Origin of the sequence: Mesorhizobium sp. B2-4-18, assembly GCF_006441385.1 — a bacterium.
GTDB lineage: Bacteria > Pseudomonadota > Alphaproteobacteria > Rhizobiales > Rhizobiaceae > Mesorhizobium > Mesorhizobium australicum.
This window is the reverse complement of record NZ_VFUW01000018.1, coordinates 1-86,247: the sequence shown is the minus strand read 5'-3', so window position 1 is coordinate 86,247 and position 86,247 is coordinate 1. Positions and strand designations below refer to the sequence as shown.

The window sequence follows — 86,247 nt, the reverse complement described above, 5'->3', positions numbered from 1 at the left end:
GCCCGCCCCAGCACCCGCGCATAAACCTCCCCGACGATCCCGCGCCGAAACACCAGCACGCAGACCATGAAGATCAGCCCGGTGGCGATGGTCACGGGGAAACCTGACGTGGCGAGCGTGTTTTCCAGGCCGACGACGAGGCTGGCGCCGATGATGGGGCCGACCATGGTGCCGATGCCGCCGAGCAGGGTCATCAGGATGACCTCGCCCGACATCTGCCAGGTGACGTCGGTGAGGGTGGCGAACTGGAAGACGATCGCCTTCAGCGAACCGGCGAGCCCGGCCAGCGCCGCCGACATAACGAAGGCGGCGAGCTTGTAGCCGGCTACGGAATAGCCCAGCGAAATGGCGCGGTTCTCGTTTTCGCGGATCGAGCGCAGGATCATGCCGAAGGGCGAATTGACGATGCGCCAGATGGCGAAGATGCCGAGAAGGACCACGACAAGCACGAAATAATAGATGTTCATCGGGGCGTTGAGGTCGAGGACACCGAACAGGACGCCCCGCGGCACGCCCTGGATGCCGTCCTCGCCTTGCGTGAACGGCGCCTGCACGCAAAAGAAGAAGAACATCTGCGACAGCGCCAGCGTGATCATGGCGAAATAGATGCCTTGCCGGCGAATGGCGAAGAAACCCATGACGAGGCCGAGCAGTGCGGCGCCCGCCATGCCGAGCAGGATGCCGGCTTCCGGCGGCCAGCCCCAGACCTTGACGGCGTGCGCGGTGAAATAGGCGGCGCCACCGAAGAAGGTGGCGTGGCCGAAGGACAACAGGCCGGTGTAGCCGAGCAGGAGATTGAAGGCGCAAGCAAACAGCGCGAAGCACAGCATCTTCATCAGGAAGATCGGGTAGACGAAGAACGGGGCCGCGAGCAGCGCCGCTATGCCGAGCCCGACCAGCACCCATTCGAGCCTTGGCGAGGGTTTGGCCGATGCCTCGCGCAGCGAAAGCCCGGCCATGTCGGATGTCTCCTCCGCCATCTCAGGCGTCCTTTCCGAACAGGCCGGCCGGCCGGACCAAAAGCACGATCGCCATGATGACGAAGACCACCAGGTTGGAGGCCTCGGGGTAAAAAACCTTGGTCAGGCCCTCGGCGAGGCCAAGCATGTAGCCGGTGACGATGGCGCCGAGGATCGAGCCCATGCCGCCGACCACGACGACCGCGAAGACGACGATGATGAGATCCGATCCCATCAGCGGGCTGACCTGGTAGATCGGCGCGGCCAGGATGCCGGCGAGCCCGGCCAGCGCCGAGCCGAGGCCGTAGGTGAGGGTCAAAAGCAACGGCACGTTGACGCCGAAGGCCTGGACGAGGCGGGGATTCTCGGTCGCGGCGCGCAGATAGGAACCGAGCCTGGTCTTCTCGATCAGCGCCCAGGTGCCGAAGCAGACGATCAGCGAGGCGACCACGACCCAGCCGCGATAAATGGGCAGGAACATGAAGCCGAGATTGGTGCCGCCGGCCAGCAGCGGCGGCACGGCGTAGGGGTTTCCCGACACGCCGTAATAGTAGCGGAAGATGCCTTCGAGCACGAGCGCGAGGCCGAAAGTGAAGAGCAGGCCGTAGAGCGGATCGGTGTCGTAGAGCCGCGACAGCGCCAGGCGCTCGACCACGACGCCGAAGATGCCGACAATCAGCGGCGCCAGGACCAGCGCCGGCCAATAGCCGATGCCGAGATGGGTGAGCAGGAGATAGCCAATGAAGGCGCCCAGCATATACTGGGCGCCATGGGCGAAGTTGATGACGCGCAGCAGGCCGAAAATCACGGCCAGACCAAGGCTCAGCATGGCGTAGAAGGAGCCGTTGATCAGCCCGACCAGCAATTGGCCGAGCAATGCCTGGACGGGGATGCCGAAGATCATCGTCATGGCGCCATCATACACCCAGGATTTCGTGGAGCAGCGTCATGCGGTCCGCCAGTTCGCCGGTGGGAAACCCGGCCACGACCTTGCCGTGCTCCATCAGGTAGAAACGGTCGGCGACACGGCTGGCGAAGCGGAAATTCTGCTCGACCAGCAGGATGGTCATGCCGCGCTGCTTCAGCGTCGCCAGCAGCTCGCCGATGCGCTGGACGATGACAGGCGCGAGGCCCTCGGTCGGTTCGTCCAAGAGCAGCATCTTGACGCCGGTCCGCAGCATGCGCGCGATCGCCAGCATCTGCTGTTCGCCGCCCGACAGCCGAGTGCCGGGACTGTTGCGCCGCTCCTTCAGATTGGGGAACAGATCGAAGATTTCCTCGACGCTCATGCCGCCCGGGGCGACGACCGGCGGCAGCACCAGGTTCTCGTCGACGGTCAGCGTCGAGAAGATGCCGCGTTCCTCCGGCACGAAGCCGATGCCCTGGTGCGCGGTGCGGTGCAGCGGTAGCCGCATCAGGTCGGCGCCGTCGAAAACGACCTTGCCGGTGCGCCGGCGGATCAGGCCCATGATGGCGCGCAGCGTCGTCGTCTTGCCGACGCCGTTGCGGCCGAGCAATGTGACCGTCTCGCCGGCAAACACTTCGAGGTCGACGCCGTGCAGCGCATGGCCCTCGCCATACCAGGCGTTGAGGCCGCGGACCGCGAGCAGGGGCGAAGCGCTAGTCATCGGCGGTGCCCATATAAGCCACCTTGACGCGCTCGTCGCGGCTGACGGTGGCGTAGTCGCCGGCCGCGAGCACCTCGCCGCGCTGCATCACCGTTATCCAGTCGCAGAGATCGGCCACCACGGTCAGATTGTGCTCGACCATCAGAACCGCGCGGTCGCCCGCCACCGAGCGGATGAGGGCGGAAACCGTGGCCACGTCCTCATGGCCCATGCCGGCCATCGGCTCGTCGAGCAGCAGCACTTTGGGATCCAGCGCCAGCGTCGTGGCGATCTCCAGCACGCGTTTCCTGCCATAGGAAAGATCGCCGGCCAGCCTGTTCGTGGCATCGTCGAGGCCGACGGACCGCAGCAGTTCCATGGCACGCGGCGTCAGCCGGTCGAGCGCCGCCAGCGAGCGCCAGAACTGGATGCCGAGCCCGGCCGGCCGCTGCAGTGCGACGCGCACATTGTCGAGCACGCTGAGGTGCGGAAAGATCGCCGATATCTGGAACGAGCGCACCAGCCCCATGCGCGCCACTTTGGCCGGCGAGGTGCGGGTGATGTCGTGGCCGAGCAGTTCGATCCTGCCGCTGGTCGGCGCCAGGAATTTGGTCAGCAGGTTGAAAACGGTCGTCTTGCCGGCGCCGTTGGGCCCGATCAGCGCATGGATGTTGCCATGGCGGACATCGAGATCGACATTCCTGACGGCGACGAAGCCGGCAAAGTCACGCCGCAGGCCGCGGGCGGAAAGCACCACCCGTGGCTCTTCCGCGTTCAGATCAGGCGGCACCGTGGCCGCGCCGGTCACTGGGCGGCCGTCGCGCAGCCGCTGTCCTTCTCGCTCAGGAACGCCTCCTTGCCGGGGATGGTGGCGAGGTATTTGTAATAATCCCAGTCCTTGGTGCTCTCGCTGGGCGCCTTGACCTGGTAGAGATACATATCGTGGACCATGTTGCCATCGGCCTGGACCTTGCCGCCGGTGATGACGGCGTCGTCCACCGGCAGCGAATGGAGTTGCTTGGCGACCGCTTCGGTCTCGTCGGTGCCGGCCTTGTCGATCGCCTTCAAATACTGCGTCACCGCCGAATAGGTCGCGGCCTGGATCATGTTCGGCATGCGGTTGGTGCGCTTGAAGAAGCGCTGCCCGAATTCGCGGCTCTTGTCGTCGCGGTCCCAGTAATAGCCCTCGGTCAGCACGACGCCTTGCGCCGCCTGCAGGCCGAGCCCATGCACCTCGGCCAGTGTGAACAGGAGCGCCGCCAGGCGCTGGCCGCCCTGGACGATGCCGAATTCGGCCGCCTGTTTGATGGAATTGGAGGTGTCGAGGCCGGCATTGGCCAGCCCGATGACCTTGGCGCCCGAAGATTGCGCCTGCAGCAGGAAGGACGAATAGTCGGTCGCGCCGAGGGGATAACGCACCTCGCCCAGCACCTTGCCGCCATGGCTCTCGACGAACTTGGCGGTCTGCTCCTTCAGCGAATAGCCGAACGCATAGTCGACGGTGACGAAGAACCAGCTGTCGCCGCCCTGCTGCACCAGCGAGCCGCCGGTGCCCACCGCCTGCGAGTGGGTGTCATAGGCCCAGTGGAAGCCGTAGGGCGAGCACTGCTTGCCGGTGAGGTCGGTGGTCGCCGCACCGGTGACGATGTCGATCTTCTTCTTTTCCTTGGAAATCCCCTGCACGGCGAGCGCGACCGAAGAGGTCGTCAGCTCCATGATGGCGTCGACCTGCTCGGTGTCATACCACTGGCGGGCGATGTTGGAGGCGATATCGGGCTTGTTCTGATGGTCGGCGCTGATGATCTCGACCGGCGCTCCCTGCACCTTGCCGCCGAAATCCTCGACCGCCATCTTGGCCGCCTCGACCGACCACTTGCCGCCGAAATCGGCGTAGACGCCGGATTGGTCGTTGAGGATGCCGATCTTGACCTTGCCATCGGAAATCTCGGCGGCCGAGGCGGGAATAGTGGTGGCCGCGAGAAGCGCGGCGGAAACGACATAGCGTAGCTTCATGAGTTTACTTCCTCCCAATGTGGATGAATCCGCCCGCCCCCTACGATCGTCATCCGCAAGCACTATGCAACATTAGGAAAATGAGGCGGAAGGGCAAGGGGCGGCCCCGGATTTCGTGACGGCGAGACGGCCCATGGCGTGCGACACGACTATGTGAGCTCGACCTGCCGCGGACCGAGCTTGTTTGGGCCCGGATGGCCTCAGCCGTCGGCGGCGACGAGATGGCCGTTGCCGACATCGCTGAGCGCCAATTTCAGCGGCGCCTCGCCGATCCGGCGCGTGGCGCTGGGGATTTCCTGGTCGAGGCGGGCGAAACGGCTTCGGCGACGCGCCGGATCCGGCACCGGCACGGCTTCGATCAGGCGCCTGGTGTAGGGATGGCGGGGGTTGGAAAAAACCTGGTCGCGTGTGCCCATCTCGACGATCTGGCCGAGATACATGACGGCGACACGGTCGGAGATATTCTCGACCACCGCCATGTCGTGCGAGATGAAGAGATAGGCGACGCCGAATTCGCGCTGCAATTCCTTCAGGAGGTCGAGCACGCGCGCCTGCACCGAGACGTCCAGCGCCGAGACGCTCTCGTCGGCGATGATCAGCTTTGGCCTGAGCGCCAGCGCACGCGCGATGCAGACGCGCTGGCGCTGGCCGCCGGAAAATTCGTGCGGGTAAAGCTCCATCTGGTCCGATGACAGGCCGACGCGATCGAACAGCACGGCGACGCGCTCGCGGCGTTCTTCCTTCGAGGCGATGCCGTGGATCAGCAGCGGCTCGGCGACGAGGTCGCCGACGCGCATGCGTGGGTCGAGCGAGGCGTAGGGGTCCTGGAAAATCATCTGCACGTCGCGGCGCACCGCCTTGCGCTCGTCGCGGCCGAGGCCGGACAAATTGCGACCGCCGACGACGATGTCGCCGCTATAAGGCACCAGCCCGGCCAGCGCCTTGGCGGTGGTCGACTTGCCGCAGCCGGATTCACCGACCAGCGCCAGCGTTTCGTTGGGCGCGATTGAAAAGCTGACGCCTTCGACGGCGTGAACGCGGCGTGTGACCCGGCCGAAGACGCCGCCGCGCAGATCAAAGCGGACGTGGAGATCGGTGACCTCGGCGACCTTCGCCGGCGTTGCGGCTTCGGCTTCCCTAGATTTCTGACGGCCGGCGCCGCTGCCGATGCGCGGCACTGCGGCCAGCAGCTCGCGCGTGTATTCGGCTTGCGGGTGGGCGAAAATGTCCGACGTCTTGCCTTCCTCGACCATTCGCCCATGCCGCATGATGATGACGCGATCGGCCATTTCGGCGACAACGCCCATGTCGTGGGTGATCAGGATGACGCTGGTGCCGTGCTTCTGCTGCAGGTCGCGCAGCAGCTCCAGCACCTCGCCCTGCACAGTGACATCGAGCGCGGTGGTCGGCTCGTCGGCGATCAGCACGTCCGGTTCCAGCGCCAGCGCCATGGCGATCATCACCCGCTGGCGCATGCCGCCGGAGAGCTCGTGCGGAAACTGCCTTAGCCGGCTTTCGGCCTCCGAAATGCGTACCGCCTTCAAGGCCTCGATGGCGCGCTGGCGGGCCTCGTCCCGCGACAGGCTGGTGTGCGCCTCGATGGATTCGGTGAGCTGCCGGCCGATCGACAGCACCGGGTTGAGCGAGGTCATCGGTTCCTGGAAGATCATGGCGATGCGGTCGCCGCGGATATGGCGCATCCGGCGTTCGTCGAGGGCGGTCAGCTCGGTGGCGCCAAGGTGGATGGTGCCGGCGGAGATGCGCGCGGCGGGCTGCGGCAGAAGCTGCATGATCGCAAGCGCGGTCATCGATTTGCCGGAACCGGATTCGCCGGCGATGCACAGCGTTTCGCCGCGCTTGAGCGTCAGGGACAGGTCGGAGACGACCTCGCGGGAGCCCTCCTCGCCGCGTACCGAGACGCAGAGGTTGGCGATGGTGAGGATGGTTTCGGGAGTTGAGGTCATTGGGGAGGCAGCCCGGAAAGGGATTTACTCCGGCACACCCCCCTCTGCCCTGCCGGGCATCTCCCCCGCAAGGGGGGAGATTGGCAGTTCCCACGCCCCGGCTCTCTTCCAACGGTGACGATTGGCGAAAGCCCAAGCGCGATCCGATCTCCCCCCTTGCGGAGGAGATGGCCGGCAGGCCAGAGGGGGGTGCCTAGACGCTGATCTGTCATTCAAACACGCAGCGCGGGAAGTAGAACGACACCACCCAGTTGGGCATGTCGACGATCTCGCTGATGCGCAGGTCGCCGCAGACCGAGGCCAGCATGTAGGCTTCGACCGGGTCGATCTGGTAGCGGCCGGCGAGCAGGTCGACCATCTGCGCCACGGCCTCCTTCGCGCCCGCCATCAGGTCCGGCCCGATGCCGGTCGTCACCTCGTAGCCCTTGGCGTCGAGATGGCGTGTCACCGGACCCGGCGTGGTGAAGCGCGGCGTTTTCAGCCGCGCATCTTTCACCAGGTCGAGTTTCAGCACCACGTTCATCGGGCTTTCGATCGCAGTGCCGCAGACCTCTCCATCGCCTTGCGCGGCATGCGTGTCGCCGACCGAGAACAGCGCGCCCGCCACCTCCACCGGCAGGTAGAGCGTGGTGCCGGCGGCGAGGTCGCGGATGTCGAGATTGCCGCCGACGCGGCGCGGCGGCACCACCGAGTGGTGGCCCATTTCGGCCGGCGCGTTGCCGATGGTGCCGGCGAACGGTTTTAGCGGCACGCGGGCGTTTTTGCCGAACAATGCCGGCTCCAGCGAGGCGGCATCGTATTTCCAGATGTTGAGCGCCGGCTCCTGGAAATCGTCGGCGAGCAGGCCGAAACCGGGAATGTTCGCCGTCCAGCCGAAGCCGGACGGTTTGAACATCTCGATCGTCACCTTCAGCGCGTCACCCGGCTCGGCGCCCTCGACGAAGATCGGCCCGGTGACCGGATTGATCCGGTCGAAATCGAGCTTGGCGATGTCGGCGACGGTGCTGCCGGGCTGCAACTGGCCGCCCGAGGAATCCAGGCACTGGAACTCGATGGTCGAGCCGGGCGCCACCCGCTCAGCCGGGACAAACGAATTGTCCCAGCCGAAATGGTGATGGCGCCCGTGGATGGTGTAGTCGCAGTTATTGCACATCTTTTACGTACACATTGTCATAGTTGATCGGGATATGGACCGGGTCGACATAGAGGTTGTCGGCGCCGCCCATGCGCGCGGATTTCATGGTGAAGCGCTGTTCGTTGAAGACCGGCGCCCAGGGGGCGTCCTCCATCACCTTGTCGTAGATGGCGCTCCACATCTTGTCGCGCTCGGGGGCCTTGGCCGGGTCGACCACCGAATCGGCCTCGGCCGCCTTGGCGTCGAGATCCTTGTTGCAATACCACGACCAGTTCCAGCCGCCCGGCACCGCACCGGCACAGCCGAGGATCGGGCCGTAGAAGTTGGATGGATCGGGGAAGTCGGCTATCCAGGCCATGCCGCCCGACCAGATCATCGGCGCCCCGGCCTTGTCGCCGCCAGCGGCGATGACGTTGGCCTGGGCGAGAGACTGGATGCTGGCCTTGATGCCGATCGCCGCAAGGTCCTGCTGGATCGCCTGGGCGATGCGCGGGTTGGGGTCGGTGTTCATGGCGAACAATTGCGTGTCGAAACCGTCGGGATGACCGGCCTCGGCCAGCAGCGCCTTGGCCTTGGCGACGTCATAGGGGTAGCCCTTGTACGCCTTGTCGTAGCCGGGCATCGACGGCGGCAGCGGCTGGTTGGCCGGCACGGCGCGGCCGTTGATGATCTGGATGATGCGCGCCTTGTTGAGCGCCATGTTGACGGCCTGTCGCACCTTCACATTATCGAACGGCGCCATGGTGGTGTTCATGGTGACATAGCCGGTGTGCAGCTGGCCGCCTTCGACGACGCGCGCCTTCTGCTCGGGATCGGCCATCACCTCCTGGAATTTTGCCGGCGGAATGCCGTCGCCGGGCACGTCGATCTCGCCCTTCTGCAGGCGCAGAAGCGCCACGATCGGCTCCTGGCCGATCTCGAAGGTGATCTTGTCGAGATGCGGCAGGCCCTTGTGCCAATAGTCCGCGTTTCGTTCGAAGACGATGCGCTGGCCAAGCGTCCATTCCGCCAGCTTGAAGGCACCGGTGCCGACCGGATGCTTGCCGAAATCGGCGCCGTATTTCTCGACCTCTTCCTTCGGCACGACATGGGAAAAGTTGATGGCCATGACATGCAGGAAGGTGGCGTCCGGGCGGGTCAGCTCGAACTTGACCGTGTAGGGGTCGACGACGGTGACGCCGGAAAGCGTCTCGGCCTTGCCGGCGGCGACATCGTCATAGCCCTTGATCGAGCCGAAGAAGCCGGCGCCGGGGCTCTGCGTCTTCGGATTGGTGACGCGGTCGAGCGAATATTTCACGTCTTCGGCGGTCATCTCGCGGCCATTGTGGAACTTCACGCCATGGCGCAGCTTGAAGGTGAAGGTCTTGCCGTCGGGCGAAATCTCGTAGCTCTCGGCGAGGTCGGGCTTGAGGTTGGTGGTGCCGGGCTCGTAGTCCATCAAGCCGTCGAACAGGCTCTTGATCATCGACCAGTTCTGCCAGTCATAGCCGATGGCCGGGTCGAGGGTCGCGACGTCGTCCTTGTAGGTGATGGTGATGGCGCCGCCCTGCTTGGCGTTCGGGTCGACGGTGTCCTCGGCGCGGGCGCTTGTCATGCCGAGCATCAGCGCCAGCGCCGATGCCGCGACGGTCGATGCGAGAAACTTCTTCATTGTCCTGTTCCCTTTCTCTGTTTGTTTTCTGGTTTCATCTGAGTTCGATGCTCATCGCAGTTTGATACGGGGGTCGATGAAGGGCGCGATGATGTCGGCCAGGAGATTGCCGAGCACGATGGCGAAGGCCGAGACCAGCGTGACGCCCATGATGATGGGGATGTCGACGCGCTGGATGGCTTGCCAGGCGAGCTGGCCGATGCCGGGCCAGCCGAACACGCTTTCGACCACGACGATGCCGCCCATGAAGATGCCGATGTCGATGCCGATCATGGCGACGACCGGCAGGATGGCGTTGGGCAGCGCATGGCGGAAGATGATGGCGCCCCGAGCCAGGCCCTTGGCACGCGCGGTGCGGACGTAATCCTGGCGCAGCACGTCGATCATCGACGAGCGCATCATGCGCGCATACCAGCCGGCGCCGAGGATGCCCATGGTGAGCGACGGCAGCACGAGATGGCGCCATGTGCCATAGCCGCCGATCGGGAACCAGCTCAGCCTGACCGCGAAGACATAGAGCAGCAGCAGGCCGACGACGAATTGCGGCGCCGAGACGCCGATGAAGGAGGCGACCATCAGGGTCTGGTCGGTGGCGGTGCCGCGCTTGACGGCGGCGATCAGGCCCATGGAGAGGCCGATCAGCAGCTCGCACAGGATGGCGCCGACCATCAGAAGCAGGCTCGCCGGCAGCCGCGAGACGATGAGTTCGGTGACTTCCGAGCGCTGGATGTAGGAGCGGCCAAGATCGCCGCTGACGAGCTTCGTCAGATAGTGCCAGTACTGGACGACGAAGGGCTGGTCGAGGCCGAGCTGCTGGCGGATGTTCTCGACCGTCTGCGGCGTGGCGCTGCGGCCGGCGATCTGGCGCACCGGATCGGCGGGCAGGAGATAGAGCAGCGCGAAGGTGATCAGCGAGACGCCGAGCAGGATGAGCAGCGACTGGATCAGCCGGCGGCCGAGATAGGCGATCATGCCCGGCCCCTTTGCGTCGGATCGAGAATGTCGCGCAGCGCGTCGCCGATCAGGTTGAAGGCCAGCGCCAGGGCCAGGATCGCGGCGCCGGGGAAGAACACCAGCCAGGGTGCCGCCTGGAAATAGGTCTGGTTCTCGAAGATGATATTGCCCCATGACGCCGTCGGCGGCTGCACGCCGATGCCGAGGAAGGAGAGCGTGGCCTCGAGCAGCACCGTGGTCGAGATGCCGAGCGTGCCCCAGACGATGATGGTCGGCAGGAGATGCGGCAGGATGTGGCGAAACAGGATGCGCGGCGCGCCGGCCCCGATGGTGCGTTCGGCATCGATGAACTCGCGTTCGGCGAGTGACGAGGTCTCGGTGTAGACGACGCGGGCGGTCTGCACCCAGTTGACCAGCGTGATGACCATGGCGACGATCCACAGGCTCGGCTGGAACACCGCCGCCAGGCAGATGGCGAGCAGCAGCGCCGGAAACGCCATCATCAAATCGGTGAAGCGCATCAGCGCGCCGCCGATCCAGCCGCGGAAATAGCCGGCGGTGACGCCGACCAGCGTGCCGATGAAGAGCGCCACGCCGTTGGCGACGATGCCGATGATCAGCGAGGTGCGCGCGCCGTAGAGAATGCGGGTCAACAGGTCACGCCCGAGCAGGTCGGTGCCCAGCCAGAATTTCGCGCTCGGCGGCAGAGGCGAGCCCTCGATGGTGAGACCGTCGAACATCTGTTCGTTGGGATCGTAGCCGGTCAGCCATGGCGCCAGGATCGCACCGGCAACGACAATGGCGACGATAACCAGGCCGAGCAGCGCCAGGCGGCGCTTGACCAGCCGGCGCCAGACACCGGCGCGCGGTCTGGCCGGCATGCGCCCTGCTGTGAGATCAGGCGCGATGGGGCTGGTCATCGCCGCTCTCATCTCCGATGTGGTCTTCCCCGGTCCTGGCTTCCCCGGTCTTGGCTTCCTCCATCATCGCCACGATCCGGCGCGCGGCGTCCTCGACGCTGATCTGCCAGCTCATTGCCAGCGAGCGCAGCTGTGCATAGGCGCGGTCGTCGTCGCCGCCTTTCGACAAAGCCGAGACAGCCCGCACGACGGTCTGGCGTTCGGCGACCCGCTGGCGCAATGCGGCAATTTCGCCGGCTAAATGTTTTCTCGCCTCGAAACTCTGGCGCGCAATCAGCAGCGCGCTGTAGACGCCGGCATTGCCGACCGGCTTCAGGAGCTGGGCGTCGGCCTTGTGCGACAGCGCCCATTCGATGCGGCCCGGCGCCTCGGAGCCGATCAGCGCCACCAGCGGCATTGGCGCCTCGCCCGGCTTCCAGGGGAATTGCTCGTCGAAGCCGAGATCGGCGTCGAAGAAGACGAAGTCGGCGGCCAGCGCCTCCGGTGCCAGTTCCGGCCAGCAACCCACGGTGACAAGGCCGATGGCCGACAACTGCCTGGTGATCGCTTGCACAGTCGGGTGCGGGCGATGCAGGACAAAGGCCCTGGCGCCGCCGAGATTGGGGATGCGCGGGGTTCTGGTCACGACACCACCCGCAAACGTGGCCGGCCGAATGTCTTTGCGGGGTCGTAGCGCGACAGATACGGATCCGGCGCGACCTCGTGCTGCCGGCTGACAACTTCGAAATAGCCGTCCGCGATCCGGCCGATGATGACAGGCAGCGTGGCGTGCTGGGAATGGGCGTCGATGGCGATCGGGCCGAGCCGCGTGGAGAAGCGCCGCTCGGCGAAGGCCTTGGAAAATTCCGCCGGGCCGGCGTCGGGATCGCGCGACAGCACGTCGGCCATTACCTGCACCGAGGCATAGGCGGAGGCTTCGAAGGACGATGCGAAGGCGGCCGGCCGCGGCGCGAAATACGGTCCGACCGACAGATGACCCTTGCCCGTTTCGCCGATCGCCGGCAGTTCGCCTTCGGTCAGGTTGCAGGAGATCACCGGGCAAGATTCAGGACTGAAAGCCGCATCCTCGCCCGCCAGATCGCGATAGGCCGCCAGGAAGGCATAGGACGAGGTGCCGATCAGGTTGTTGAGGATGAAGTTCGGCCGCGTCGCGCGGATCTCGGCGATCAGCCGCGACACGTCGGTCTCGCCGATGCGCAGATAGCGCTCGCCCAGCACCTTGCCGCCGGCATCGGCGATGAGGTCGCGCGCAACGCGGTTCATCTCCCAGCCCCAGATGTAGTTCGACCCGAGCAGGAAACCGTTGGCGCCGAAGCGCGGCACGACATGGGCCATAAGCGGCACCAGATGCTGATTGGGACAAGCGTGCATGTAGACGACATGCTCGTTGGCCTCGAAGCCCTCATAGGGGCAGGCATACCAGAGCATGCCGCCCGCCTTCTCCAGCACAGGGATGGTCTCCTTGCGGCTCCAGGAAGTGACGCAGCCGACGACATGGCGTGCACTGCTGGTCCTGAAGATGTCTTCGCACAGCGTCGCGTAACGGTCGGCATTGCTTTGCGGGTCGCGCTCGACCGGCACCAGTTCGATGCCTGAGCTCCTGTCGGCGTTGATGTCGGCGATGGCGCGCATGGCGCCCATCCGGCACGCGTCGGAGACGAGCTGATAGCTTCCCGAGCGGGAATAGAGGATGCCGATCTCGATGCGCCGTTTCAAACCGATCCCCAAAATGACAATGCCCCGCAGCCAGCGCCGCAAGGGCGAGGCATACGAGGCATATTTGCCGCCCGGCGATCAGAGCCGGTATTTTGCCCTAGCGTATTCGGTCCGGCGGGTCAGTCAAGCCCTCAACGCCATCCGCGTCAAACACCGAGTGTCCGGCCATCGCTGGTTCCCGCGAAATCCGCTGCCGCTATCTGGCCGCCGGCCTGTGTTGGCGGGCATAGGCCACGCAGGCATCCACGGTGCTGACACAAAGAGCGTCGCGCTTGTTCGGCAGGTTGTTGTCGCCGGCGTAGGCAACTTCGGCGACACGGCCGCCGACCATGCGAACCTGCGTGTCGCAGTAACCGCCGGGAGCGACATTGACGGAACCGCCGACCGTCGGGATCGCCCCCACGGCCAAGGCAGGAACGACGACGCTGAGATTGCCGCGCTGGACGACGCGCTTATAGGTCCAGATCTGCCCGGACTGGCCGACTTCCGCGGTGGCGGTCGGAAATCCCGCGCACATTCGGACGTCGGCTTCGCTGAGGCCGACCATCTCCTTGCGTGCCGCGGCCGCCGTTGGATCGACCTTGGCGATGCGCGACGTGTCGTCGGGAACGACGCAGGAGGACTGGATGACGACGAGGAGGCCAGAAAGGGCAAGCTTTCGAATGCAGGAAAATGTCATACCGATTATTGAGATCGCGTGGCGCCCGGCCGCCCTTTCTACCTAGGCAAGCCGACGGTCGGATCAACCCGCGCAGCTTCACGAAAAAGTGGCTGAGCAAGCCGCAAAGCTTTTTGACTTCGCCTGGATGAACCCGGCAGCCAACGAGGGCCGTCCATCATTTTCGGGCGACGTCCTCGAAGCTCAAATCGAACGCATGAGATATTGCGCAGCCGGCCGGCAGAGGCGGGCTCGTTGAAAACTTGACTGCCTTCCCGACATCTCCGGATGGCGGCGCGGCGCCGTCATGGTCGACCTGGCGGCGTCCTGTGCTCACATCCCTGAGTTTTTTGAGAGAATATTCCCGGCTTTGCCGAGAACGGCGAAACACGTTCTTTGATAAAATCAGTAGAATTTCTGACGATGTGAACAAGCCTCGGCAATCCGCCTTGCTGCCATGACTTCACAATCGCAGAGATCAATCATGTCCGATCCCAACAACACTTTGCCCTCTTCCCCACGGTCACCCCTCACCCGCCGCAGCGGCCTCGCTCTGCTGTTCGCGTCGGCCGTCGCGATCGGCAGCCTGATGGCGCCGCATGCGTCCTTGGCCGAGGACAAGAAGGCGATCAAGGTCGGCATCATCAGCGGCGAGGACGAGGATGTTTGGCGTGTCGTCGTCGCGCAAGCAGCCGAAAAGGGCCTCAGCATCGAGACCGTGGTGTTCAACGACTACACCCAGCCCAACGAGGCGCTGGAGCGCGGCGAGATCGACGCCAACGCCTTTCAGCACCAGCCCTATCTCGACAACCAGATCAAGACGCAGGGCTACCACATCGTGCGTGTCGGCTATACCGGCGTGTGGCCGATCGGCCTCTACTCCAAGAAGTACACCAAGGTTGCCGATCTGCCGGAGGGCGCGGTGATCGGCGTGCCGAACGACCCGTCCAACGAAGGCCGGGCGCTGCGCGTGCTGCAGAATGAGGGCGTGATCAAGCTCAGGGATGGCACCGGCATTCTCGCCACCACCGCCGACATCGCCGAAAATGCGAAAAAGGTCGAGATCAAGGAGTTGGATGCCGGCATCGTCGGCCGCTCGGTCGAGGATCTCGACGCCGCCGTGGTCAACACCGACTGGGCGCTGAAGAGCGGCCTGACGCCGGAGAACCGCATCGCTCAGGAGCCGATCGCGGACAATCCGTACCGCAACTTCATCGCGGTCAAGGTCGGCAATGAAAACGAGGCCTGGGTGAAGACGCTGGTCGCGTCCTACCAGAACGAGGCTGTGAAGGCCGAGTTCGACAAGGTCTATAAGGGCACCGGCCTCAGCGCCTATTGAGTTATGCGGGCACCGACGTGCCTTTGACAGCTTAAGCGGTCCGCGCGATGCGCGGGCCGCGATCGCGTTTCGGGACCTGCCCATGAACCAGCATTTTATCGCAACCACCGAGGCCGCGGATCAGGCCGCCACGCAGGACGTGGTGCGCCTTGTCGACCTGAAGCGCCGCTTCGGCCAGACGGCGGCGCTCGACGGCATTTCCTTGACGGTGCGCAAGGGCGAGGTTCTCGGCATCATCGGCCGCAGCGGTGCAGGCAAGTCCACCCTGATCCGCTGCCTGAACGGACTGGAGCGGCCTGACACCGGCGAGGTGTTCATCGAAGGTCGCGAGATCAGCCGACTTGGCGAGCGCGAGTTGCAGCCGCTGCGACGGCGCATCGGCATGATCTTCCAGCATTTCAACCTGCTGTCGGCCAAGACCGTCGAGGACAATGTGGCGTTGCCGCTCAAGATCGAGGGCCGGCCGAAGGCGGAGCGGCTGAAGCGGGCGGCGGAGCTGCTCGATCTCGTCGGCCTGTCGGAGAAGGCAAAAGCCTATCCGGCTTCGCTGTCCGGCGGCCAGAAACAGCGCGTCGGCATTGCCCGAGCGCTTGCCGCGCGGCCAGCGCTGCTTCTGTCGGACGAGGCGACCTCGGCACTCGACCCGGAGACGACGCGCTCCATTCTCGCCCTGCTGAAGGATATCAACCGCCAGCTTGGCCTGACCATCCTTTTGATCACCCACGAGATGGAGGTGATCCGCTCGATCGCCGACCGCGTGGCGGTGATCGACACCGGACGCATCGTCGAGGAAGGGCCGGTCTGGTCGGTGTTTGCCGATCCGCAATCGAACGTCACAAGACGCCTGCTCGGGACCATCCGGCCGCAACTTCCGCCGGAGCTGGCGGCGCGGCTGCTGCCGGGAGCTGGCACCGAAACGGTCCTGCGCGTCGCCGTGGCGGGCGAGGCGGCGCGCGAGCCGCTGCTGTCCGACCTTGCGGCCGCCGTGCCCGGTCCCTTCCGCCTCGTCCATGGTGGCATCGACCACATCCAGCGGCAGCCGGTCGGAACGCTGTTCCTTTCCGTCCCCGGCAGCGATGCGAGCCATCTCGCAGAAATCATCACATTCCTGAAATCCCGCCAGGCGCGGGTGGAGGTGCTTGGCCATGTCGCCGATCCTGTTTGAGCTTCTGTTGCGATCGATCTGGGAGACGGTGCTGATGACGGCCGCCTCCGGCCTGATCTCGCTGGTGTTCGGCCTGCCGCTCGGGCTGGCCTTGATTGCCACCGAACGCGGCGGCATCGCCGAAAGCCCGTGGGTGAACCGCGTGCTCGGCGCCGTGATCAACGGCTTCCGCTCGGTGCCGTTCATCATCCTTCTGGTGGTGCTGATCCCCCTGACGCGGCTGATCGTCGGCACGTCGATCGGCACATGGGCGGCCATCGTGCCGCTGTCGATCGCCGCCACACCCTACTATGCGCGGATCGCCGAAGTGTCATTGCGCGAGGTCGACCACGGACTGATCGAGGCGGCGCGCGCCATGGGCGGCAATCGCTGGACGATCATCCGCGAAGTGCTGGTGCCCGAGGCGCTCCCCGGCATCGTTGCCGGCTTCACCGTGACACTGGTGACGCTGGTCGGCGCCTCGGCGATGGCAGGCGCCATCGGTGCCGGCGGCCTCGGCGACCTTGCCATCCGTTACGGCTACCAAAGGTTTGAAACCTCGGTGATGATTGCTGTTGTCGTGGTGCTGATCATCCTGGTCTGCGGCATCCAGTGGGTGGGTGACCAGCTGGTGGCGAGGCTGGATCGGCGGGGATAGTGAGCCGGCTGAACATCCGGGTGGCCGTGACCTTCTCATCAAACGTCAGCGCCGCCCCTCACTGTCCTGCCGGACATCTCTCCCCGTGGAACGGGGAGAGAGGGGCTAGCCCTGGACGCCGGCATTCTCCAAGCAACGCTGATGATTGGCGAATTCGTCGATATGGAGCGCCCCTCTCCCCGTCACTATACGGGGAGAGGATGCCGGCAGGCAGGTGAGGGGCAGCGCCGATCGCTCGCCATCATCAGCAATTGCTATGACACTGTAGGCTGTTCCTATGGACTTCTTCCTTGACGAGCGAGCGGCGCTCGTCACCGTCAGTCCTTGCCTAACGCCATGGTCGAGTATCTTGGCCATGCGGGGCGACAGCTTCATGCCTTCGACAGCCCTGATTTTCTCGCCACGCGCGCTCGTCAGCACGAAATGACTAGCCTTCGCTGAACGACCGATTCTTGAACCAGGAGACTTCATCCGCGAGCCATATCATGGACCCCAAAGCGGAACCAAAATCATTTCCGCGCTAGCCCCTCAGCCTCGCCCCTTCCGGGTCGAAGAACGGCATCGGCACCACCACCGCGCGGGTCGGTTTGCCGTCAATATCGATGCTAAGTTCCGTGCCTATGGCCGTGAAGGGCAATCGCAAATGCGCTGTCGCCAGCACCTTGCCCAGGGAATAGCCGTGGTCGCTGTAGGTGACCACGCCGGCGTCCTCGCCGTCGGCCATCACCCGTGCATCCGTCGCGGACGGCTTGTCGCCGTCGAGGATCAGCCCGGTCCAGCGCTCGTCGAGGCTCTCGTCGCGCACCTTGAGCAACGCGTCCCGGCCGATGAAATCGCCCTTATCGAACTTGATCCAGCGGTCGAGGCCGACATGGAACGGCGTGCGCGTCTCGTCCATGTCGATGCCGTGCGCCGGATAGGCCTTTTCCAGGCCGAGCGTGAACATGGCCAGCACGCCATAGGGTTTCAAGCCGAAAGCTTGGCCAGTGCGCATCAGCGCGTCCCAAACCGAGGTCGCCTCGTCGGCCGGCACGAACAGCTCGAAGCCGAGTTCGCCGGTCACGCCTGTACGGGAGATCAGGACCCGCGTTCCGTTGATATGGCCTGATGTGAAGGCCCAGCGCTTCAATCCGTCGAGATCAGCGTCCGAAATCATCGCCTTCAAGAGATCGCGCGAGCGTGGGCCCTGGATGGTCGGGAAGGCGACGGCGGCCGTGATGTCGGTGACATAGGCCCTGCGCCCTTGCGCATGATGCTGGAGCCAGGGCAGCATCTTGAGGCGGTTGACCGAACCGGTGACCAGCATGAAATGCTCCGCGCCCAGCCGGAACACGGTGAGGTCGTCCATGATGCCGCCGTCCTCCCGACAGACGGTGGAATAGCGTACTTGGCCCGGCTTCATCGCCGCGGCGTCATTGACAATGACATGGTTGACCAGCGCCTCGGCGTCGGCACCCTTGATGTCCATCTTGCCCATGGTGCTGAGGTCCTGCACGCCGGCATTTTTACGCGTATTCAAATGTTCGTCGGCGATGCCGGAGTAATATTTGGCCGAGATGAAATCGCCGCCGACCCGACCCATGGCCGCACCCAGCCCGACGATGCTGCTGTAGAAAGGGGAGCGCCGCTCAGCCACGAAAATCTCCATCATTCATAAAAAATCGGCAGCGCCGGGTGGCGCCGCCGAGCTCGATTGGTACCGGGATCAACTCCCGTAGACGTCGAATGAAAAATACTTGTCGTTGATTTCCTTGTACTTTCCGTTGGCGCGCAGCGCGTCGATTGCCGCGTTGAACTTGTCGGCCAGTTCCTTGTTGCCCTTCTGCAGCGCAATGCCGACCCCCGGGCCGTGAATGGCCGGATCGGCCGTCAGCGTGCCGAGCAGCTTGCAGCAGGCGCCGTCGGGCTTCTTCAGCCATTCGGTGAGGATGATCGAGCCGTCCATCATCGCGTCGAGGCGGCCATTGGCCATGTCGGTGCGGGCGTCGTCGCCGGTCGGGTAGGCCTTGACGGTCGAGCCCGAATATTTCTGCTCGGCGAAATTCTGGTGGATGGTGGCGCTCTGCACGCCCAGCACCTTGCCTTTCAGATCGTCGGGCGAGGTGCCCGCGATGGTCGAGTCCTTCGGCACCGCGATGGCCGGCGGCGTCTGGTAGTATTTGTGGGTGAACTCGACCTTTTCAGCCCGCTCGGGCGTGATGGTGATGTTGATGATGGCGTCGAACTTGCCGGCCTGAAGCGCGGGAATGGAGCCGTCGAAATCCTGTACGGTGAACTCGCATTCGACCTTCATCTGCGCGCACAGCGCCTTGCCTAGATCGATGTCGAAACCGCCCAGCGTGCCGTCGGCATTGGCGTGGTTGAAGGGCGGGTAGGCACCCTCGGTACCAAGCCTCAGCTTTTTCTCCTGGGCGGAAGCAGCACCGGTTGCGAGCGCAAAAGCTACGGAAGCGGCAAGCACGAAACGACCGAAAAGACGCATGGTCCAGATCTCCATTGACCGGCGAAGTCTACGGGCTTTCATGCTCCCGGCGGAGACGGAAACGACATGTGCCGCGGCGATCACGGCGCGGGGCAGTCCGCGTCCGGTCAGGTTCCTTGTGCGTCGGCCCCGAACAGATCCCTGGCTTGCTCCGTTGTATAATAACCAAGCTGGACGTCCCGTGCGACCAGTTCCGGATCGCGCTCACGCGGATCGCCATAGCCGCCGCCACCCGGCGTGCCGACGCGTACGCGGTCGCCGGCCTTCAGTGGGATGTCCTGCTCCTTGGAGAGGTGCGGCGGCACATGCTCCTCGCCGTTGCGGAACACGGTCACGCTGTTGGGCTCGCCATCCCGACCGCCAAGGGCGCCCTGCGGACCGAAACGGCCATGGTCCATGACAAAGGAGGCGCGCGCCTCGCCACGCAGGATCTCGACCTCATAGGCGAGGCCAAAACCACCACGATGCTTGCCGGCGCCGCCCGAGCCTTCGCGCAAGGCATAGTGGCGATAGAGCACCGGAAAGGCCTGCTCCATGATCTCGACCGGGGGCGACTTCGAAATGCCGATGGTCGAGCAGCCATTGGTCAGCCCGTCATGCCCCGAATTGCCGCCATAGCCGCCACCGGATATCTGGTACATGACGTAGTCGCGGCCGCGCGCCGGATCATTGCCGCCGAGCGCGAAATTGCCGCTGGAGCCGGCTGGGGCCGCCGTCACCTTGTCGGGCAGCGCCTGCACCATCGCCGCGAACACCGCCTCGGCGATGCGCTGCGACACTTCGGCCGCGCAGCCAGACACGGGGCGGGGATATTTGGCGTCGAGGAAAGTGCCTTCCGGCCGCTTGACCTCGAGCGGCTCGAAGGCGCCGGCGCTGATCGGCACGTCCGGAAAGATGTGGCGCATGGCGAGATAGACCGAGGACAGGGTCGTCGCCAGCACACTGTTCATTGGTCCCGCACAAGGCTTTGACGAACCTGAAAAATCGAAGGTCAGCGTGTCGCCCTTCTTGTCGACTGCGAGCGCTATGGTCAGCGGTTCGTTGACCACCCCGTCGGAATCGACAAAAGCCTTGGAGCGGTAGGTGCCATCGGGAATGGCCGCTATATTGGCGCGCATCTGCTCGGCGGCGCGGCGGCGTAGCTCGGCGATCGCCTCGACGACGGTTTCGTCTCCGTAACGATCCAGGATGCCTTTGAGCCTGTCCTGGCCGATCAACAGCGCGGCGGCCTGCGCCCGGATGTCGCCGATGCGCTGGTCGGCGACCCTGATGTTGGAGCAGATGATGGCGTAGATTTCAGGGTCGAGCACGCCCTTCTTGAACAGTTTTACCGGCGGCAGCCGCAGACCCTCCTGCTCGACAGCGGTCGCGGATGCGGAGAAGCCGCCGGGCACGGAGCCGCCAATGTCGGGCCAATGGCCGGTGTTCGACAGCCAGCAGAAGATCTTTCCGCCGCGGTAGACCGGCATGGCGAAGCGCACATCCATCAGATGCGTGCCGCCGAGATAGGGATCGTTGACGATGTAAATGTCGCCCGGCTCCGGGGCCAGGCAGCGGCCGTCGGCGATCATCTCGATCACCGTCCTGGTCGAATATTGCATGACGCCGACAAACACCGGCAGGCCCTGACTGCCCTGCGCGACCAGCGAACCGTCGATGGCGGAATAGATGCCGTCCGAGCGGTCATTGGCCTCGGCGATCACGGGCGAGAAGGCGGCGCGGGAAAAGGTCAGGTCCATCTCGTCGCAGACCTGCTGCAAAGCGGCCTGGAGCACCGAAAGCGTGATGGCGTCGAGCTTTGCGCTATCCACTGACATGTCAGGCCTCGCCAATGTCGATGATGATGTTGCCGTCGGCATCCGAGCGCGCGCAGTCGCCGGGTTCGAGCACGGTGGTCGCATCCATCTGTTCGAGGATCGCCGGCCCTTCGATGACCGCATCGAGTGGCAGCTTTTCCCTGCTGTAAACCGACGTGTCGTGCCAGCGCCCGGCGTACCAGACCGGTCGGATCTCGCGCCGCGCCCCGTCGAGCGTCCTTGCCCGCCCGGCCGGGTCGATCAGCCGCGACAGGTCGATCGCCGGTCGCACGCCGGTGACCGAGGTGTTGAGGTTGACGAGGTTGGCGCGGATTTCCGGCAGCTCCACCTTGAAGCGGGCGAAATAGGCTTTCTCGAACAACGCCTGCAATTGGCTCCGGGTCACCGACGCGGACGGCAGCGGCACGTTGATGATGTGGGTCTGGCCGACGAACTGCATGTCGGCGGAGTGGGTGACGCGGATCGTTTCCGGCTTCACCGCTTCCTTGGCGATCAGCTCCTCGCCTTCGTTCCGGTGCCGTTCCAGTACTTGGTGGAGCTGGCTTTCGTCCAGCACGGCCACGGGCTGGTTGATGGTGTTGACGAAGTCATGGCGCAGATCGGCGACGACGCACCCGAGCGCGTTGGTGATGCCGGGCCGCGCCGGCACCAGCACTTTGGGCAAGCCGAGTTCGCGGGCGAGCGCCGTCGCGTGCAGCGGTCCGGCTCCGCCGAAGGCGAACAGCGCGAAATCGCGGGGATCATGGCCGCGCGACACCGACACCATGCGGATGGCGCCGGCCATCTTCATGTTGCCGAGCCTGAGGACAGCGCCCGCCGCCTCGACACCCGACAGGCCGGTTGCCTTGCCGATCCTGTCCTCGAAAATCCTGGTGACGCGCTCCGATGTGACCGGGTTTTCGACGGCGAGCAGCTTCTTCGGCGCCAGCCGGCCGAGCACCAGGTTGGCGTCGGTGATCGTCGGCTCGGTGCCGCCGCGCCCATAGCAGATCGGGCCGGGATTGGCGCCGGCACTTTCCGGGCCGATCTGGATCAGGCCGGCCGCATCGACGCGGGCGATCGAGCCGCCGCCGGCGCCCACCGTGTGCACCGCCACCATCGGCACATGGATGGGCATGGCATATTCGATCTCGATCTCGTTCGAGACAGCCGGTTCGGCGTTGCGGATCAGCGCCACGTCGGTCGAGGTGCCGCCCATGTCGTAGGTGACAAGGTTTTCGAAGCCTGCGCGCTTGCCGGTATAGGCGGCGGCGATGACGCCGGAAGCCGGGCCCGACATGACCGTCTTGGCCGATTCACGTGTGACGAAGCGGGCCGAGATCATGCCGCCATTGCCGTTCATGATCAGGAAGTCGCGGGCATAGCCCTTGTCGGCCAATTCCTTGCGCAGCCGCTCGACGTAGCGCTCCAGGATCGGCTGCACCGAGGCGTTGACCGAGGCCGTCACCCCGCGCTCGAATTCGCGCGCCTCCGACAGCAGCGCATGGCCTGACGTGATGTAGCCGTTCGGCCAGGCTTCGGCGGCGATCTCGGCGGCGCGCCGCTCATGCGCAGGGTTGGCATAGGAGTGGAGGAAATGGATGACGAGGGATTCGCAGCCGGCCGCGATGAGCGCCTGTACCGCCTCGCGCATCTCGGCTTCATCGAGCGGCGTGCGCACCGCACCTGATGCCTCGACGCGCTCCGACACTTCGAGGCGCAGGTTGCGCGGAATGATTGGGACGAAGGTTCCGGTCATGCCATAGGGTTGCGGCCGCGTTCGCCGGCCGAGTTCGATCACGTCGCGAAAGCCGCGCGTGGTGATCATGCCGGTCTTGGCCAGCCGGCGCTCCAGCACCGCATTGGTGGTGGTGGTCGTGCCATGCACGATGAGGTCGATTCCCTCGATCGGAAAGCCGGTGGCGCCAAGCGCCGAAACCACGCCAAAGGCCTGGTTGTCGACAGTGGTCGGGGTCTTGGCAAGATACACCTTGCCACCGTCCTTGCCATCGATCAGGAGCAGGTCGGTGAAGGTTCCGCCGACATCGATGCCGGCGACGACGCTGCCCAGGGAATCCGGCGGCTGCACCGAAAAATTCTCTTTCATTGTCGAAACCCGAAATGCTGGGACTACGGATATGCCGCAGTTTGGAAAGGTGTTTTACGGCGGCATCTTGACGCAAATATCGTTTGTATACTAATAAATTCCGAACACAAGAGCTTACCGCTTCGGTGGCGTGCATGGCATGCCGGAACCTGAATGGTTCGGGCGCGCACGGGAAGGTTTGGCGCCCGCGTCTCTCATTGGGCGAGAAGGTTGGAATCGATGAACACCACGCCCGCGTTCAACACCGCTGAAGCCCGTCCGCTACAGTTTCCGATTCCGGCCAACGTCTATGCCGAGACCGTCGTCTCGGTGAAACACTATACCGACCGGCTGTTCTCGTTCCGCATCACCCGGCCGCAGTCGCTGCGCTTCCGCTCGGGCGAATTCGTCATGATCGGCCTGCCCAATGCCGAGAAGCCGGTATATCGCGCCTACTCCGTCGCCAGCCCGGCCTGGGACGAAGAGCTGGAATTCTTCTCGATCAAGGTGCCGGACGGCCCGCTGACCTCGGAACTGCAGAAGATCCAGGTCGGCGACACGGTCATCATGCGCCAGAAGTCGACCGGCACGCTGGTTGTCGACGCGCTGACCCCGGCCAAGCGCCTGTTCATGATCTCGACCGGCACCGGCATCGCGCCCTTTGCAAGCCTGCTGCGCGACCCCGACACCTACGAGAAATTCGACCAGCTGATCCTGACCCACACCTGCCGCGACAATGCCGAGCTGATCTACGGCCAGGAGCTGGTGGCGGCGCTCGAAAGCGACCCGCTGATCGGCGAGCTGACCACTGGGCGCGTCACGCTCTACAATTCGACGACCCGCGAAGTGTCGGCACGCATGGGCCGCATCACCGCGCTGATCGGCTCCGGCAAGTTCTACCGCGACCTCGGCATCGAAAAGCTCAATCCCGAAACCGACCGCATCATGATCTGCGGCTCGATGCACATGCTGAAGGACGTCAAGGAGCTGGCCGAAAGCCTCGGCTTCCAGGAAGGTTCGCTCAGCCATCCCTCGAGCTTCGTCGTCGAACGCGCCTTCGTCGGCTGAGGCCAGCGCGGCTCCCAGAAAGCTGGTTTTGACCTTCCGGTCAAAAACCAGCTGCTTTCGCGGCCTTTTTCAGCTATCCCTCGCTTGAGGACTCGTGAAGCGCGACTTCGCGGGCTATCGTCGTGCGTGTCGCCCAAAAGTGTCTAGGTTTTGGGAGAACGATGCGCACCAAGAGCGCACGCCGCTGAAGGAAAGGGCAGGAGATGAGCAGCACTATCCGCGAAGCCGATCTTGGCACCAAGGTGACGCCGCTGCCCGCGCGCGCCGCCGCCAACACGCCGGTGCCGCTGGACCATCACATCGCGCGCAATCCCGGCCTGAAACTCGACCTCGGTTTTCTCGAATCGGTACGCAGCGTCAACCGCTCCGCGCTGGAACGCCGCGTCGCCAGCCTGACCAAGCGGCGCTCGATCAAGGCCGACAACCAGGCAGCCTGGCTGCTGCGGGCGATCGCCTGCATGGACCTGACGACGCTCAACTCCAACGACACCGAGGAGCGCGTGCGCCGGCTCTGCGCCAAGGCGATCAACCCGCTGCGCCGCGACATCATGGAAGGCCTCGGCATTGCGGGCGAGATCATCCGGCCCGCCGCCGTCTGCGTCTACCATCCCTTCGTCGCCACGGCCGTGGACGCGGTGCGCGGCACCGGCATCCATGTCGCCGCGGTCTCCACCGCCTTCCCGCATGGGCTGGCGCCGCTGTCGACCCGGTTGCAGGAGATCGAGGCCTCGGTGAAGGACGGCGCCGACGAGATCGATGTCGTCATCCCGCGCGGCCTGGTGTTCGGCGCCAAGTGGCGCGAGCTTTATAATGAAATCGTCTCGATGCGGGCCGCCTGCGGCGACGCGCATCTCAAGGTCATTTTGGGCACCGGCGACCTCGCAACGCTGCGCAATGTCATGCTGGCCTCGATGGTGGCGATGATGGCGGGCGCCGATTTCATCAAGACGTCGACCGGCAAGGAAAGCGTCAATGCCACACTGCCTGTCGGCCTCGCCATGGTGCGCGCCATCAGGGCCTATTTCGAGGAGACAGGCTATCTCATCGGCTTCAAGCCGGCCGGCGGCATTTCGACCGCGAAAGTCTCGCTCGACTGGCTGGTGCTGATGAAGGAAGAACTCGGCCGTCCATGGCTGGAGCCGGAGCTGTTCCGCTTTGGCGCATCGAGCCTGCTGACCGATATCGAACGTCAGCTCGAGCATCATCTGACCGGGCATTATTCGGCCAATCACCGCCACGCGATGGCTTGAGCACCCCCACCCCGATCGGCTTTGCCGATCGACCCTCCCCACAAGTGGGAGGGTGAAGGAGGAACCTGATGAACATCCTTGAACGCTATCACGCCATGGAATACGGCCCGGCGCCGGAGGCTCGCAACGAGGCCGATGCCTGGCTGGCCGGGCGCGATTTCTCCAAAGCCTTGTTCATCGGTGGCGACTGGAAAGCGGCCGGCGGCGGCAAGACCTTCGACACCAGCGAGCCGTCTTCCGGCAAGCTGTTGGCCAAGGTGTCCGATGCCAATGCCGCCGACATCGACGCGGCGGTTGCGGCCGCCGCAAAGGCGCTGCCGAAATGGAGCGCCAGTTCCGGATACCAGCGCGCGAAAGTGCTCTACGCCATCGGCCGCGCCATGCAGCGCCACCAGCGGCTGTTCGCGGTGCTTGAGACGATCGACAACGGCAAGCCGATCCGCGAAAGCCGCGACATCGACGTGCCGCTGGCGATCCGCCATTTCATTCACCACGCCGGCTGGGCGCAGGCGCTGGACAGGGATTTTCCCGGCCAAAAGGGTGTCGGCGTCGTCGGCCAGATCATCCCGTGGAATTTTCCGATGCTGATGCTGGCCTGGAAGATCGCGCCAGCGCTTGCGGCGGGCTGTACCGTGGTGCTGAAGCCGGCCGAGTTCACGCCGCTCACCGCCATTCTGTTCGCCGAGATCTGCGAGCGCGCCGGCGTGCCGAAAGGCGTCGTCAACATCGTGCAGGGCGGTCCGGAAGCGGGCGCGGCGATCGTCAACCACCCCGGCATCCAGAAAATCGCCTTCACCGGCTCCTCGGAAGTCGGCAAGATCATCCGCAAGGCCACGGCGGGCTCAGGGAAAAAGCTGTCGCTGGAACTTGGCGGCAAGTCGGCCTTCATCGTCTTCGAGGACGCCGATCTCGACAGCGCTGTCGAGGGCCTGGTCGACGGCATCTGGTTCAACCAGGGCCAGGTCTGCTGCGCCGGTTCGCGCCTGCTGGTGCAGGAAGGCATCGCCGATGCCTTGATCGCCAAGGTCAAGACACGGATGAGCCGGCTGCGTGTCGGCAGCCCGCTCGACAAGAACACCGATATCGGTCCGCTGGTCGACCTGACCCAGCTCGACCGGGTCAAGGGACTGATCGCCGAAGGTGCCCGCCAGGGCGCCGTCTGCTGGCAGCCGGATGCAACGCTGCCGTCTTCCGGCTACTATCACCTGCCGACGCTCGCCACCGGTGTTTCGCCGGCTAATATTCTGGCGCAGGAAGAGGTGTTCGGGCCAGTGCTCGCCACCATGACCTTCCGCAACACCGAGGAAGCGATCGAACTCGCCAACAACACGCGCTATGGCCTCGCAGCCTCGGTGTGGAGCGAGAACGTCAACCTGGCGCTCCATGTCGCGCCGCAACTGAAGGCTGGCGTGGTCTGGGTCAACGGCACCAACATGTTCGACGCCGCCTGCGGCTTCGGCGGCTATCGCGAGAGCGGTTTCGGGCGCGAGGGCGGGCGCGAGGGCATGTTCGAATATCTGGCGGCGAAACTGCCGCTCGGCCCGGTCATCAAGCAGGCGACATCGTCGGCGCAGCCCGTGGAACAGGCGGACGGCGTCGCTATCGACCGCACCGCGAAGCTGTTCATCGGCGGCAAGCAGGTGCGGCCGGACGGCAATTACTCGCTTGCCGTCGCCACCGCCAAGGGCAAGCTCGCCGGCGAAGTCGGGCTCGGCAGCCGCAAGGATATCCGCGATGCGGTTTCGGCTGCCCGCGCCTGCAAAAGCTGGCCGGAGGCGACCGCTTATAATAGGTCGCAGGTGCTTTATTACTTGGCCGAGAACCTTTCCGGGCGCGCGGAAGAATTTGCCGCCCGGCTCACCGAACTGACCGGAGCCAACGCCAAGGCCGCACGGGACGAGGTGGAGCTCTCGATCGAGCGGCTGTTCCTCTATGCCGGCCTCGCCGACAAGTTCGAGGGGCGCGTGCACCAGCCGCCGGCGCGTGCCGTGACGCTGGCGCTGCATGAGCCGGTCGGCGTCGTCGGCATCGTCGCGCCGGACAATCAGCCCCTGCTCGGCTTCATCTCGCTGGTCGCGCCGGCGCTGGCCATGGGCAACACGGTGGTCGCCGTGCCTTCGGAACGGTATCCGTTGCTGGCCACCGATCTCTATCAGGTCATCGAATATTCCGATGTGCCGGCCGGCGCCATCAACATCGTCACCGGACGCACCGCGGAGCTTGCCGGCGTGCTGGCCAAGCACGACGACGTCGACGGGCTCTGGCTGTTCGCCGACGCGGATACCTGCGCCAAGGCGGAAGCCGAGTCCATCGGCAACCTCAAACGCGTCTGGAGCGGCAACGGCCGCAGCCTCGACTGGGCCTCGGAAGAAGCCGCCAGCGACGTTTTTCTGCGCCGTGCCATCGAGGTGAAGAATGTCTGGGTGCCTTACGGCGACTAGAGCATGATGCCGAAAAGTGTGAAGCGGTTTTCGGACGACATCATGCTCTATCTCTTTGATTTAGAGACGGATCCAGATTTCAGGTCGACTCGACCTGAAATCATCCGGCTCTAGGGCATGTCACCACAGGGATCGCGATCGGGCTTGACGCCTGGCCATATGTTCTTTAACCAGAAAAAACATCTTTATCTGTGAACTGGCACAGGCCGCACAATCGCGCCTGACTGGCACATGACGCTTTCGCCAGCCGCCGATAAAAGCTTTTTGACCCAAGCAGGCGAGGAACAAAGCATGGCGGAACTGGCGGGCAAGGTCGTTGTCATAACGGCAGCGGCGCAAGGCATCGGCAAGGCGAGCGCGCTGGCCTTCGCCAAGGCAGGCGCTACCGTCCATGCCACCGACATCAACGAGACGCTGCTGGCGGAACTCGCCAAGACATCAGGGATCAAGACCCGCAAGGTCGACGTTCTCAACGACGAGGCGGTCAATGCCGCCTTTGCAGAGATCGGCGCCGTCGACGTGCTGTTCAATTGCGCCGGTTTCGTCCATTCGGGCTCGATCCTGGAGATGAAGGACAGTGATCTCGATTTCGCTTTCAATCTCAACGTGCGCGCCATGATCCGAACCATCCGGGCGGTGCTGCCCGGCATGCTGGAGCGTGGCGACGGGTCGATCATCAACATGGCTTCGCTGGCCAGTTCGACCAAGGGCGTGCCGAACCGCTTCGCCTATGGCGTCACCAAGGCCGCCGTCATCGGGCTGACCAAGGCGGTCGCGGCCGACTATGTCGGCAAGGGCATACGCTGCAACGCCATCTGCCCCGGCACGGTCGAGAGCCCGTCGCTGCAGGACCGCATGCACGCCCAGGGCGATTATGACGCCGCCCGCGCCGCCTTCATCGCCCGCCAGCCAATGGGCCGGCTCGGCACGCCCGAGGAGATCGCCGATCTCGCCGTCTACCTTGCCGGTGCCACCTATACGTCCGGGCAGGCCTATAATATCGACGGCGGCTGGTCGATCTGAGCGCTGCCTTGAGACAACCGGACATCGGATCGCCGGCCGCCAATACAGGCTGTTCGCGCTTGTCGTGAAGCAGGCCGATGGCTAGGGTCCGCCCGGTTCCAGAGACGGCCGCCCCGGCGGAGAGTTTGTAGAACGGCCACGAGGCCGCAATCAGGAGAAGATGCATGAAACTGCTGCGCTATGGCGAGGTGGGAAGCGAACGGCCCGGCCTGCTCGATGCGGATGGAACGATCCGCGATCTCTCCGCCCATGTTGCCGATATTGCCGGCACGACACTTCATCCGGCCTCGCTGGACATGCTTTCGAAGCTCGATGTGAAGTCGCTGCCGGCGGTTTCCGGCAAGCCGCGCCTCGGCGCCTGCGTCGCCGGCACCGGCAAGTTCATTTGCATCGGCCTCAACTATTCCGACCATGCCGCCGAGACCGGGGCCACCGTGCCGCCGGAGCCGATCATCTTCATGAAGGCAAGCTCGGCCATCGTCGGCCCGGACGACGACGTGCTGATCCCGCGCGGCTCCGAGAAGACCGACTGGGAAGTCGAGCTCGGCGTGGTTATCGGCAAAACCGCCAAATATGTCAGCGAAGCCGACGCGCTCGACCATGTCGCCGGCTATTGCGTCTCCCATGACGTGTCCGAACGCGCCTTCCAGGCCGAGCGCCAGGGCCAGTGGACCAAGGGCAAGAGCTGCGACACGTTCGGCCCAACCGGACCGTGGCTGGTGACCAAGGACGAAGTTTCAGACCCGCAGAACCTGAAGATGTGGCTGACGGTCAACGGCAAGACGATGCAGAACGGCTCGACCAAGACCATGGTCTATGGCGTTGCCTATCTCGTTTCCTACCTCAGCCAGTTCATGTCGCTGCACCCCGGCGACATTATTTCGACCGGCACCCCGCCCGGCGTCGGCCTCGGCATGAAGCCGCCGGTGTTCTTGAAGGCAGGCGATGTCGTGGAGTTGGGGATCGAAGGATTGGGGCAGCAGAAGCAGACGTTCAGGGCTGACGTGTAAGCCTGATAAGTTAGCGCCGCCCCTCACCCCTACCCTCTCCCCGTGACGAACGGGGAGAGGGAGCGCCAGCGTTGCGGCCATTCCTTCTCCCCGTCACCATACGGGGAGAAGGTGCCGGCAGGCGAATGAGGGGCAGCGCCGGCCCCTCTCCAGCTATTACTTTATCGTCTTCCCATCAGCGCCAAACCTATAGGTCTTCGCCGCATCGGGCGTCGCATAGAGCGTGGCGCCCGGCTCCGCGTCGTACACGCCGAAAATCCGCACGGTGATCAGGCCGGCCTTCTCGCAATCCAGATAGAGATTGGTGTCGGCGCCGAGATGTTCGGCGTGGACGACCGTGCCCTTCCAGGCGCCGGATTTCGGATCGACGGTCAGGTGCTCCGGCCGCACGCCGATGGTCTTGGCTGTCTCACCGAGCCGGGCGCCGTCGACGAAATTCATCTTCGGCGAGCCGATGAAGCCGGCGACGAACTCGTTTGCCGGCGAATTGTAGAGCTCCATCGGGCCGCCGATCTGTTCGATTTTTCCGGCATTGAGCACCACGATCTTGTCGGCCAGCGTCATCGCCTCGACCTGGTCGTGGGTGACGTAGATCATCGTCGCCTTCAGCCGGCGATGTAGCTGCGCGATCTCCAGCCGCGTGTTGACGCGCAGCGCCGCGTCGAGGTTCGACAGCGGTTCGTCGAACAGGAACAGTTTCGGCTCGCGCACCACGGCGCGGCCGATGGCGACGCGCTGGCGCTGGCCGCCGGAAAGTTCCGCAGGTCGTCTTTCGAGATAGGGCTCCAGCGACAGCATGGACGAGGCGATGCCGATGCGGCGGTCGATTTCCGCCGCCGGCGTGTTCGCCTGTTTGAGGCCGAGGCCCATATTGTTCTTCACCGTCAGATGCGGATAGAGCGCATAGGTCTGAAACACCATGGCGATGCCGCGTTTCGCCGGCGGGGTGACCGAGACATCCTCGCCATCGATCAGCACCCGGCCCGAGGTCGAATCCTCCAGACCGGCGATGACCCGGAGCAATGTCGACTTGCCGCAACCCGAAGGGCCGACAAAGACGACGAACTCGCCATCCGTCACTTCGAGGTCGATGCCCTTCAGCACCTCGACCGGCCCAAAGGCCTTTTTCACGTTCTCGATCTTCAGCGAGCCCACGGCAGTCCTCCAAATTGATGAGTAGGCGCCAAGCGGGCGCCGTAAGGCGCGGACGACGACAGCCTGATCACAGTCGCACCGCCTTTCCGCCGCGCACGCTCTCGTCGGCGGCAAGGCAGACGGCGAGCGACCGCACGGCGTCGTCCATATGTCTGGTGAGATCGATATCCTCGCGGATCGCCTTGAGGACAAATGCCTGTTCGAGATCGCAGAGATCCTGATGGCCGGGTTCGCCTTCCATCGACAACATCTCGTCCGCCTTTAGGAACTTGCCGTCCGTGCCGGTCGCGGCGCTGTGCAGGCGGATGGTCGAGGTCTTGGTGTGGGTGTCGATGTCGTCGGACTTCACGCCCTCCTTCATGACGATCGACACGCAGCCCTTGGGCGAAATCACGTCCTTCACGAAGAAGGCGGTTTCCGAAATCATCGGGCCCCAGCCGGCCTCGTACCAGCCGACCGAACCGTCATCGAACAGCACCTGCAGATGGCCATAATTGTACATGGACGGTGCGACCTCCTCGGTCAGTCGCACGCCCATCCCGCGCACCTCGACCGGCCTGGCATCGGTGATCTGCAGCATGACGTCGAGATAATGCACGCCGCAATCGACGATCGGCGATGTCGTCTGCATCAGCTGCTTGTGCGTCTCCCAGGTATGGCCCGAGGATTGCTGGTTGAGGTTCATGCGGAACACGTAGGGACCGCCGAGCTTGCGCGCTTCGGCGATCAACCGGATCCAGGACGGGTGGTGGCGCAGGATATAGCCGATCACCAGCTTTCGGCCGTTGGCCTTGGCTGCCGCGACGACGCGCCTGGCATCGGCCACCGTCGTTGCCAGCGGCTTTTCGACGAAGACATGGCAGCCGGCCTCGAACGCTTTCACCGCATAGTCGGCATGGCTGTCGGAATAGGTGGCGACGCAGGCGACGTCGGGCTTTTCGTCGCGCAGGGCGTCATCGAACGAACGCCTGATGCCATAGCCGGACAGCCCCCCAGGCAAAGGCACGTCGGAGCGGTTGACCAGCGCGGCGATCTGAAAACCTGGATTGGTGTGATAGGCCAGCGCATGGCTGCGGCCCATATTGCCTAGGCCGGCGACGACAACGCGAAGGGGTTTTTGCGAACTCACTTGACGGCTCCCGACGTGATGCCGCGGATCAGCTGCCGCGAGAAGATGACATAGAGGACCAGCACCGGCAGGATCGCCAGCGACAGTGCCGCCAGGATGGCGTTCCAGTTGGTGACGAACTGGCCGAGGAAAAGCTGGGCGCCGAGCGTCACCGTCTTGGTCTCTTCCGACGGCGCCAGGATCAGCGGGAACCACAGATCGTTCCAGATCGGGATCATGGTGAAGACGGCGACGGTTGCCATCGACGGCCGCACCAGCGGCACGACCAGCCGGAAGAAGATGGTGTATTCCGACAGCCCGTCGATGCGGCCGGCGTTCTTCAGATCGTCGGACACCTGCTTCATGAATTCGGACAGGATGAAGACGGCGAGCGGCAGGCCTTGCGCGGTGTAGACCAGGATCAGCGCCGTCAGCGTGTTGACCAGCCCGCTCGCCACCATCAATTGCAGGATGGCGACGGTGGCGAGGCGGATCGGGATCATGATGCCGAGCGCCAAATAAAGCCCCATCATCGTGTTGCCGCGGAAGCGATATTCCGACAGCGCGAACGCGGCCATGGCGCCGAACAGAAGCACGAAGAACAGCGAGCCGACGGTGACGACGAGACTGTTCTGGAAATAGTGGATGAAGTCGCCCTGGCCGATCACCGTGGTGTAGCCGATCAGGTCGAAGGTCTTTGGCGTCGGCGGCGTCAGCGGCGCGCCGAAGATGCCAGCGCGGGACTTGAACGAATTCATGATGACCAGGATCACCGGAAACAGTGCGATCGCCGTGTAGGTCAACAGGATCGCGTGGGCGCCGATGGTGCGGGGCATTGAACGGGTGGCGATGCTCATCTCCGTCCCCTCAGAACTGGTAGCGACGCAGGCGCGTCTGGATGAGGAAGAGGTAGACGCAGACACCGCCCAGGATGATCAGGAACATGATCGTGGCGATGGTCGCGCCCATGTTGGGATCGCCGACCTGCAGCTGGAAGCCGAAGAAGGCGCGGTAGAGGAAGGTGCCGAGAATATCGGTCGAATAGTTCGGACCGGCGAGAGCCCCTTGAGCGGTGTAGATCAGGTCGAAGGCGTTGAAGTTGCCGACGAAGGTGAGGATCGAGATGATGCCGATCGACGGCAGGATCAGCGGCAGCTTGATCTTCCAGAACTGCGACAGGCCGGTGATGCCATCGCATTCGGCCGCCTCGATCACCTCTTCGGGAATCGACAGCAGCGCGGCATAGATCAGCATCATCGGAATGCCGATGAATTGCCACACCGAGATCAGGCTGAGCGCGGTCAGCGCGTACTGCTCCTTGCCGAGCCAGGGCGTGAACAGGCTTTTCAGGCCGACGAAGTCGAGCAGATGCGGCGCCACGCCCCATAGCGGCGACAGGATCAGCTTCCAGGCAAAGCCGACGATGACGAAGGACAGGATGGTCGGCACGAAGATCGCGGTGCGGTAGAAGGCGGCGAACCGCAGCCTGGGGCTGGAGAGAATTGCCGCCAACAGCACGCCGACCGGGTTCTGCACCAGCATGTGGATGATGAAGAACCAGACATTGTTGCGCAACGCATTCCAGAAATTGACCGACCAGTTGGGATCGCCGAACAGGGTGCGGAAATTGTCCAGGCCGACGAAGATCTGGGACTGGTCGACATTGCGGAACAGCGAGAGCTGCAGCGTGCCGGCGAGCGGCAGGATCATGATCGCCGTATAGACGAGCACCGCCGGCGCCAGGAAGACGGCGATATGCCAGCGGAATGGTCTTTTGGGTCGTGTTTGTGCGGCCATGAGTTCGGTCCCCGCCGTCTCTCGGTTCCAGACGATGTGATGCTAGATGATGCCTCGATGCATGGCCCAACCTTGCCCGGTGCGGCAAGACAAAGGCCTGCGACTGATCAGCCAGCCTTCCCCAACAATAGCAAGGGTAAGGCCGTGAGGCAGAGCCGACAATCGCGATATGAAAACAGGATAATCCGGAACCGGCCGGGCATGCGCCCAGCCGGCTCCGTTGCCTGAGCTCTTACTTGGCCGGCTTATACCAGCTGTCGAGACCGGTCTGCAGCTTCTTGGCCGCGGCTTCGGGCGTATCGGTGCCGTTGATGACGTTGGCCGATTCAACCCAGGTCTCGTTTTCGAGGTTCGGCGTGCCGCGCGACAGGATCTGGTAGGTCGAGCGGATCGTCGACTTGCACTTGCCGCGCCAGGAGACGAATTCCTGCGCCAGCGGGTCTTCCATCTTCACCGGCGAGGAGTTCAGGCTGAAGAAGCCCGGCAGCGCGTTGGCGTAGATGGTGGCGAAATCAGGCGAGGCCACCCAGGACAGGAAGGTCTTGGCCGCGTCCGCGTGCTTGGAGGCTGCGTTCAGGCCCATGCCGATATCGGTATGGTCGGAGATGTAGCAGGTGTCGCCGGCCTTCTCGACCGGCGGCGGGAAGGCGCCCATCTTGAACTGGGCCTGGGTGTTGAACAGGCCGATTTCCCACGAGCCGGCCGGGTAGATGGCGGCGCGGCCGAGCGTGAACAGGTTCTGGCTGTCCGGATAGGTCTGGGCCTCGAAGCCGTCGCCCAGGTAAGGCTTCCACTTGGCCAGTTCCTCATACGGCGCGACCCAGTCCTTGTCGGTCAGCTTCTGATCGCCCTTGATCAGCGCCTTGCGGCCGTCCTCGCCCTTCCAGTAGTTGGGGCCGATGTTCTGGTAGCCCATGGTCGCGGCTTCCCAGAGGTCCTTGGTGCCCATCGCCATCGGGATATAGGTGCCGTCGGCCTTGATCTTGTCGAGCGCGGCGAAGAACTCGTCACGGGTCTGGGGCACCTTTATGCCGAGCTTGTCGAAGGCGTCCTTGTTGTAGATGAAGCCGTGGATGACGGATGCCATCGGCACGCAGAAGCTCGCCTTGCCGTCATCGGTCTGCCAGGCGGACTTGGCGACCGGCGAGAAGTTTTCCATGCCGGGCAGCGCCGAGAGGTCGGCAAGGTTGCCCTTCTTGAACAGTTCGAGCGACTTGTCGAACGGGCGGCAGGTGATCAGGTCGCCCGCCGAACCGGCGGCGAGCTTGGCGCCGAGGGCGGCGTCATATTCGGTCGGGGCCGATGGGGCGAACACCACCTTGATGCCGGGGTTCTTGGCTTCGAAGGCCGGGATCAGCTTATCCTTCCAGATGGCAAGGTCGTCGCCGCGCCAGCTTTCGATGTTGAGCGTTACGTCCTCGGCGTGAGCCAATCCGGCCGAGCCGAGAATGCTGGTGCCCAGAAGCAGTGCCGTCAGTAGTTTCGTTGTCATGCTCAGTCTCCCTGTTGACCTTTTTCAGGTTCGGTTTTGATGAGAACCTAGGCTTTGGAGCCCTTGTTCCCCTCGCAAGCCCGTTTCACCCCGATGGGAATCGGGAATGAAACTGGCCTATTTCTTTGTTCGAGCATGATCTTTTCCGAAAAGCGGTTTTCACTTCTCGGGATCATGCCCCAGCACGGAAAGGGCTGGCCGCAGCTTCTGGCCTGTCCGTTCCAGTATCTTGCGCGCCGCATCGGCGCTGTCGGCGCCGGCGGCGAGCAGAATGGCTGTCTTGACCGCGCCGCCGCTCTTTTCGAGCAGGCTGGCGGCCTCTTCCTGGCCGCGGCCGCTGACGGCGGCGACGATGCGCGCCGCCCGGTCGCGCAGCTTCATGTTATCGGCCATGAGGTTGACCATGTAACCGTCATGGACATGGCCAAGATGAACGGCGGTCAGCGTCGACAGCATGTTGAGCGCGATCTTCTGCGCCGTTCCGGCGCCCATGCGGGTCGAGCCGGCGATCACTTCCGGCGGTGTCTCGAGCAGGATGGCGGTGTCGGCCTGCTGGAGCAGAGCCGAACCCCTGTTGTTGGCGATGCCGATGGTGGCGGCTCCCCGGCGCCGCGCCTCCTCGATGGCGCCCACCGCATAGGGCGTCGTGCCGCTGGCGGAGAGGGCGATCAGGCAATCGCCCACGCCGACACCCGCATTGGCAACCGCCGTCGTGGCCTCCTCGGCGTCGTCCTCGGGCCCGCCGGCCAGTGTCCTCAAGGCGTCGTCGCCGCCGGCGATCAGGATGGCGATGCGGTCGCGCTGGATGCCGAACGTGCCCGGCAATTCCAGCGCATCGGCCAGCGCCATCAGGCCGGAGCTGCCGGCCGCGGCATAGGCAAGCTTGCCGCCGCCGCTCAGGCGGCCGGCAATGATCTCGGCTGCCCTGGCGATGGAGGGAATGGCGTTGCGGACCGCTTTGGCGGCCTCGACCTGCGCATCGGCCAGCGAAGCAAGGATGACTTCGGGAGCCTGGATATCCAGCCCCTCGGCATTCCCATGCAGCGCTTCGGTGCGCGTTTCGGCCATCCCAGTTCCTCCGATCCACAAAACAATACCAAAAAAATACCACTTGTCCACATGCATTAACGAATTCGCAGTCAGGAAATCGCTAAGCCGACGAATTGCGAAAGCTTTTCAATAAAATACGGCTTAATCTTTTGAAACGGAAATTAACTCTTGGCTATTGGTATTTTATTGGTATTATCCTGCCGGAGGAGAAATCGCGTGAAATTCGTGCTCGGTATCGATGGCGGCGGCACCAGCTGCAGGGCCGCACTGGCAACGGCGGACGGCGCTGTTGTCGGCCGCGCCAAAAGCGGCGCCGCCAACATCCGCACCGATCTCACCGGCGCCCGCTCGAACATCGTCGATGCGGCGCGGCAGGCTTTCATCGCCGCCGGGCAAGATCCGGACCTGATCCCGCAAACACCCGCCATCCTCGGCCTTGCCGGCGCCAATGTCGGCACTTACCGGCAGCAGCTCGAGGCGATCCTGCCGTTCAGCACCAGCCGCGTGGAGACCGATGCGGAGATCGCGCTCGAAGGCGCGGTCGGTTCCGGTGACGGCGCGATGGCGATCCTGGGCACCGGCACCGCCTATATGGCGCGCAGGGATGGCAAATCGCGCGCCATCGGCGGCTGGGGATTCCAGGTCGGCGACCAGGGCAGCGGCGCCCGCATCGGCCGCGACCTGCTGGAGCAGACCCTGCTCGCGCATGATGGCGTGCGCCAGGCCTCGCCGCTGACCGACAGCATGATGGCCGTTTTCCGCAACAATCCCGAGGACGTCGTCGAGTTCACCACCAACGCCAAGCCCGGCGATTTTGGCGGCTTCGCGCCGAAAGTGTTCGAGCACGCGCAAAAAGGCGACATTGTCGCCAACTGGATCCTCGACAAGGCGGTCGCCGATGTCGAGGCCTCGCTTGGCGCGCTCGACCTCGCCGCCGGAGCACCGCTCTGCCTGCTCGGCGGGCTGGCGCCGCTCTATGCGCCGCGCCTGTCGGCGCGCTACCGCGCCCTGCTGAAGGAACCGCTCGACGATGCGCTAGGCGGTGCCGTGCAGATGGCGGCACGCCTTTTCGCTGGGCGCGCGGAGGCTGCGCGATGAGCGATGCCGCCGACCAGATCTTCGCCACGCTCAAACAATCCTCGCAAAGCGGCGCGCCGCTTTACCTGCAGCTCAGGAAAAGCATCGAGGACGCCGTCAATCGCGGCCTGATCGGCCCGGGCGACGCGCTGCCTTCCGAGCGCGACATCGCCACCAAGGCCGACATTTCGCGCGTCACCGTGCGCAAGGCGGTGCAAGACCTGGTCAAGGGCGGCATATTGGTGCAGCGCCATGGCTCGGGCACCTTCGTGGCGCCGCGCATGGAGCGCGTCGAGCAGTCGCTGTCGCGGCTGACCTCCTTCACCGAAGACATGGCGCGGCGCGGCATGGCGGTGCGCTCGGCCTGGCTCGACCGCGGCCTCTACGCGCCCTCGCCCGACGAGATGATGGTGCTTGGCCTGTCGTCGAGCGAACTGGTGGCGCGCGTGGCGCGCCTGCGCATCGCCAACGACACGCCGCTGGCGATCGAACGCGCTTCGCTATCGGCCAGCGTGCTGCCGGACCCGGCTGGAATTGGCTCCTCGCTCTACGCGGCGCTGGAATTGACCGGCAACAGGCCGGTGCGCGCGGTGCAGCGCATCTCCGCCGCCAATCTCGGCGAGGGCGATGCGCGCCTGCTCGAAGTGCCGCCGGGCATTGCCGGCCTGCATATCGAGCGTATTTCCTACCTGGCGAGCGGCAAGGTGATCGAGTTCACCCGCTCCATTTACCGGGGCGACGCCTATGATTTCGTCGCCGAACTGCGGCTGACAGGGCCGAGTGAAGAGGGCCGATCATGATTGCCAACACCACGCATATGCAGCGCGAGATCGAGGAGATCCCGCAAGCCGTCGCCCGCCTGCTCGACGGCTCCGGTGCCGTGCTGGCCGAAGCAGGGCGCGGCATCAAGGAGCGCGACCCGCATTTCGTCGTCACCGTGGCGCGAGGCTCGTCCGATCATGCCGCCACCTTCATGAAATATGCCGTCGAATTGACCGCGGGCCTTGCCGTCGCCTCGGTCGGACCGTCGATCGCCTCGATCTATGGTCGCAAGCTCCGGCTTGACGGCTCGGCCTGCCTGGCGATCTCGCAGTCGGGCAAGAGCCCCGACATCGTCGCGATGGCCGAAACCGCACGGGCCGGCGGCGCGCTGACCATTGCCGTCACCAACACCGCCGATTCGCCGCTCGCGCGCGCCTCGGACTATGCGATAGACATACTCGCCGGGCCGGAACGCAGCGTCGCGGCAACCAAGACCTTCATCAATTCCGCCGTTGCCGGTCTTGCCCTCATGGCGCATTCGACCGGGGACGACGCGCTTCTCGCGGCCCTGGCCCGCCTGCCCGAGCATTTCGGCAAGGCGATCGCCTGCGACTGGATGAGCGTGCTGGCCGAGACGATCGAGAAGCAGAAGTCGCTGTTCATTCTCGGCCGCGGTCCGTCGGCGGCGATGGCAAACGAGGCGGCGCTGAAGTTCAAGGAGACCTGCGGCATGCATGCCGAGGCTTATAGCGCGGCCGAAGTCATGCATGGCCCGCTGGCGCTGATCGGCCCCGACTTTCCGGTGCTGGCGCTGGCCGCTCGCGACGCGTCCGAGCCCTCGGTCGCCGAAGCCGCCGACAGCCTGGCGGCCAAGGGCGCGCCGGTTTTCGTCACTTCGGCGCTCGCCAATCGCGCCACGCGCCTGCCGCATGTCGCCACCGGTCACCCGCTGACCGATCCGCTGACGCTGATCGTTTCCTTCTACATGTTCGTCGAGGCCTTTGCCCGCCATCGCGGCCTCGATCCGGACGCGCCGCGCAACCTTCGCAAGGTGACGGAGACCGTATGAGCGACCGTTTTGCCCTGACCGGCGCCCGCATCTTCGACGGCGACGACTGGCATGAAGGCGCGGCCCTTGTTGTGCGCGACGGCCTCGTCGAGGCCATGCTGCCGCAAGGCGCGCTGCCCCGGGATATCCGTGCCGTCGACACCGGCGGCGGCATGCTGGTGCCGGGCTTCGTCGACATCCAGGTCAATGGCGGCGGCGGTGTGATGCTCAACGATCATCCCGATGTCGCCTCGATCGAAACCATCTGCCGCGCGCATGCGCCATTCGGCACGACGGCGCTGCTGCCGACGCTGATCACCGACACGCCCGCAATCACGGCCGCCGCGATTGCCGCCGGCGAAGCGGCAGCGCTGCAAAAAGTGCCGGGTTTCCTCGGCCTGCACCTGGAAGGTCCGCATCTGTCGATTGCCCGCAAGGGTGCGCATGATCCGGCGCTGATCCGGCCGATGACGGACGCCGACCAGGCCATGCTGATCGCGGCGCGCCAGAAGCTGCCGGTGCTGCTCACCACGATCGCGCCGGAATCCGTCGATCCTGCCCGCGTCAAGGCCTTGGCCAAGGCCGGGATCATCGTCAGCCTCGGCCATTCCGACACGGGCCATGCCACGGCTAAAGCCTTCGCCGAGGCCGGCGCCAGCGTGGTCACCCACCTGTTCAACGCGATGAGCCAGATCGGCAACCGCGAGCCCGGGCTGGCGGGCGCCGCCATCGACATCGGCACCTTGTCGGCGGGGCTGATCGCCGACGGTATCCATGTCCACCCCGCCACGATCAGGATCGCGCTCGACGCCAAGCAGGGACCGGGCAGGATCGTGCTGGTTACCGACGCGATGGCGACGATCGGCACCGAGATGAGTTCGTTCACGCTCAACGGCCGCACCATCTACCGCAGGGATGGCAGCCTCAGGCTTGCCGACGGGACGCTGGCCGGTGCCGACCTCGACATGATCTCGGCCATCCGGTTCATGCACCGCACTGTCGGGCTCGAGCTTTCCGAAGTCTTGCGCATGGCCTCGCTCTACCCGGCCCAGGCGATCGGCCAGTCGCACCGGCTTGGCCGCTTCGCCAATGGCACGGCGGCGGACATCGTTGCGCTGTCGGACAATCTTGACATAGGAAGCGTCTGGATCGGCGGCGACAAGGTGTTCGAGGCTGCCGCTCCGCGCTGAGAGCGAGGCCATGCAGACAATCGATTGTGTCGTCGCCGGAGCAGGCGTCGTCGGGCTTGCCGTCGCCAGGGCACTTGCCTTGTCGGGCCGCGAGGTGGTGGTGATCGAAAAGGCCGACGCGATCGGCACCGTCACCAGCTCGCGCAATTCCGAAGTCATCCATGCCGGGCTCTATTATGCGCCCGGCAGCCTGAAGGCCCGGCTGTGCGTCGAAGGGCGCCGGCAGCTCTATGCTTACTGCGCCGAACACACTGTCGGCCATCGCCGCGCCGGCAAGCTGATCGTCGCCAGCGAACCCGGCCAGACGGACGGGCTGCGGGCGATCGAGGCCAATGCGAAACGCAGTGGGGTCGACGATCTCGCGCTTTTGACACGCGCCGAGGCCGAAAACCTGGAGCCGGCGCTGAGATGCGCCGGCGCGCTGCTGTCGCCATCGACGGGCATTATCGACAGCCACGCGCTGATGCTTTCGCTGCGCGGTGACGCTGAAGCCGCAGGCGCGTCCTTCGCTTTCCTCACCTGCGTTGCCGGGGCGGCGATCGAAGCCGATGGGATCCGGATCGACACGCGCGACGCCAATGGCGAGACCTTTGCCGTGGAGGCCAGCGCTTTCGTCAATGCAGCCGGCCTCGATGCGCAGGCCGTGGCCAGTCGGATCGAGGGTTTCCCAAGGGATCTCGTCCCCCGGCAGTGGCTGGCGCGCGGCAATTATTTCGCGCTTCCGGGGCGGTCGCCGTTTTCGCGGCTGATCTATCCGGTTCCAGTCGAAGGGGGCCTCGGCGTCCACCTGACGCTCGACCTCGCCGGCAATGCGCGCTTTGGCCCCGACGTCGAATGGATCGACGGCGTGGATTACACCGTCGACCCTGGCCGAAGCGCCGTCTTCTACGAGGCGATCCGCCGCTATTGGCCCGACCTGGCCAATGGCGCGCTGCAGCCGGCCTATGCCGGCATCCGGCCGAAGCTTTCGGGCCCCGGACAGCCAGCGGCGGACTTCGTGATTCAGGGACCGGCCGATCATGGCGCGGGCCGGATCGTCAATCTATTCGGCATCGAGAGCCCCGGCCTGACGGCGAGCCTGGCCATCGCCGACCATGTCGCCGAACTGTTGTACCCGACCTGAGCCAGCGTTCGCGCGCCGGAGCGCGACATCTGCTTAGCCGGCTTTATTTGAGATATAGAGATCCTTGTAGCTGTCGCGCAAAAGGTTCTTCTGCACCTTGCCCATCGTGTTGCGCGGCAGGTCGTCGACGAAGATCACCCGTTTGGGATGCTTGTACTTCGCCATGCGGCCGGTGATGGCGTCGAGAATTTCGGCCGCGCTGATCCGCGACGCGGGCGAGCGCACGACGACCGCAGTGACGCCTTCGCCGAAGTCCGGATGGGCAAGGCCGATGACGGCGCTTTCCAGGACGCCGTCGAGCGCATCGATCTCGCTTTCGAGTTCCTTCGGATAGACGTTGTAGCCGCCTGAGATGATCAGGTCCTTGCCGCGACCGACAATGTGGACATAGCCGTCGGCGTCGATCATGCCGAGGTCGCCGGTGATGAAGAAGCCGTCGGCGCGGAATTCCGCCTTGGTCTTTTCCGGCATGCGCCAGTAGCCGCCGAACACGTTCGGACCCTTGACCTCGATCATGCCGACCTCGCCCTGGGCGAGCGGCTTGCCGGAATCGGGATCGGCGATGCGCAGTGACACGCCGGGCAAGGGAAAGCCGACCGTGCCGGCGCGCCGCTCGCCCTCATAGGGGTTGGAGGTGTTCATGTTGGTCTCGGTCATGCCATAGCGCTCGAGGATGGCGTGGCCGGTGCGCTCACGCCATGCCTTGTGCGTTTCGGCCAGCAGCGGCGCCGAACCAGACACGAACAGCCGGATGTTTTTCGCCGCCTCGCGATCCAGCCCGTCCTGCTGCAGCAGCCTGGTGTAGAAGGTCGGCACGCCCATCAGCGCGGTGGCGCGCGGCAGCAGCGAGACGATGCGGCCCGCGTCGAATTTCTGCTCGAACAGCATCGAGGCGCCGGCCATCAGGGTGACGTTTGTGGCGACGAACAGGCCGTGCGTGTGGAAAATCGGCAGTGCGTGGATCAGCACGTCATCCCTGGTGAAACGCCATTGCTCGACCAGCACCCGTGCGTTCGAGGCGAGATTCTCGTGGCTGAGCATGGCGCCTTTCGAACGGCCGGTCGTTCCCGACGTGTAGAGGATCGCCGCAAGGTCGTCCGCGCCGCGCTCCACATCGTGGAACTCGGAAGACTGACGCGATGCCTGGTCCGCGAGGGATCCCTGGCCACCGCGGTCCAGTGTGACCACGACGGCACCGGACGGCTCGACCATCCCACGGATGTCCGCCGACCGTGCCGGATCGCAGACGATCACCCGAGGTGCGGCATCCCCAAAGAAATAGCCGAGCTCGGCCAGCGTATAGGCGGTGTTGAGCGGCAGGAAGACGGCGCCGGCGCGCAAGCAGGCGAGATAAAGCAAAACCATCTCCGGGCTCTTCTCGACCTGCACGGCAACCCGGTCGCCGGGCGCGACATCCATTTGCAGGAGCGCATGCGCAAGCTGCGCCGACCGTGCCAGCATGTCGCCATAGGTGAGCGAGCGTCCATCATCGGTTTCCATCAACAGACGCCCAGGCGCCGGCATCCGGGACCGGAACGCATCGAACAGATGATTGCTCATGAAATCTTCCCAGGTGACGCCGGCCGCGATCTCGGGCGGCACGCGACGAAGAGTTCGCGTTTCCCAGCCCTGCCGTCAAGGCCGCAGCCGGCTGCCCGGCGTCCACCGAAAAGGTCCGAGGGATGGGACGGCAGAGGGCGCCGACCAAACAGCCGTCAACGCTGGGCGCGCTTACCCGGACCGGCGGGTGCCTCGCCTTGCCTGAAGCGTTCCATGCACATGGCGGCGGTCAGCTGGTAGTGATCGATCAGGGCCTGGACGGCACCATCCGCATTGCCGTCCAGCGCATTTTCAGCAATCAGCCGGTGTTCGGCGAAATCGTCGCGCTGGATGCTCTCCCCGTCATTGGCCATTTGCCTGTAGCGGTAGGCGTGATCGGAAAGCTGGTCGCAGAAACCAACCAGCCAGTGCGACCGGCACGCCGAGATCAGCACCCGATGGAAAGTGCGATGCACTTTCTCCCACTCCGGATTGAGCGACGAGCTACTTTGCGGTGAAAGCCGTGAGGCCCGCCCCAGGCGATGCAGCGCCAGCACCAATTGTTCTTCCCATTCGGCGGTGCGGTGGGCAATGGATTCGCGCAGCGCCCGCTCCTCGAGCCAGCAGCGCGTGCGCGTCAGTTCCTCGAGTTCCGTCGCGCTGACCGGCATGATGAAAAAGCCACGCTGGTCATGGCGGCCAAGGAGACCTTCGGAGGCAAGGCGATTGAGGGCTTCGCGAACAGGGGAGGCACCGGCGCCATACTTGGAAACGACCCACTCGACGCGCAGCTTGCTTTCGGCTTCCAGAGCGCCGCCCAGAAGATCATCACGCAATTGATGATAGACCGTGCTGGCAAGCGTGCTCTTGGCTCCCGTGCCGTCGTCGTTCAGATTGGCAGCTCCGTATGTCAAAAGCGACTCCTTGTCCCCTTACTGTCGTCTTGGGCAATTCGAGTCCGAAATTCTTTCTCCGTACTTGTATCATATAGCGCGACGCTTCCGGCACTCAAGCAGAAGATCGCGCAATTGTACTTTAGACCAATGGAATATACCCGATCCGCGGAGCCGATCGCGAGAATTCGAATATTTCTACAACCAGCAGAAGTTTAACGTGTTTTGTATGCACGCAGGATGATCTGTTTCTTGTGCCCCCATGCGAGCATCTTTTCTGTCGCGCGCAAAGACAGCGGGCGACGGCCCGAATCAGATCGCCGCGCGGCCTGATTCGGATGTGCGGCAGACCATGCCCTTCCGACGATGCCGATCCGTATCAATTGGCGCCGGATGACCGCGCTGTGTCAGCCGGCGGCCTTGTCGGCCGCCGCCCTGATCGCTTCGATATTGGCGCGGTAGGCCTCGACGCTGCCACCCCTGAAGATGGCAGCACCGGCCACCAGCACGTCGGCGCCGGCAGCGGTGACCAAGGGGGCGGTTTCCGGCGAGACGCCTCCATCGATCTCGATGCGGATCGGCCGGTCACCGATCAGCGCCTTGATCCTTCTCACCTTGTCGACCATCGCCGGGATGAAGGCCTGCCCGCCGAAACCCGGATTGACGGTCATGATGAGGATCAGGTCGAGCCGGTCGAGCACATATTCGATCGCCGTTTCCGGCGTCGCCGGATTGAGCGAGACGCCCGCCTTCTTGCCGAGGTTCCTGATTGTCTGCAGCGAGCGGTCGAGATGCGGCCCGGCCTCGGCATGCACCGTCATGCCGTCGCAACCGGCTTCGGCGAAGGCGGCGAGGTAGGGATCGGCGGGCGCGATCATCAGGTGGCAGTCGAAAAAGGCCTTGGTGCGATTGCGGATCGCCTTGATGACAGGCGGGCCGAAGGTGATGTTTGGCACGAAATGCCCATCCATCACGTCGAGATGGATCCAGTCGGCACCGGCCGCCGCCACCGCCTCGACCTCGTCACCGAGCTTCGAGAAATCCGATGCCAGCACCGACGGTGCGATCAAGGTTTTTTTGCTCATCTCGCGGCCTTTCCGGGCACCCTTTTGATACGATCGCTGCGTACCGACTGCCTAAAGCGCTCCCGGGGACTTGTCGAGGGCGCCAGTACAGCGGTTCCACAGGCAGGGGTGACGTCGCGGCGTTCCCGATCCTGTCGCCGCCAACCTCCGCCTGCCTGGATCACGAAGAAAAACCCGCCGGATTGCTCCAGCGGGTTTTCGTCCGGCGTCGCGCAGGTGCTTACTGCTGCTGGAGCTTCAGCACCCTGTTTGGCACCGGGTCCTGCTGCTGGTCGATCGGCTGCCTGCGCCGCGGCAGCAATTGCAGCAACTGGCCCGGATCGATTTCCAGCGATGGCTGCCCGCGCATCGGCCGGCAGTTCGGATACCTCCCGACCATGCCTTCCGGACAGTGCCGCGTGAAGATCGGCTGGCACTGGCCGTTGACCATCTGCGAGCCCGGCGCGCATTCGCTCTCTTGCCTGGGCTTGCGGCATGCGCCGTCGATCACCTCGGTCCCACGCGGACAGACGCATTCGCCGCGCTTGTTGTGGACCTGGCCGCGTATGTCGCACTGCTCCAACCGCGGCTGCTTGCGCCGGCAGGCATTGCCTTGCACCTCGGTACCCCTCGGACAAACGCAATTGCCGTCGGAGTCATGGACCTGGCCACGGATGGTGCACTGGTCAGGCTTCGGCCTGATCGGCCGGCAGGCCCGGTCTCGCACCTCGGTGCCTTGCGGGCAGACACAGTCCCCGTCCGCATTGTGGACCTGACCACGGATGGTGCACTGCTCGGGCTTGTCGGTCCCGACGCATTTTCCGTTCTGCAGCTCCGTGCCGCGCGGGCAGACGCAACGTCCGTCCTCGGTACGGATCTGGCCTTCGAGCAGCACGCAGCGCGGCGGCGGTGGCTGCGGCAGAAGGTTGGTGCCGCCGCCGGTGCATTGCCCGTTGCGGAAGGTGGTGCCTTCCGGGCAGACGCAGCGGCCGGCATCGTTCATGACGAAGCCCGGCGAGCACTGGTTCTTCACCTCATGCGTGATGATGAAGGGATGGCACGCATAGGCCTTGCCGCGATCGCCCTGCACGTTGGTCGCGTCGTTGGACAGCACGTCGCCGCCGCCCTGCACCCGTGTGTCGGGAGAGAGCACGCCAACGCAGTTCCGGCCGTTGACGTTACCCTGCAGGTTGGCAAGACGCCCATCGTCGGGGATGACCACGGTCACACGGTGCGAGCGGCTTTCGCCGGCGCCGAGCGTCAGGTTGGCGATGCAGGAGGCCGGCAAGGTCGTCGGTTCCGGCGAACAGCCGAAGGGCGGCTCGATCGAAGTGATCGCGACGCCTTCCAGCCGGCCAAGCCCATCGACGCCGATCGCATCGCCGATGCGGACCGGGCCCGAGAAGGGGCTCGTTCCGTCATTGGTGATGGTAATGTCGAACGAGCAGGGCTGGCCCAGCCTGCATTCGCGGTCGCCGGTCTTCTCGACACGAATGGTCGAGGAGCCGCCGCCCTTGGCGCAGGCCTGGCCGATCGGGTAGACGACGTCGTCGCCCTGCGCCGGCCCATAGGAGCCCCGCGCGCAGTTCTCGAATTCGCCATTGGCCGAAACCGTCACGTCGAAGTGCCTGGAGGTTCCGGGCGTCATGACGGCGCCTGGTATCTGGCACGACAACGCATTGGCCGGAACCGGTCCGCATGCCCATTCCGCGCCGTCAGGGGTTACGGTCTGGATCTGGACAGGCGCTCCGCCCGACACCAGCGTGGCGGCATCGTTGACCCGCACCGGACCGGTGGGGGCAGCCGTGCCGACATTGGCGACGGTGATGCGGCAGGACACCAGCGCCGCGCCGGCCAGCGAACCGTTGCACACCTTGGTGATGCGCAAGGCCGGCTGGCCGCTGTTGGGACGGCGGATGCGTTCCTTGGCGCAGGCCTTGTTGTTGGTGAGATCGACCTCACCGGGGATGGCCTTCACCTCGGCGCAGTTCTCGACCGTGTCGGACCGGTAGCCGGCCGGCATGACCGCCTTGACGAAGACCGGCGTCGAGGCGCCCGCGGGCAGCGAGATGCCGGCATTGTCGCAGCGGAACTGGCCGGGGCCGTTAGGACCGCATGTCCAGGGCGGGCTCGGCCCGAAGGTGGAGGACGCCGGCGCGCCGCCGGGGTAGTTGTCGATCACCGTCAGCGGCCCATTGTAGGTCGATGTGCCGTTGTTGATGATGTCGATGATGAAGGTGCAGACACCGTCGGCGGTGCAGATTTCGGTGCGGGCACGCTTCTTGAGGATCAGGTCGACCTTCTTCTCGACCGGCGGCTGGCAATCCGGATTGCGGTCGCCGCGCCGGCAGATCGGGATCGACGCGCAGCCCCGGTCATTGGCCTGGCTGCCGAACAGCGGCTTGCCGCTGGCGCCGTAATTGTAGGTGGCGCAGTTGCGCAGCACGCTGCCTTGCCAGCCTCCGGCCGGCTTGAAGCCGAGCTTGAGGTCGACAAAGGCTCCCGGAGCGAGCGTGGTCACCGGGTAGGTGCACGTCATCGGGGTGGTTCCCGGCGCGCAGACCCAGGGCGGATTGGGCCCTGAACTCAGCGTCGAGCCGGCCGGCAGCGTCACCTCGTCGAGCACGATCTTACCGTTGTAAGGCGCTGTGCCGACATTGGTGACCCGGATGGTGAAGTCGCAGCCGCCGCCCATCGTGCAGCGTGTGACGTCGGCATGCTTTTCGACCTTGAGGTCCGGTTCCTTATCCCTGGGTGGGCACCTCTGGTCACGCGGGATGACGATGTCGATGGTTTGCGTGCAGCACAGGCCCCAGCCCTCCTTCGGTCCGGCATAGGTCTCGATACCGGTGACGATGAGGTGGATGACGTCGCCGGGTGACGCGCCGACGATCTTCCAGTTGAGCACGCCGCCGCCCGCCGGCACCTTCTGGGTGTCGGGGATGATGCTGATGCCTGGCGAGGTCGTCGACACCTGCACCCATTTGCCGCCCATCTCCGGGCCGACAGGCATGTGATAGATGAAGGCACCACCGCCGGGCACGCAGTCGACCGTGCCGCGTTCGACCTTGAAACACTCATGGTCGGTTGGAGGTGGAGGTTGCTTGTCGCATTTGGTGAGGTCGATCCGGATCGAGGTCTTTTCCCCGGTCGCGATGTTGCCGTCGTCCGGCTTGCCCGGATCCTGCGACGGGATGATGGTGCCCGCGCCGGTGCCGCCGGTGACCTTGATCGTGCCCTGGTTGTCGACGTTGACCGGCGCTGGAAACGCGGCGTGGTCGATCTTGGCGGTGATGCGGAAGGTGATGACGCGTTCGTTCAGTGCGCCCGAGCCATCGAGATCGCTGGCGGAAATCCGGAAATCGGAAACCGTTGCCGTGTCGTTGGGGCCGGCCGAATTGCTTACGACAGCGCCCGGCAAGGCCCCACCCGATGCATCGGTGCCGTCGCCGGAGACTGTCACATTGACGATCGAAAGACCGTGCGGAAGCTGGTCCTTGAAGTCGAGCTTGGCTTTCTTCAGCGCCGCCTCGAGGGCAGGATTGGCAAAGCCTTGCGGATTGCCGCGCAGTCCGAAGGTCAAGGTATAGAAGACATAGTCGCAACTGCGCTGGCCACCGGTCTTGGTGAAGAACGGCACGACACGTCCGGGTTCCGGGTTGATGATGCGCGGATTGTCGAGCTGCAGCGGCTGCACATCCTGGCTGGTGACAGCCTGGACGGCCTGGGCGGCGGATGCCGGCAGTGCGGGCGCAAGGGCGACCGCGATCCCGGCCGCCATCAGCCAGCGCGCGCCGCGCCTGGCGAGTGACAGGGGTTTCATGATCGTCTCCATGACGGTTTTTGGGGATTTGGCCGCGAGCGGGGATGGGGCAAGACTGTTCATCTTTGCCTCCTCAACGTTCGCAGCTGACGGCTGGGGTCCGGAGCGGCAAGGTCATCTTGCAGCAAGGGTAGTAGCCACCCTTGTCCTTGTCGGACTTCCTGTAGAAGCAGAGTCCAACATCCACTCTGTCGCCCGGATAGTGGCCGGTGATGTCGATCGTGTAAGGCTTGCCCGGCGCATGTGACATAGGTGAGGTCACCGCGACGCCTGGCGTCCTGGATTGGGCCTTGATCGAATCGCCGCCGAAGCCGGCATGGTCATGGAGATAGAGATCGGCCTCGAGACCGCGCGGCGTGCAGTAATACTGCACGTCCTCGACATCGAGACACGGAGGCAGATTGCCCGGCGGCAGGAAATCCGGCGGGTAGAAGGGGGGCTCATAGCCGCCCGGTATGTCCTCATAATAGCCGGCCCGGCCCTCGCAGGGATGCCAGACGGCGACGTCGCCGACATGGCCTTCCACTTCGGGATCCTCGAAATAGCCGTCGAAATCGACGAACCAGGAGCCGAAGGGCGGCACGTTGGCCGGCTTGACCAGCTCCTTGGGCGTGATCTGCACGCCGTGCACGGCAAGCGGCCCGCCCGCGGCGAGCTTTTCGGCGAACTCGGGGTTGTCGCGCAGTTTGTCGCCTGTGTTGACCAAGGTCTGGGTGCAGACCGAGGTGTCGAGATTGCCGTCGGCATCGTAGCCATATTGCAGGTCGAGGCCGCCGGCCGACTGCCTGTTGCCTTGCGGGAAGCCGACCGCATATTCCTGCGGCGCTTCCACCCAGACCGATTCCGTCGAGGGGTCGTCGGGATTTTCTCTGAAGTAGCGGATGACCTCGCCTTTGCCGGAATCGGCGAAGCGGCTGTAATCATAGCGGTTTTCGATCGGGCCGCGCTGGGCGAGATACATGAAGCCGCTGTTGTCGAAAGCGATGTCGGTGACGGCGTAGTCCTTGTCGGCCCTCACAGTCAGTTCCCAGCGGGGATCGCCGGCGAAGGTGCCGTCGCGGGCAATGCCCACCGACCAGATTTCCGACTTTTCGCCAACCGAATAATAGAGCCGGCCGCCATGATAGGAGACGGCCCAGACGCGGCGCTCGTCCTGGGTGTAGCCCCAGCTGTCGGGGTCCTCGGTATCGAAGGCCGCGCCCTGTACGTCCATCACCGCGCCATCGTCGGCGACCGGGGCCAGCCCATGCGCCGGCCGGCCGGCGCCGCCATGGTCGAACGTGTCGACCAGTCTGCCGTCGGCGTCGATGCGATGGATCAGGCCGGTGTCGAGATCGGAGGCAAAGAACTGGCGGTGGGCGGGATCGAAGGTGATATTGCCGATGCCAGGTCCGCTGTTGGTGTCGATGTCGGCGAATTTGGCGACCTGGCCGGTGATGCCGTCGATCTTCCAGATGGTGCCCGGCCCGCCGCCGTTTTCGGTGCCGAACTGGCCCTCCATGAAGGTGGCGCCCGCCGTGCCGCGGCGCTGCCGCTCCGGCCTGCCGTCCTTGTCTGCGTCCGGCGTGACGATCTCAATGCCATGCAGCGAGGTGGCGGCGGCATAGAGGTTGGGAACGCCAGACGGCACACCGTCGCGCACGCCGTCATCATAGGTGAGGCCGAACACCTCACCGATCTGGCCTGCTGTCACCTCGAAAGGCGGCGGCGTGAAGACGAGCTGGCCCGAAGCCGGACCACCCAGGTGTGAAACGTCGAAGACGCGCAAGGTGGCGCGCGAGATGTCGATGAAGGTCTCGTCGACCGGATCGACGCCGGGCGGCAACCCCTCGTCGACATTGGGGATGATGGTGCCGGGAAAGCCGGTGACCGCCATCGAGCCTGGATAGATGATCTGGGTTTCCTGCGCTTGGGCGGCCGCGCCCAGCCACTGGCTGGCGGCAAGCGCCAGAGCCAGCAGGCCGGCGGCCTGCAATGCACCGCGCAAGCGGTTGTCGAACTCAAGAAAAGGCACGAACGCGCCGCGGATGCGAGACATGACACTACCCCCGTAGTCCAGGGGAGAGACGTCCGGACTTGCCGCGCAAATCAGGGCAAGGCGCGGTGGTCCGGCTCGTTCTTCCCTGATCGAATTGTCTGCTTTCCTCATAGTGACGATACGCCTGCTCCTGCGCAGGGTCAACGGAATCAGCGGGAAGCCCAGCGCATCGACCCCGTCCCGAAGGCGGTGGTCGCGCCGAGCTCCTGTTGGTCCCGGAGACCATGGAGTCTCTGGGTTGCTGGTCATGGGGGGCTTCCTTTCCGGGGCCGCACCATGCGGCACCTGGACATCAGTCGCGGGCCGGCGCGGAAAGGTTCATGGAAGCGTTGCGCAGAATGCTTGCGCGCGATGCCGCCTGTTCTTATATACGCGCCAAGCCGTGCGGCGCCGGAGAACCGGTGGGTGGACGGTATTTCTTGTGAACAGGGGCTTTCGTCGGAACGCCTTACCGGGTCCTGAGAGCCTGCTTAGCGGAGAGACTAGAAAAATGGCAAAAGTAATCGGTATCGATCTCGGCACCACCAACTCGTGCATCGCCATCATGGATGGCAAGGAGCCGAAGGTAATCGAGAATGCGGAAGGCGCGCGCACGACGCCTTCCATCGTCGCCATCTCGGGCGACGGCGAACGTCTCGTTGGCCAGCCGGCCAAGCGCCAGGCGGTCACCAATCCTGAAAACACCATCTTCGCGGTCAAGCGCCTGATCGGCCGCCGCTATGACGATCCGGTGACGGAGAAGGACAAGAAGCTTGTCCCCTACAAGATCGTCAAGGGCGACAATGGCGATGCCTGGGTCGAGGCCGGCGGCAAGAAGCAGTCGCCCTCGCAGATCTCGGCCATGATCCTGCAGAAGATGAAGGAAACGGCGGAGGCCTATCTCGGCGAGAAGGTCGAGAAGGCGGTCATCACCGTTCCGGCCTATTTCAACGACGCCCAGCGCCAGGCCACCAAGGACGCCGGCAAGATCGCCGGCCTGGAAGTGCTGCGCATCATCAACGAGCCGACAGCGGCAGCGCTCGCCTATGGCCTCGACAAGAAGGAAGGCAAGACCATTGCCGTCTATGACCTTGGCGGCGGCACGTTCGACATTTCGGTGCTCGAAATCGGCGACGGCGTGTTCGAGGTGAAGTCGACCAATGGCGACACGTTCCTCGGCGGCGAGGATTTCGACATGCGCCTGGTCGAGTATCTGGCGGCCGAGTTCAAGAAGGAACAGGGCATCGACCTGAAGAACGACAAGCTCGCCCTGCAGCGCCTCAAGGAGGCGGCTGAAAAGGCCAAGATCGAGCTGTCGTCGACGACGCAGACCGAAATCAACCTGCCCTTCATCACCGCCGACGCGACCGGACCGAAGCACCTGACGCTGAAGCTGACGCGCGCCAAGTTCGAAAGCCTGGTCGAAGACCTCGTCCAGCGCACCATCGAGCCGTGCAAGGCGGCGCTCAAGGATGCCGGCTTGAAGGCTGGCGAGATCGACGAAGTGGTCCTGGTCGGCGGCATGACCCGCATGCCCAAGATCCAGGAGATCGTGAAGCAGTTCTTCGGCAAGGAGCCGCACAAGGGCGTCAACCCGGATGAGGTCGTCGCACTCGGTGCCGCCATCCAGGCCGGCGTGCTGCAGGGCGACGTCAAGGACGTGCTGTTGCTCGACGTGACGCCGCTGTCGCTCGGCATCGAGACGCTGGGCGGCGTTTTCACCCGGCTGATCGAGCGCAACACGACGATCCCGACCAAGAAGAGCCAGGTGTTCTCGACGGCCGAAGACAGCCAGTCCGCCGTGACCATCCGCGTCTTCCAGGGCGAGCGTGAAATGGCCGCCGACAACAAGGCGCTCGGCCAGTTCGACCTGGTCGGCATTCCGCCGGCGCCGCGCGGCGTGCCGCAGATCGAGGTCACGTTCGACATCGACGCCAACGGCATCGTCAACGTCTCGGCCAAGGACAAGGGCACCGGCAAGGAGCACCAGATCCGCATCCAGGCTTCGGGTGGACTTTCCGACGCCGACATCGAGAAGATGGTCAAGGATGCCGAGGCCAATGCCGATACCGACAAGAAGCGTCGCGCCGTGGTCGAGGCCCGCAATCAGGCCGAAGCCCTGGTGCATTCGTCGGAGAAGTCGCTGAAGGAATATGGCGACAAGGTCTCGGAGACCGAGCGCACGGCGATTTCGGACGCGATCGCGGCGCTGAAGGCCGCTGCCGAGGGCGACGATCCGGCCGACATCGAGGCCAAGAGCCAGGTGCTTGCCGAAGCTTCCATGAAGCTTGGCCAGGCCATGTACGAGGCCTCGCAGAAGGAAGCGGCGGAAGCCGACGCCAAGGCGGATGCCGCCAAGGACTCTGACGTGGTCGACGCCGATTTCGAAGAAATCGACGAAGACGACGACAAGAAGAAGTCGGCCTGAGCGGCTTGACGGCAAGATAATGCGAAAAGCCCGGCGCAAGGCCGGGCTTTTTTGCAACCCTCGCTGAAAAAGTGCGAGCACCGCCGAAAAAATCACTGAAAACCACGGACAAGTTCGCGCCGGCCCTAGCATACGGGCAGCACCGCTCCTAAATCGAAACAACGTGCCGGCAACCGACGCAACATTGCATCAAGACGTTGAATATCCGGACTGCGGGAAAAAATGAAAGCTGATTTTTACGAAACGCTGGGCGTGCAGAAGGGCGCCGACGAGAAGGAGCTCAAGAGCGCTTTTCGCAAGCTGGCCATGCAATTCCATCCCGACCGCAACCCCGGCGATCATTCCTGCGAGCACAAGTTCAAGGAAATCAACGAAGCCTACGAGACGCTGAAGGACCCGCAGAAGCGCGCGGCCTATGACCGTTTCGGCCATGCCGCCTTCGAGCAGGGTGGGATGAATGGCGCGCAGGGCTTTGGCGCCGGCGGCTTCGCCGACATCTTCGAGGACATTTTCGGCGACATGATGGGCGGCCGCCAGCGCCGCTCTTCCGGTGGCCGCGAGCGCGGCGCCGACCTGCGCTACAACATGGAAATCTCGCTGGAGGAAGCCTTCGCGGGAAAGACCGCGCAAATCCGCGTGCCGGCTTCGATCTCCTGCACCGAATGCTCCGGCAGCGGCGCCAAGCCGGGCACCCAGCCGGTCACCTGCTCGATGTGCAACGGCCACGGCAAGGTGCGCGCCACGCAAGGGTTTTTCTCGATCGAGCGGACCTGCCCGCAATGCCAGGGCCGTGGCCAGACAATCAAGGATCCCTGCCCGAAATGCGCCGGCCAGGGCCGTGTCACCGAGGAGCGTTCGCTGTCGGTCAACATCCCGGCCGGCATCGAGGACGGTACCCGCATCCGCTTGGCCAATGAGGGTGAGGCCGGGCTGCGCGGCGGGCCATCGGGCGACCTCTATATCTTTCTGGCGGTCAAGCCGCACGAATTCTTCCAGCGCGACGGCGCCGATCTTTATTGCAAGGTGCCGATCTCGATGACCACCGCCGCACTTGGCGGCTCCTTCGAGGTGACGACGCTCGACGGCACGCAGACCAAGGTGAAGGTGACCGAAGGTACGCAGAACGGACGCCAGTTCAGGCTCAAGGGCAAGGGCATGCCGGTGCTGCGCCAGCCCAATGTCGGCGACCTCTACATCCAGACCGCGGTCGAGACGCCGCAGAACCTGTCGCGTCGCCAGCGCGAATTGCTGGAAGAGTTCGAACAGCTTTCCTCGCAGGACAATTCGCCCCAATCGAGCGGCTTTTTCGCCCGCATGAAGGACTTTTTCGAGTCTTTCGGCGAGCGTTGAGACGCGACGAAAACTATCTTATCCACGCCATAGGCAAGGCCGCGCCTTGCCTTGCGTCATCCAGATGTTAAGTAGTTTCAAGGGGCGCGCTGAGGAGAGCTTGCATGGCACGTGGTCACGGACTGCGGAAGGCGTTTGCCGAGAAGTTCGACGATGAACTCAAATTCTTCAAGGGCTGGATCGACAAGCCGAAGACGGTCGGCTCGATCGTTCCGACCAGCTCGATCACCGCGCGCAAGATGGCCTCGATCGTCAATCCCAAGTCCGGCCTGCCGGTGCTCGAGGTCGGCCCCGGCACCGGTGTCATCACCCGCGCCATCCTCGCCCAGGGCGTGCGGCCCGAAAACCTCTACGCGATCGAATATTCCACCGATTTCGTGCGCCACCTGCGCCAGCTCTACCCCGGCGTCAACGTCATCGAGGGCGATGCCTTCAACCTCAACGCCACGCTTGGCGAGAGGAGCGGGATGATCTTCGACAGCGTCGTTTCCGGCGTGCCGCTGCTCAATTTCCCGGTCGCCCAGCGCATCGCCTATATCGAGAGCCTGCTCGACCGCATTCCGGTCGGACGGCCGATCGTGCAGCTGACCTATGGTCCGATGTCGCCGATCCCGGCCGGCCGCGGCGACTACACGGTGAAGCATTTCGACTTCATCTTCCGCAACATCCCGCCGACGCAGCTGTGGATCTACCGGCGCGAGGCGCATTAGAAGAGAAGGCAGTAGGGGAGTAGGGGGAAAAGATTGGCCAGGGAACCATTCCTACTGCCCTACTGCCCTACTGCCCTACTGCCCTACTGCCCTACTGCCCTACTGCCTTTCCCCCATCCAGCCGTTGATTTGATCGAACCTTGGCTGTACCTGTCCCAGAACAAGGGTGGCCAATGGCAGTGATCCCGAAAATCCTCGTCTTCGCCGGCTCGGTGCGCAGCGGCGCCTATAGCGGCAGGACCGCCGACGTGGCGCAGAAGGAACTTGCGGTGCAAGGTGCCGAGGTGACCCGTATTTCGCTTGCCGATTACCCCTTGCCGATCCTCGACGAGGACCTGGAAAAGGAAAACGGCGTTCCTGAAAACGCCCAGAGGCTGGCGCGGCTGATATCAGCCCATGACGGGCTGCTGATCGCGACGCCCGAATATAACGGTTCGATCCCGCCGCTGCTCAAGAACACGATCGACTGGGTGAGCCGGGTGCGACGGGATGGCGGCCGGTCGGTCAGGCCGCTTGCCGGCAAGGTCGCCGGCCTCTGCTCGTCCTCCAACGGGCACTTCGCTGGCATCCGCTGCATCAACCATCTGCGTGCCGTGCTGGTGCGCTGCCAGATGGAAGTAGTGACACCGGAATGCTCGGTGCCGGAGGGTGGCGACGCCTTCGACGGGGACGGCCATTTCCGTGACGAAAGACTGCACAAATCGATGGAGCACCTATGCCGCACGCTGATCGAAACCTCGCGCATGCTGTCGACCAGGGTCGAGGCGTGACCGCCGCAACCCTGCAGCCTCATTCCATGCAGGAGCGATTGATCGTCGGCCTCGACGTACCGACCGTGAAGGAGGCCGAGCAGGCGGTGCGCGAGCTCGACGGCGTCGTCTCCTTCTACAAGATCGGCTATCAGCTGGCTTTTGCCGGCGGCCTCGACTTCGCCAGGGAGCTGGCCAGCGGCGGAACGAAAATCTTCCTCGACATGAAGCTGCTCGACATCGACCACACGGTGGCCAAGGGCGTCGAGAACATCGTCAGGATGGGTATGACCATGCTGACCATCCACGCCTATCCCAAGGCAATGCAGGCGGCGGTGGAGGCGGCGCGCGGCAGCGAGCTTTGCCTGCTCGCCGTCAGCGTGCTGACCTCGATGGACGAGCAGGACATGATCGATGTCGGCTATGAATACGACCCGCACACGCTGGTGCTGCGGCGCTCGGAACAGGCGCTCCATGCCGGCATGGGCGGCATCGTCTGCTCGGCCGCGGAAGCCGAAGCGGTGCGCCGCATCGTCGGTCCCGACATGGCGGTGGTAACGCCGGGCATCCGGCCTGTCGGCAGCGACCATGGCGACCAGAAGCGGGTGGTAACGCCGGGGCAAGCGATCCGCAACGGATCCAGCCACCTCGTCGTCGGCCGGCCGATCGTTGCCGCGGCCAGCAAACGCGAGGCGGCCGAGGCCATCCTCGATGAAATGCGCTCGGCCTGAGGTCCCAGATTAAAACCGGAGAACAATCATGCCCAAGGGATACTGGATCGCTCGCGTCGATGTGCGCGACACAGAAGGCTACAAGGACTATGTCGCCGCTTCGAAGCTGGCCTTCGACCGTTTCGGCGGGAAATTCCTGGCGCGCGGCGGTGCGCATGAAAAGGCCGAAGGGCCTGGTCGCGGGCGCAACGTCATCATCGAATTCGAATCGCTTGCGGCCGCGCATGACTGCTACCACTCGCCGGAATATCAGCGCGCGGTGGCCATCCGCCAGAAGGTCGCCGACGGCGAGATCGTGCTGGTCGAAGGGATTTAGGTCCGCGCGGAAAGTCGATTGGCTGCCGTCTCGGCCATGGCGTCGGTAAGGCTCAGCCCCCATTGCCGGCGGCAATAGTCGCGAAAATCGAAGCAAGGCAGGCCAGGACAGACCTCGAACTCGATGAGGTGAGCCGTGTCGTCGGCCTCCACCCTGAGATCTATGGAAAACACATCGCGCAGGCCGAGCCCGATGATCAGCCGTTCGGCGATCCCCCTGATCCTCGCATCGGCCACCGGCTGGCTGTCCGCGACCGCAGCGAGTTCGGGTTCGGCGTATTGCCCGGCAGCCTTCGCCGCCTCGCCGGTCTCGCCATAGAGCGCCAAACTGTCTTCCATGGTCTGGAAATCACCTCCCGACTCGACAAAGGCGACGCCGAGCGCTTCGACCCCGGTATCCGGCATCAGCCCTAGGAAGCTGGCGCGGACGTTGCGGCCGGAGACATAGGGCTGGACCACGACATCGTCGCGATAACAGGCGAAAACACGCCGGCTAAGCTCCAGCGCGTGAGCGAGATCGGTTACGCGCGAATCCGGCCAGATGCCGATCTTGGCGCCGAGCCGGTTGGGCTTGACGAACCAGCCGGCGGCGGAGGCCGGCGCCTCGACCAGCCATTCGCCATCCCGGGCAAGACCGGCCTGCGGCACCGGCAGGCCGAGCGCGCCAAGCACGGCGCCGGAGCGGAACTTGTCCTGGCAGAGCGCGAACAGCGAATCGTCGGCGCCGACGGTGTTGAAACCGCTCAGTCTTGCCAAAGCGGGTGCCGCGCCGCCACGGAAATAGGCGACGCCGTCGGTCAGCGTCCAGACCAGCGCGCTTCGCGGGTCCTCACCGTCGAGCACCTTGGCGGCATCGTCGAGCACCACTGGCGCAAAGGACAGGCCGCGCGCCTCGCAGGCGGCGGCCAGCGCATCGAATTCGAGAGCGAGATCGGTCGACTGCGCCAGATAGGACGAGATTTCGGCGGCACGCCGCGATGCATGACCACCGGCGAGCAAGCGGTCGAAACAAGCCTTTTCGGGCTCGTGGACAAGGATCAGTTTCGGCTTGTGCATTGGCATGATGTGGCGGGTTCCCGACGGTGCGATGACCTACCATCGCACGGCCCGCACAATCGGCTTTCGCGAAATCGACGCGCCCCGGACGCCTGCGTGACAGCGCCAGGATTGCGACCGTAGCCCCGGGCCCGCGTCCGGCAATGTCAGGCGATCAGGACGCGGGGTTCCAGGCGGCCATTGACAGGAATGTCGAGCAGGAAGGTCATGCCGCCCTGCAGGTCGAGCAGACGCTGCTTTTCGTTCTTGCCCGACCAGGCCGAGGTCACGGCCAGCCGATCGGCATTCCTGCCGACGAAGGCCGGGCAGGATGGCTGCGTCACCGGCATGGCGACCGTGCGGACGAGCTCGCCGTCCGGCCCATAGGCCTCGATGACGCTGCCACCCCAGACGGCGTTCCACAGGATGCCGTCGCGGTCGAGCACCGAACCGTCGATATAGCCCTTGGCCGAGCGGTGATCGACGAAGATCTTCGGCTCGCCGACGGGCAGGCCGGTCGCCGGATCGCAGGCAACGCGCATCAGCAATCCGGTCGAGGTGTCGGTGTAGTAAGCAAGCGCGCCGTCTGATGAAAAGCAGATCGAGTTCGAGACGGTGATATCCGAAAACAGGCGGCGCAGTTCGCCTTTGAAAAACCAGTAGATCGAGCCCGCGCCCTTCTCCTCGCCCTTGCCCATGGTACCGACCCACAAGGCACCGCAGGGATGGACGCGGGAATCGTTGGATCGGGTGACCGGGTTGTCGGCCTCGATGGCGGTGTGCAGCGTCATTCCGCCGGTGGCGACGTCGCGGACAAAAAGCCCGGTTTCGGTGGCGATCAGCTGTCGCTTGTCATCGATGATGGCGATCGCGCTTGCCATCTGGCCAAGCTCGTGGATTTTCAGCGCACCGCCGGCCAAGGGCTTTTCCAGGAGCTGGCTGTTGACGATGTCGAACCAGAACAGCGCATCCGTGCCGGGATCGTAACTTGGCCCTTCGCCGAGCTGGCAGACATGATCGGAAAAGACGGAAACGATCGGTTCACTCATCATCCTTCTCCGAATACCGCGTCCCAGGCAGCGACGGCTGTGTGGGCGCGCGCCGCCACATCGTCGACGCTCATGCCTGGCTTGAACAGGCTGGACCCGAGCCCGAAGACCGTCACGCCAACCGCCTTGTAGCCGGCAAAGTCCTTGTCCGAAACGCCACCGACCGCGCCGACCAGAGTCTGCGCCGGCAGCACGGCCCGGATCGCGGAAATGCCCGATGCGCCGAGCACGCTGGCGGGGAAGAATTTCAGCGCCGAGGCGCCGAGCCGGATCGCCTGGAAGGCCTCGGTGGGAGTGAACACGCCAGGCATGGTGACCATGCCGTAATGCGCGGCGCGGCCCATCACCTCGGCATCTATGTTGGGGCTGACCAGCAGTTGTCCGCCGGCCGCGTGAAGACTATCGACGTCGGCCGCGGTCAGCACCGTGCCGGCGCCGACCAAAGCTGTCTTCGGCAGCACTTGAACAAGCCTGGCGATCGACGAAAACGGCTGGGGCGAATTGAGCGGCACCTCGATAGCCTCGATGCCGGCATCGAACAATGCCTGGCCGATGGCGATCGCCTCGCTTGCCTTGAGGCCGCGCAGGATGGCGACCAGACCGCGCTTAAGTTTTGGAAAGGGTGCGGTCTCGGTCATATGGCGGCTCCACTTCTGGCAATCATGCCATTCTCCCGCGCGGCCTCGACGAGACCGGCGCGTACAGCCTCGTCCGCGTCGACTGTCCGCACACCAAGCCCGCCGAGGCCAAGGGCGGCCTGGTAGAGCCCGGCCAGCGCGCCCGAGGCAACCAGCACGACCGATGTCGCGCCGGCGCCATGCCGGCGCCGGGCCGACGCGATCTCGCCGCCGATCAGCAAGCCGGACAGGCAGGCGGCGGCATTATCGGCCTGGAGATCCTGGAGCAGGCCGGCGGCGCGGATGGCAAACAGCCGAGAGGTGACGTCGCCGCCATCGGCCAGCGCTGTTTCGCACCAGCGGCGGAAGAACGGATTGTCTGGAGCAACCGGGCTCGGATGTTCACCCAGCGAATGGCGCAGGATCGAGTGCGCGGCAAGCACTGAAAACAGCTCGCCCGTCGGCCAGGTGCCGAAGCCGGCGACGGCGCCGTCCTCGACCAGCACCCATTTCGAATGCGTGCCGGGCATGCAGACCAGTTCGCGGCCCCTGGCGGGCAGGCCGGCGCCGGCAAGCTGCGTTTCCTCGCCGCGCATGACATCGGGCGCGTCGGCCAGGCGCTGGGCAAGGCCGGGAATGATGCGGATGTCGCGCTTCTGCCCGGGCACCCTAGCGGCGCCGCCGAGAATGGCTCCGAGCGGCGACGGCACGCCGACATAGGGCGCCTCCAGCCAGCCCTGGCGGGAGCCGGCCATGCCGCAGATGATGACGGGCAATTCCTCCGGCGCGCCCATCGCTGCCAGATGGCCCTCCAGAACGTTGGCGAAGCCCTTTTCGCGCGCGGTGATCAGGCCATCGTCGCCGCGCCGCTCGGCAAGCACCTTGCCGCCGCCGTCGATCAGCCAGGCCCGAAGCCGGGTCGTGCCCCAATCGAGCGCCGCGACTGCCGGCACGCTGCTGGCAAACCCCGGGCTCACAGGAAACCTCCATCGACGATCAGCATCTGCGCGGTCAGCATGCGCGAGGCATCCGAGGCCAGGAACAGCACCGTGCCGACCATGTCGTCCGGCCGCATGACGTCCCTGATGCACTGCTTGGCGACATGGGCGGCAAGCGACTGTTCAGTGACCCAGAGCTGCTTCTGCCGCTCGGTGATCACCCAGCCGGGCGCAATGGCATTGACGCGGATGCGGTCGGGCCCGAGCTTGCCGGCCAACCCCTTGGTGAGGCCGAGGATGCCGGCCTTGGCGGCGGTGTAGGCCGGCAGGTCGGGATGATTGATCAGATAGGACGTCGAGGTGAAATTGATGATTGAGCCGCCGCCGGCGCGCTTCATGCCCGGCGCCACCGCCTGCGCGGTGAAGAAATGCGGCCGCAGGTTGATCGCCTGGTTATTGTCCCAGAACTCCACCGTCACGTCTTCGACGGCGTGGCGTTCGTCCCAGGCGGCGTTGTTGACCAGCACGGTGACGTCGCCATGCGCTTCGGCCGCCTTCGCGGCGGACGCCCGCAGTGCTTCGATATTGCGCAGATCGGTCCTGAGATAGAGCGGCCGACGGCCGAGCTCTTCCTCGATACGGTCGGCGAGTGCGATGCTGGGCTTGTCGGCGACGTCGATGAAGGCGACCTTGGCGCCCTGGCGCATGAACCCTTCGGTCAATGCCGCGCCGATGCCGGAGCCGCCGCCGGTGATCAGCACCGAAGCGCCTTCGAGGTCGGCAAAACGCGCCGATGGCATCATGATTTTTCGTCTCCCGGGTCAACCGGCGCGCATCCTAGCCAGACACGTCCGGCGGGCAAGGGCGAAAAGACCGATTTCGGGCTTATGTCTGACAAAAAGGCGATCGCGCCCGCGCTCGACCCCGCCAGGCGGCATCGCCGCATCGCGGGCAGGGCCGAAACCTGCCGCTCAGATCGCCTTGGCGCGCAAGGCGCCACGGAAGGAATCACGGAGGTAGCCCAATGTCGCGTCGGCATCGGCCGGCTTGCCGAACAGATAGCCCTGCCCGCCGGCGCAACCGAACTGGACCAGCCGGTCGGCCTGCGCCTCCTCTTCGATGCCTTCGGCGACCACGTCCATGCCAAGCCCTTCGCACATGGCGAGGATGGCGCGGATGATGTGTTCGGACGGCCGGTCGTCGAGAATGGAGGAGACGAAGGCGCGGTCGATCTTGAGCTTGTCGAAATGGAATTCGCGCAGGCGGCCGAGCGAGGACTGGCCGGTGCCGAAATCGTCGAGCGAGACACGAATGCCGACGCGGCGCAGATCCTCGACGATCTGCGCGGCCGAGGCCGGGTCGTTCATCAGGCCGGTCTCGGTGATCTCGATCTCCAGCCGGCGCGGGTCGAAGCCGGTACGGTCGAGGATCGCCAGTATGTGCAGGCCGGTGTTCTGGTCGACGAGCTGCGAGGGCGACAGGTTGAAGGACAGGAACAGGTCTTTCGGCCAGCTCCTGGCGGCCTCCGTGGCCTTGCGCAGCACAAGCTGCGACAACGGGCCGATGATGCCGCGCTCCTCGGCGATGGGGATGAAGACGGTCGGCGGCACCGCGCCGAGGTCGCGGTCTGTCCAGCGCGCCAGCGTCTCGAAGCCGATGGTGCGGCGCGTGGTGAGATCGACGATCGGCTGGAAATGCGGCTCCACCTCGCCGGCCGAGACGGCGCGGCGCAGCGCCTGCTCGATGCGGGTGACGCGCTTAGCGGCCTCCTCCATCTCACGGGTATAGACGACGACGCGGCCGCGACCGGAGCGCTTGGCATGGTAGAGCGCCGTTTCGGCCTTGTTGATGAGGATCTCGGTGGTCTCGTCGCCGGAATAGAACAATGAGCAGCCGGCCGACGCCGAGAGCCTGGCGGTGCGTTCGCCGACATCGTAGGGCGCCGACAGGATCTCGATCAGCATGCGGGATTTTTCGGCCGCCGCCTCCTCCGAGAACACCAGCGGGTAGAGGAAGGCGAATTCGTCGGCGCCGATGCGGCAGACCGTCGAATGGCCGTCCATCGAGGCGCGCAGCCGCATCGCCACCTGGATCAGGATGTCGTCGCCGGCCTTGTGGCCGAACAGGTCGTTTATCGGCTTGAAGCCATCGAGGTCGAGAATGCCGACGGTGAAGGGCGCGGGATCGTCGGAACGGTCGCTGATCAGGCGATCGACCTTGTCGAAGAAGCGGCGATGATTGCCAAGCCCGGTCAACGGATCGGTGAACGCCAGATCCGTGCTTTCCCTGTTTGCCTGACCGGTGCCAAACGAAGTTTGCATCGGTGTCCCTGTTCGTCCCTGCTTTTGTCGTCGGAATTTATTTTCAGACTGGCAGCAAACCCTTTAGGAAACGTATCCCACTGACCGATTTTTGTGGCCGGAGCATGATCCCGAAAAGGGGTCCGGCTTTCGCCGTGAGCCGTGCCCAAACAGGAAGCCGGATAGCTTCGTGAAGCCGGCTATAGGATCCGTCAAGCGCTTGGATTTTCAATCGTTTGACTTGACGCGATACAGTTCCAGGGGTCTTCCCTTGGTCTCCGCCACCGGCTCCAGCCAGTCCGGCACGTCGCCGCTCATCAACCTGTCTAAAAATCCGTCCGGCGCCCTGGCCAGGAGCAGGCGGCTTTCCGCATTGCCACGGCAGAGTGCGACAAGGCCGACATGGTGGCTTTCGATGACGGCTTTGGCGTCCGCCTCCGAGCCCAGCAAGGCATCCAGCGCGACCAGATTTCCGGCGACGTTGCGGTGGTAGAGTCCGGCCAGCACGCGGTGACCGGTAAAGGCCAGTATCGGCGAGCCAAGATTCGAGAGCGAAAGCACGGTTGTGGCCGGCATCCGGCCGAGCGCCGCGAACGATGCTTTGCCGAGGCAAGCCGTGTCTGCGGCCTTGGCACCGGTGGCAGCCGCGTCGGTTTGGAAAGCGCTCGACGCCGCCCCGGCAGCGCCTGCCCAGATTGCATTTACCGATATCAGCCAGGCCGCGGCCATCCTGAGTGCGGCGCTGTTGGACGGACTGGTTTGCGCACGCTGCCGCCAGCAGGCGATCCATGCCGCAAGCGGGATCACCGCGAAGGCGATGGAGAAGGTCGAGCCGCGAACTTCCCAGGCGCTGACCAGGAACGCCATAACCAGCAGCGAGCCGACAAGGCTGTCCTGCCGACGCCAGCCATGGCCGACGCGGAGCGCCATCAGGATGATGGCCACCAACGGCGTGGCAAACCGTGCCACCGCTCTGGCCGGATCATTGGTGACGATCTGGAACAGCGGCTGCGCCTCGTCGATATGGCTGAGCCACATCTCCTTCAGGCGCGGATCGAGGTTGGCATAGGGCGAGGCCAGGCATTGCGGGAACAGGAATACAACCACAGCCGCAAGGGCTAGCCCAAGCAGGCCGAGCGAGGCCAGGCGGCCGGCGACGGTGGCACTGGTGGCCTTCCATGAAGCGATGATCGCCAGCCCCGCGCCGGCAAGTCCGGCGACGGCGAACTGCACAATCGAAAATGTGTCGCACTGTGCCTGGGTCCATGCGGATGCCGGGACGGTGGCGACGAAGACGAGAGCCGAAACAGCGGCGACGCCGAGGCCAAAGTCCCTCGCGGTCAGCCTTTCCCGAGCGCCATTGCCAAGGAACAGCAGCGCGACAGCGGCGCCAAGGGTTCCGGCGTAGGGAGCGCTTTCCATGCCGATGGCCACGCTCAGCGTGGCGCAGATGCCCGAAAGCAAGGCGGCCGGCCGCAGCAAGGGAGCCTCGAGCAGCAAGGCAAGGCTCGCCAGGATCAGCGTCAGCTGCACATTGTGATGATCCAGCGAACCTGGGGAGAAAATGCCGAGGTAGTAGAGCGCGGCGCCACCGACGACGGCGGCGGGCAGGACAGCGTGGCCGCCGGCGAAAGCGCGCGCGGCGCGGATGAGGAAGAAGACCGCCAGCCAGAACAGCAGGGCAGGCCAGGCCACCTGCACGATCTGTTCAGCCAAGGCGACGTTGCCCGTCAGGGCCAATACGGCAAGGACGCCAAGGGCCAGCGGCGCGTCGAGCAGCCGCGACCAATGCATGACGAAGCCGCCTTCCAGTCCCATCCTGTACTGGTGCAGGTCGAACCAGCCCTGGCCGGCCAGAAGATCGCGGACCTCGACCAGTTGCAGCAGGCTGTCATTGTCGCCCGCGGGATTGGCCAGTTGCGGAAATCCGGCGATGGCATAGACCAGGAGCGGCACCAGGGCCGCGAGCAGCGCCGCCAGCATGTCCGCCCGCCAGGAGGGACGGGCGGTGTCCTTGGAAGGCATCGCGGCATGGCCAGCGGTCATTTTCCCGGGATAGCCGTGGCCGCGCGCCGGAAACACCCAAAGCCTCGAGACCAGATAACTGATGGTGCTTGTCACGACCGTCGTCAGCGCCGACATGGCGACGGGCGACAGGCCGAAATGCGTCACCGCCACCTGCGAGACGAGGCCGGCAAAAGCGGCGCATCCGGCTTGCAGGGTAAGATAGCGCGGGAACGCGACCTTGTGATCGTGTTCCGCACCGAACGTCCAGCCCCGTTGCGCCCGATAGGCAATGACGAACGCCGTCGCATAAGCCATGGCACTACCGGCGAACGGCGGAACGCCCAGCGAAACCAGCAGCCACGAGAGCGCGAAAAACAATCCCGCCGCACCGATGCCCACCACCATGAAGCGGAACGCGCGCGCCTGGACAAGCGCCGGCAGCACGTCGGTCATTGTTGCTCGCGTGCCGTCGTTTCCCGCGACAGCCCGGCCTTCAGCCGCTTGACAGGTATCTCCAGCACACCGAGCAGGAATGCCGAAAAGAAGACCTGGAACGAAATGACGATCAGGCTCAAGCCCAGCACGACGATGCGCGGAATTTCGGAATCGTTCAGCGGACCGAAGCCGAGATGGGCCCAGCGCGCCACGGCATAGAGGCAGAACAGGAAGCCGGCGGCAAAGCAGATGCCGGCATTGGCGGCGAGACGGTCGGTGCTGATGGTCCTGGTCAGCCAGTCCGACCCGCGGCTTGGCGGCAGGATGCCGGTAATTTCGGCATAGTATCGCGAAATGGCACCGAAGGTGATGAGCTGGATGCCGGTGACGATCATGAAACAGGCGGCGACGAAGGTGTTGAGATCGAGCGAAAGATTGTCGACCACCCGCAAGGGGCCGAACACCAGCAGCGCCGCGAACAGCGTGCCGAGGCCGGAAAGCACAGCGCCTGGAATGAAGAACATCCAGCGCGGATTGTAGACCAGCAGGAATTTGAGGTGCCGCCAGCCGTCGCGCCAGGTTCTGAGATGCGGCGGCCGGCTGCGGCCGTCGGGCTTGAGCGTGGTCGGCACTTCCTCGATGCGCAGCCCGGCAAGCGCGCTGCGCACCACCATTTCGCTGGCGAATTCCATGCCGGTGGTCTGCAGGTCGAGCTTCCTGATGCTGTCGGCGTTGAAGCCGCGCAGGCCGCAGTGGAAGTCGCCGGTCTTGATGCGGAAGAACAGGCGGCCGACGAAGCTCAGCACCGGATTGCCGAGATAGCGATGCAGAGGCGGCATGGCGCCAGCCTCTATGCCGCCCTGGAAGCGGTTGCCCATGACCAGGTCGGCGCCGCCGCGCAGCCGGGTCACGAAAGCCTCCAGTGCACCGAAATCATAGCTGTCATCGGCGTCGCCCATGATGATGAAGCGGCCCCTGGCGGCGGCGATGCCGCCCAGAAGCGCCGCGCCATAGCCCTTCTGCGCGACCGGGACGACACGAGCACCGCCTTGCGCTGCGATCTCCCGCGAGCCGTCGGTGCTGCCATTGTCTGCGATCAGCACCTCGCCCGCCATGCCGGATTGGTCGAGAAAGGCCTTGGCCTTGCCGATGCAGACGGCGAGCGTCTCGGCCTCGTTGAGGCATGGCATCAGGATGGTGAGTTCGAGCTGCTGGGTCGAGGCTGCGCGGACGGCAGTGAGCGCGTTCATGATCGTCGTTCCATCGGGTGCCCGGCGCTGCGTCAGGTCGGCCGGCTGCATTCGGAGCTTACCGTCGCACGGCAAGGCTTAAGAAAGCGATGATGTCAGTCCTCGTCTTGTCTGCAACCGGCAGGCGCGCCTTGCTGATCCCAATGTTCAAAAGGTCGCGATTGGCAGAACGCGCCGCGACGCTTATATCGCTTGCGTCGACTATGCTGGGGACCTGCCATGAAGTTGAAAATCGCCGTCCAGATGGACCATGTCTCCACCGTGTCGATCGCCGGCGACACCTCGTTCGCCCTGTCGCTGGAGGCGCAGCGGCGCGGTCACCAGCTGTTCCACTACACGCCCGACCGGCTGTCGATGCGCGACGGCAAGGTGTTTGCCCGCGTCGAGGAGATGACGGTGCGCGACGAAAAGGGCAGCCACTATTCGCTGGGCGAAAAGGTGCGCACCGACTTGTCCGAAATGGACGTCGTCCTGCTGCGCCAGGACCCGCCCTTCGACATGAACTATATCACCACGACCCACATCCTCGAGCGCATCCATCCAAAGACGCTGGTCGTCAACGACCCGGCCTGGGTGCGCAACAGCCCGGAAAAGATTTTCGTCACCGAGTTCCCGGACCTGATGCCGGACACGCTGATCACCAAGGATCCGCTCGAAGTCGCCGCCTTCCGCAAGGAATTCGGCGACATCATCGTCAAGCCGCTCTACGGCAATGGCGGCGCCGGCATCTTCCACATGCTTGAAGCCGACCGCAATCTCGCCTCGCTGCTCGAAATGTTCGGCCAGATGTTTCGCGAGCCCTATATCGTGCAGCGTTACCTGAAGGATGTGCGCAAGGGCGACAAACGCATCATTCTGATCGACGGCGAGCCGGTCGGCGCCATCAACCGGGTGCCGGCCGAGCACGACTCCCGCTCCAACATGCATGTCGGCGGCCGCGCCGAGAAGACCGAGTTGACGACACGCGAGCGCGAAATCTGTGCCCGCATCGGGCCGTCGCTGAAAGAGCGCGGCTTCATCCTGGTCGGCATCGACGTCATCGGCGACTACATGACCGAGATCAACGTCACCTCGCCGACCGGCGTGCGCGAGGTCAAGCGCTTCGGCGGCGCCGACATCGCCAGCCTGTTCTGGGACGTGGTGGAGGGGAAGCGGACATAATTTGTTTTCAGTTTGTGTTAACCATGTTCCGCTTTTGCAGCCGGGCACAACCGGCGCGCAACCTGGGCGGCTACCGGTTGCGCCAATGTTCCCGATTTGATCAAGGGTGGCGCCTCAAAGCCGGCGCTGTTCGCGCTCCCTGAGGTCAGCCGTCTGGGCCAGGACCCAATCCCGGAACAGCTTGATCTTAGGCGTGTTGCGGCGGCTTTCGGAATGCACCGGCCAGTAGCCGCTCCATGCGCTCACCTCACTTGTTCCTGTAATGTTCTTGCCCTGGGCTGAAATCTGTGGTTGTCTTGCGTTGACGTCGCTCGCGGCCCGTTAAGGGGCAAGGGCGAGCCGGCATCGGGGGCAGACAATGGTGGCGCGGGTTCGTACGGTCGCTTTCCAGGGCATCGAGGCGGTGCCGGTCGACGTGCAGGTGATGATCGCGCCCGGCAAGGTCAACATGCATATCGTCGGCCTGCCAGACAAGGCGGTGGCGGAAAGCCGCGAGCGGGTGCAGGCGGCATTGCATGCGTCGGGCCTGTCGATGCCGTCGAAGAAGGTGACCGTCAACCTGGCGCCCGCCGATCTGCCGAAGGAAGGCAGCCACTACGATCTGCCGATCGCGCTCGGCTTGATGGCAGCCCTTGGCGCCATTCCGGGCGACATGCTGGCTGGCTATGTCGTGCTGGGCGAGCTGTCGCTCGACGGTACGATCACCGCCGTTGCCGGTGCCTTGCCGGCGGCGATCGGCGCCAATGCCGAAGGCAAAGGGCTGATCTGTCCCTTCGCTTGCGGGCCGGAAGCGGCCTGGGCGGGGCGGGAATTCGACATTCTCGCGCCCCGCAGCCTGATTGCGATCGCCAATCATTTCCGCGGCACACAGGTGCTGTCGCGCCCGGAGGCCGGCATCCGCGCGGCGGCGCGCGACCTGCCCGACCTTGCCGACATCAAGGGCCAGGAGACGGCGAAGCGGGCGCTGGAAGTGGCGGCCGCCGGCGGACACAATCTGCTCATGATCGGTCCGCCAGGCTCAGGCAAATCGATGCTGGCGCAGCGCCTGCCGTCGATCCTGCCGCCACTGGCGCCGAAGGAACTGCTCGAAGTCTCGATGATCGCCTCGGTGGCCGGCGAGCTCGGCGAAGGCAAGCTGACCGACCGGCGGCCATTCCGCGCCCCGCACCATTCGGCCTCGATGGCGGCGATGGTGGGCGGCGGCCTGCGCGCGCGGCCAGGCGAGGTCTCGCTCGCCCATCACGGCGTGCTGTTCCTCGACGAGTTCCCCGAATTCACGCCGCAGACGCTCGATGCGCTGCGCCAGCCGCTTGAAACCGGCGACTGCATGATCGCACGGGCCAACCATCGCGTCACCTATCCGGCCCGCATCCAGCTGGTGGCGGCGATGAACCCGTGCCGCTGCGGCATGGCCGGCGAACCGGGTTATCGCTGCCTGCGCGGCGATCGTTGCCGCACCGATTACCAGGCGCGCATTTCAGGTCCGCTGCTCGACCGCATCGATCTCAGGATCGAAGTGCCGGCGGTCTCGGCCAGCGACCTGATTCGGCCGGACCGGGCGGAGAAGAGCGCCGACGTGGCGTTGCGGGTGGCGCGTGCCCGCACCATCCAGCGCGAGCGTTTCGAGCGGCTCGGCGTCAACAGCGCCACCACCAACGCGCATTGTTCTCCAGCCGTCATCGAGACGATCGCCATGCCCGACGCCGCAGGCCTGTCGCTGCTCAAGGATGCCAGCGAAAAACTCGCCTTTTCGGCGCGGGCCTACCACCGGGTGCTCAAAGTGGCGCGCACGCTCGCCGACCTCGACGCCAGCGAATGTGTCGGCCGCATCCATCTGGCCGAGGCGATTTCCTATCGCATGAATTCGGAGCGCATGGCGCAGGCGGCGTAGCCGCGTTCCGCGCAGCTCCGGTTAGCTATCGCAAGGTCGCGATGAAATGCAGGCGACGGTCGAAAAACACGCTGGCCGGGAACGGATAGAGCGACAGCTTCTCACGCCAGGTGCGGGGTGTGATGCCCGCGGCGGCAAAAATGGTGTCCCACTCGGTCTTCGAGAGATAGTTGTAAGGCAGGCGCACATTGTGCCCCTTGTTGCCCACCCAATCCATGAAACGAAGCGTCTGGTAAGCCGCGAAGCCTTCGCGCAGGTGATCCTTGATGACAACGCCCTTGCGCGCCACCCGGGCCGCCTCGCGCACGAGATGGCCCGGGTGGTCGGCATGATGCAGCACATCGACAATCGTCACCCAGTCATAGGAGCCATTCGCGGCGGGAATGGTGCTGCCATCGAACAGTTCTACCGGGATATGGGTTTGCGGCCTGATCAGCACGTCAATGCCGCGAAACGTCAGCCCCGGCTTTTTTTCCATGATCGCCTTGGCGATGGAGCCGTCGCCGCAGCCGAGATCGAGAACGGTGCCGGCCGGGCCCAGTTCGTCGGCCAGCCGGTCGGACAGGATGCGCACGCGGCGCTGGAAAACCGCCCGGTCATGGACGGAATTCAACAGTTTCTTTTCGATCGCCATCGTGTTGGCCATGCCAATGCTCCCGAGCCTTCCAGCCAGCACTAACTGAAAAAAGCAAAGGAACCGTATCCAGCCATAAGAGCCTGCCGCCTTCGGCACGACATTGCCGCTGGGGCTGACGCCGCCGTCTTCGCCGCTCGATGGCCGACTACGCGGACCGGCGACATCCAGTCGGCGCTCCAAACCCTTTCAACGTGGCATCGCCCTACCTTGACGGGCCTTCAACTCCAGCCTGCGCTTGTGCAGCACAGGCTCGGTGTAGCCGTTGGGCTGGCTTGTTCCCTTGAACACCAGGTCGCAGGCGGCCTGGAAGGCGATGGAAGCGTCGAAGTCGGCGGCCATCGGCCGGTAGAGCGGGTCGCCGACATTTTGCAGATCGACAATTGCCGCCATGCGCCGCAAGGAATCCATTACCTGGATTTCCGAGCAGACCTTGTGGCGCAGCCAGTTGGCGATGTGCTGCGAGGAAATGCGCAGCGTGGCGCGGTCTTCCATCAGGCCGACATCGTTGATGTCGGGAACCTTGGAGCAGCCGACGCCCTGGTCGATCCAGCGCACGACATAGCCCAGAATGCCTTGGGCATTGTTGTCGAGTTCGCGCTGGATCTCGTCGGGCGTCCAGTTCGGCCGCACGGCCACCGGCACCGACAATATGTCGTCGAGCTTGGCCTTGGGCCGGCTCTTCAGCGCCGCCTGGACCGCATGGACATCGACCTTGTGATAGTGCGTGGCGTGCAGCGTCGCCGCCGTTGGCGATGGCACCCAGGCGGTGTTGGCGCCGGCCTTGGGGTGGGCGATCTTCTCGGCCAGCATCGCGGCCATCAAGTCGGGCATCGCCCACATGCCCTTGCCGATCTGGGCGTGGCCGGCGAGCCCGCATTCCAAGCCCGTGTCGACGTTCCAGGCCTCATAGGCGGAAATCCAGGCGGCCTGCTTCATGTCACCCTTGCGGATCATCGGGCCGGCTTCCATCGAGGTGTGGATCTCGTCGCCGGTGCGGTCGAGGAAGCCGGTGTTGATGAACACCACGCGCTCCCTCGCGGCGCGGATCGCTTCCTTGAGGTTGATCGTGGTGCGCCGCTCCTCGTCCATGATGCCCATCTTGATGGTGTTCCGGGCCATGCCGAGCAGGGCTTCGACACGATCGAACATCTCGACGGCGAAGGCGACTTCCTCCGGGCCATGCATCTTGGGTTTCACGACATACATCGAGCCGGCGCGAGAGTTCATCCGCCGTCCCTTCGGCCCGACATCGTGCAGCGCGATCAGGGCCGTCATCGCCGCGTCCATGATGCCTTCCGGCACCTCGTTGCCGTCGCGGTCCAGGATGGCCGGATTGGTCATCAGGTGGCCGACATTGCGCACCAGCATCAACGAGCGGCCAGGCACGGTCACCGTGCCGCCGGCAGGGGCGATGTAGGCGCGGTCGGGGTTGAGCTTGCGGACGAAACTCTTGCCGCCCTTGCTGATTTCTTCGGTGAGGTCGCCCTTCATCAGGCCGAGCCAATTGCGGTAGACGACGACCTTGTCCTCGGCATCCACGGCCGCGACCGAATCCTCGCAGTCCTGGATGGTGGTCAGCGCCGATTCCAGGATGACGTCGGCAATGCCAGCCGGATCGGTGCGGCCGATCTGATTGTCGGGGTCGATGACGATCTCGACATGCAGCCCGTTTTTCACCAGGAGCACGGCTTGCGGATTGGCGGCGTCGCCGCGATAGCCGACGAATTGCCTGGGATCGGCCAGCGTCGTCGAGCCGGCGCCGGCGCTGAGCTTCAGGGCGGCGTTGGCAATCGACAGGCCGTTGACCCCTGCCCATTTGCCAGAGGTGAGCGGCACCGACTGGTCGAGAAAGTCCTTGGCCCAGGCGATGACCTTGGCGCCGCGCGCCGGGTTGAAGCCCTTGCCCTTCTCAGCGCCATCCGTTTCGGGGATGGCGTCCGTGCCATAGAGCGCGTCATAGAGCGAGCCCCAGCGTGCATTGGCGGCGTTGAGCGCATAGCGCGCGTTCATCACCGGCACCACCAGCTGCGGTCCGGCCACGACCGCGATTTCCGGGTCGACATTGTCGGTCGAGACGCTGAAGGCCGGCCCTTCCGGCACGAGATAACCGATCTCCTTCAGGAACGCCTTGTAAGCGTTCATGTCGATGGGCGCGCCATTGTCGCGATACCAGCCATCGAGCTTTTCCTGCATGGCATCGCGTTTTGCCAGCAGCGCCCGGTTCCTGGGCGCCAGATCATGGACGATGACCGAGAACCCGTCCCAGAAACGCGCCGCTTCGATGTCGAGGCCGGGCAAAGCTTGGTCGACGACGAAGTCATGCAGCTCGCGGGCAATGCGCAATCCGGCGATCTCGATGCGATCGGTCATCAGGCTACTCCAGATGAAAGGCTTTGCGGGCGTTTGGCATGTCAGGGGTGCAGGGTCAATTCAGCTTAGGGTGTAGGTGGGGCATTTTGGGCGGTTGGCCAATCTCCCCGAGGAGGGCGGAGATGGCTCTTCTTCCTCAAACCGCGATCCTCGGCCTGCCCGAGGCCACCGCCACGATATGCGCTTCGATGAACATGCGCTGCGCTTCGACAGTCGAGACCCGGAACTCCGTCGCCACGTCGATCTCGGCGCTGTCGGTGCCGGCATCAAGAGCCCGCTGGGCGACAATGGCGCGCACATCGGCCTCGGCGGCCGCGATCGCCGCCGCCTCGTCGAGGAAATCGCGCACCATCTCACCCGAGGCAAGCCGGAACAGGCCTTCCTTGGGTTGGCTGACGCGGGCCTCCGCCGAAACCCTGACCTGGCCGACGACGGCGCCGAGCGCGTTGGCGACGTCGGTATCCCGGGGCACGACGCAGTCATTGCCCACCAAGGGCGCCAGGCCGGCATAGTGCAACGGCGCCGAAGCGCCGAGCCCGATGACCGGCCGGTCGAGCGCGACGCTGAGGCGGGCGATGCCGGGGTGAGCGTCGACGGCGCGCTGCACCAGCGCGTGCGCCACCGTCGCCGCGCCGTCGAGCCCGTCCTCGGCAAAGGCTGTCTCCAGGATGTATTCGGCCGACCAGCGCGTCAGGGTCAAGAGCACCCGTTCAGAGATCGCTTCCGGGGAGGCCGCGATGGCCTGGCCACGGCCGTCGCGCCTGCGGGCGAACAGTTCGGCGCCAAGGCGGGCGGCGGCGGCATCCCAGTTCGCCTGTTTGCCAAGCACGTGCGCGGCGTCCGACGGGGTGAAGCCCGAGATATGCACCAGCCCGCGCGAGACCAGCCGGTTCAGCGTGGCATTCTGGGCATTCGAGGTCAGCAGCCTGTCGAGGGCAAGCGGCGTCGCGCCGATCGCTTCGTAGAGCTTTGCCTCGGGGGCGGTCAGCCCCGCGGCGAGCCTGTCAGGCACGCCGGTGCGGACCGCGAAGCGGCCATCCATGCGGCCTGTGTTGGGCGCGCGCAACTGGCGTTCGAGTTCCGCCGTCACCGCCTCGCCATGCGCCATGCCGGACAGCGCCAGCGGCACCAGGCGGCGCGGCCCGAGCAGGATTTTCGGATTGAGCGCTCCATCCTCCAGCATCACTTCGGAATCGCCGCCGAGGCCGAAAGTGCGCATGGCGACCGCCTCGACCATGGTTCGGAAACCACCGACGGTGGCGCCTTCCGGATCGAGCCGCGGCCGGCCGCCGTCGAGGACCGCCACGTCGGTGGTGGTGCCGCCAATGTCGGAGACCACCGCGTTGTCGAGCCCGGTCATGTGGCGGGCGCCGACCAGGCTGGCGGCGGGGCCGGAGAGGATCGTCTCGATCGGCCGCTGGCGGGCAAACGCCGCCGAAACCAGCGCGCCATCGCCGCGCACCACCATCAACGGAGCGGCGATGTTGCGGGCCTGAAGGAACCCCTCGGTCGCCGCCACCAGCCGGTCGATCATCGAGATCAGCCTGGCATTGAGCAGCGTGGTGAGCGCCCGGCGCGGACCGCCGAGCTTGGCCGACAGCTCATGGCTCGCCGTAACCGGGAGGCCGGTCCTGTCGCGGATCAGCTCGCGGGCGGCGATCTCGTGCGCCGGATTGCGGGTGGCGAAATAGGCACAGACGGCAAAGCCGGACACCGACACGCCGAGTTCCGGCAGCATCGCCTCCAGCCCGGACAGGTCGAGCTTGGCGGCATTGCCATGCACATCATGGCCGCCCGCGCAAAACACCACCGGGTCGGTGCCGAGCGCCGTCTTCAAACCGTCGCGGGCAAGATCGGCCTCGGAAAAGCCGATCATGACCAGAGCCACGCGGCCGCCCTGGCCCTCGACCAGCGCATTGGTGGCGAGCGTCGTCGACATCGAGACCAGTTTGATATCGGCCGGATTGGTGCCCGCCTTTTCCAGCACAGCATCGACGGCGCCCGAAATGCCGACGGCCAGATCATGCCGCGTGGTCAGCGCCTTGGCCTTGGCCAGCACCTTGCCCTTGTTCGGCCCCTCCCGCGGACCTTCGGTCTCGGACCACAACACGGCATCGGTGTAGGTGCCGCCGGTGTCGATGCCGAGGAAGAGAGGGGCAGACTTGGTCTTGGCGGTCATTTTGGGCGAAAGTCCGGGCAGATTGTTTGGTTGCCTGCCCTTAGCCGATACCGGCTTGCGGATAAAGCCGGGAGAGATGGGCCAAGGGACGCGGCACTGCCGCGATGGAGACCTTATTGAAAGGTTGGTGTGAGGCGCCCCCCTCTGTCCTGCCGGACATCTTCCCCACGAGGGGAGATTGGCTACCCACCTATCCCACGAACCCAACCCTCTTGTGGCTGCCATCGCAGAACGGCTTGTTGGCCGAGTGGCCGCAGCGGCACAGGAAGACCTTTGTGGTGCGGTCGATCGTGTGGCCGGTGCCGGTGACGATCTCGACATTGCCTTCGAGCTTGAGCGGGCCGTTCGTGGTCGGCGTCGCCTGCAGCGGTCCGTCGCGGACCTCCAGCGCCGGCGTGTCCTTCAGCGCCGGTTCTCCGGTGGCGGCAAAGCCCGCCTTGATATGGCTGTTGTCGCAGAACGGCTTGTTCTGGGAGGCGCCGCAGCGGCAAAGCGTGGCGCGGAAAAACGTCTCGGCGCCAAGCACGATCTCGGCATGCACCGCCAGCGGGCCGTTTTCGCGCAGCCGCACGGTGTTGACCACGGGCGGCTTTTCCGGCGGGCCGCCATCCTTGCGCGCATAGGTGATCGCGCCCGAGGGGCAGTTCTCGGCCAGTGCGACGATCTTCTCGACGCTGGCCGCCTCGGGATGGATCCACTGGCCCGGCGCGTTGGGCACGAAGACATGCGGGTCGCCGAGCACGCAATTGCGCGAATGGATGCAGCGCTTGCCGGAAAACCCGACGTCGATTTTTTCGCCCTCGACCGTGCCGGCCATCGCGGTGCTCCTGTTGCCTGGAGTACGCCGCGCCTGAATGCACAGGCGCGGCGTGCCCTTGGGATGGTCTTGTTTCGGTGCATGTCGTCGCGCCGAAACCGGAACCGATTTTGGGCGGCATGCATGGCCAAGCTATGGCTCGAACAGGAAAACCGTCAAGCCGGCAACCGGTCAGGGGACCAGATCGATCTCCTCGGTTTCGCCGCCGCTACAGGTGTAGCAGCAATCCTCGCATTTTTCCTTGTTGCCGGGGCCGACGCCCCAATAGGTGCCCTCATCGCCATCGACCCAGGCGCCGTAGCAGATCGATTCGCCTTCGTTGCAGGAAATCGGCAGCTGCTTGGTCTCGCCGTCGTCGAGATAAAAATCCTTGCCACTGCCAGGCCAGACATAGTCGCGGTCCTGGCTATAGAGTTCCAGACGCATGGCGTTGGGATGGCTGTTCTTGACAGCGAAGGTGACGTCGCCGGCCTGGGCGGCCGATGCAGACAGGACGGCAAGCGAAAACGCGGCGGCGAGCCGGCGCGCGAATGTGAACGACATGGAAAACCCCCGATGTAGAATCGGCCCCCACGGCCGATAGGGGATCATGGCACGACACGGCCCGCCGCTAAAGGGATGATGCCGGCGATTGTTTCCAGATCGTCGCGGCATTTCGCCTTAGCGCTGCCAGAATGGCAGCTTGGCGATCTCAGCCTTGGCCTGCAATTGCGTCAGGCCAATATCGTCGATCAGATGCGGACTGACCTCGGACATTCGTTTGAGGTCCCAGCGAAAGCGTGTCCGCTCGCGCCAGCTTGCCAATAGGCTTCGCAGGGAGCGCGGATGCGACGATCGTTGGACGGGCACACCCGGCCGCACTGCCCGATGCTGGACCGATGCGATTGTATTGTTCATGGCAACCTCCATTGGGTTTGGCGGCCCACACCGTTGGGAACCGTGGACCTCACCCGGAAAGAGATTGAATTCTGCAGGATACGAGCGGCGCCGTAATTAAGCCCTCCCAAATAGTTCTCAAAAGTTCCAAACTTGCGCTAACTGTTTGTTTTGACGCCACTCTCGGGAGGGCTAGCCCCGCGTTTCCTGGCGAAACCGCTTCGCACTTTTCCCGGAATTGTCTATAGATGCGCCAATGCAGGGAGAGCGCTTCGCCTTTGGTCCGTTCGTGCTTGATCCGGGTGCGGGAACGCTGCTTCGGAACGACGATCCCGTTGCCGTTGGCTATCGCGGGCTGAAGCTGCTTGCGGCGCTCGTCGCAAAACCCGGCGAAATCCTGGGAAAAGCCGAACTGATGGACGCGGCGTGGCCGGGCACGGCCGTCGAGGAAGGCAACCTCACCGTCCAGATCGCGCAGCTGCGCAAGCTGCTCGGCCCGCCCGGCATTGTGGGTGAAGGGGGCGGGGAATGGATCACGACCGTTCCGCGCGTCGGCTATCGTTTCACGGGGGCCGTCGAACAGCTCGCCGGCGCCAAGCCGAAACCCTTGCCGCTGCCGGACAAGCCTTCGATAGCGGTGCTGCCCTTCGTCAATTTCAGCAACGATGCCGGGCAGGACTCTTTCTGCGACGGCTTGACCGAAGACCTGATCACCGACCTGTCCAGGATCTCCGGCCTGTTCGTCATCGCGCGCAATTCGACTTTTGCCTACAAGGGAAAGGCAATGGACGTGCGCGAGATCGCCAGGGAACTCGGCGTTCGTTATCTGCTGGAGGGCAGCGCGCGGCGCGATGCGGGGCGGGTGCGCATCAACGCGCAGCTGGTCGACGCGGCCAGCGGCGACCATCTATGGGCGGAACGCTTCGACCGCGGCCTGGACGATATCTTTGCCGTCCAGGACGAGGTGACCGCCAAGATCGTGGAGGCGCTGCTCGGCCGGCTGCGCGCACCGCCGCCACGCAACCGGCCCGCCAATCTCGACGCCTACGACCTGTGCGTGCGGGCGCGCAAGCTGATCGATGATTCGCCGCAGACCGCACGGGAAGCGCATCTGATGCTGACGCGCGCGGTTGCGCTCGATCCCCACTACGCCGAGGCCTATCGCTGGCTTGCCATGAACCACTGGATGGGATGGGTGCATTGGGGCGAGCCTATCGACCCTAACCGCCGCATTGCCCTGGAGCTGGCGCGCAGGGCGGTCGCGATCGATCCCAACGATGCCGGGTGCCACTGGGTGCTCGGCAATTTGCTTGCCTATGAGCATGAGTTCGCCGAGTCGGAGGCCGAATTCGCCAGGGCGTTCGAACTCGACCCGAACGAGGCCGATGCCTGGGCGACATTGTCCGACATAACGACCCTGGCCGGGCGGGTCGAGGAGGCCCTGGAGCAAATCCGCAAGGCGTTCCGGCTGAACCCGTTTCCACCGAGCTGGTACTATCTGACGCTCGGCCAGGCGCAATATGCGGCGCGCGACTACGCAGGCGCCGTCGAGACGCTGCGCCGGGACGAGACCTACCGCACCAGCTCACGCCGCTTCCTGGCGGCAAGCCTTGCGCAACTTGGCCGGCTCGAGGAGGCGCGCACGGAGGTGGAACTGTTCCTCGTCGGCAATCCGCATTTCACGACCCGCCATTGGGTCTGGACGGAGCCCTTCCGCGACGACGCGACGCGCGAGCACTTCGTCGATGGCTTTGGCAAGGCCGGCCTTCCCGACTGACGCGCCGGGGTGGCTCCTGCACCGAAGCGCCACTACGGCACCAGGTCGATGGTTTCGGTCGTGTGCTCCACGCAGATGAAGCAGCAGGTATCGCAAGGCTGGTCGTTGTCTGGCCCGACGCCGGCGGAAATCTTGTCGTTGCCATCGGCCCAGGCGCCATAGCAGATGCGTTCGCCCTGATTGCAGGAGATCGGCACTGATTTCTGCGAGCCCGGATCGACAAGAAACACCTTGTCGTTGCCCGGCCAGACGGTCTCGCGATCGCGGCTGAACAGCTCGACCGCGACCCCCTCCTTGCGCAGGTTCTTGACGAAAAAGGCCATGTCGGCGGCCTCGGCCGAATTGGCCAGGACCAGTGCCGCCACCGCAAGCATGCGAAACAGCGTCACCGCCGACCTCCCCGAATCACCGCGGGCAGGTTCGCACGGCGGCCGGGAACTAGGAAGACACGTGGCCCTGCGCGGTGATCTCACGTCCCAGCCTCACCACTTCATGGATCAGCAGATCGAGATCGTCGCGTCGGGTGCGATGATTGGTGATCGCCACACGCAACCAGTGCTCGCCATGCACGGTGGTGTCGGAGAGTGCAGCGATGCCTTGCTCCTGCAGCCGCAACATGATCTCGGTGTTGAGCGCCTTCAGCGCTTCGCCCGCCAAACCGGGCTGATAGCGGAAGCAGACGATGTTGATGGTCGGCGCCGCCGCAAGCTCCAGCGAAGGCTCGGCCTCGATCAGCCCGGCCAGATAGGAGACCTGCGCGATGTTCTGGTCGATCAGGCGGCCGAATTTTTCGACGCCATGTTCCTTCAGTGCCATCCACACTTTCAAGGCACGAAAGCCGCGCGACGTCTGCAGACCATAATCGTGCAACCATTCGCCGGAAGCGAGGCCGCGCGGCGTCGATTCCAGATATTCCGGCGTCACCGCGAAGGTCCGGCGGTGCGCGGCGGCGTCCCTGACCAGGGCACAGCCGACCTCGAAGGGCGAATGCAGCCATTTGTGGGGATCGAGCGCGACCGAATCGGCCCATTCGATGCCGGCGACGCGGTGGGCGTTTTGCGGGGCGATGGCGATCAGCGCGCCGATGCAGCCATCGACATGGAACCAGAGGCCTTCCTCGTGAGCGAGTTTGGCAAGCGCCCGCAGGTCGTCGATCGCCCCAGTGTTGACCGTGCCGGCATTGCCGACGACGCAGGCCGGTTTGAAGCCGGCTGCCCGGTCCTCGACGATCGCCGCGCGCAACGCGTCGATGTCGATCCGCAGCCCGGCATCTGTCGGGATGCGGCGCAGCGCCCGATTGCCGAGGCCAAGTGCCTCCATGGCCTTGCGGTGGCAGGCGTGGATCTGATCCGAGCCATAGAAGCGCAGCGGCTTCTCGATAGCTGAAACGCCGTGCTCGCGCACGTCGACGCCGGCCTTGACGTTGCGCGCCACCGTCAGCCCGATGATGTTGGCCATCGAGCCGCCGCTGACCAGCGTGCCGGAGGCCGAGTCCGGAAAGCCCAGCATCTGCTTGCACCAGTTCACCACCTGGCCGTCCATCAGTCCGGCGGCATGGTTGCCGCCACCGAGGTTGGAGCCCTGTATCGCCGCGAGGAAATCGCCGAGCGCGCCGGTGAAGTTGCTGGACCCCATATACCACGACCAGAACCGTGGATGGATGTTGCCCATCGGATAGGACATCACGGTGCGGGAGACCTCGCCATAAACGGCGGCAAGCGACGTCGGCGAGCGCGGCAGGGGCGCACGGAACATGCCTCTCACATCTGCCGGCATTTCCCGCCAGACCGGACGGTCTCGCACGTCGCGCAGATAGTTGACGGCTTCATCGACGACCCGGCGCGACAGGGCCTGCACATCGGCCCAGTCAGGCGGATCAAGCGTTTCCTCGGCCACCATGCCAGGAGATTCCCGCGCGACGTCCATGGCGATCTCCCTATCAAGCCGGGAATTGGCAGCCGGGCGTCGAGCACGATAGCGCCAGCTCGTCGGCATCCATTTCAGCCTCGACGCCGTCGAACAGCGGCGTCGACATGTAGCGCTCGCCCGTGTCGGGCAGCATGCACAGGATCACCGATCCGGTCGCCGCCTTCTCGGCGACCTGGCGCGCGACGGCGAAGGTGGCGCCGCCGGAAATGCCGGTGAAGATGCCTTCCTTCCGCGCCAGCGCCCGCGCCCATTTGATGCCCTCCGGACCGGCGATCGGCATCACCTCGTCATAGAGGCTGGCGTCGATCGCCTCCTGCAGCACGTTGGGGATGAAGTCCGGCGTCCAGCCCTGGACGAGATGCGGCTCGAAGGCCGGGTGGCTGGCGGCTGGCGCGCCATCGGCACCGCGCTGCTGCGCCTTGCCGCTGCCGACCAGTTGCGCGTTGGCCGGTTCCGAGAGCACGATGCGGGTGTCGGGCCGTTCGCGGCGCAAGACCCGCGCCACGCCGACGACCGTGCCGCCGGTGCCATAGCCGGTGACAAAGCAGTCGAGCCGCGAGCCGGCGAAGTCGTTTATGATTTCGCGCGCGGTCGTCGACTCGTGGATGGCGGCATTGGCGGCCGTCTCGAACTGGCGGGCAAGGAACCAGCCATTGGCCTCGGCCAGTTCGACCGCCTTCTTGTACATGCCAAAACCTTTTTCGGCGCGTGGCGTCAGCACCACCTTGGCGCCCAGCATGCGCATCAGCTTGCGGCGCTCGACGGAAAAGCTGTCGGCCATGGTGACGACCAGCGGATAGCCTTTCTGCGCGCAGACCATGGCAAGCCCGATGCCGGTGTTGCCGCTGGTCGCCTCGACTACGGTCTGGCCGGGCTTCAGCGCGCCGCTGCGTTCGCCCTCTTCGATGATGTTGAGCGCCAGCCGATCCTTCACCGAGGCGCCCGGGTTGAAGAACTCGGCCTTGACGTAGATGGTCGCATGGGCCGGACCCAGATTGTTGACGCGCACCACCGGCGTGTCGCCGACGGTGTCCAGGATGCTGTCGAACAATCGGCCGCGCCCCTCGGTGGTTCTGATTTGTTGTTTGTTCAACATCGTCGATCTCCTCGATCGTGTTCTCACGGGCCGGTTACAAACCGGCGGCCTGGGCGGCGAGGTTTCGACACCTTGCCGCGATATGACGTGCCGCTCAGACGGCAAAGGTGACATCGGGCGCGAAAGCATCGCCACCGGATGCGCCGTGTCGGGTCTGTGATAGAGTAAGGGCCGACAGGCCAACGTGGGAACAGGCGTGGAAACGGACGTGGAAACCGCACAGGCGAGGCGGGACGGCAGGGCAACGGCCCCGTCCGTGCGCCTGCTCGGAACGCTGGCGATCACGCGCGACCAAGTGCCAGCCACCCTGCCGGGCTCGCGCAAGCTGCGGGCGCTGTTGGGGTATCTGGCGCTGGCGCCGCACCCCGTCGGCCGCTCCCGCCTGTGCGAGCTTTTGTGGGATCTGCCCAACGATCCGCGTGGCGAGCTGCGCTGGTGCCTGAGTAAGTTGCGCACCGCTCTGGACGGGCCGGAACGGGGTCGGGTCGTCACACAAGGCGATACGGTGGCGCTCGATCTCGAGGATTGCCCTGTCGATGCGCTGGAGGTCAGCCGCGCCGGCTTCGAAGGCATCGCAACGCTTGGTGTCGAGCGCCTGCGGGCGCTGGCGAAATTGTTCGCCGGCGAGTTCCTTGACGGCCTGGAGCTCGAGCGGACCCCGCTTTTCAACAGCTGGCTGACGGCACAACGCCGTCGCTTCGGTGCCTGGCACGTGGCCGTGCTGGAAAGACTCGTCGAAACCCTGCCGGCGGATTGCGACGAAGCGGTCGCTCATCTCGACAGATGGCTGGAACTGTCGCCGTTCGAGGAGCGCGCGCACCGGGCGCTGCTGGCCGGTCTGGCGCGGCGTGGCGCCGTCGGCGCGGCTGAGCAACATCTGGCGGCGGCCGAGCAGCTGTTCGGGTCGGAAGAGCTGGATTTCGCGCCGCTGCGCGCGGCCTGGCAAACGATCCGCGAGCGGCGGCCGGCCGGCTTGTCCATGGTATCGCAGCCGGTGGCCGGGCCGACCGTGGCCGAGACCGCCGAGCCGAGCCACGCTTCGCTGGCGGTGATGCCGTTTGCCGGAGAGGCGCGCGGCGGACCGGCCGACGGTTTCACACACGACATCATCACCCGGCTGGCCAAGCTTCGCGATTTCTTCGTCATCGCGCGCGGGTCGGTGTTTGCGTTGGCCGAGGAAGCCATCGCGCCCGAGGAGGCGGGCCGCCGGCTGAATGTCGACTATGTTGCCACCGGCGCGGTGCGCAACCCGGCCGGCAGGCTGGTCGTCAACGTCGAGCTGATCGAGGTGCGCACGGCCAGGATCGTCTGGGCCGAAACCTTCGAGCGGCGGTCGGACGATATCTTCACCGTGCTCGACGAGATCGGCGACAGCATCGTGTCGTCGATCTCGTCCGAGATCGAGACGGTCGAACGCAACCGCGCCCTGCTCAAGGCTCCCAACTCGCTCAATGCCTGGGAGGCCTACCACCGTGGCCTCTGGCACATGTACCGTTTCACGCAGGCCGAGAACGAAACGGCACGGCACTTCTTTGCCAGCGCCCTGCGGCTTGATCCGACCTTCGCCCGCGCCCATGCCGGCCTGTCCTTCACCCATTGGCAGAACGCCTTCCAGCGCTGGGGCGACCGCGATCGCGAAAGCGCGCTGGCGTTCGAGAGTGCCGGGCAGAGCTTGCTGGTTGATGACCACAATCCGGCCGCGCACTGGGCGATGGGGCGAGCGCTGTGGCTGCGCGGCGAACAGGACGGCTCGCTCGGCGAACTGGAACAGGCGGTCAAACTCAGCCCCAATTTCGCGCTCGGCCATTATGCGCTGTCCTTCGTCCATTCGCAGTCGGGCGACCCGCGGGCGGCGATCGGCTCCTCCGACCATTCGCGCCATCTCAGCCCTTTCGATCCGCTGCTGTTCGGCATGCTGGGGGCGCGGGCCATGGCGCACGTCCGGCTCGGCCAGTTCGAGGAGGCGGCCGGATGGGCGCTGAAGGCAGCCGCCCGGCCGAACGCGCACGCCATCATCCTGGCGATCGCGGCACATTGCCTGGCACTGGCGGGGCGGCTCGAAGAGGCGCGCGGCTTTGCCGCCGCCATCCGCAAGACGTTGCCGGACTACCGCGCCGACGATTTCATCGCCACTTTCCGCTTCGAGCCCGATGCCGAGGCGTTGTTTCGGCAAGGTGCCAGGCGGATCGGGCTCGGCTGAATTTCGTGCTTGAACACCTGCGTTAACGAAGTCGGAAGGAGTTGCTTAACCGTTCACGGCTATGTGACCTCGCGGGGGGTCCATGGCAAAGTGAGTATGATGAGCGACAGCCCCGACAAACGCAGCGAATGGCGCGCCATCCTTCATGTACAGGCCCGCATCGCCGTGCTGTTCGTTCCGGTCGTGGCCAGCCTGCTGCTCATCGCTGCCCTTGCCGGCAACGATCGCAAGTCCGTTCCGGATGTCGACCGAACTGTTACGGGCTCGGTGCGATAAATCAGGCCGAACCCGCTTTCCCCCTGCTCTTCGCAGCATTCAATAGAAGCGCGGGATCGGGCCGTTCTGCGGGGTGGTGCGGTCGCCGAGGTCCAGAAAAACCTCGTCGACGTAGCACCAGCCCCAGCCTTCCGGCGGGTCGTAACCCTCTATGACGGGATGGCTGGTGGCGTGAAAATGCTTGGTGGCGTGGCGGTTGGGGGAGTCGTCGCAGCAGCCCACATGACCGCAGGTGCGGCAGAGCCGCAGATGCACCCACCACGAGCCGCTCTTCAGGCACTCCTCGCAGCCGAGCGCGCTCGGCGTCACGTCCTTGATCCCAGCGGCGTGCTTGCATTCATCCGCCATCACACTCTCCCGACCTATCTCTCGTTCGAAGCATGATCTTTTCCGAAAACCGGTTTCCCACTTTTCGGGATCATACTTGAGGCGCGCCGGCCTGGCTGCCGTCCCGCGCAAGAAATGCATGCAGCGCCGCCACCACCTGGGCGCCCTCGCCGACAGCCGCCGCGACGCGTTTGACCGAGCCGGAGCGCACGTCGCCGATGGCGAACACGCCGCTGCGGCTGGTCTCCATCACGCCATGGGCCCATGCTATGTCCGATCCGGTGCGGATGAAACCCCTGGCATCCAGCGCCACGTCGGATTGGGCGAGCCAATCGGTGTTCGGGTCGGCGCCGATGAACAGGAAGAGATGGCGGATCGGCCGCGTCGTCGAGGCGCCGCTCGAGCGGTCGCGCCAGCGTACCGTGGCGAGATTGCCTGCCTCGCCGTCCAGCGCCTCGATTTCGGCGCCGGTCAGCACCTCGATGTTCGGCTGCGCCCTGATGCGCTCGACGAGGTAACGCGACATCGAGGCCTCGAGGCTGCCGCCACGCGCCAGCAGCGCTACTTTCCTGACCTGGCTGGCCAGGTAGACGGCCGCCTGGCCGGCCGAATTGCCGGCGCCGACCAGCGCCACTTCCTGGCCGCCGCAAAGCCGTGCTTCGATGGGCGAGGCCCAATAATGCACTGATGTGCCCTCGAACTCGGCGAGATTGGCGACATCGAGGCGGCGATAGCGCGCGCCGCTGGCGATGACCACCGAGCGCGTGCGCACCGTCTCGCCGTCGCCGACCGCGAGCTGGTAGCGCGCACCGTCGGTGGCGGCACCGAGCAGCTTCACCTCGTCGGGGATGACCATCTCGACGCCGAATTTCTGCGCCTGGTTGTAGGCGCGCGCCATCAGCGCCATGCCGGTAATGCCGGTGGGGAAGCCGAGATAGTTCTCGATGCGAGCGGAGGCGCCGGCCTGGCCGCCGAAGGCACGGCAATCGAGCACAATCGTCGACAGCCCTTCCGAGGCCGCGTAGACCGACGCCGCCAGACCGGCCGGTCCGGCGCCGACGATGGCGACGTCATAGACCTTGCTGGCGTCGACCGGCCGCAGCAGGCCGATGCAGCGGGCGAGGTCTTTCTCCGCCGGATTGAGCAGCAGCCTGCCATTCGGGCACAGCACGACCGGCAGGTGGTGGGGATCGACCTGGAAGTGCTCGAACAGCGTCTTCGCGCAAGGATCGGTTTTGGAATCGAGCACGCGGTGGGGCTGGCCGCTGCGGGCGAGAAAGCCTTGCAGGCGAAGGACGTCGCCATTGTCGGCAGGTCCGACGATGATGGGACCGATCGTGCCACTCTCGAGCAGCCCGACGCGGCGCAGGATCAGCGCCCGCATGATGCGCTCGCCGAGATTGGCCTCCTGCACCATCAGGTCGCGCAGTCGCTGCGACGGGATGACGAACGCCTCGACCGGCTCGGCCGCCTGCGCATTGACCAGCGACGGACGGGCCGAAAGCTGCGCCAGCTCGCCGGCGAAGCTGCCCGGGCCATGCGTGACGATCGTCTCGCGTCGGCCAAATTTGCCGTCCTGGGTGATATCGACCTTGCCCGACAGGACAACGATCAGCCCCGGGGACACATCGCCGGCCTCGAAAATGTGCTCGCCGGCGGCATAGGCGCTGGCCTCACCGAACCGGCGCATGCGCTCGATGTCCGCCTCGGCTAGAGTCTTTCATGTTTTGATGGCAGCGTATCCAGCATTCGCGAAGTAGTTGCCGCATTCTTCAGGCTCGATCG

72 protein-coding genes are annotated in these 86,247 nt (G+C 64.9%); 24 read left to right on the top strand and 48 right to left on the bottom strand.

Translation table 11 applies throughout. The annotated features are described in order from the left end of the window. From FJ527_RS28700 to FJ527_RS28635, 13 genes are all read right to left on the bottom strand, one after another. Positions 1-980: branched-chain amino acid ABC transporter permease (locus tag FJ527_RS28700; RefSeq protein WP_181166526.1), on the bottom strand; the 980-nt coding region annotated here is incomplete at its 3' end. 1 nt (position 981) lies between these two features. Then, on the bottom strand, positions 982-1,869 hold the full coding sequence (locus tag FJ527_RS28695; RefSeq protein WP_140619728.1) for a branched-chain amino acid ABC transporter permease: 888 nt from the start codon (positions 1,867-1,869) through the stop codon (positions 982-984). A gap of 7 nt (positions 1,870-1,876) precedes the next feature. Beyond that, positions 1,877-2,587: an ABC transporter ATP-binding protein gene (locus FJ527_RS28690; protein WP_015314622.1), complete on the bottom strand. Its 711-nt coding sequence runs from the start codon at positions 2,585-2,587 to the stop codon at positions 1,877-1,879. Continuing rightward, positions 2,580-3,374 (bottom strand): ABC transporter ATP-binding protein, encoded by a 795-nt coding sequence (locus FJ527_RS28685; protein WP_015314623.1) that lies wholly within the window; start codon positions 3,372-3,374, stop codon positions 2,580-2,582. Before FJ527_RS28685 ends, FJ527_RS28690 begins: the two co-directional genes overlap by 8 nt. Then, complete coding sequence (locus FJ527_RS28680) at positions 3,371-4,579, bottom strand: ABC transporter substrate-binding protein (protein WP_140824648.1); 1,209 nt, start codon at positions 4,577-4,579, stop codon at positions 3,371-3,373. Before FJ527_RS28680 ends, FJ527_RS28685 begins: the two co-directional genes overlap by 4 nt. Before the next feature lie 200 nt (positions 4,580-4,779). After that, the gene (locus FJ527_RS28675; protein WP_140824647.1) at positions 4,780-6,543 is read right to left on the bottom strand and encodes an ABC transporter ATP-binding protein; all 1,764 of its coding nucleotides are present in this window, start codon (positions 6,541-6,543) and stop codon (positions 4,780-4,782) included. A gap of 208 nt (positions 6,544-6,751) precedes the next feature. Continuing rightward, entirely contained in the window at positions 6,752-7,696 is a 945-nt protein-coding gene (locus FJ527_RS28665) for an acetamidase/formamidase family protein (RefSeq protein WP_140824645.1), read from the bottom strand. Beyond that, positions 7,686-9,329 (bottom strand): ABC transporter substrate-binding protein, encoded by a 1,644-nt coding sequence (locus FJ527_RS28660; RefSeq protein WP_140824644.1) that lies wholly within the window; start codon positions 9,327-9,329, stop codon positions 7,686-7,688. Before FJ527_RS28660 ends, FJ527_RS28665 begins: the two co-directional genes overlap by 11 nt. A gap of 51 nt (positions 9,330-9,380) precedes the next feature. Continuing rightward, on the bottom strand, positions 9,381-10,301 hold the full coding sequence (locus FJ527_RS28655; RefSeq protein WP_015314628.1) for an ABC transporter permease: 921 nt from the start codon (positions 10,299-10,301) through the stop codon (positions 9,381-9,383). Then, positions 10,298-11,203, bottom strand: a complete 906-nt coding sequence (locus FJ527_RS28650; protein WP_140824643.1) for an ABC transporter permease — start codon at positions 11,201-11,203, stop codon at positions 10,298-10,300. Before FJ527_RS28650 ends, FJ527_RS28655 begins: the two co-directional genes overlap by 4 nt. Further along, a complete protein-coding gene (locus tag FJ527_RS28645) occupies positions 11,181-11,828 on the bottom strand; it encodes an ANTAR domain-containing protein (RefSeq protein WP_140711899.1) in 648 nt (215 codons plus the stop codon). Before FJ527_RS28645 ends, FJ527_RS28650 begins: the two co-directional genes overlap by 23 nt. Further along, the gene (locus FJ527_RS28640) at positions 11,825-12,919 is read right to left on the bottom strand and encodes a transporter substrate-binding protein (RefSeq protein ID WP_015314631.1); all 1,095 of its coding nucleotides are present in this window, start codon (positions 12,917-12,919) and stop codon (positions 11,825-11,827) included. Before FJ527_RS28640 ends, FJ527_RS28645 begins: the two co-directional genes overlap by 4 nt. Positions 12,920-13,115: 196 nt before the next feature. Then, positions 13,116-13,598 (bottom strand): hypothetical protein, encoded by a 483-nt coding sequence (locus FJ527_RS28635; protein ID WP_140711901.1) that lies wholly within the window; start codon positions 13,596-13,598, stop codon positions 13,116-13,118. A 463-nt stretch (positions 13,599-14,061) separates the two neighbouring features. Between FJ527_RS28635 and FJ527_RS28630 the strand changes: the two genes are divergently transcribed. From FJ527_RS28630 to FJ527_RS28620, 3 genes are all read left to right on the top strand, one after another. After that, entirely contained in the window at positions 14,062-14,916 is an 855-nt protein-coding gene (locus FJ527_RS28630; protein WP_140711903.1) for a MetQ/NlpA family lipoprotein, read from the top strand. Between the two features lie 82 nt (positions 14,917-14,998). Continuing rightward, on the top strand, positions 14,999-16,081 hold the full coding sequence (locus FJ527_RS28625; protein WP_140824642.1) for a methionine ABC transporter ATP-binding protein: 1,083 nt from the start codon (positions 14,999-15,001) through the stop codon (positions 16,079-16,081). Continuing rightward, complete coding sequence (locus tag FJ527_RS28620; protein ID WP_140824641.1) at positions 16,062-16,718, top strand: methionine ABC transporter permease; 657 nt, start codon at positions 16,062-16,064, stop codon at positions 16,716-16,718. Before FJ527_RS28625 ends, FJ527_RS28620 begins: the two co-directional genes overlap by 20 nt. A 520-nt stretch (positions 16,719-17,238) precedes the next feature. Here the strand turns inward: FJ527_RS28620 and FJ527_RS28610 are convergent. The 4 genes from FJ527_RS28610 to FJ527_RS28595 form a co-directional block, all read right to left on the bottom strand. Then, positions 17,239-18,369 carry an aminomethyltransferase family protein gene (locus tag FJ527_RS28610; protein WP_140824640.1) on the bottom strand — a complete coding sequence of 377 codons (1,131 nt, stop codon included), beginning with the start codon at positions 18,367-18,369 and terminating at the stop codon, positions 17,239-17,241. A 54-nt stretch (positions 18,370-18,423) separates the two neighbouring features. Then, entirely contained in the window at positions 18,424-19,200 is a 777-nt protein-coding gene (locus FJ527_RS28605; protein ID WP_140660265.1) for an ABC transporter substrate-binding protein, read from the bottom strand. 107 nt (positions 19,201-19,307) lie between these two features. Further along, a complete protein-coding gene (locus FJ527_RS28600) occupies positions 19,308-21,017 on the bottom strand; it encodes a hydantoinase B/oxoprolinase family protein (RefSeq protein WP_140824639.1) in 1,710 nt (569 codons plus the stop codon). A gap of 1 nt (position 21,018) precedes the next feature. Continuing rightward, entirely contained in the window at positions 21,019-23,103 is a 2,085-nt protein-coding gene (locus tag FJ527_RS28595; RefSeq protein ID WP_140824638.1) for a hydantoinase/oxoprolinase family protein, read from the bottom strand. Positions 23,104-23,322: 219 nt separating this feature from the next. On the opposite strand from FJ527_RS28595, the gene FJ527_RS28590 reads away from it, so the two are divergent. The 5 genes from FJ527_RS28590 to FJ527_RS28570 all read left to right on the top strand — a co-directional run bounded on the left by FJ527_RS28590 (position 23,323) and on the right by FJ527_RS28570 (position 29,874). Next, positions 23,323-24,150: a ferredoxin--NADP reductase gene (locus FJ527_RS28590; RefSeq protein ID WP_140619757.1), complete on the top strand. Its 828-nt coding sequence runs from the start codon at positions 23,323-23,325 to the stop codon at positions 24,148-24,150. 203 nt (positions 24,151-24,353) lie between these two features. After that, positions 24,354-25,400, top strand: coding sequence for a deoxyribose-phosphate aldolase (gene deoC, locus FJ527_RS28585; protein WP_140824637.1), 1,047 nt, complete (start codon positions 24,354-24,356; stop codon positions 25,398-25,400). Positions 25,401-25,468: 68 nt separating this feature from the next. Beyond that, positions 25,469-27,841: an aldehyde dehydrogenase family protein gene (locus FJ527_RS28580; RefSeq protein ID WP_140824636.1), complete on the top strand. Its 2,373-nt coding sequence runs from the start codon at positions 25,469-25,471 to the stop codon at positions 27,839-27,841. Between the two features lie 291 nt (positions 27,842-28,132). After that, positions 28,133-28,864 carry an SDR family oxidoreductase gene (locus tag FJ527_RS28575; protein ID WP_140824635.1) on the top strand — a complete coding sequence of 244 codons (732 nt, stop codon included), beginning with the start codon at positions 28,133-28,135 and terminating at the stop codon, positions 28,862-28,864. 164 nt (positions 28,865-29,028) lie between these two features. Continuing rightward, positions 29,029-29,874, top strand: a complete 846-nt coding sequence (locus FJ527_RS28570; RefSeq protein WP_140824634.1) for a fumarylacetoacetate hydrolase family protein — start codon at positions 29,029-29,031, stop codon at positions 29,872-29,874. Between the two features lie 156 nt (positions 29,875-30,030). Here the strand turns inward: FJ527_RS28570 and FJ527_RS28565 are convergent, their stop codons facing one another. The 6 genes from FJ527_RS28565 to FJ527_RS28540 form a co-directional block, all read right to left on the bottom strand. Further along, positions 30,031-31,029: an ABC transporter ATP-binding protein gene (locus tag FJ527_RS28565; protein WP_140824633.1), complete on the bottom strand. Its 999-nt coding sequence runs from the start codon at positions 31,027-31,029 to the stop codon at positions 30,031-30,033. 67 nt (positions 31,030-31,096) lie between these two features. Beyond that, positions 31,097-32,158 (bottom strand): Gfo/Idh/MocA family oxidoreductase, encoded by a 1,062-nt coding sequence (locus tag FJ527_RS28560; protein ID WP_015314649.1) that lies wholly within the window; start codon positions 32,156-32,158, stop codon positions 31,097-31,099. After that, on the bottom strand, positions 32,155-32,994 hold the full coding sequence (locus FJ527_RS28555) for a carbohydrate ABC transporter permease (RefSeq protein WP_015314650.1): 840 nt from the start codon (positions 32,992-32,994) through the stop codon (positions 32,155-32,157). Before FJ527_RS28555 ends, FJ527_RS28560 begins: the two co-directional genes overlap by 4 nt. A 10-nt stretch (positions 32,995-33,004) precedes the next feature. Next, positions 33,005-33,934: a sugar ABC transporter permease gene (locus tag FJ527_RS28550; RefSeq protein WP_015314651.1), complete on the bottom strand. Its 930-nt coding sequence runs from the start codon at positions 33,932-33,934 to the stop codon at positions 33,005-33,007. 232 nt (positions 33,935-34,166) lie between these two features. Further along, complete coding sequence (locus FJ527_RS28545) at positions 34,167-35,426, bottom strand: ABC transporter substrate-binding protein (protein WP_015314652.1); 1,260 nt, start codon at positions 35,424-35,426, stop codon at positions 34,167-34,169. Positions 35,427-35,585: 159 nt separating this feature from the next. Beyond that, positions 35,586-36,494 carry an N-acetylmuramic acid 6-phosphate etherase gene (locus FJ527_RS28540; protein ID WP_140792345.1) on the bottom strand — a complete coding sequence of 303 codons (909 nt, stop codon included), beginning with the start codon at positions 36,492-36,494 and terminating at the stop codon, positions 35,586-35,588. 198 nt (positions 36,495-36,692) lie between these two features. Here FJ527_RS28540 and FJ527_RS28535 point away from each other — a divergent pair, with 198 nt between their 5' ends. Genes FJ527_RS28535 through FJ527_RS28515 form a run of 5 tightly spaced genes read left to right on the top strand, consistent with a single transcriptional unit; the run spans position 36,693 to position 41,676 of the window. Next, the gene (locus FJ527_RS28535; protein ID WP_140711933.1) at positions 36,693-37,574 is read left to right on the top strand and encodes an N-acetylglucosamine kinase; all 882 of its coding nucleotides are present in this window, start codon (positions 36,693-36,695) and stop codon (positions 37,572-37,574) included. After that, a complete protein-coding gene (locus FJ527_RS28530) occupies positions 37,571-38,353 on the top strand; it encodes a GntR family transcriptional regulator (RefSeq protein ID WP_140619779.1) in 783 nt (260 codons plus the stop codon). The genes FJ527_RS28535 and FJ527_RS28530 overlap by 4 nt, the downstream gene beginning before the upstream one ends. After that, positions 38,350-39,384, top strand: coding sequence for an SIS domain-containing protein (locus tag FJ527_RS28525; protein WP_140719424.1), 1,035 nt, complete (start codon positions 38,350-38,352; stop codon positions 39,382-39,384). The genes FJ527_RS28530 and FJ527_RS28525 overlap by 4 nt, the downstream gene beginning before the upstream one ends. Then, positions 39,381-40,553 carry an N-acetylglucosamine-6-phosphate deacetylase gene (gene nagA / locus FJ527_RS28520; protein WP_140824632.1) on the top strand — a complete coding sequence of 391 codons (1,173 nt, stop codon included), beginning with the start codon at positions 39,381-39,383 and terminating at the stop codon, positions 40,551-40,553. The genes FJ527_RS28525 and nagA overlap by 4 nt, the downstream gene beginning before the upstream one ends. A 10-nt stretch (positions 40,554-40,563) precedes the next feature. Continuing rightward, positions 40,564-41,676: an NAD(P)/FAD-dependent oxidoreductase gene (locus FJ527_RS28515; protein WP_140824631.1), complete on the top strand. Its 1,113-nt coding sequence runs from the start codon at positions 40,564-40,566 to the stop codon at positions 41,674-41,676. Between the two features lie 33 nt (positions 41,677-41,709). Here FJ527_RS28515 and FJ527_RS28510 read toward each other — a convergent pair whose 3' ends face one another. From FJ527_RS28510 to FJ527_RS28490, 5 genes are all read right to left on the bottom strand, one after another. Next, the gene (locus tag FJ527_RS28510) at positions 41,710-43,236 is read right to left on the bottom strand and encodes a malonyl-CoA synthase (protein ID WP_140824630.1); all 1,527 of its coding nucleotides are present in this window, start codon (positions 43,234-43,236) and stop codon (positions 41,710-41,712) included. A gap of 155 nt (positions 43,237-43,391) precedes the next feature. Then, positions 43,392-44,129 (bottom strand): GntR family transcriptional regulator, encoded by a 738-nt coding sequence (locus FJ527_RS28505; RefSeq protein ID WP_140824629.1) that lies wholly within the window; start codon positions 44,127-44,129, stop codon positions 43,392-43,394. A gap of 386 nt (positions 44,130-44,515) precedes the next feature. Next, on the bottom strand, positions 44,516-45,193 hold the full coding sequence (rpe, locus tag FJ527_RS28500) for a ribulose-phosphate 3-epimerase (protein ID WP_015314661.1): 678 nt from the start codon (positions 45,191-45,193) through the stop codon (positions 44,516-44,518). Between the two features lie 220 nt (positions 45,194-45,413). Beyond that, positions 45,414-49,058: a hypothetical protein gene (locus FJ527_RS28495; protein WP_140824628.1), complete on the bottom strand. Its 3,645-nt coding sequence runs from the start codon at positions 49,056-49,058 to the stop codon at positions 45,414-45,416. Positions 49,059-49,068: 10 nt separating this feature from the next. Next, entirely contained in the window at positions 49,069-51,282 is a 2,214-nt protein-coding gene (locus FJ527_RS28490) for a hypothetical protein (RefSeq protein ID WP_181166525.1), read from the bottom strand. Between the two features lie 241 nt (positions 51,283-51,523). Here FJ527_RS28490 and dnaK point away from each other — a divergent pair, with 241 nt between their 5' ends. From dnaK to FJ527_RS28460, 6 genes are all read left to right on the top strand, one after another. Beyond that, the gene (gene dnaK, locus FJ527_RS28485) at positions 51,524-53,440 is read left to right on the top strand and encodes a molecular chaperone DnaK (RefSeq protein WP_140619792.1); all 1,917 of its coding nucleotides are present in this window, start codon (positions 51,524-51,526) and stop codon (positions 53,438-53,440) included. Positions 53,441-53,662: 222 nt separating this feature from the next. Then, positions 53,663-54,790: a molecular chaperone DnaJ gene (gene dnaJ, locus FJ527_RS28480; RefSeq protein WP_015314665.1), complete on the top strand. Its 1,128-nt coding sequence runs from the start codon at positions 53,663-53,665 to the stop codon at positions 54,788-54,790. Between the two features lie 104 nt (positions 54,791-54,894). Then, positions 54,895-55,500 carry a phospholipid N-methyltransferase PmtA gene (pmtA, locus tag FJ527_RS28475; protein ID WP_140619794.1) on the top strand — a complete coding sequence of 202 codons (606 nt, stop codon included), beginning with the start codon at positions 54,895-54,897 and terminating at the stop codon, positions 55,498-55,500. A 173-nt stretch (positions 55,501-55,673) separates the two neighbouring features. Beyond that, a complete protein-coding gene (locus FJ527_RS28470) occupies positions 55,674-56,270 on the top strand; it encodes an NADPH-dependent FMN reductase (protein WP_140711945.1) in 597 nt (198 codons plus the stop codon). Next, a complete protein-coding gene (gene pyrF, locus FJ527_RS28465) occupies positions 56,267-56,980 on the top strand; it encodes an orotidine-5'-phosphate decarboxylase (RefSeq protein ID WP_181166524.1) in 714 nt (237 codons plus the stop codon). Before FJ527_RS28470 ends, pyrF begins: the two co-directional genes overlap by 4 nt. A 28-nt stretch (positions 56,981-57,008) precedes the next feature. After that, positions 57,009-57,296, top strand: coding sequence for a DUF1330 domain-containing protein (locus tag FJ527_RS28460; protein WP_140824626.1), 288 nt, complete (start codon positions 57,009-57,011; stop codon positions 57,294-57,296). Here the strand turns inward: FJ527_RS28460 and FJ527_RS28455 are convergent. The 8 genes from FJ527_RS28455 to FJ527_RS28420 all read right to left on the bottom strand — a co-directional run bounded on the left by FJ527_RS28455 (position 57,293) and on the right by FJ527_RS28420 (position 66,926). Continuing rightward, positions 57,293-58,357 (bottom strand): D-alanine:D-lactate ligase-like protein, encoded by a 1,065-nt coding sequence (locus tag FJ527_RS28455; protein WP_140824625.1) that lies wholly within the window; start codon positions 58,355-58,357, stop codon positions 57,293-57,295. The genes FJ527_RS28460 and FJ527_RS28455 overlap by 4 nt on opposite strands. 140 nt (positions 58,358-58,497) lie before the next feature. Then, entirely contained in the window at positions 58,498-59,379 is an 882-nt protein-coding gene (locus tag FJ527_RS28450) for an SMP-30/gluconolactonase/LRE family protein (RefSeq protein ID WP_140824624.1), read from the bottom strand. Continuing rightward, on the bottom strand, positions 59,379-60,017 hold the full coding sequence (locus FJ527_RS28445) for a 2-dehydro-3-deoxy-6-phosphogalactonate aldolase (RefSeq protein WP_140824623.1): 639 nt from the start codon (positions 60,015-60,017) through the stop codon (positions 59,379-59,381). Before FJ527_RS28445 ends, FJ527_RS28450 begins: the two co-directional genes overlap by 1 nt. Continuing rightward, a complete protein-coding gene (locus tag FJ527_RS28440; protein WP_140824622.1) occupies positions 60,014-60,973 on the bottom strand; it encodes a 2-dehydro-3-deoxygalactonokinase in 960 nt (319 codons plus the stop codon). The genes FJ527_RS28445 and FJ527_RS28440 overlap by 4 nt, the downstream gene beginning before the upstream one ends. Further along, the gene (locus FJ527_RS28435) at positions 60,970-61,737 is read right to left on the bottom strand and encodes an SDR family oxidoreductase (protein ID WP_140824621.1); all 768 of its coding nucleotides are present in this window, start codon (positions 61,735-61,737) and stop codon (positions 60,970-60,972) included. Before FJ527_RS28435 ends, FJ527_RS28440 begins: the two co-directional genes overlap by 4 nt. A gap of 168 nt (positions 61,738-61,905) precedes the next feature. Continuing rightward, complete coding sequence (locus FJ527_RS28430) at positions 61,906-63,255, bottom strand: EAL domain-containing protein (protein WP_140824620.1); 1,350 nt, start codon at positions 63,253-63,255, stop codon at positions 61,906-61,908. 207 nt (positions 63,256-63,462) lie between these two features. After that, entirely contained in the window at positions 63,463-65,694 is a 2,232-nt protein-coding gene (locus tag FJ527_RS28425) for a GtrA family protein (protein WP_140824619.1), read from the bottom strand. Beyond that, the gene (locus FJ527_RS28420) at positions 65,691-66,926 is read right to left on the bottom strand and encodes a glycosyltransferase family 2 protein (protein ID WP_140824618.1); all 1,236 of its coding nucleotides are present in this window, start codon (positions 66,924-66,926) and stop codon (positions 65,691-65,693) included. Before FJ527_RS28420 ends, FJ527_RS28425 begins: the two co-directional genes overlap by 4 nt. A 219-nt stretch (positions 66,927-67,145) precedes the next feature. Here FJ527_RS28420 and gshB point away from each other — a divergent pair, with 219 nt between their 5' ends. Next, positions 67,146-68,087, top strand: coding sequence for a glutathione synthase (gene gshB, locus FJ527_RS28415; protein WP_140711959.1), 942 nt, complete (start codon positions 67,146-67,148; stop codon positions 68,085-68,087). A 114-nt stretch (positions 68,088-68,201) separates the two neighbouring features. On the opposite strand, the gene FJ527_RS29885 is transcribed toward gshB, so the two are convergent. After that, positions 68,202-68,333 (bottom strand): hypothetical protein, encoded by a 132-nt coding sequence (locus FJ527_RS29885; RefSeq protein ID WP_280739566.1) that lies wholly within the window; start codon positions 68,331-68,333, stop codon positions 68,202-68,204. Between the two features lie 112 nt (positions 68,334-68,445). Here FJ527_RS29885 and FJ527_RS28405 point away from each other — a divergent pair, with 112 nt between their 5' ends. Further along, the gene (locus FJ527_RS28405) at positions 68,446-69,978 is read left to right on the top strand and encodes a YifB family Mg chelatase-like AAA ATPase (RefSeq protein ID WP_140824617.1); all 1,533 of its coding nucleotides are present in this window, start codon (positions 68,446-68,448) and stop codon (positions 69,976-69,978) included. Between the two features lie 25 nt (positions 69,979-70,003). Here FJ527_RS28405 and FJ527_RS28400 read toward each other — a convergent pair whose 3' ends face one another. From FJ527_RS28400 to FJ527_RS28375, 6 genes are all read right to left on the bottom strand, one after another. Further along, the gene (locus tag FJ527_RS28400) at positions 70,004-70,624 is read right to left on the bottom strand and encodes a class I SAM-dependent methyltransferase (RefSeq protein WP_140824616.1); all 621 of its coding nucleotides are present in this window, start codon (positions 70,622-70,624) and stop codon (positions 70,004-70,006) included. A 177-nt stretch (positions 70,625-70,801) separates the two neighbouring features. Next, positions 70,802-72,985, bottom strand: coding sequence for a malate synthase G (locus FJ527_RS28395; RefSeq protein ID WP_140824615.1), 2,184 nt, complete (start codon positions 72,983-72,985; stop codon positions 70,802-70,804). A gap of 136 nt (positions 72,986-73,121) precedes the next feature. Continuing rightward, positions 73,122-75,164 carry a hydantoinase/oxoprolinase family protein gene (locus tag FJ527_RS28390; protein ID WP_140619815.1) on the bottom strand — a complete coding sequence of 681 codons (2,043 nt, stop codon included), beginning with the start codon at positions 75,162-75,164 and terminating at the stop codon, positions 73,122-73,124. 190 nt (positions 75,165-75,354) lie between these two features. After that, positions 75,355-75,981, bottom strand: coding sequence for a CDGSH iron-sulfur domain-containing protein (locus FJ527_RS28385; RefSeq protein WP_140824614.1), 627 nt, complete (start codon positions 75,979-75,981; stop codon positions 75,355-75,357). Positions 75,982-76,152: 171 nt separating this feature from the next. After that, a complete protein-coding gene (locus FJ527_RS28380) occupies positions 76,153-76,524 on the bottom strand; it encodes a hypothetical protein (RefSeq protein ID WP_140824613.1) in 372 nt (123 codons plus the stop codon). Positions 76,525-76,641: 117 nt separating this feature from the next. Then, positions 76,642-76,878, bottom strand: a complete 237-nt coding sequence (locus FJ527_RS28375; RefSeq protein ID WP_140824612.1) for a DUF1127 domain-containing protein — start codon at positions 76,876-76,878, stop codon at positions 76,642-76,644. Positions 76,879-77,113: 235 nt separating this feature from the next. Here FJ527_RS28375 and FJ527_RS28370 point away from each other — a divergent pair, with 235 nt between their 5' ends. Further along, entirely contained in the window at positions 77,114-78,634 is a 1,521-nt protein-coding gene (locus FJ527_RS28370) for a winged helix-turn-helix domain-containing tetratricopeptide repeat protein (protein WP_140824611.1), read from the top strand. Positions 78,635-78,666: 32 nt separating this feature from the next. Here FJ527_RS28370 and FJ527_RS28365 read toward each other — a convergent pair whose 3' ends face one another. Genes FJ527_RS28365 through FJ527_RS28355 form a run of 3 tightly spaced genes read right to left on the bottom strand, consistent with a single transcriptional unit; the run spans position 78,667 to position 81,659 of the window. Beyond that, positions 78,667-79,023, bottom strand: coding sequence for a hypothetical protein (locus FJ527_RS28365; RefSeq protein ID WP_140824610.1), 357 nt, complete (start codon positions 79,021-79,023; stop codon positions 78,667-78,669). A 49-nt stretch (positions 79,024-79,072) separates the two neighbouring features. Continuing rightward, positions 79,073-80,560, bottom strand: a complete 1,488-nt coding sequence (locus FJ527_RS28360; RefSeq protein WP_140824609.1) for an aspartate aminotransferase family protein — start codon at positions 80,558-80,560, stop codon at positions 79,073-79,075. 13 nt (positions 80,561-80,573) lie between these two features. Next, a complete protein-coding gene (locus FJ527_RS28355; protein WP_140824608.1) occupies positions 80,574-81,659 on the bottom strand; it encodes a pyridoxal-phosphate dependent enzyme in 1,086 nt (361 codons plus the stop codon). 196 nt (positions 81,660-81,855) lie between these two features. Here FJ527_RS28355 and FJ527_RS28350 point away from each other — a divergent pair, with 196 nt between their 5' ends. Together FJ527_RS28350 and FJ527_RS28345 are read left to right on the top strand one after the other, a co-directional pair. Further along, positions 81,856-83,859, top strand: coding sequence for a BTAD domain-containing putative transcriptional regulator (locus FJ527_RS28350; protein ID WP_181166523.1), 2,004 nt, complete (start codon positions 81,856-81,858; stop codon positions 83,857-83,859). Between the two features lie 99 nt (positions 83,860-83,958). Further along, positions 83,959-84,135: a hypothetical protein gene (locus FJ527_RS28345; RefSeq protein WP_023772044.1), complete on the top strand. Its 177-nt coding sequence runs from the start codon at positions 83,959-83,961 to the stop codon at positions 84,133-84,135. Positions 84,136-84,174: 39 nt separating this feature from the next. Here the strand turns inward: FJ527_RS28345 and FJ527_RS28340 are convergent, their stop codons facing one another. Beyond that, positions 84,175-84,483: a UBP-type zinc finger domain-containing protein gene (locus tag FJ527_RS28340; RefSeq protein ID WP_015314705.1), complete on the bottom strand. Its 309-nt coding sequence runs from the start codon at positions 84,481-84,483 to the stop codon at positions 84,175-84,177. Positions 84,484-84,553: 70 nt separating this feature from the next. Then, positions 84,554-86,152: an FAD-dependent oxidoreductase gene (locus FJ527_RS28335; protein WP_246677830.1), complete on the bottom strand. Its 1,599-nt coding sequence runs from the start codon at positions 86,150-86,152 to the stop codon at positions 84,554-84,556. Positions 86,153-86,247: the final 95 nt, after the last annotated feature.

What these genes read in the sequence shown, in the direction of transcription:
- FJ527_RS28695 (WP_140619728.1), bottom strand. Translation starts at nt 1,869, where the DNA reads ATGACGATGATCTTCGGCATCCCCGTCCAGGCATTGCTCGGCCAATTG.
- FJ527_RS28690 (WP_015314622.1), bottom strand. Translation starts at nt 2,587, where the DNA reads ATGACTAGCGCTTCGCCCCTGCTCGCGGTCCGCGGCCTCAACGCCTGG.
- FJ527_RS28680 (WP_140824648.1), bottom strand. Translation starts at nt 4,579, where the DNA reads ATGAAGCTACGCTATGTCGTTTCCGCCGCGCTTCTCGCGGCCACCACT.
- FJ527_RS28675 (WP_140824647.1), bottom strand. Translation starts at nt 6,543, where the DNA reads ATGACCTCAACTCCCGAAACCATCCTCACCATCGCCAACCTCTGCGTC.
- FJ527_RS28665 (WP_140824645.1), bottom strand. Translation starts at nt 7,696, where the DNA reads ATGTGCAATAACTGCGACTACACCATCCACGGGCGCCATCACCATTTC.
- FJ527_RS28660 (WP_140824644.1), bottom strand. Translation starts at nt 9,329, where the DNA reads ATGAAGAAGTTTCTCGCATCGACCGTCGCGGCATCGGCGCTGGCGCTG.
- FJ527_RS28655 (WP_015314628.1), bottom strand. Translation starts at nt 10,301, where the DNA reads ATGATCGCCTATCTCGGCCGCCGGCTGATCCAGTCGCTGCTCATCCTG.
- FJ527_RS28650 (WP_140824643.1), bottom strand. Translation starts at nt 11,203, where the DNA reads ATGACCAGCCCCATCGCGCCTGATCTCACAGCAGGGCGCATGCCGGCC.
- FJ527_RS28635 (WP_140711901.1), bottom strand. Translation starts at nt 13,598, where the DNA reads ATGACATTTTCCTGCATTCGAAAGCTTGCCCTTTCTGGCCTCCTCGTC.
- FJ527_RS28630 (WP_140711903.1), top strand. Translation starts at nt 14,062, where the DNA reads ATGTCCGATCCCAACAACACTTTGCCCTCTTCCCCACGGTCACCCCTC.
- FJ527_RS28625 (WP_140824642.1), top strand. Translation starts at nt 14,999, where the DNA reads ATGAACCAGCATTTTATCGCAACCACCGAGGCCGCGGATCAGGCCGCC.
- FJ527_RS28620 (WP_140824641.1), top strand. Translation starts at nt 16,062, where the DNA reads ATGTCGCCGATCCTGTTTGAGCTTCTGTTGCGATCGATCTGGGAGACG.
- FJ527_RS28610 (WP_140824640.1), bottom strand. Translation starts at nt 18,369, where the DNA reads ATGATGGAGATTTTCGTGGCTGAGCGGCGCTCCCCTTTCTACAGCAGC.
- FJ527_RS28605 (WP_140660265.1), bottom strand. Translation starts at nt 19,200, where the DNA reads ATGCGTCTTTTCGGTCGTTTCGTGCTTGCCGCTTCCGTAGCTTTTGCG.
- FJ527_RS28600 (WP_140824639.1), bottom strand. Translation starts at nt 21,017, where the DNA reads ATGTCAGTGGATAGCGCAAAGCTCGACGCCATCACGCTTTCGGTGCTC.
- FJ527_RS28595 (WP_140824638.1), bottom strand. Translation starts at nt 23,103, where the DNA reads ATGAAAGAGAATTTTTCGGTGCAGCCGCCGGATTCCCTGGGCAGCGTC.
- FJ527_RS28590 (WP_140619757.1), top strand. Translation starts at nt 23,323, where the DNA reads ATGAACACCACGCCCGCGTTCAACACCGCTGAAGCCCGTCCGCTACAG.
- deoC (WP_140824637.1), top strand. Translation starts at nt 24,354, where the DNA reads ATGAGCAGCACTATCCGCGAAGCCGATCTTGGCACCAAGGTGACGCCG.
- FJ527_RS28580 (WP_140824636.1), top strand. Translation starts at nt 25,469, where the DNA reads ATGAACATCCTTGAACGCTATCACGCCATGGAATACGGCCCGGCGCCG.
- FJ527_RS28575 (WP_140824635.1), top strand. Translation starts at nt 28,133, where the DNA reads ATGGCGGAACTGGCGGGCAAGGTCGTTGTCATAACGGCAGCGGCGCAA.
- FJ527_RS28570 (WP_140824634.1), top strand. Translation starts at nt 29,029, where the DNA reads ATGAAACTGCTGCGCTATGGCGAGGTGGGAAGCGAACGGCCCGGCCTG.
- FJ527_RS28555 (WP_015314650.1), bottom strand. Translation starts at nt 32,994, where the DNA reads ATGAGCATCGCCACCCGTTCAATGCCCCGCACCATCGGCGCCCACGCG.
- FJ527_RS28550 (WP_015314651.1), bottom strand. Translation starts at nt 33,934, where the DNA reads ATGGCCGCACAAACACGACCCAAAAGACCATTCCGCTGGCATATCGCC.
- FJ527_RS28545 (WP_015314652.1), bottom strand. Translation starts at nt 35,426, where the DNA reads ATGACAACGAAACTACTGACGGCACTGCTTCTGGGCACCAGCATTCTC.
- FJ527_RS28540 (WP_140792345.1), bottom strand. Translation starts at nt 36,494, where the DNA reads ATGGCCGAAACGCGCACCGAAGCGCTGCATGGGAATGCCGAGGGGCTG.
- FJ527_RS28530 (WP_140619779.1), top strand. Translation starts at nt 37,571, where the DNA reads ATGAGCGATGCCGCCGACCAGATCTTCGCCACGCTCAAACAATCCTCG.
- FJ527_RS28525 (WP_140719424.1), top strand. Translation starts at nt 38,350, where the DNA reads ATGATTGCCAACACCACGCATATGCAGCGCGAGATCGAGGAGATCCCG.
- nagA (WP_140824632.1), top strand. Translation starts at nt 39,381, where the DNA reads ATGAGCGACCGTTTTGCCCTGACCGGCGCCCGCATCTTCGACGGCGAC.
- FJ527_RS28515 (WP_140824631.1), top strand. Translation starts at nt 40,564, where the DNA reads ATGCAGACAATCGATTGTGTCGTCGCCGGAGCAGGCGTCGTCGGGCTT.
- FJ527_RS28510 (WP_140824630.1), bottom strand. Translation starts at nt 43,236, where the DNA reads ATGAGCAATCATCTGTTCGATGCGTTCCGGTCCCGGATGCCGGCGCCT.
- rpe (WP_015314661.1), bottom strand. Translation starts at nt 45,193, where the DNA reads ATGAGCAAAAAAACCTTGATCGCACCGTCGGTGCTGGCATCGGATTTC.
- FJ527_RS28495 (WP_140824628.1), bottom strand. Translation starts at nt 49,058, where the DNA reads ATGAACAGTCTTGCCCCATCCCCGCTCGCGGCCAAATCCCCAAAAACC.
- FJ527_RS28490 (WP_181166525.1), bottom strand. Translation starts at nt 51,282, where the DNA reads ATGACCAGCAACCCAGAGACTCCATGGTCTCCGGGACCAACAGGAGCT.
- dnaK (WP_140619792.1), top strand. Translation starts at nt 51,524, where the DNA reads ATGGCAAAAGTAATCGGTATCGATCTCGGCACCACCAACTCGTGCATC.
- dnaJ (WP_015314665.1), top strand. Translation starts at nt 53,663, where the DNA reads ATGAAAGCTGATTTTTACGAAACGCTGGGCGTGCAGAAGGGCGCCGAC.
- pmtA (WP_140619794.1), top strand. Translation starts at nt 54,895, where the DNA reads ATGGCACGTGGTCACGGACTGCGGAAGGCGTTTGCCGAGAAGTTCGAC.
- FJ527_RS28470 (WP_140711945.1), top strand. Translation starts at nt 55,674, where the DNA reads ATGGCAGTGATCCCGAAAATCCTCGTCTTCGCCGGCTCGGTGCGCAGC.
- FJ527_RS28460 (WP_140824626.1), top strand. Translation starts at nt 57,009, where the DNA reads ATGCCCAAGGGATACTGGATCGCTCGCGTCGATGTGCGCGACACAGAA.
- FJ527_RS28455 (WP_140824625.1), bottom strand. Translation starts at nt 58,357, where the DNA reads ATGCCAATGCACAAGCCGAAACTGATCCTTGTCCACGAGCCCGAAAAG.
- FJ527_RS28450 (WP_140824624.1), bottom strand. Translation starts at nt 59,379, where the DNA reads ATGAGTGAACCGATCGTTTCCGTCTTTTCCGATCATGTCTGCCAGCTC.
- FJ527_RS28445 (WP_140824623.1), bottom strand. Translation starts at nt 60,017, where the DNA reads ATGACCGAGACCGCACCCTTTCCAAAACTTAAGCGCGGTCTGGTCGCC.
- FJ527_RS28435 (WP_140824621.1), bottom strand. Translation starts at nt 61,737, where the DNA reads ATGATGCCATCGGCGCGTTTTGCCGACCTCGAAGGCGCTTCGGTGCTG.
- FJ527_RS28430 (WP_140824620.1), bottom strand. Translation starts at nt 63,255, where the DNA reads ATGCAAACTTCGTTTGGCACCGGTCAGGCAAACAGGGAAAGCACGGAT.
- FJ527_RS28425 (WP_140824619.1), bottom strand. Translation starts at nt 65,694, where the DNA reads ATGACCGACGTGCTGCCGGCGCTTGTCCAGGCGCGCGCGTTCCGCTTC.
- FJ527_RS28420 (WP_140824618.1), bottom strand. Translation starts at nt 66,926, where the DNA reads ATGAACGCGCTCACTGCCGTCCGCGCAGCCTCGACCCAGCAGCTCGAA.
- gshB (WP_140711959.1), top strand. Translation starts at nt 67,146, where the DNA reads ATGAAGTTGAAAATCGCCGTCCAGATGGACCATGTCTCCACCGTGTCG.
- FJ527_RS28405 (WP_140824617.1), top strand. Translation starts at nt 68,446, where the DNA reads ATGGTGGCGCGGGTTCGTACGGTCGCTTTCCAGGGCATCGAGGCGGTG.
- FJ527_RS28400 (WP_140824616.1), bottom strand. Translation starts at nt 70,624, where the DNA reads ATGGCCAACACGATGGCGATCGAAAAGAAACTGTTGAATTCCGTCCAT.
- FJ527_RS28395 (WP_140824615.1), bottom strand. Translation starts at nt 72,985, where the DNA reads ATGACCGATCGCATCGAGATCGCCGGATTGCGCATTGCCCGCGAGCTG.
- FJ527_RS28390 (WP_140619815.1), bottom strand. Translation starts at nt 75,164, where the DNA reads ATGACCGCCAAGACCAAGTCTGCCCCTCTCTTCCTCGGCATCGACACC.
- FJ527_RS28385 (WP_140824614.1), bottom strand. Translation starts at nt 75,981, where the DNA reads ATGGCCGGCACGGTCGAGGGCGAAAAAATCGACGTCGGGTTTTCCGGC.
- FJ527_RS28380 (WP_140824613.1), bottom strand. Translation starts at nt 76,524, where the DNA reads ATGTCGTTCACATTCGCGCGCCGGCTCGCCGCCGCGTTTTCGCTTGCC.
- FJ527_RS28375 (WP_140824612.1), bottom strand. Translation starts at nt 76,878, where the DNA reads ATGAACAATACAATCGCATCGGTCCAGCATCGGGCAGTGCGGCCGGGT.
- FJ527_RS28370 (WP_140824611.1), top strand. Translation starts at nt 77,114, where the DNA reads ATGCAGGGAGAGCGCTTCGCCTTTGGTCCGTTCGTGCTTGATCCGGGT.
- FJ527_RS28360 (WP_140824609.1), bottom strand. Translation starts at nt 80,560, where the DNA reads ATGGACGTCGCGCGGGAATCTCCTGGCATGGTGGCCGAGGAAACGCTT.
- FJ527_RS28355 (WP_140824608.1), bottom strand. Translation starts at nt 81,659, where the DNA reads ATGTTGAACAAACAACAAATCAGAACCACCGAGGGGCGCGGCCGATTG.
- FJ527_RS28345 (WP_023772044.1), top strand. Translation starts at nt 83,959, where the DNA reads ATGAGCGACAGCCCCGACAAACGCAGCGAATGGCGCGCCATCCTTCAT.
- FJ527_RS28340 (WP_015314705.1), bottom strand. Translation starts at nt 84,483, where the DNA reads ATGGCGGATGAATGCAAGCACGCCGCTGGGATCAAGGACGTGACGCCG.
- FJ527_RS28335 (WP_246677830.1), bottom strand. Translation starts at nt 86,152, where the DNA reads ATGCGCCGGTTCGGTGAGGCCAGCGCCTATGCCGCCGGCGAGCACATT.